At 60.7% G+C, this 115343-nt stretch carries 83 protein-coding genes and 1 pseudogene (2 of these 84 cut by a window edge); 35 read left to right on the top strand and 49 right to left on the bottom strand.

Features of this window, described 5'->3' with window-relative positions; genetic code table 11:
• Positions 1–1515: the 5' portion of a PvdJ/PvdD/PvdP-like protein gene (locus NIBR502773_RS27880; RefSeq protein WP_141157482.1), read on the bottom strand. Its footprint begins 111 nt before the window's first position; only the first 1515 of its 1626 coding nucleotides appear in the window; it begins with the start codon at positions 1513–1515; the stop codon falls past the left edge of the window.
• A 142-nt stretch (positions 1516–1657) separates the two neighbouring features.
• On the opposite strand from NIBR502773_RS27880, the gene pvdM reads away from it, so the two are divergent.
• Genes pvdM through NIBR502773_RS27865 form a run of 3 tightly spaced genes read left to right on the top strand, consistent with a single transcriptional unit; the run spans position 1658 to position 5202 of the window.
• Positions 1658–3007 carry a pyoverdine-tailoring dipeptidase-like protein PvdM gene (gene pvdM, locus NIBR502773_RS27875; RefSeq protein ID WP_141157481.1) on the top strand — a complete coding sequence of 450 codons (1350 nt, stop codon included), beginning with the start codon at positions 1658–1660 and terminating at the stop codon, positions 3005–3007.
• Between the two features lie 18 nt (positions 3008–3025).
• Entirely contained in the window at positions 3026–4297 is a 1272-nt protein-coding gene (locus tag NIBR502773_RS27870) for an aminotransferase class V-fold PLP-dependent enzyme (protein WP_141157480.1), read from the top strand.
• A 32-nt stretch (positions 4298–4329) separates the two neighbouring features.
• On the top strand, positions 4330–5202 hold the full coding sequence (locus tag NIBR502773_RS27865; protein ID WP_141157479.1) for a formylglycine-generating enzyme family protein: 873 nt from the start codon (positions 4330–4332) through the stop codon (positions 5200–5202).
• A gap of 122 nt (positions 5203–5324) precedes the next feature.
• On the opposite strand, the gene NIBR502773_RS27860 is transcribed toward NIBR502773_RS27865, so the two are convergent.
• Complete coding sequence (locus NIBR502773_RS27860; protein WP_141157478.1) at positions 5325–6155, bottom strand: N(5)-hydroxyornithine transformylase PvdF; 831 nt, start codon at positions 6153–6155, stop codon at positions 5325–5327.
• Between the two features lie 200 nt (positions 6156–6355).
• Between NIBR502773_RS27860 and NIBR502773_RS27855 the strand changes: the two genes are divergently transcribed.
• Positions 6356–8008, top strand: coding sequence for a cyclic peptide export ABC transporter (locus NIBR502773_RS27855; RefSeq protein WP_141157477.1), 1653 nt, complete (start codon positions 6356–6358; stop codon positions 8006–8008).
• Between the two features lie 155 nt (positions 8009–8163).
• Positions 8164–10539 (top strand): TonB-dependent siderophore receptor, encoded by a 2376-nt coding sequence (locus NIBR502773_RS27850; protein ID WP_141157476.1) that lies wholly within the window; start codon positions 8164–8166, stop codon positions 10537–10539.
• A gap of 140 nt (positions 10540–10679) precedes the next feature.
• Here the strand turns inward: NIBR502773_RS27850 and NIBR502773_RS31470 are convergent.
• Both NIBR502773_RS31470 and NIBR502773_RS27835 read right to left on the bottom strand, forming a co-directional pair.
• Positions 10680–28887 (bottom strand): annotated as a pseudogene (locus NIBR502773_RS31470) (non-ribosomal peptide synthase/polyketide synthase).
• A gap of 3 nt (positions 28888–28890) precedes the next feature.
• Positions 28891–39888: a non-ribosomal peptide synthetase gene (locus tag NIBR502773_RS27835; RefSeq protein ID WP_141157474.1), complete on the bottom strand. Its 10998-nt coding sequence runs from the start codon at positions 39886–39888 to the stop codon at positions 28891–28893.
• Positions 39889–40098: 210 nt separating this feature from the next.
• On the opposite strand from NIBR502773_RS27835, the gene NIBR502773_RS27830 reads away from it, so the two are divergent.
• Positions 40099–40350: a type II toxin-antitoxin system HicA family toxin gene (locus NIBR502773_RS27830; RefSeq protein ID WP_027607491.1), complete on the top strand. Its 252-nt coding sequence runs from the start codon at positions 40099–40101 to the stop codon at positions 40348–40350.
• Positions 40347–40712 carry a type II toxin-antitoxin system HicB family antitoxin gene (locus NIBR502773_RS27825; protein ID WP_141157473.1) on the top strand — a complete coding sequence of 122 codons (366 nt, stop codon included), beginning with the start codon at positions 40347–40349 and terminating at the stop codon, positions 40710–40712. The genes NIBR502773_RS27830 and NIBR502773_RS27825 overlap by 4 nt, the downstream gene beginning before the upstream one ends.
• Before the next feature lie 23 nt (positions 40713–40735).
• On the opposite strand, the gene NIBR502773_RS27820 is transcribed toward NIBR502773_RS27825, so the two are convergent.
• The 4 genes from NIBR502773_RS27820 to NIBR502773_RS27805 all read right to left on the bottom strand — a co-directional run bounded on the left by NIBR502773_RS27820 (position 40736) and on the right by NIBR502773_RS27805 (position 45739).
• Positions 40736–41908: an MFS transporter gene (locus NIBR502773_RS27820; protein ID WP_115489114.1), complete on the bottom strand. Its 1173-nt coding sequence runs from the start codon at positions 41906–41908 to the stop codon at positions 40736–40738.
• 40 nt (positions 41909–41948) lie between these two features.
• A complete protein-coding gene (locus NIBR502773_RS27815; RefSeq protein WP_141157472.1) occupies positions 41949–43304 on the bottom strand; it encodes an MATE family efflux transporter in 1356 nt (451 codons plus the stop codon).
• 254 nt (positions 43305–43558) lie between these two features.
• Positions 43559–44647, bottom strand: a complete 1089-nt coding sequence (locus tag NIBR502773_RS30720) for a hypothetical protein (protein ID WP_177414158.1) — start codon at positions 44645–44647, stop codon at positions 43559–43561.
• Positions 44648–44908: 261 nt separating this feature from the next.
• The gene (locus NIBR502773_RS27805; protein ID WP_141157471.1) at positions 44909–45739 is read right to left on the bottom strand and encodes an IclR family transcriptional regulator; all 831 of its coding nucleotides are present in this window, start codon (positions 45737–45739) and stop codon (positions 44909–44911) included.
• 240 nt (positions 45740–45979) lie between these two features.
• Between NIBR502773_RS27805 and NIBR502773_RS27800 the strand changes: the two genes are divergently transcribed.
• From NIBR502773_RS27800 to NIBR502773_RS27770, 7 genes are read left to right on the top strand one after another with little or no spacing between them, the layout of a single operon-like run.
• Positions 45980–47008, top strand: coding sequence for an ABC transporter ATP-binding protein (locus NIBR502773_RS27800; RefSeq protein WP_065939768.1), 1029 nt, complete (start codon positions 45980–45982; stop codon positions 47006–47008).
• Positions 47005–47850, top strand: coding sequence for an ABC transporter permease (locus NIBR502773_RS27795; RefSeq protein WP_065939769.1), 846 nt, complete (start codon positions 47005–47007; stop codon positions 47848–47850). Before NIBR502773_RS27800 ends, NIBR502773_RS27795 begins: the two co-directional genes overlap by 4 nt.
• A gap of 4 nt (positions 47851–47854) precedes the next feature.
• Entirely contained in the window at positions 47855–48649 is a 795-nt protein-coding gene (locus NIBR502773_RS27790; RefSeq protein ID WP_065939770.1) for an ABC transporter permease, read from the top strand.
• Positions 48649–48939 (top strand): (2Fe-2S)-binding protein, encoded by a 291-nt coding sequence (locus tag NIBR502773_RS27785; protein WP_065939771.1) that lies wholly within the window; start codon positions 48649–48651, stop codon positions 48937–48939. Before NIBR502773_RS27790 ends, NIBR502773_RS27785 begins: the two co-directional genes overlap by 1 nt.
• The gene (locus NIBR502773_RS27780; protein WP_141157470.1) at positions 48936–50279 is read left to right on the top strand and encodes an NAD(P)/FAD-dependent oxidoreductase; all 1344 of its coding nucleotides are present in this window, start codon (positions 48936–48938) and stop codon (positions 50277–50279) included. Before NIBR502773_RS27785 ends, NIBR502773_RS27780 begins: the two co-directional genes overlap by 4 nt.
• Positions 50276–51373, top strand: a complete 1098-nt coding sequence (locus NIBR502773_RS27775) for an FAD-binding oxidoreductase (RefSeq protein WP_141157469.1) — start codon at positions 50276–50278, stop codon at positions 51371–51373. The genes NIBR502773_RS27780 and NIBR502773_RS27775 overlap by 4 nt, the downstream gene beginning before the upstream one ends.
• A gap of 14 nt (positions 51374–51387) precedes the next feature.
• Positions 51388–52419 (top strand): ABC transporter substrate-binding protein, encoded by a 1032-nt coding sequence (locus NIBR502773_RS27770; RefSeq protein ID WP_115489123.1) that lies wholly within the window; start codon positions 51388–51390, stop codon positions 52417–52419.
• A gap of 16 nt (positions 52420–52435) precedes the next feature.
• On the opposite strand, the gene NIBR502773_RS27765 is transcribed toward NIBR502773_RS27770, so the two are convergent.
• Both NIBR502773_RS27765 and NIBR502773_RS27760 read right to left on the bottom strand, forming a co-directional pair.
• Positions 52436–52900 (bottom strand): hypothetical protein, encoded by a 465-nt coding sequence (locus tag NIBR502773_RS27765; RefSeq protein ID WP_257228078.1) that lies wholly within the window; start codon positions 52898–52900, stop codon positions 52436–52438.
• Between the two features lie 8 nt (positions 52901–52908).
• Positions 52909–53823, bottom strand: coding sequence for an NAD synthetase (locus NIBR502773_RS27760; RefSeq protein ID WP_141157467.1), 915 nt, complete (start codon positions 53821–53823; stop codon positions 52909–52911).
• 185 nt (positions 53824–54008) lie between these two features.
• On the opposite strand from NIBR502773_RS27760, the gene NIBR502773_RS27755 reads away from it, so the two are divergent.
• Positions 54009–54497, top strand: a complete 489-nt coding sequence (locus NIBR502773_RS27755; protein WP_141157466.1) for a type VI secretion system tube protein Hcp — start codon at positions 54009–54011, stop codon at positions 54495–54497.
• On the opposite strand, the gene nadE is transcribed toward NIBR502773_RS27755, so the two are convergent.
• The 3 genes from nadE to NIBR502773_RS27740 are packed head-to-tail and all read right to left on the bottom strand — an operon-like array spanning position 54487 to position 57177.
• Complete coding sequence (gene nadE, locus NIBR502773_RS27750) at positions 54487–55299, bottom strand: ammonia-dependent NAD(+) synthetase (RefSeq protein WP_141157465.1); 813 nt, start codon at positions 55297–55299, stop codon at positions 54487–54489. The genes NIBR502773_RS27755 and nadE overlap by 11 nt on opposite strands.
• A 1-nt stretch (position 55300) precedes the next feature.
• The gene (pncB, locus tag NIBR502773_RS27745) at positions 55301–56518 is read right to left on the bottom strand and encodes a nicotinate phosphoribosyltransferase (protein WP_141157464.1); all 1218 of its coding nucleotides are present in this window, start codon (positions 56516–56518) and stop codon (positions 55301–55303) included.
• Between the two features lie 11 nt (positions 56519–56529).
• Positions 56530–57177, bottom strand: coding sequence for a nicotinamidase (locus NIBR502773_RS27740; protein WP_115489128.1), 648 nt, complete (start codon positions 57175–57177; stop codon positions 56530–56532).
• A gap of 146 nt (positions 57178–57323) precedes the next feature.
• On the opposite strand from NIBR502773_RS27740, the gene NIBR502773_RS27735 reads away from it, so the two are divergent.
• Positions 57324–58016 carry an NUDIX hydrolase gene (locus NIBR502773_RS27735; protein WP_141157463.1) on the top strand — a complete coding sequence of 231 codons (693 nt, stop codon included), beginning with the start codon at positions 57324–57326 and terminating at the stop codon, positions 58014–58016.
• 138 nt (positions 58017–58154) lie between these two features.
• On the opposite strand, the gene NIBR502773_RS27730 is transcribed toward NIBR502773_RS27735, so the two are convergent.
• Together NIBR502773_RS27730 and NIBR502773_RS27725 are read right to left on the bottom strand one after the other, a co-directional pair.
• A complete protein-coding gene (locus tag NIBR502773_RS27730; RefSeq protein ID WP_141157462.1) occupies positions 58155–58928 on the bottom strand; it encodes an L-iditol 2-dehydrogenase in 774 nt (257 codons plus the stop codon).
• A 21-nt stretch (positions 58929–58949) separates the two neighbouring features.
• Positions 58950–60260: a sugar ABC transporter substrate-binding protein gene (locus NIBR502773_RS27725; RefSeq protein ID WP_141157461.1), complete on the bottom strand. Its 1311-nt coding sequence runs from the start codon at positions 60258–60260 to the stop codon at positions 58950–58952.
• A gap of 210 nt (positions 60261–60470) precedes the next feature.
• On the opposite strand from NIBR502773_RS27725, the gene NIBR502773_RS27720 reads away from it, so the two are divergent.
• The 3 genes from NIBR502773_RS27720 (at position 60471) to NIBR502773_RS27710 (ending at position 63555) form a co-directional block, all read left to right on the top strand.
• Positions 60471–61409, top strand: coding sequence for an AraC family transcriptional regulator (locus NIBR502773_RS27720; protein ID WP_141157460.1), 939 nt, complete (start codon positions 60471–60473; stop codon positions 61407–61409).
• 155 nt (positions 61410–61564) lie between these two features.
• Positions 61565–62512 carry a nucleoside-specific channel-forming protein Tsx gene (locus NIBR502773_RS27715; RefSeq protein WP_027607506.1) on the top strand — a complete coding sequence of 316 codons (948 nt, stop codon included), beginning with the start codon at positions 61565–61567 and terminating at the stop codon, positions 62510–62512.
• Between the two features lie 14 nt (positions 62513–62526).
• A complete protein-coding gene (locus tag NIBR502773_RS27710; protein WP_141157459.1) occupies positions 62527–63555 on the top strand; it encodes a purine nucleoside permease in 1029 nt (342 codons plus the stop codon).
• Between the two features lie 16 nt (positions 63556–63571).
• On the opposite strand, the gene NIBR502773_RS27705 is transcribed toward NIBR502773_RS27710, so the two are convergent.
• From NIBR502773_RS27705 to NIBR502773_RS27695, 3 genes are all read right to left on the bottom strand, one after another.
• Positions 63572–64531, bottom strand: a complete 960-nt coding sequence (locus NIBR502773_RS27705) for a zinc-binding alcohol dehydrogenase family protein (protein ID WP_141157458.1) — start codon at positions 64529–64531, stop codon at positions 63572–63574.
• 30 nt (positions 64532–64561) lie between these two features.
• A complete protein-coding gene (locus NIBR502773_RS27700) occupies positions 64562–64735 on the bottom strand; it encodes a DUF1427 family protein (protein WP_081744482.1) in 174 nt (57 codons plus the stop codon).
• Positions 64736–64804: 69 nt separating this feature from the next.
• Positions 64805–65581 (bottom strand): helix-turn-helix transcriptional regulator, encoded by a 777-nt coding sequence (locus NIBR502773_RS27695; RefSeq protein ID WP_141157457.1) that lies wholly within the window; start codon positions 65579–65581, stop codon positions 64805–64807.
• A gap of 116 nt (positions 65582–65697) precedes the next feature.
• On the opposite strand from NIBR502773_RS27695, the gene NIBR502773_RS27690 reads away from it, so the two are divergent.
• Entirely contained in the window at positions 65698–65940 is a 243-nt protein-coding gene (locus NIBR502773_RS27690) for a DUF6555 family protein (RefSeq protein WP_141157456.1), read from the top strand.
• 16 nt (positions 65941–65956) lie between these two features.
• A complete protein-coding gene (locus tag NIBR502773_RS27685; RefSeq protein WP_065939786.1) occupies positions 65957–66220 on the top strand; it encodes a hypothetical protein in 264 nt (87 codons plus the stop codon).
• A gap of 44 nt (positions 66221–66264) precedes the next feature.
• Here the strand turns inward: NIBR502773_RS27685 and NIBR502773_RS27680 are convergent, their stop codons facing one another.
• From NIBR502773_RS27680 to NIBR502773_RS27670, 3 genes are all read right to left on the bottom strand, one after another.
• Positions 66265–66435: a metallothionein gene (locus NIBR502773_RS27680; protein WP_074846300.1), complete on the bottom strand. Its 171-nt coding sequence runs from the start codon at positions 66433–66435 to the stop codon at positions 66265–66267.
• Between the two features lie 89 nt (positions 66436–66524).
• Entirely contained in the window at positions 66525–66977 is a 453-nt protein-coding gene (locus NIBR502773_RS27675) for a DMT family transporter (RefSeq protein ID WP_027607512.1), read from the bottom strand.
• A 4-nt stretch (positions 66978–66981) separates the two neighbouring features.
• Positions 66982–67470, bottom strand: a complete 489-nt coding sequence (locus tag NIBR502773_RS27670) for a DMT family transporter (RefSeq protein ID WP_065939787.1) — start codon at positions 67468–67470, stop codon at positions 66982–66984.
• Between the two features lie 118 nt (positions 67471–67588).
• Here NIBR502773_RS27670 and NIBR502773_RS27665 point away from each other — a divergent pair, with 118 nt between their 5' ends.
• The 3 genes from NIBR502773_RS27665 to NIBR502773_RS27655 all read left to right on the top strand — a co-directional run bounded on the left by NIBR502773_RS27665 (position 67589) and on the right by NIBR502773_RS27655 (position 69371).
• Complete coding sequence (locus tag NIBR502773_RS27665) at positions 67589–68521, top strand: LysR family transcriptional regulator (protein ID WP_065939868.1); 933 nt, start codon at positions 67589–67591, stop codon at positions 68519–68521.
• 116 nt (positions 68522–68637) lie between these two features.
• The gene (locus NIBR502773_RS27660) at positions 68638–68997 is read left to right on the top strand and encodes a type II toxin-antitoxin system Phd/YefM family antitoxin (RefSeq protein ID WP_177414157.1); all 360 of its coding nucleotides are present in this window, start codon (positions 68638–68640) and stop codon (positions 68995–68997) included.
• Complete coding sequence (locus NIBR502773_RS27655; RefSeq protein WP_065939788.1) at positions 68994–69371, top strand: type II toxin-antitoxin system VapC family toxin; 378 nt, start codon at positions 68994–68996, stop codon at positions 69369–69371. The genes NIBR502773_RS27660 and NIBR502773_RS27655 overlap by 4 nt, the downstream gene beginning before the upstream one ends.
• 21 nt (positions 69372–69392) lie before the next feature.
• Here the strand turns inward: NIBR502773_RS27655 and NIBR502773_RS27650 are convergent, their stop codons facing one another.
• The 3 genes from NIBR502773_RS27650 to NIBR502773_RS27640 form a co-directional block, all read right to left on the bottom strand.
• Positions 69393–70712, bottom strand: a complete 1320-nt coding sequence (locus tag NIBR502773_RS27650) for an Nramp family divalent metal transporter (RefSeq protein ID WP_141157455.1) — start codon at positions 70710–70712, stop codon at positions 69393–69395.
• Positions 70713–70753: 41 nt separating this feature from the next.
• Complete coding sequence (locus tag NIBR502773_RS27645; RefSeq protein ID WP_141157454.1) at positions 70754–72307, bottom strand: DUF726 domain-containing protein; 1554 nt, start codon at positions 72305–72307, stop codon at positions 70754–70756.
• 93 nt (positions 72308–72400) lie between these two features.
• The gene (locus tag NIBR502773_RS27640; protein ID WP_141157453.1) at positions 72401–73183 is read right to left on the bottom strand and encodes a helix-turn-helix domain-containing protein; all 783 of its coding nucleotides are present in this window, start codon (positions 73181–73183) and stop codon (positions 72401–72403) included.
• Positions 73184–73286: 103 nt separating this feature from the next.
• On the opposite strand from NIBR502773_RS27640, the gene NIBR502773_RS27635 reads away from it, so the two are divergent.
• Positions 73287–74168 (top strand): EamA family transporter, encoded by an 882-nt coding sequence (locus NIBR502773_RS27635; protein WP_141157452.1) that lies wholly within the window; start codon positions 73287–73289, stop codon positions 74166–74168.
• Between the two features lie 22 nt (positions 74169–74190).
• On the opposite strand, the gene cysC is transcribed toward NIBR502773_RS27635, so the two are convergent.
• The 12 genes from cysC to NIBR502773_RS27575 form a co-directional block, all read right to left on the bottom strand.
• Complete coding sequence (cysC, locus tag NIBR502773_RS27630; RefSeq protein ID WP_141157451.1) at positions 74191–74811, bottom strand: adenylyl-sulfate kinase; 621 nt, start codon at positions 74809–74811, stop codon at positions 74191–74193.
• Positions 74812–74929: 118 nt separating this feature from the next.
• Positions 74930–75886: a hypothetical protein gene (locus NIBR502773_RS27625; RefSeq protein WP_141157450.1), complete on the bottom strand. Its 957-nt coding sequence runs from the start codon at positions 75884–75886 to the stop codon at positions 74930–74932.
• 92 nt (positions 75887–75978) lie between these two features.
• Positions 75979–77061: an acyltransferase gene (locus NIBR502773_RS27620; RefSeq protein ID WP_141157449.1), complete on the bottom strand. Its 1083-nt coding sequence runs from the start codon at positions 77059–77061 to the stop codon at positions 75979–75981.
• A 215-nt stretch (positions 77062–77276) separates the two neighbouring features.
• Positions 77277–77969: a cytidylyltransferase domain-containing protein gene (locus tag NIBR502773_RS27615; protein ID WP_065939796.1), complete on the bottom strand. Its 693-nt coding sequence runs from the start codon at positions 77967–77969 to the stop codon at positions 77277–77279.
• On the bottom strand, positions 77966–78616 hold the full coding sequence (gene hisH, locus NIBR502773_RS27610; protein ID WP_065939797.1) for an imidazole glycerol phosphate synthase subunit HisH: 651 nt from the start codon (positions 78614–78616) through the stop codon (positions 77966–77968). Before hisH ends, NIBR502773_RS27615 begins: the two co-directional genes overlap by 4 nt.
• Positions 78609–79370, bottom strand: a complete 762-nt coding sequence (gene hisF / locus NIBR502773_RS27605; RefSeq protein WP_065939798.1) for an imidazole glycerol phosphate synthase subunit HisF — start codon at positions 79368–79370, stop codon at positions 78609–78611. The genes hisH and hisF overlap by 8 nt, the downstream gene beginning before the upstream one ends.
• Entirely contained in the window at positions 79367–80566 is a 1200-nt protein-coding gene (locus NIBR502773_RS27600; protein ID WP_253489372.1) for an N-acetyl sugar amidotransferase, read from the bottom strand. Before NIBR502773_RS27600 ends, hisF begins: the two co-directional genes overlap by 4 nt.
• A 511-nt stretch (positions 80567–81077) precedes the next feature.
• On the bottom strand, positions 81078–81770 hold the full coding sequence (locus NIBR502773_RS27595; protein WP_141157448.1) for an acetyltransferase: 693 nt from the start codon (positions 81768–81770) through the stop codon (positions 81078–81080).
• Positions 81767–82852: an N-acetylneuraminate synthase gene (gene neuB / locus NIBR502773_RS27590; RefSeq protein ID WP_141157447.1), complete on the bottom strand. Its 1086-nt coding sequence runs from the start codon at positions 82850–82852 to the stop codon at positions 81767–81769. The genes NIBR502773_RS27595 and neuB overlap by 4 nt, the downstream gene beginning before the upstream one ends.
• A gap of 3 nt (positions 82853–82855) precedes the next feature.
• On the bottom strand, positions 82856–84010 hold the full coding sequence (neuC, locus tag NIBR502773_RS27585) for a UDP-N-acetylglucosamine 2-epimerase (RefSeq protein WP_141157446.1): 1155 nt from the start codon (positions 84008–84010) through the stop codon (positions 82856–82858).
• Positions 84007–85158 (bottom strand): LegC family aminotransferase, encoded by a 1152-nt coding sequence (locus NIBR502773_RS27580; RefSeq protein WP_065939803.1) that lies wholly within the window; start codon positions 85156–85158, stop codon positions 84007–84009. The genes neuC and NIBR502773_RS27580 overlap by 4 nt, the downstream gene beginning before the upstream one ends.
• Before the next feature lie 8 nt (positions 85159–85166).
• A complete protein-coding gene (locus tag NIBR502773_RS27575) occupies positions 85167–86147 on the bottom strand; it encodes an NAD-dependent 4,6-dehydratase LegB (RefSeq protein ID WP_065939804.1) in 981 nt (326 codons plus the stop codon).
• A 743-nt stretch (positions 86148–86890) separates the two neighbouring features.
• Between NIBR502773_RS27575 and NIBR502773_RS27570 the strand changes: the two genes are divergently transcribed.
• The 7 genes from NIBR502773_RS27570 to NIBR502773_RS27540 all read left to right on the top strand — a co-directional run bounded on the left by NIBR502773_RS27570 (position 86891) and on the right by NIBR502773_RS27540 (position 95298).
• Positions 86891–87916, top strand: a complete 1026-nt coding sequence (locus tag NIBR502773_RS27570) for a nucleotidyltransferase family protein (protein WP_253489328.1) — start codon at positions 86891–86893, stop codon at positions 87914–87916.
• The gene (locus NIBR502773_RS27565; RefSeq protein ID WP_141157445.1) at positions 87873–88358 is read left to right on the top strand and encodes a hypothetical protein; all 486 of its coding nucleotides are present in this window, start codon (positions 87873–87875) and stop codon (positions 88356–88358) included. The genes NIBR502773_RS27570 and NIBR502773_RS27565 overlap by 44 nt, the downstream gene beginning before the upstream one ends.
• Before the next feature lie 217 nt (positions 88359–88575).
• Positions 88576–90129, top strand: a complete 1554-nt coding sequence (locus NIBR502773_RS27560) for a hypothetical protein (RefSeq protein ID WP_141157444.1) — start codon at positions 88576–88578, stop codon at positions 90127–90129.
• A gap of 5 nt (positions 90130–90134) precedes the next feature.
• Positions 90135–90986 (top strand): ABC transporter permease, encoded by an 852-nt coding sequence (locus NIBR502773_RS27555; protein ID WP_032885379.1) that lies wholly within the window; start codon positions 90135–90137, stop codon positions 90984–90986.
• Positions 90983–92383, top strand: a complete 1401-nt coding sequence (locus NIBR502773_RS27550; protein WP_065939808.1) for an ABC transporter ATP-binding protein — start codon at positions 90983–90985, stop codon at positions 92381–92383. Before NIBR502773_RS27555 ends, NIBR502773_RS27550 begins: the two co-directional genes overlap by 4 nt.
• A gap of 177 nt (positions 92384–92560) precedes the next feature.
• Entirely contained in the window at positions 92561–93595 is a 1035-nt protein-coding gene (locus NIBR502773_RS27545; protein ID WP_141157443.1) for a polysialyltransferase family glycosyltransferase, read from the top strand.
• The gene (locus NIBR502773_RS27540; RefSeq protein WP_141157442.1) at positions 93595–95298 is read left to right on the top strand and encodes a right-handed parallel beta-helix repeat-containing protein; all 1704 of its coding nucleotides are present in this window, start codon (positions 93595–93597) and stop codon (positions 95296–95298) included. Before NIBR502773_RS27545 ends, NIBR502773_RS27540 begins: the two co-directional genes overlap by 1 nt.
• A 51-nt stretch (positions 95299–95349) precedes the next feature.
• On the opposite strand, the gene NIBR502773_RS27535 is transcribed toward NIBR502773_RS27540, so the two are convergent.
• Positions 95350–96342, bottom strand: coding sequence for a glycosyltransferase family 2 protein (locus tag NIBR502773_RS27535; protein ID WP_257228077.1), 993 nt, complete (start codon positions 96340–96342; stop codon positions 95350–95352).
• A 489-nt stretch (positions 96343–96831) separates the two neighbouring features.
• Here NIBR502773_RS27535 and NIBR502773_RS27530 point away from each other — a divergent pair, with 489 nt between their 5' ends.
• Both NIBR502773_RS27530 and NIBR502773_RS27525 read left to right on the top strand, forming a co-directional pair.
• Positions 96832–98640, top strand: coding sequence for a monovalent cation:proton antiporter-2 (CPA2) family protein (locus tag NIBR502773_RS27530; RefSeq protein WP_065939811.1), 1809 nt, complete (start codon positions 96832–96834; stop codon positions 98638–98640).
• Positions 98641–98712: 72 nt separating this feature from the next.
• Positions 98713–99267 carry a hypothetical protein gene (locus NIBR502773_RS27525; RefSeq protein WP_141157441.1) on the top strand — a complete coding sequence of 185 codons (555 nt, stop codon included), beginning with the start codon at positions 98713–98715 and terminating at the stop codon, positions 99265–99267.
• 69 nt (positions 99268–99336) lie between these two features.
• Here NIBR502773_RS27525 and NIBR502773_RS27520 read toward each other — a convergent pair whose 3' ends face one another.
• The 3 genes from NIBR502773_RS27520 to NIBR502773_RS27510 are packed head-to-tail and all read right to left on the bottom strand — an operon-like array spanning position 99337 to position 101423.
• On the bottom strand, positions 99337–100056 hold the full coding sequence (locus NIBR502773_RS27520) for an alpha/beta hydrolase (RefSeq protein WP_141157440.1): 720 nt from the start codon (positions 100054–100056) through the stop codon (positions 99337–99339).
• 11 nt (positions 100057–100067) lie between these two features.
• Positions 100068–100823 carry a precorrin-6A synthase (deacetylating) gene (cobF, locus tag NIBR502773_RS27515; RefSeq protein WP_141157439.1) on the bottom strand — a complete coding sequence of 252 codons (756 nt, stop codon included), beginning with the start codon at positions 100821–100823 and terminating at the stop codon, positions 100068–100070.
• A 45-nt stretch (positions 100824–100868) separates the two neighbouring features.
• Positions 100869–101423 carry a histidine phosphatase family protein gene (locus NIBR502773_RS27510; RefSeq protein ID WP_141157883.1) on the bottom strand — a complete coding sequence of 185 codons (555 nt, stop codon included), beginning with the start codon at positions 101421–101423 and terminating at the stop codon, positions 100869–100871.
• 158 nt (positions 101424–101581) lie between these two features.
• Between NIBR502773_RS27510 and NIBR502773_RS27505 the strand changes: the two genes are divergently transcribed.
• Complete coding sequence (locus NIBR502773_RS27505) at positions 101582–106210, top strand: dermonecrotic toxin domain-containing protein (RefSeq protein WP_141157438.1); 4629 nt, start codon at positions 101582–101584, stop codon at positions 106208–106210.
• 27 nt (positions 106211–106237) lie between these two features.
• Here the strand turns inward: NIBR502773_RS27505 and NIBR502773_RS27500 are convergent, their stop codons facing one another.
• The 9 genes in view from NIBR502773_RS27500 to NIBR502773_RS27460 are tightly spaced (at most 51 nt apart) and all read right to left on the bottom strand, a layout consistent with a single transcriptional unit that may run on beyond the window.
• On the bottom strand, positions 106238–107218 hold the full coding sequence (locus tag NIBR502773_RS27500; protein WP_141157437.1) for a LysR family transcriptional regulator: 981 nt from the start codon (positions 107216–107218) through the stop codon (positions 106238–106240).
• Positions 107219–107269: 51 nt separating this feature from the next.
• Complete coding sequence (locus tag NIBR502773_RS27495; protein ID WP_141157436.1) at positions 107270–108211, bottom strand: peptidylprolyl isomerase; 942 nt, start codon at positions 108209–108211, stop codon at positions 107270–107272.
• Positions 108208–108669 (bottom strand): YbjN domain-containing protein, encoded by a 462-nt coding sequence (locus tag NIBR502773_RS27490; RefSeq protein WP_065924373.1) that lies wholly within the window; start codon positions 108667–108669, stop codon positions 108208–108210. The genes NIBR502773_RS27495 and NIBR502773_RS27490 overlap by 4 nt, the downstream gene beginning before the upstream one ends.
• 20 nt (positions 108670–108689) lie before the next feature.
• A complete protein-coding gene (locus tag NIBR502773_RS27485; RefSeq protein WP_115488587.1) occupies positions 108690–109316 on the bottom strand; it encodes a DNA repair protein in 627 nt (208 codons plus the stop codon).
• Positions 109317–109334: 18 nt separating this feature from the next.
• Positions 109335–111035 carry a putative porin gene (locus NIBR502773_RS27480; protein WP_141157435.1) on the bottom strand — a complete coding sequence of 567 codons (1701 nt, stop codon included), beginning with the start codon at positions 111033–111035 and terminating at the stop codon, positions 109335–109337.
• A gap of 47 nt (positions 111036–111082) precedes the next feature.
• Positions 111083–111787: an energy transducer TonB gene (locus NIBR502773_RS27475; RefSeq protein ID WP_115488585.1), complete on the bottom strand. Its 705-nt coding sequence runs from the start codon at positions 111785–111787 to the stop codon at positions 111083–111085.
• Positions 111788–111790: 3 nt separating this feature from the next.
• Positions 111791–112216 carry a biopolymer transporter ExbD gene (locus NIBR502773_RS27470; RefSeq protein ID WP_010211136.1) on the bottom strand — a complete coding sequence of 142 codons (426 nt, stop codon included), beginning with the start codon at positions 112214–112216 and terminating at the stop codon, positions 111791–111793.
• A gap of 11 nt (positions 112217–112227) precedes the next feature.
• Positions 112228–114027 (bottom strand): DUF2341 domain-containing protein, encoded by a 1800-nt coding sequence (locus NIBR502773_RS27465; RefSeq protein WP_141157434.1) that lies wholly within the window; start codon positions 114025–114027, stop codon positions 112228–112230.
• A gap of 24 nt (positions 114028–114051) precedes the next feature.
• On the bottom strand, positions 114052–115343 hold the 3' portion of the coding sequence (locus NIBR502773_RS27460; RefSeq protein ID WP_115488583.1) for a ShlB/FhaC/HecB family hemolysin secretion/activation protein. The gene runs 298 nt beyond the window's last position; the window shows 1292 of its 1590 coding nt (coding positions 299–1590); its start codon lies off the right edge, out of view; it ends in the stop codon at positions 114052–114054.

Here is a 115343-nt window from a genome sequence, read left to right as displayed (position 1 = left end):
CTTCATGGTCTCCGGGTCCATCTCCATCGACTTGCCCATCTGCAACCCCGGGGTGGTGCTGCAGCCATGGGTGTCCGGGCCCAGCCACGGGTCGTCGACTTCGACCCAACGCCCCGGGGCGAACCAGGCCACGCCGTTGACGTCCAGGCGCCGGACTTCGCCGGGGTTGAAGCGTTCGTGGGCGCGGTACCAGTCCTCGATACGGTCGTCGATCCAGCCGTGGAAGTGCCAGAACACCGGGTTCACATGGGATGAAAACGGATCGCCGAGGAAGTCGTTTTCCGCCGCGTACCAGCGCGGGGCAAAGTCTGCCGGGTCGCGGGCCAGGGGTACAGGGGCGCCGTTGGACGGGTCGCGGGGCACCGAGGCCCAGCGCATGTGCAGCCAGTCGTGCAGGCCCAGCTCCATTTCGGAGCCGAGTTGGCCCAAGGTCAGTCTGGCCAGGTAGCGCGGGTCGCGGTACTGCGATTCCCAGACCTGGAAGTTGCTGTGGTAGGTCTCGGCGGCCTTGATGTCGCTGACCCACTGGGTGTATTCGCTGTCGTCCGGGGCTGACCAGGTGGGCGGCAGCGCGAAGCCGTCGTGGTTGTCGAAGTAGCGCAGGAAGCCTAGGCGATCGCGCTCCAGCGCCGGTTGCGGTTCGGGGAATGCGGGCCACGAGGGCAGATCCTGCATGGAACGCGCGGTGCCGAGCATATGCCGGTGCATGAAGAAGAAATCGATGCCCGAGCCGTTGCGGTCTTTGTGTTTGCCACGGGCGTCACGCTCCTTGCCGCGCGGGCCGGGTTGCCAGCCGATGCCGCGCAGGGCGTCGCGCTTTTCTTCGGAGAGTTTGTGCCACTGGTCACGGGTGGCGTGCCACAGCTGGTGAAACAGGCGGTGCTCCGGAGCAATCAGCCAGGCCAGCAGGGTCGGGTTGAGGCCGATGCGTTGGCGAGCTTCGGGAAACAGCTGTTTGTGGGCGATAAAGCGGTTGTCTCGTTCGGTCAAGGCCAGGGGACGATCCAGGTCGAGGATGTGCCCACTGAGGGTGCCGCTGCCGGCGTTGGCGAAGTCGGCCCATACCTCATCAAGGGTCATCTTGAACTCATAGGCGGGTCTGCCGTCGACGGCATCACGATCGATCAGGCGCCAGTAGAGCAAGGCGCCCTCGCCCGTCAGCAGGTCACCCAGCACGCGGTAGCGCGGTTCGCCTTCGCTGCGCAGGTTGGCGGCGGTGTCCAGGTAGCCGCGCAGGCCACGGCCACGGGGGGCGATGTCGAGCAACAGTTCCAGGCCTTGCAGCGGCAGGCCTTTGAGGCCGGCGTCGCGGCCTTCCAGGCGCAGGCGCCACACCCCGCGCAAGGTGTTAGCCAGGTGCTGCCCGGCGGTGTCGGCCAGGTCCACGGTGGCTTCGCCGGGGGTGATGGGGAATTCTTCTTCGCGCGTCAACTCGCGATGGGCATAGAAAGCGGCCGGCACAGCCGCGCCGGTCAGCGCCAGGCCTGCGATGAACCCACGTCGAGAGATGGTCATTGTCTACCTTAGGAAACGGCTTTATCAGAGCTAGAACGTTTGCAGGCCGGGGAAATTTACCGCCCTGCCCGCGCCGCCTAAATTTCCCCGCGCACCACTCGTTCTTCCCTGATAGCAAAGGCCTCAACTGACTGAGATGGCAATGACAAAACCACGTTCGAAAAAGGCGCTGTACATCGGCTTGCCGCTGGCACTGGCCATCGGTGCCGGCGCAGGCTTCCTGGCCTGGGATCACTGGTTCAAGGGCAATGCCGGCTACCCGCTCGCCGTGATCAAGCAGGCCAATGAACTGCAGGACCGCCTGCTGTCGTTCGACAGCCACATCACCGTGCCCATGGACTTCGGCACCGCCGGCAACGAAGCGGACAAGGACGGCAGCGGCCAGTTCGACCTGGCCAAGGCGGCACGCGGTCGCTTGTCCGGCGCAGCCCTGACGATCTTCGGCTGGCCGGAAATCTGGAATGGCCCCAATGCCCCGCACAAGCCCACTGACGGCTTTGTCGAGGAAGCCCGCCACGAGCAGGAGGTGCGCTACAAGATCATCTCCGGCATGGTGCGTGACTTTCCCAATCAAGTCGGCATCGCCTATACCCCGGATGACTTTCGACGTCTGCATGGCGAAGGCAAGTTCGCGATCTTTATCAGCATGCTCAACGCCTACCCGCTGGGCAATGACCTGAACCAGCTGGACCTGTGGGTCGCCCGGGGCATGCGTATGTTCGGTTTCAGTTATATCGGCAATAACGCCTGGTCCGACTCATCGCGCCCACTGCCGTTTTTCAATGATTCCGTCGATGCCCTCGAAGGCCTGTCGGACATCGGCAAGCAAGCGGTGCAGCGCCTCAATGACCTGGGGGTGATCATTGACGTGTCGCAGATGTCGACCAAGGCCCTGGAGCAAGTCGCGCACCTGAGTCGCACGCCGATGGTGGCGTCCCACTCGGCACCGCGCGCGTCGGTGGACATCCCGCGCAACCTCAGCGACAAGGAACTGCAACTGATCAAGAACAGCGGCGGCGTGGTGCAGGTGGTGGGCTTCCCGGCCTACATACGCCCCCTGAGCCAGCCGACCCAGGACAAGCTCAACACCCTGCGCGCGCGTTTCGACCTGCCGCCACTGCCCAACCTGGCCATGGCCCTGATGCCGGGGGACGCGATCATCGCGGCATGGCCGGAGCAGAAGTTCGGCCAGTACGCCCAAGGGCTGTACGGGATTCTTGAGGAGGAACCCAAGGCCACGCTCAAGGACTGGGGCGACGCCGTCGACTACACCGTGCGCAAGATCGGGATCGATCACGTCGGCATCGCTTCAGACTTCAACGACGGCGGCGGTATCGACGGCTGGAACAACGTCGGCGAAATCCGCAACGTCACCGCCGAACTGCTCCAGCGCGGCTACTCCGAAGCCGACATCGCCAAGCTGTGGGGAGGCAACTTCCTGCGGGTCTGGGACCAGGTACAAAAAGCCGCCAGACCCTTGGCCAACCGCTAATCACCTAGAAGCAAGTCCATGACTGACCGTCGTACGTTTCTCAAGCAGGCCGGGGTATTCGCCGCCAGCCTGCCATTGGGTGCTGCACTCATCCCGCAGGCACCGGCTGCCACCACCACGGATGACCCATGGACGGGGTTCAAGCAGCTGTTCAACCAGGACCCGGATTACCTGCACTTCTCCAACTTCCTGGTGGCCTCGCACCCCAGGCCGGTACGCGAGGCCATCGAGCGTTACCGCGCACAGATCGACCGCAACCCAGGGCTCGCCATGGACTGGGACCTGGAGGAAACCTGGAGGCGCGAAGGCCAGGTACGCGAATGGGCCGGCCGCTACCTCAAGGCCACCCCGGCGCAGATCGCCCTGACCGGCAGCACGTCCGAAGGCCTGGCGATGATCTATGGCGGCATCAAGGTGCGCCCGGACCAGGAAGTCCTCACCACCGTGCATGAGCATTACGCGACCCAGAACGTGCTGGATTTTCGCGTGCTCAAGGAAGGCACCCAGGTGCGCCGGATCAAGCTGTTCGAGCGGGCCAGCCAGGTCTCTGCCGACGAGGTGCTGGGCAATATCCAGCGCAATATCCGCCCCAATACCCGGGTGCTGGGCATGACCTGGGTACAGTCCGGCAGCGGCGTGAAACTGCCCATCGGCGAGATCGGCAAGCTGGTGGCGGCGCACAACCGCAACCGCGACGACAAGGACCGCCTCCTCTATGTGGTGGATGGCGTGCATGGTTTCGGCGTGGAAAACCTCGACTTCCCCGACATGCATTGCGACTTCTTTATCGCCGGCACCCATAAATGGATGTTCGGTCCGCGGGGCACCGGGCTGGTGTGCGCGCGCAACCCTGAAAACACCTACGTCACGCCCATGGTGCCGACCTTCTCCGAAGACAAGGACTTCGCCACCATCATGACCCCCGGCGGCTATCACGCCTTCGAGCATCGCTGGGCGGCGGATGAGGCCTTCAAGCTGCACCTGCAACTGGGCAAGGCGCCGGTCCAGGCGCGCATCCATGGACTGAACGCCGAACTCAAGGAGCAATTGCTGGCGCACCCGCAGATCGAACTGGTCACGCCGCGCAGCCCCGAACTGTCTGCCGGCTTTACCTTCTTCCGGGTCAAGGGCCAGGACAGTGATCGGGTGGCGACCTACATGCAGAAGAACCGCGTAGTGATCGACGCGGTGGACCGCGACGTCGGCCCGGTGATCCGCACGGCGCCCGGCCTGCTCAACAACTCCGACGAAATCCAGCGTTTCATGACCCTGCTCAGCCAACGGTTGTGACGCGCCTTTTTCCCTTTGCACGAGAGGCCCCTATGACGCCACTGCGACTCAAACCCCTGACGACCCTGGCACTGACCGCCCTGTGCGGCGCGCTGCTGCCGGGCCTGGCCCAGGCTGCCACGCCGCAACCGGGCAAAGTGTTCAAGGACTGCAAGGACTGCCCGGAAATGGTGGTACTGCCCGCCGGCACCTTCACCATGGGGACGCCGGAAGACGAAGTCGGCCGCGAACCGGACGAAGGCCCGATGCATGACGTGACCTTCGCCAAGCCGTTCGCCATGAGCCGCTTCCACATCACCGCCGGTGAATGGGACAGCTATATCCGCCAGACCGGAGTGAAGATCGCCGACGGCGACACCCGCCCCGGCCGCGAATGCATCGCCAGCAAGCCGCGCTACCCCCAGGGCCCGCGCCAGCCGGCGGTGTGCATGGACATGGACGACATCAAGCACTACGTGGCCTGGCTGTCGAAAAAGACCGGCCAGCAGTACCACATGGTCAGCGAGGCCCAGCGCGAATACGCCGCGCGCGCCGGCTCCACCGGGCCATTCCCGTTCCCGTTCGACGAGGGCAAGGGCTACAGCATCGCCAAGCATGCCAACACCTACGGCCCGGCGGACGGCTACAGCTATTCCTCGCCCGTGGGCAGCTACCCGCCGAATGCGTTTGGCATGTATGACATGCATGGCAACGTCTATGAGCGCGTGGCCGACTGCGAGCACTCCAGCTACATCGGCGCGCCCACCGACGGCAGCGCATGGATGGAGCCAAACTGTGAGGGCTACATGATTCGCGGCAATGACTGGGGCGAGGCGCCGGTGTTTTCGCGCTCAGGGAACCGCAACACGATCTATCCGCAGACGCGGGGTGATTGGATCGGCTTCAGGGTCGTGCGCGATCTCTGAAGCTGACGGGATTTAATCTGGGAGGGGGCTTGCTCCCGATGGGGTGCGGCAGTCGACATCGCCATTGACTGATACTCCGCCATCGGGAGCAAGCCCCTTCCCACAGTCAAATCGTGCGCGGCTTAGACCCCCTTCTGCGCCAACAACTCCAGGCCTTCATGCAACGCCGGGAACAGGCTGTTATTGAAGTTGTTCCAACGCAACTCAAGGATGGTGTCGTCCGGCGAGATCTCGGTCTTGAGCACGTCGTGGAACACTTCGCCGGAGTCGATGCCGTTATCCACGTAGTGGAACGAGGCGCCGGTGAGGTACAGCGGCTCACACGGCTGCGTCTCCCTGGTCGCCCAATCCACCACGGTTTGTCCACGGGCACCGTACAAGGCATTCCAGGTGGCGTAGGCACCCCGGCGCTCATAGGGCGATTCGATACGGGTGATACCGGGGTGGATGTTCATGATGCGACGGGCAAACGGCGCACCGGGGCGCACCAGCTCGTCCAGGATCACCAGCAGGCCATCGAGCACCACGATATCGGCCTTCAGCTCCACCAAGGTGTCATGCAGGCGGCGTTCGAAATCCTGCTTGCCGGCAATATGTTCGGCGCTGCCCCGCGGCAGGCGCCGATAGGTGGACGGCACGCTCAGCAGCAGATCGTTGACCAGGCACCCCTGCACCCGCAGGTCGGCCGGGTACAGCCACTGGCGACCGGGCTTATAGGCAAAGCCGTAGTCGGCCACCAACTGCTGGTCCCGCGGGTTCTGCTCATCGTCGTCATACACCACGCCCACCAGGTTGTAGGCCTCGCCCAGTGGCGTGTCGTTGAGCGACCCCACCAGAAACTCCAGCACCGACTTCATGTAGCGCTCGTGGTCCTTGTAGGCCACCGGCTGGCCGGCCTTGTCGGCAGCGGCATTGCGCAGGGACCACACGTACACCAGGTTCTTTTTCGTCATTGTTTCGCTCTCGCTGGAAAGATCAGGCACGCGCCAATACGCGTGCGCCTACACCACAAGAACGAATCAGCCCACGCGCAATTTATCCGCCACCGCCACCGCCGGGCACGCCGAGCTAAATAGTCGCGCCAATCCTTCGTTTGTCATGGGTAAGGGTCTGTGTGCCCAGCCCCCTCTTTTTCACTTTCCGGGAAGTACTTATGACCGACCCCAAGCGCGGCGCCTTCAAAGGTTTGCTTGCATTGCTCAGGCCGTTTCGCACCATCGTGACCGTATCCGTCGCCCTGGGCATGGCCGGCGGCCTGGCCATCACGTTGTTGTTGGCGACCATCAATAACGCGCTGCATTCTTCCACGGGTATGACCCAGGGCGTGATCCTGAGCTTTGCGGCGCTGTGTGTGCTGGCGCTGACCAGTTCGATCGTCTCCGATATCGGCACCAACTATGTGGGCCAGCGGATCATTGCCGCCCTGCGCAAGGATCTCGGCGAAAAGGTGCTGTCGGCGCCCATCGAGCAGATCGAACAGTATCGCTCCCACCGCCTGATCCCGGTGCTGACCCATGACGTCGACACCATCAGCGACTTCTCCTTTGCCTTCACCCCGCTGGCCATCGCCACCACCGTGACCCTGGGCTGCCTGGGGTACCTGGCGTACCTGTCGGTGCCGATGTTCCTGATGATGGTGGTGGCGATCGTCATCGGCAGCAGCGTGCAATTCATTGCCGGCGCCAAGGGCATTCGCGGCTTCGACGAGGCCCGCGACCAGGAAGACGAGCTGCAACGCTACTACTCGGCAATCGCTTCCGGCGCCAAGGAGTTGCGCATCCACCGACCCCGCCGCTACCGCATGAACACCCACCGCATCCAGGAAACCGCCGACCGTATCAGCGATATCCAGGTGCGTTCGGTGAACATCTATATCGTCGCCAAGACCTTCGGCTCGATGCTGTTCTTTGTGGTCATCGGCCTGGCGCTGGCGATGCAGGCCTACAACCCGAACCCGGACCCGGCGGTGATCACCGGTTTTGTGCTGGTGCTGCTGTACATGAAGGGCCCGCTGGAACACGTGGTGGGTTACCTGCCGATCATCGGCAAGGCACGCATTGCGTTTGCGCGCATCACCGAACTGTCCGAACGCTTCTCTTCCCCCGAACCGCACCTGCTGATGGACGGCAGCGAAGCGCCGACACCGGTGGTGCACAGCCTGGAGCTGCGCGGCGTGAGCTACAGCCCGCCGCCGGTGGAAGGCAGCCAGCCGTTCCACCTGGGGCCGATCAACCTGAGCATCAAGCAGGGTGATATCGTGTTTATCGTCGGCGAGAACGGCTGCGGCAAGACCACCCTGATCAAGCTGCTGCTGGGCCTGTATCAACCCGAGGCCGGGGAAATCCGCCTCAATGGCGAAACGGTGACCGACCCGGCGCGCGATGACTATCGCCAGCTGTTCACCACAGTGTTCGCCGACTACTACCTGTTCGACGACCTGGTCCAGGGCAGCGCCACCCAATCGCTGGACAGCGCCGCCAAGTACCTGGAGCGCCTGGAAATCGCGCACAAGGTCAGCGTCAAGGACGGCGTATTCAGCACCACCGACCTGTCCACCGGCCAGCGCAAGCGCCTGGCACTGGTCAACGCCTGGCTGGAAGAGCGCCCGGTGCTGGTGTTCGACGAATGGGCCGCCGACCAGGACCCGGCCTTCCGCCGCGTGTTCTATACCGAACTGCTGCCGGACCTCAAGCGCCTGGGCAAGACCATCATTGTGATCAGTCACGACGACCGCTATTTCGACATCGCCGATCAGTTGGTACGGCTACGTGCGGGCCAGGTGGTGCACGAAATGGAGCCGGCCTGAAAATTCTTTTCCGGTTTCCACAGGTAGGAACGTCTCACTAGTGGTAATGAGAACCAACCACAACAAATATTTATAATCTGCCCACTAAATACCTAGAAGAGAATTCACCCATGCCAGCAACATTTGGTCTGAGTCCCTTGAGCAAGGCACTCTCCATGCGCCGCCTCTTGAACACCCACGTGCTCCCTGGTGCCATTGCCGTTGCGCTGACCCTGCCGGTCGCAGGTTATGTTCAGGCGCAGGAGATCGAGCTGAATGTCCCCGCCCAGTCACTGGGGAGCGCTCTTCAAGAATTTGGTCGGCAGGCCAATCTGCAAGTGCTGTACAGCCCGTCCGACGTGGAAGGCAAACGCAGTCACAAGGTCAAGGGCAAGATGCAACCTGGCCAGGCCATGACCACCTTGCTGACCGGGACGGGGGTCGATTACGACCTGCAGGGCAACACCATGACGCTCACGGCCGGGCGTTCGTCCGCCCTGGAGCTGGGCGCCACCCAGGTGACCGCCAACCAGCTCGGCACCATTACCGAGGGCTCCGGCTCGTATACTCCCGGCACCATCGCGACCGCGACCCGAATGGTGCTGACGCCCCGGGAGACGCCTCAATCGATCTCGGTGGTGACGCGCCAGGCCATGGATGACTTCAACCTCAAGTCGATCGACGACGTGATGCGCCATACCCCCGGCATCACCGTTGCCGCGTACGACAGTGAGCGGACCAGCTACTACTCCCGTGGCTTCGCCATCCAGAACTTCCAGTACGACGGCATTCCGATCCTGCAGGATGCCCAGTATTCGTCCGGCCACACCCTGACCGACACGGTGATCTACGACCGCGTCGAGATCCTCAAGGGCGCTACCGGCCTGCTGACCGGTGCCGGCGGCCCTGGCGGCACCATCAACATGGTGCGCAAGAAGCCAACCTCGGAATTCAAGGGCTACGTCGATCTGGGCGCCGGTTCCTGGGACAACTACCGCTCGGAAGTCGACGTCGGCGGTCCGCTCACCGAGACCGGTAACGTGCGCGGTCGGGCGGTGGCCGCCTACCAGGACAAGCACACGTTCCTCGATCATTACCAGCGCAAGACCAACGTGTACTACGGCATCCTGGAGTTCGACCTGTCACCGGACACACTGCTGACCGTCGGCGGCGACTACCAGGACAGCGACCCGCAAGGCTCCAGCTGGTCGGGCTCGGCCTCGCTGTATGACAGCGCCGGCAACCGCATCAGCACCTCGCGTTCGTTCAACAATGGCGCCAAGTTCAGCAAGTGGGCGCAGTACACCCGTACCGGTTTCGCGACCCTGGAACACACCTTCGATAACGGCTGGGTCGGCAAGGCCCAGTACAACCACCAGATCAATGGCTACAAGGCACCGCTGTCCGCCCTGCTGGCGCCCAACGTCACCACCGGTCAGTCCATGTTGCTCACGCGGACCTACAATGGCGAGACCACCAGCGACACCGGCGACCTCTATGCCACCGGGCCTTTCAGCCTGTTCGGACGTGACCATGAACTGGTGATCGGCGCCTCGGTCTCGCGCTCCCGCTGGCTGGGCCGCGACTACACCCGCGCCATCAACAACAACTACGACTATTTCAATTGGAACGGCGAGGTTCCCAAACCTGACCGTGGCCCGCAGACCAAACGCAACGACGAGCTCACCCGCCAGAGCGCCCAGTACATCACCGGCCGCTTCAGCCTCGCTGATGACTGGCACCTGATCCTGGGTACCCGGGTCAACAACTACGAGGTCAGCGGCACCAGCCAGGTCAAGGACACCGGCAAGGTCGTGCCTTACGCCGGCCTTACCTACGACTTCACCGAAAACCTCTCGGCCTATGCCAGCTTCACCGAGATCTACCTGCCACAGGACGACTACCGCGACCGCAACAACAAGCCGATCGAGCCGGATGAAGGCAAGAACTACGAGGTCGGCTTCAAAGGCGAATTCTTCGATGGACGCCTCAACGCCAGCCTCGCCTACTTCGAAGTGCACGAGAAAAACCGCGCCATCGACGATAGCGACTACATTCCCGACAGCTACCCGGGCCTCGACTATGCGTCCAAGGGCACCAAGGCCAAGACCAAGGGCTACGAAGCGGAAATCTCCGGCGAGCTGGCCCCCGGCTGGCAGCTGCAGGCGGGTTATACGCACAAGATCATGCGTGACAAAGAGGGTGAAAAACTCTCCACCTGGGAACCGGAAGACCAGGTCAATATCTACACCAGCTACAAGCTGACCGGCGCCCTGGACAAACTCACCCTGGGCAGCGGCGTGCGCTGGCAGGGTACGGGCTGGAAGCTGCTGACCAACAACTACACCACCGGCAGCCAGGATAACTTCTCCCAGGATCCCCTGTGGCTGGTGGACCTGATGGCTCGCTACCAGGTCACCGAGAACGTATCGGCCAGCCTCAATGTCAACAACGTCTTCGACAAGAAGTACTACACCAACATCGGCTTCTACAACTCGGTTTACTACGGTGACCCGCGTAACATCATGCTCAGCACTCGCTGGAACTTCTGATGCATAGACGCTAGACGCACCGCCCCAAGCCCCTGGCCATGCGCAATGACCAGGGGCTTTTTGCTGCCCGCACAACACGCAGGCAAGGCAAAAAAAACGCCCCTGGCCGTTGGGCCAGGGGCGTTGGATAACGCGGACAGTTACTTCATGGCATCGGCGAAGCTCTGTACGAACGCGGCGTTATCGATGATGCGGTCGTGGGTGGAGTCGATCATCACTGACTGCTGTACGCACGCGCGGCCCACCACCTGCTCCATGGTCGCTTCGATCAACCGGCGATGCTGTCCCGCACGGCTCGCGGCGGCCCACCAGCACCTGATCGGCGCCTTGAGCGGCTTGAAGTCGGCATCCTTGAGGCGCTGGCCCAGGGTGCGGTCCAGTTCCCAGGAAATCTGCGCCTCGTCACCCTCAAGCAAGCTTGCCTTGATCTCCCGGAACGTCTCACCCAACGCGTCTTCAGCCCAGGCACCCAGCGCCTGCCATTGCTGCACTTCATCGCTGAAGAGCGCCTGGCTGTCCTGCCACGCCGCGTGGATCTGCTGGCTCGAGGCAGGAAACATGACCTGCAACAGTTCTACACGCCGCTGGTTGACCGACAGTTCATCGTCATCCGCCGTCACCGCCGCGTCCCAATAGGCCTTGAGCCAATGCGGTGGCGAGGCGTCGATCCAACCGACCACTTCCACCTCGCGCCCGGCTTGCTCCAGCGCATAAGCGACTTCCATGGCCAGGTTGCCGCCCATTGACCAGCCAGCCAGGCGATAACGGCCTTCGGGCCAGGCAGCGAGCAATTGCCCGGTGTAATCCTCGACCATCGCTTGCCAGCTCGGTACCGCACTGCCCTCCTCGGCCAGTGCACGGCAGATCACGCCCATCACCGGCCGTTGCTCGCGCAGCGCCAAGCCAATGGCCTTATAGCAATGCACCGAGCCATAGCTGGGGTGGAACAGGAACAACGGCGTCCCTTGCGTCTGGCTGTTGAGCTTGACGATCAACGAAGGCCCCGCGCCGTTACCCAGGCAATTCACCTGCCCGGCAACCGTCGGGTTAAGCATCAATTGGCTGACCGACAGCACCCTGCCGGTGGCCTTGCGGATGCGCTCCCTGAGCATCAACACCAACAGCGAATGACCGCCCAGTTCAAAGAAATTGTCATCCAGGCCAACGCGCTCGACGTCCAGCACCTCGCCCCAGATCGTCGCGAGCCGTTGCTCCAACTCGCTCTGCGGGGCGCGGAACACCTGCTCGTGCTGGCGCGCATCGGGCTTGGGCAGTGCCTTGCGGTCCAACTTGCCGTTGGGGCTCAGAGGCATCTGCTCCAACAGCACCCACTGGGCCGGCACCATGTAGTCGGGCAAATGCGCAGCCAGGTGCGCACTGAGCGCTTCGCGCCAGTGTTCACCGGGCGCCTGCAACACCAGATAGCCGACCAAGTGCTTGCCATCGACAACCTGCACCGACGCCTCCTGCACTTCAGCGGTTTCGAGGAGGCGCGCTTCAATTTCACCCAGTTCAATCCGCAGGCCCCGCAACTTGACCTGGTGGTCCAGGCGCCCGAGGTATTCGATCACACCGTCGCTGCGCTGGCGCACACGGTCACCGGTACGATACAAGCGGGCACCCGACTCGAACGGCGAGGCAATGAAACGCTCGGCGGTCATCCCGGGACGGCGATGGTAGCCACGCGCCAACCCCTTGCCGCCCAGGTACAACTCGCCCGCCACGCCTGCGGGCACCACTTGCAACTGGGCATCCAGCACATAGGTCTGCAGATTGGCTATGGGCTGGCCGATGGGCACCGTGTCACGCCGTTCATCGATGCAGGTCCAATGGGTCACGTCGATGGCGGCTTCCGTCGGCCCGTACAGGTTGTACAAGCCGGCTGCGGGTAATTTGGCAAATACCTGTTGCTGGGCATCCACCGGCAGTGCTTCACCGCTGCATACAATGCGTTGCACGCTGTGGCAACTGGACACTGCCGCATCCTGCATGAACGCCTGCAACATCGAAGGCACAAAATGCAACGTCGTCACGTGTTCGGCGTTGATCAGCGCCACCAGCCTGGCGGGGTCACGGTGATCACCCGGCGCCGCGACGACCAGCCGCGCGCCGGTCATCAGCGGCCAGAAAAACTCCCACACCGAGACGTCGAAACTGAACGGTGTCTTTTGCAAGACCGTGTCGCTGGCGCTCAAGGCGTAGGCTTCCTGCATCCAGCACAAGCGGTTGGCCAGTGCCGAATGGCGGTTGCCCGCGCCCTTGGGCTGGCCGGTGGAGCCGGAGGTGTAGATCACATACGCAAGGTTTTCAGCGTCCAGCACAATGTCAGGATTGGTGTCGGGGTAACCCTCGAACGCCGACTCCCCCAGCACCAGGCATTCGACGCCTTCGGCAATCGGCAGCTGTTGCAGCAGATGGGATTGGGTCAGCAGCAGTTTCACGCCACTGTCTTCGAGCATGTACGCCAGGCGCTCACGCGGATAGTCCGGGTCCATCGGCACATAGGCGCCGCCCGCCTTGAGCACGGCCAGCAGGCCAACGACCATTTCGACGGAACGCTCCACAACCAGGCCGACCAACACATCCGGGCCGACGCCCGCACGGATCAGGCGGTGGGCCAGGCGATTGGCGCGCCGGTTCAGCTCGGCATAGTCCAGGCGCTGGGCAGCGAAGACCAGTGCCGGAGCGTCCGGGGTCTGCGCCGCCTGAGCCTCGATCAAATGATGCACCGGCTGGCGCGAATAATCGCGAGCGGTGGCATTCCATTGCGCTACCAACACCTGCTGTTCGCAAGGGTCCAGCAACGGCAACTGGCTGACACGCTGCTGCGGGTCATTGAGCATGCCCTGCAGCAGGTTCTGCCAATGGGCAAGCATGCGCTCGAGCACGACAGGGTCAAACAGGTCGGTCGCGTAAGTCAGGGTGGCGTGGATGCCATCCGCCGAGGCCTGGGTGTCCAGGCTCAGGTCGAACTGTGCGGTGTGGCTGCCCCAATCCAGCCCTTCTACACGCAGGTCCGGCAGTGAGTGCCCCGAGGTCATCAGGCCAGCATCGCTTTGGTGGTTGAACATCACCTGGAATAAGGGGTTGTGGCTCAGGCTGCGCTCCGGTTGCAGGGCTTCCACCAACTGTTCGAACGGCAGGTCCTGATGGCCCTGGGCATCCAGGCTGCGGCGCTTGACCTGCTGCAACAACTGGCCGACGGTGATCTGCCCGTCGATATCGGCCTTGAGCACTTGAGTGTTGACGAAGAAACCGACGACGCGCTCCACCTCAACCCGGTTGCGGTTGGCAATCGGAACCCCGATGCGGATGTCCGGCTGACCACTGTAGCGGTACAACAGGCTCTGGAAAGACGCCAGCAACACCATGAACAACGTCACGTCCTCACGCTGGGCCAAGGCCTTGAGCCCGGTTGCCAGCGCTTGGGGCAATTCGAGTTGCAGGCTTGCACCGCGATAGCTTTGCACCGCTGGCCGCGCGTTCGCGGTAGGCAATTCCAGCATCGGCTGTTCGCCGCCGAGCAATTGCCGCCAATACGCCAGTTGACGCTCGCGCTCGCCCGCCACCATCCATTGGCGCTGCCAGTGCGCGTAATCGGCGTATTGCAGCACCAGTTCCGGCAATTGCGGCGCCTGGCCCTGGCAGTGGGCGGCGTACAGCTGCACCAGTTCGTCGACCATCACTTGCATCGACCAGCCGTCGGTCACGATGTGGTGCTGCACCAGCACCAGCACATGCTCATCGTCGGCCAGGCGCAGCAAGGTAACGCGCAGCAGTGGGCCCGCCTGCAAATCGAATGGCCGGGCAATCTCGGTTTCGACCTGCTGTTGAAGGTTCTCGGCGTCGGCCTCCACCCGCGCGATCACCAGGGCGGTCGCTGGGCGAATCAACTGAAACGCGCGCTCGCCGTCCTGGTACACCTGGGTACGCAAGCTCTCATGCCGTGCCACCAGATCGTCGAAGCTGCGCTGCAAGGCCTGCTGGTCGAGGCGCCCGGTCAGGCGTAGCACGCTGGGAATATGGTAAGCCGCGCTGCGCGGATCCAGTTGCCAAAGGAACCACTGGCGCTCCTGGGCGAAGGACAACGCCAACGGTTGCTCACGCCCGATCGCCAGCATCGGCGGCGCCAGCGCCTGGTCTGTCGCCTGCAAGGCCAGTACGAAACTTTCCAGCTGCGGTTGCTCGAACAAGGTGCGCAGGGCCACTTCCCGCTCAAGCAACTGACGCACACGGGAGATCACCTGCATGGCCAGCAACGAATGCCCGCCCAGCTCGAAGAAGTGATCGTTCAGGCCAATACGCTCGGCCCCCAGCACCTGTGCCCAGATCGCCGCGACCTGCTGCTGCAACGGCGTCACCGGCTCCACCCAGGCGCCTTGCGACTGCGCCGTATCCGGTTGCGGCAGGCCTTTGCGGTCAAGCTTGCCGTTGGGGGTCAGCGGCATCCGGGCCAGGAACATGAAGTGCGCCGGGACCATGTAGTCCGGCAGATGGGTTTTCAATCCACGGCGCAGGGTTTCGCGAAACTCGGTGTCGTTGGCCAGCGAACCATCGGCCGGCACGACATACGCCACCAACTGCTTGCCGGTCGGGCCATCCTGGGCGACGACCACGGTTTCACCGACGCCGTCCTGTTCACGCAGACGCGCTTCGATTTCCCCCAGTTCGATGCGGAAACCACGGATTTTCACCTGGTGGTCGACGCGACCGAGGTAATCCACCACGCCATCCGGACGGCCACGGGTCAGGTCGCCGCTGCGATACACGCGGCTGCCCGGCGTGCCGAACGGGTCCGGCACAAAGCGTTCGGCGGTCAGCGCCGGACGTTCCAGGTAACCACGGGCCACGCCCTCGCCGCCCAGGTACAGCTCACCGGCGACGCCGATGGGTTGCAGGTTGAGTTGCGCGTCGAGCACGTAGCCGCTGCGGTTGCCCAGCAACGTGCCGATTGGCGCGTAGACGGCGCCGCAGGGATCGCCCTTGCGCGCCTTCCAGAGCAACGGCGTGACCACGGTTTCGGTCGGGCCGTAGCCGTTGAACAGGTAGGTCGGCTTGAGCGCGCGCCAGGCCAGGTCGTAGCTGGCTTGCGCCACCGCATCGCCGCCAAAGCAGTAGACCCGCACCTTTGGTGGATTACCGTCGCGCTCGGCATGCTCGGCCAGCTGCTGCAGGTACACCGGTGGGAACACCGCCATGGTCACATTGTGACGGTGCATCTGCGCGTAGGTATATTCCGGCAGCCACAGGCTGTCGTCACGGACCAGCACGCTGGCGCCGTTGATCAGCGGGTGCATCCAGCCTTCGTGGGAGCCGTCGAAGGCGAACGACATGAAGTGCAGTTCGCAATCGGCCGGCGATGTTTCATAACGCTCGCCGGTGGCAATGATGTGCGCCACCAACGGCCCGTGGGACACCGCCACGCCCTTGGGCATGCCGGTGGAGCCGGAGGTGTAGATCACGTAGGCGAGGTTGTCGCCGTCCAGCGTCACGTTTGGCGCGGTGTCGCTGTAATCGGCCCATTGCTCGGTGCGATCGATGGCCAGCGTCTGCATGCCGTCGGGAATCGGCAGTTGCGGCAAGGCACTGGTGTGGGTCAGCAGCAGTTGCGCACGGCTGTCCTGCATCATGTACAGCAGGCGATCACGCGGGTATTCGATATCCAGCGGCACATACACACCGCCGGCTTTCATCACCGCGAGGAACGCTACCAGGCTCTCGGCACTGCGCGGCATGGCAATCGCCACCCGTACTTCGGGGCCGACGCCACGGGCGATCAAGGCATGGGCCAGGCGGTTGGCCTGGCGGTCCAGCTCGTCATAGCTCAGGGTTTGCGTATCGAACTTGACCGCCACCGCAGTGGGGTTTTCCCGCGCACGGTCGGCCACCAACTCGTGAACAAAGCGCTCGGCCGAAAAGCCGGCGTCGGTCTGGTTCCACAGTTGAAGGATGTGCCGTTGCTCATCCTGGTCCAGCAGGTTCAGTTGGCTGACGAGCTGCTGCTGATCGGCAACCATCGCCTGCAACAGGTTCTGCCAATGGCAGGCCATGCGCTCGATGGTAGAGGCCTCGAACAGATCGGTCGCATACCCCAGTGACGCCCAGAGCCCGTCCGAACCTTCCTGAACATCCAGGTCAAGGTCGAAGTGTGCGGTACGCCGGTCCCACGCCAAGCCTTCGATACGCAGGTGGGCCAGGGACTGTGGCTCATCCCCTGGACGCCCTTCGACCTGGTGATTGAACATCACCTGGAACAGCGGGTTGAGGCTCAGGCTGCGCTCGGGCTGCAACGCCTCGACCAGCTGCTCGAAAGGCAGGTCCTGATGGGCCTGGGCGTCCAGCGCGCGCTGTTTGACCTGGGCCAGCAACTGGGCAACGGTGGTCTGCCCATCGATATCGGCCTTGAGCACCTGGGTGTTGACGAAGAAGCCGATCAGCCGCTCGGTTTCGACGCGATTGCGGTTGGCGACCGGTACACCGACCCGAATATCCTGCTGGCCGCTGTATCGGTACAACAACGTCTGGAATGAGGCCAGCAGCAACATGAACAGGGTCACGCCCTGTGCCTGGGCCAGGGCCTTGAGTTCGGCGGCCAGGGTGGCCGGCAGCGGCACGTCCAGGCGCGCGCCGCGATGACTCTGTTGCGCCGGGCGCTGATGATCGAACGGCAGCTCGAGCACCGGCTGTTCACCGCCGAGCAGGTCACGCCAGTAATCCAGCTGACGGGCCTTTTCACCGGCCTCCATCCAGGCACGCTGCCACACGGCATAGTCCGCATACTGGATCGGCATCCCGGGCAGTTGCGGGGCCCGGCCTTGGCTGAACGCGGCATACAACTGCACCAGTTCGTCGACCATCACCTGCATCGACCAACCATCGGACACAATGTGGTGCTGCACCAGCACCAGCACATGATCGTCCTCGGCCAGGCGCAGCAAGGTCACACGCAGCAACGGACCTTGCTGCAAATCAAATGGACGGGCGATCTCGGCTTCGACCTGCGCCTGCAGATCCGCCTCGTCGACCTTGCCCAGCCGGATCGGCACAGTGGCGTCGGGCCGAATCACTTGCCGCGCACCGTCCGCGTGCTCTTGCACACACGTGCGCAGGCTTTCATGACGGGCCACCAGGGCGTCAAAACTGCGTTGCAGGGCCGAGATATCCAAGGCCCCCTTGAGGCGCAAGGCGCTGGGGATATGGTAAGCGGCACTGGAGGGGTCCAGTTGCCAGAGAAACCACTGGCGTTCCTGGGCATAGGACAGCGGCAGCGGCTGTTCGCGACCGACCGCGAGCAACGCGGGTGCCTGCTCACCTTCGCGCGCCTCCAGCGCTTGCAGGGCGGTGGCGAAACCTTCGAGACGCGGTTGCTCGAAGACCAGTTTCAGTGGCACTTCACGGCCCAATACCTGGCGCAGGCGCGAGACCACCTGCATGGCCAGCAGCGAGTGGCCGCCCATCTCGAAGAAGTGATCGGCCAGCCCTACCCGTTCAGCCCCGAGAATATCTGCCCAGACGGCGGCGACCTGTTGCTCCAGCTCCGTGACGGGCGCCACCCATACCTGTTGCGCTTGGCTGGCGTCGGGTTTGGGCAGCGCCTGGCGATCCAGCTTGCCGTTCGGGTTCAGGGGCATACGCTCAAGGAAGATCAGGTGCGCAGGCACCATGTAGTCCGGCAACTGTTCACGCAGAATCGACTTCAGCGCCTCGACGTCGTGGTGCTCGCACACCAGATACGCCACGAGCTGGTTTTCGGCCGCCAACACCAGGGCTTCGCGCACACCCTCCTGGGCCAGCAGCAGCGTTTCGATCTCGCCCAGTTCGATGCGGAAACCCCGGATCTTCACCTGATGGTCGACCCGGCCGACGTACTCGATCACACCATCAGCGCGGTAGCGCGCCAGGTCTCCGGTGCGGTACAGGCGCTCGCCGGTTTCACCGAAAGGGTCCGGTACAAAGCGCTCGGCCGTCAGCACTGCACGGTTCAGATAGGCACGCGCCAAACCGCAGCGGCTGCCGATGTACAGCTCGCCCACAGCACCCAGCGGCGCCAGGTTCAAATCGCGATCCAGCACATACAGCGCTCGACCTGGCAGCGAACGGCCAATCGGGCTGGCGCTGGCGCCCATCAGCTCGGTGCCTGCCGTGCAGTCCAGAACGCTGGATACAACAGTGGCCTCCGTGGGGCCATAAGTATTGAGCAAACGCACATGACCGAGCCCGGCCTTGAGCCACTGCTGCGGACCGTCCAGCGGCATGGCTTCACCGCCGATATGGACCTGGCGAAGTGCGCCGTAGGCGCGTGGGCCGGCGGCCAGGCAGTCCAGCAGGAACAGGTGCCAATAGGCGGTCGGCAAGTCGGCCAGGGTGATGCCCTGGGCAATGATCTCGTCGTACAGCCGCGCGCTGTCCCACAGCTCCGGGCCGCGCAGGACAACGGTGGCGCCATGGGTCAACGCCGGGTACAACTGCTCGACAAACCCATCGAAATTCAGGGTAGCGAATTGAAGCACGCGATCGTCGGCGGTCAACCGCGAGTAACCGGCGGCAATACTGGAGAATTCGGTCAGCGCCCCATGGTTGATCGCCACGCCCTTGGGCTTGCCGGTGGAACCGGAGGTGTAGATCACGTAGGCCAGGTTTTGCGCGGCAACGGACACCCGCGGATCGCTCTCGGGGCACAGCGCCAGGCGTGCATCCGCCAGGTCGACCGTCGCCATGCCCTCGGGCAATGGCATCGCCACATGGGCGTGGCTGAGCACCAGGCGCACGCCGCTGTCTTCGAGCATATGCAACAGGCGTTCGCGCGGGTATTGCGGGTCCAGCGGCACGTAGGCACCACCGGCCTTGAGCACCGCCAACAGGCTGACCACCATGTCGAACGAACGCTCGACCGCCACCCCCACCAGCACTTCCGGGCCAACCCCCTGGCCGATGAGGTGATGGGCCAGGCGGTTGGCCTGACGGTTCAGCTCGGCATAGCTGATGGACCGGTCATCCAGGCACAGGGCAACCGCATCAGGCCGCTGCCGGGCCTGGGCCTGGAACAAGCCGTGCACACCTGCGACGTCTTCAAACGCCGCCGTGCTGCGGTTCCAGTCTTGCAGCAGGCTGCGTTGTTCACCATCAACCAGCATCCCGAGCTGGGCAATACGAGTGCCGGCGCGCCCCACCACCGCCCGCAATACCCGTTGCCAATGCTCGGCCATGCGTTGCACGGTCGCCGCTTCGAACAGGTCGGTGGCATAGGTCAGCGAGGCCCAGATGCCGTCAGGCGATTCCTGGGTATCCAGGCTCAGGTCGAACTGCGCACTCTGGCTGCCCCACTCCAGGGCCTCTACGTCCAGGCCCGGCAACTGCTGCTCGCCGCGCGGCCCGCGGCCCTCGGTCTGGTGGTTGAACATCACCTGGAACAACGGGTTATGGCTCAGGCTACGCTCGGGCTGCAACGCCTCGACCAGCTGTTCGAAGGGCAGGTCCTGATGACTCTGGGCCTCCAATGCACGCTGCTTGACCTGGGCCAGCAACGCACTGAATGTCATGTGCCCATCGACGTCGGCCTTGAGCACCTGGGTATTGACGAAAAACCCAATCAACCCCTCGGTTTCTGCCCGATTGCGGTTGGCAATCGGCACGCCGACGCGGATATCCGGCTGCCCGCTGTAGCGATACAACAAGGTCTGGAAGGAGGCCAGCAACAGCATGAACAGTGTCACGCCTTCGCGCTGGGCCAACGCCTTGAGACCGGTGACCAGCGCCGCATCCAGGCTCATGTCGAGCCGTGCACCGCGATAGCTCTGTACCGCCGGTCGCGGGTAATCCAGCGGCAACTCCAGCACCGGCTGCTCACCGCCCAACTGCTCGCGCCAATAGCCCAGCTGACGTTCTTTCTCGCCGGCTTCCATCCAACTGCGCTGCCACAAGGCGTAGTCCGGGTATTGAATCGACAGGTCCGGCAGGTGCACAGCATGGCCCTGGCTGTACGCGACGTAAAACTGCACCCACTCGTCGACCATGACCTGCATCGACCAGCCATCGGCGACGATGTGATGCAGCACCAACACCAATACGTGCTCATCGGCTGCCAATTGCAGCAACTTGACCCGCAGCAGCGGGCCTTGTTGCAGATCGAAGGGCTTGGCGACTTCGGCCTGCACCAGCGCCTCAAGCTGCGCCGCGTCAGCCTTTTCAAAGGCGATTTCCAGCGCCAACTCGGGGCTGACCACCTGTAGCAACTGGTCGGCATCCTGCTGCAAGTGAGTACGCAGGCTTTCATGGCGGGCGATCAGGCTATCGAAGCTGCGCTGCAAGGCCGCCCGGTCCAGGCGGCCTTTCAAGCGCAAGGCGCGCGGCAGATGGTAGGCGGGGCTCTGCGGCTCCAACTGCCACAAAAACCACTGCCGCTCCTGGGCATAAGAGAGCCGAAGAGGCTCACCTTCCTGGCGCTTGAAAACCGGGGCAATCTCAAACAGGTTGATGCCTTGCTGCTTGAGCATTACCGCCAACGCTTTCTTTTGCTGCGCCGAAAGTGACCCTACCGACTCGATTAATGCTTGCACGCCACGCCCCTCAGGAAGTCAATTTATCCAAATCTTCTGCTGATAGACGTTTGAGAGCCTCCAAGGATTTAGCCAATGCGTCCTGCACCGGCGAATTATTTGTCTGCTGGCCTGCCACATAGGCGCTGAAATCGGCCAGGGTCGGGGTGGTGAAGATCGATTTGACGTCGAATTCGGCATGCAGCTGCTCGCGCAGGCGCACCACCACCTGGGTAGCCAGCAGCGAGTGGCCGCCCAGTTCGAAGAAGTTGTCGTTCAACCCCACGCGCGGTACCGCCAGGACTTCGGCCCAGATCACGGCGATCTGCTGTTCCAGCTCGCTCTGCGGCGCGACGTACGCCCGCGCGTGCAAGCTCGCGTCCGCCTTGGGCAAAGCCTTGCGATCCAGTTTGCCGTTGGGGCTCAGAGGCATCTGCTCCAGCAGCACCCATTGGGCGGGCACCATGTAGTCCGGCAACTGCTGGGCGAGATGGGCGCTGAGCACATCGCGCCAGTCGTCCCCGGCGTTTTGCAGCACCAGGTAGCCCACCAGGTATTTACCGTCGACCGCCAGCACGGCGGTCTCGCGCACCCACGCGTGTTCCAGCAGGCGCGCTTCGATTTCTCCCAGCTCGATGCGCAGGCCACGCAACTTGACCTGATGGTCGATACGCCCGGCGTATTCGATCACGCCGTCTGCGCGGTAACGTGCCAGGTCACCGGTGCGGTACAGGCGCTCGCCCTGGATGAACGGGTGGGCGACAAAACGTTCGGCAGTGAGTGCCGGGCGGCGGTGGTAACCCCGGGCCAGGCCGATGCCGCCGAGGTACAACTCGCCGAGCACGCCGACCGGTACGGGTTCGAAGTGGCTGTCGAGGATATAGCAGCCGAGGTTGGCGATCGGGCGGCCAATTGGCACGGCGTCGCGGCCTTCGTCCACGCAGGTCCAGTGGGTCACGTCGATGGCGGCTTCGGTCGGGCCATACAGGTTGTAGAGCCCGGCCTGGGGCAGCTTGGCGAAAACCTGCTGCTGGGCGTCCACCGGCAACGCTTCACCACTGCACACGATGCGGTGCAGGGTATGGCAAGTCGCAACCGTCGGCTCCTGCAGGAAGGCCTGCAACATCGACGGGACAAAGTGCAGCGTGGTGACCTGCTCGGCATTGATCAGGCGCACCAGTTTGCTCGGATCACGATGATCCCCCGGCGCCGCAACCACCAGGCGCGAACCGGTCATCAGCGGCCAGAAGAACTCCCACACCGACACGTCGAAGCTGAACGGGGTCTTTTGCAGCACCGCGTCGCTGGCGTCCAGGGCATAGGCTTCCTGCATCCAGTGCAGGCGGTTCAGCAATGCCGAATGACGGTTGCCGGCGCCTTTGGGCTGGCCGGTGGAGCCCGAGGTGTAGATCACGTAGGCGAGGTTTTCGCCGTCCAGGGCGATGCCTGGGTTGGCGTCGCTGTAGCCCTCGAAGGCAGACTCGCCCAGCACCAGGGTTTCCAGGCCTTGGGGAATCGGCAGCTGTTCACGCAAATGCGCCTGGGTCAGCAGCAGTTTCACCCCGCTGTCGTCCAGCATGTAGGCCAGGCGTTCGCGCGGGTATTCCGGGTCCAGCGGCACGTAGGCGCCACCGGCCTTGAGCACCGCGAGCAGGCCGACGACCATGTCGATGGAACGCTCCACCGCCAGGCCGACCAGCACGTCCGGTCCTACGCCGGCTTCGATCAGGCGATGGGCCAGGCGGTTGGCGCGGCAGTTCAGCTCGACGTAGCTCAAGCGCTGCTCGGCGAACACCAGTGCCGTGGCGTCCGGCGTGCGCGTCACCTGCTGTTCAATCAGCTGATGCACGCCGTGCTGCAACGGGTAGTCCCGCGCCGTGGCGTTCCAGTCCTGTACCACTTGCCGGCGTTCGGCCACATCGAGCATCGCCAGTTCGCCCAGGCGCTGCTGGTCGCCCTCGAGCATGGCTTGCAGCAGATTGAGCAGATGGCGGCCGTAGGTTTGCACCGTGTCCGGGTCGAAATGCGCACGCGCAAAGCTGAACTGCACCGACAGCGTGTCACCGACGTCCACCAGCACCGTCAGCGGGAAGTTGGTCTGCTCGCGGGACTCCGGCAGGCCAAAACGGATACCGCTGCCGCCACTCTGTTTCAGGGCCTTGGACACCGGGTAGTTCTCGAACACCAGGATATTGTCGAACAGGGCTTCACCGCCCTGCCCGGCCCAGCGCTGGATATCGTACAGCCCGGTGTGTTCATGCTCGCGCAAGGCCAGGTTCTGCGCCTGCACCCTTTGCAACCAGTCGGCCACGGTTTGCCCGCCCTCCACTGCGCAGATCACCGGCAGGGTATTGATGAACAGGCCAATCTGCTGCTCCACCCCCACGAGGTCTGCCGGGCGCCCGGCCACGGTGGCACCGAACGACACCACCGCCTGCCCGCTATGGCGCTGCAACAGGACCAGCCATGCCGCCTGCACCAGGGTGTTGAGCGTGACCTTATGGCTGCGGGCGAAGGCCTCGAGGCGCCCTGTCAGCGGGCGACCCAGGCTCAGGGAGTGCTCGCCATGCCCGTCCGCCGCCATGGGCTGGCTGCGGCCCAGGCGAGTCGGCGCTTGCAGTGCACTCAACTGCTCGCGCCAGAAAGTTTCCGTCGCACCGGCATCACGCTGCTGCAACCAACCGATGTAATCGCGATAGCGTCCGGCCGCGTCGGGCACCGCCACGCCGGCGTAACGTTGCAGCACTTCACCGAACAGTCGCGAATTGCTCCAACCGTCCATCAGGATGTGATGGCTCGTGTAGATCAGCTCATGGCGTTGCTCGTCGGTACGCACCAGCACCAGACGGACCAGGGGCGCCTTGGCCAGCTCAAAGCCCTGGCGACGCTGGGCTTGCTGCAGGTCTTGCAACGCCAGCTCCGGCTCCGGCATGGCGCGCCAGTCGAGCAGTTCGATGGGCAGCCGGGCCTCGCGGTACACCACCTGGCAGGGCCACTCCAGCTGGCCCTCCCAGAAAAACCCGCTGCGCAGTACTTCATGGGCCTGCACCGTGGCATCCCAGGCCTGCTGGAAGCGCGCCACATCCAAGCCCTCGGCCGTCACGCGGATCTGGTTGATGTAGTCACCGGCGGCCTGTTCGTACAGGGTGTGGAACAGCATGCCTTGCTGCATGGGCGACAAGGTGTAGATGTCGTCAATCCCATCGGCGGCCAGCGGCAAGGACTCAAGCTGCTGCTGGTTCAGGCGTGACAATGGGAAGTCCGAGGCCGTCACGCCGTGATTGCCGGGGGTGCAACAATGTTCCACCAATGCCGTCAGCTCACGGCTGAAGGCCTGGCTCAAGGCGTCGATCTGCGCGGCCTCGAACATCAGCGGGCTGAAGGTCCAGCCCATGTGCAGTTCACCGCCGAATACCTGGCCGTTGAGGGTCAGCCAGTTGCCCAGCGGCGCCTCCGGGCTCTGCTCGGCTCCGGCGCTTTCCGCTGCGAGTACAAACAAACCGTCCGGCTGGTCAAAGCTGGCGTCGATCTGGCCCAGGTAATTGAAGGTGATGCGCGGCACCGGCAATGCGCTGAATGCCTGGCGCGTGGCCTCGTCGCCGAGGTAGCGCAGCGCGCCGAAGCCCAGGCCCTTGTCCGGCACAGCGCGCAGTTGCTCCTTGATCTGCTTGATCGAGGCGCCAAGGGATTCGGCCGGGGTCAGGCGCACCGGGAACAGGCTGGTGAACCAGCCCAGGGTACGGGTCAGGTCGATATCCTCGAACAGGTCTTCACGGCCATGGCCTTCCAGTTGGATCAGGCTGGAAGCCTGCCCGGTCCACTGGCAGATGACACGCGCCAGGGCGGTCAGCAGCAGATCGTTGATCTGGGTGCGATAGGCCGCAGGCGCCTGTTGCAGTAATTGCCGGGTGTGCTCGGCGTCCAGTCGGCTGACCACTGTCTGCGCCAGGCGGCCAGGACGCGCGCCTTGGGGATCACGGCAGGGCAGATCGGTCGGCACGTCCTGGAGCTGTTGCAGCCAGAAGTCTTTTTGCGGCTGTACCGCTTCGCTGCGGGCATGGGCCTGCAAACGCTCGGCCCAGGCCTTGAACGACGAGGTCTTGGCCGGCAACGGCTGTTGGCGGTAGAGGCTTTGCAGGTCCTCGAGGAACACCCGCCAGGACACGCCATCCACCACCAGGTGGTGCATGACCAGCAACAGGCGCTGGGAACCATCGGCCAGTTCGGCAAGCACCGCACGCAACAAAGGCCCCTGTTGCAGGTCGAGGCTGCGCTGGGCTTTTTCGCACAGCGCGGCCAGCTCGTCGGCATCCGCCACCGTGGCCTGCCACAGCACCTCAGGGGTGGCGGTTGCATGCTCGGCCCGCCACCCTTCGGCGGGCTGGCTGAAGCTCAGGCGCAGCCCATCGTGATGTTGAACGATGGCGTGCAAGGCCGCTTGCAGTCGATCTGCCCGCACCGGCTCGCGTGGCGTCAGCAGCAAGGACTGGTTCCAGTGGTGGCGGTCCGGCAGGTCCATCTCGAAGAACAGCTGCTGGAACGGCAGCAACGGCGTCTCGCCCTGCACCGGGCCCTGGTCAAACACCTGGGCAACCTGCAACTGCGCCACCCGCGCCAGGCTGCGCACGGTCTGGTGCTGGAACAACGCCTTGGCGGTGAAATGGATACCGGCGGCGCGGGCGCGGCTGACCACCTGGATTGAAATGATCGAGTCACCGCCGCGCTCGAAGAAGTTGTCGTTCAAGCCCACCTGTTCGACGCCCAGCACCTCAGCCCAGATCGCCGCGATCTGCTGCTCCAGGGCACTTTGCGGAGCTTCGTAGTGGTGGGTGGCTTCGGGTTTGGGCAGGGCCTTGCGGTCGAGTTTGCCGTTGGGGCTCAGAGGCATCTGCTCCAGCAGCACCCATTGGGCGGGCACCATGTAGTCCGGCAACTGCTGGGCGAGATGGGCGCCGAGAACTTCGCGCCAATCATCGCCAGCGTCCTGCAGCACCAGGTAGCCCGCCAGGTATTTACCGTCGACCGCCAGCACGGCGGTCTCGCGCACCCACGCGTGCTCCAGCAGGCGCGCTTCGATTTCGCCCAGCTCGATACGCAGGCCGCGCAGCTTGACCTGATGGTCGATACGCCCGGCGTATTCGATCACGCCGTCTGCGCGGTAACGTGCCAGGTCGCCGGTACGGTACAGGCGCTCGCCCTGGATGAACGGGTGGGCGACAAAACGTTCGGCGGTGAGTGCCGGACGGCGGTGGTAACCCCGGGCCAGGCCGATGCCGCCGAGGTACAACTCGCCCAGCACGCCGACCGGTACGGGTTCGAAGTGGCTGTCGAGGATGTAGCAACCCAGGTTGGCAATCGGGCGGCCAATCGGTACCGCGTCGCGGCCCTCATCCACGCAGGTCCAGTGGGTCACGTCGATGGCGGCTTCGGTCGGGCCGTACAGGTTGTAGAGCCCGGCCTGTGGCAGCTTGGCGAAGACCTGCTGCTGGGCGTCCACCGGCAGGGCCTCGCCGCTGCACACGATGCGCTGCAGGCTTTGGCAGGTCGACACCGCCGGATCCTGCAGAAAGGCCTGCAGCATCGACGGCACGAAGTGCAGCGTGGTGACCTGCTGTTGATTGATCAGGTTGATCAGCCTGGCCGGATCACGGTGATCACCGGGTGCTGCAACCACCAGACGCGAACCGCTCATCAGCGGCCAGAAGAACTCCCACACCGACACGTCGAAGCTGAACGGGGTCTTTTGCAGCACCGTGTCGCTGGCGTCCAGGGCATAGGCTTCCTGCATCCAGTGCAGGCGGTTCAGCAATGCCGAATGACGGTTGCCGGCGCCTTTGGGTTGGCCGGTGGAGCCCGAGGTGTAGATCACGTAGGCGAGGTTTTCGCCGTCCAGGGCGATGCCTGGGTTGGCGTCGCTGTAGCCCTCGAAGGCAGACTCGCCCAGCACCAGGGTTTCCAGGCCTTGAGGAATCGGCAGCTGTTCACGCAAGTGCGCCTGGGTCAACAACAGTTTCACGCCACTGTCTTCCAGCATGTAGGCCAGGCGTTCGCGCGGGTATTCCGGGTCCAGCGGCACGTAGGCACCACCGGCCTTGAGCACCGCGAGCAGGCCCACGACCATTTCGATGGACCGCTCCACCGCCAGGCCCACCAGCACGTCCGGCCCTACGCCGGCCTCGATCAGGCGATGGGCCAGGCGGTTGGCGCGGCGGTTGAGCTCGGCATAACTGAGCGACACCTCATTGAAGCGCAACGCCGGTGCATCCGGCTGCGCCTGCACCTGGGCCTCGATCAACTGATGCGTCCACTGCCCTTGGGGGTAGTCGCGCGCGGTGGCGTTCCATTGAGCGAGTATTTGTTCGCGCTCAGCGGCGTTGAGTGTCGCCAGGTCGTGCAAGGGCGATGCAGGATTCGCCACGGCTGCCCGCAACAGGCTCAGCCAATGTTCGGCCATGCGCGCGACGGTGGCGGCGCCGAACAGGTCGGTGGCGTAGGTCAGGGACGCCCAGATCGCGTCGCCGCTTTCCTGGGTGTCCAGGCTCAGGTCGAACTGGGCGCTGTGGCTGTCCCATTCCAGGTTGGCCACGCGCAGGCCCGGCAATTGCTGCGCGGCGGCGGGTGAATTGGCCTGGTGGTTGAACATCACCTGGAACAGCGGGTTATGGCTCAGGCTGCGCTCCGGTTGCAGGGCTTCCACCAACTGCTCGAACGGCAAGTCCTGATGGGCCTGGGCCTCCAGCGCACGGCGCTTGGTCTGCTGCAGCAGCTGGGCGAAGCTCATGTGACCATCGAGGTCGGCCTTGAGCACTTGGGTATTGACGAAGAAGCCGATCAGCGATTCGGTCTCGACCCGGTTGCGGTTGGCAATCGGCACGCCGATGCGGATGTCCTGCTGGCCGCTGTAGCGGTACAGAAACGCCTGGAACGAGGCCAGCAACAACATGAACATCGTCACGCCTTCGCCCTGGGCCAGGGCTTTCAACCCTGCCACCAGTGCCGGTTCGAGCGCGATGTCCAGACGCGCGCCACGGAAGCTCTGTTGCGCCGGGCGGGGCTGGTCGAACGGCAATTCCAGCACCGGCTGCGTGCCGCTGAGCAATTCGCGCCAATACGCCAGTTGACGGGCCTTCTCCCCCGCTTCCATCCAGCTGCGTTGCCACAGCGCATAGTCGGCGTACTGGATCGGCAGCGGCGCCAACGCACAGTCCTGGCCCTGGCTGTAGGCGGCATAGAGTTGCATCAACTCCTGCACCATCACACCCATCGACCAGCCATCGGAGACGATATGGTGCTGCACCAGCACCAGCACGTGCTCCTCTTCACTCACTGCGAGCAAACTGACCCGCAGCAACGGACCTTGCTGCAAGTCGAAGGGACGGGCGATTTCGGCTTCGACACAGGCCTTGAGCTGCGCTTCGTCGACTGCGCTTTCGGCGATCTCGACCACCCCGTGGGCCAGCACCTCCTGAGTACGTGCCTCGGCCTCCAGGTGCAGGCGTGTACGCAGGCTTTCATGGCGCGCCACCAAGGTGTCGAAACTGCGCTGCAGGGCGGCCTTGTCCAGCTGGCCGCTCAGACGCAGGGCGCCGGGGACGTGATACGCGTCACTGTCCGGGTCCAACTGCCAGAGAAACCACTGCCGTTCCTGGGCGTAGGACAACGGCAGTTTCCGGCCGTCCTCGCGGATCGAGGCAATCGGCAGTTGGGCGAAGCTCATGCCCCGGCTTTGCAGGCGCTGGTAAAACTGCTGGCGCTGTTCCAGAGGCAGGCGAAGAAAGCGCGAAACCAGATCGATATTAGGGTTGGAAAGCATGGGTCAAATCGCCTCTAGTTCGCTCAAAAAGTCACGAAGGTCATCAAAATCTTCCGCAGTGCCTGCACGGAAGGTGGCAGCGGCCTGCACATAGGCGCGCAGCGTTTCGGTCTGGAACACTTCCACCAGCGGCACTTCCAGGCCCAGCTCGGCCTGGACCCTGGAGGTGATCTGGATCGCCAACAGGGAGTGGCCGCCCACTTCAAAGAAGTTATCGTTCAAGCCAACCTGCGGCAGGCGCAGCACGTCGGCCCAGATCGTGGCGATCTGCTGTTCCAGCTCCGTCTCGGGGGCCACATAGGCCTGTTGCATAAGGCTCGCATCCGGTTGCGGCAGGCCCTTGCGGTCGAGCTTGCCGTTGGGGGTCAGCGGCATTTGCGCCAGGAAGATGAAATGCGCCGGGACCATGTAGTCCGGCAGGCGGGCCTTGAGTGCGCGACGCAATGCGTCACGGAACTCGGCTTCGTTGGACGGGGCGGACACCGGAACCACATAGGCCACCAGCTGTTTTCCGGTCGGGCCGTCCTGGGCCACGACCACCGTTTCACCGACGCTGTCCTGCTCACGCAGACGCGCTTCGATTTCCCCCAGTTCGATGCGGAAACCACGGATCTTCACCTGGTGGTCGACACGCCCGAGGTAATCCACCACGCCATCCGGGCGACCACGGGTCAGGTCGCCGCTGCGATACACGCGGCTGCCCGGCGTGCCGAACGGGTCCGGCACAAAGCGTTCGGCGGTCAGCGCCGGACGTTCCAGGTAACCACGGGCCACGCCCTCGCCGCCCAGGTACAGCTCACCGGCGACGCCGATGGGTTGCAGGTTGAGTTGCGCGTCGAGCACGTAGCCGCTGCGGTTGCCCAGCAGCGTGCCGATTGGCGCGTAGACGGCGCCGCAGGGGTCGCCTTTGCGCGCCTTCCACAGCAACGGCGTGACCACGGTTTCGGTCGGGCCGTAGCCGTTGAACAGGTAGGTCGGCTTGAGCGCGCGCCAGGCCAGGTCGTAGCTGGCTTGCGCCACCGCATCGCCGCCAAAGCAGTAGACCCGCACCTTTGGTGGATTACCGTCGCGCTCGGCATGCTCGGCCAGCTGCTGCAGGTACACCGGTGGGAACACCGCCATGGTCACATTGTGACGGTGCATCTGCGCGTAGGTATATTCCGGCAGCCACAGGCTGTCGTCACGGACCAGCACGCTGGCGCCGTTGATCAGCGGGTGCATCCAGCCTTCGTGGGAGCCGTCGAAGGCGAACGACATGAAGTGCAGTTCGCAATCGGCCGGCGATGTTTCATAACGCTCGCCGGTGGCAATGATGTGCGCCACCAACGGCCCGTGGGACACCGCCACGCCCTTGGGCATGCCGGTGGAGCCGGAGGTGTAGATCACGTAGGCGAGGTTGTCGCCGTCCAGCGTCACGTTTGGCGCGGTGTCGCTGTAATCGGCCCATTGCTCGGTGCGATCGATGGCCAGCGTCTGCATGCCGTCGGGAATCGGCAGTTGCGGCAAGGCACTGGTGTGGGTCAGCAGCAGTTGCGCACGGCTGTCCTGCATCATGTACAGCAGGCGATCACGCGGGTATTCGATATCCAGCGGCACATACACACCGCCGGCTTTCATCACCGCGAGGAACGCTACCAGGCTCTCGGCACTGCGCGGCATGGCAATCGCCACCCGTACTTCGGGGCCGACGCCACGGGCGATCAAGGCATGGGCCAGGCGGTTGGCCTGGCGGTCCAGCTCGTCATAGCTCAGGGTTTGCGTATCGAACTTGACCGCCACCGCAGTGGGGTTTTCCCGCGCACGGTCGGCCACCAACTCGTGAACAAAGCGCTCGGCCGAAAAGCCGGCGTCGGTCTGGTTCCACAGTTGAAGGATGTGCCGTTGCTCATCCTGGTCCAGCAGGTTCAGTTGGCTGACGAGCTGCTGCTGATCGGCAACCATCGCCTGCAACAGGTTCTGCCAATGGCAGGCCATGCGCTCGATGGTGGCGGTGTCGAACAGGTCGGTGGCATAGCTCAGCGACGCGCGCAATTGCGCCTGGGACTCCTCGATATCGAGGGTCAAATCGAACTGCGCAACCGCCTCATCCCAACTGACCGGGCTGAGCTGCAAGTGCTCGAGGCGCTGGAGATGCCCGCCTGCCAGGCTGACATGGTGGTTGAATGCGACCTGGAACAACGGGCTCAGGCTCAGGCTGCGCTCGGGCTGCAATGCCTCGACCAGTTGCTCGAAAGGCAGGTCCTGATGGGCCTGGGCCTCCAGGGCACGCTGTTTGACCTGGGCCAGTAACGCGCGCACGGTGGTGTGCCCGTCAATCTCCGCCTTGAGTACCTGGGTGTTGACGAAAAAGCCGATCAGGCGCTCGGTCTCGATCCGGTTGCGGTTGGCGATGGGCACGCCGACGCGAATGTCCTGCTGCCCGCTGTAGCGGTGCAACAACACCTGGTAAGACGCCAGCAACAGCATGAACAACGTCACGCCCTCACGCTGGGCGAGCGTCTTGAGCTCATCCAGCAACGGCGCCGCCAGCGGGATGTTCAAGCGCGCCCCCCGATGGGTCGGTACCGCCGGGCGCTGGTGATCGAACGGCAGTTCCAGCACCGGTTGCTCGCCGCCAAGCTGACCGCGCCAGTAATCCAGCTGCCGTGCCTTCTCCCCCGCTTCCATCCAGCTGCGCTGCCAGAGGGCGTAGTCCACGTACTGGATGGGCAGGTCAGGCAATTGCAGCGATTGGCCCTGGCTGTAGGCGGCATAGAGCTGGACCAGCTCGTCCACCATCACCTGCATCGACCAGCCGTCAGAGATGATGTGATGCTGCACCAGCACGAGCACGTGCTCATCCTCGGCCAACCGCAACAAGCTGACACGCATCAGCGGCCCCTGGCGTAAATCGAACGGCTGGGTGATCAGGGTTTCCACCAGGGCTTTCAGGCCGCTCTCGTGGGTTTGGAGCAAAGCAAGCTCGAGGCGCCCTTGTGGCTTGATCACCTGCACGGTGCGCTCGCCCTCCTGTTGCAGGTGCGTACGCAGGCTTTCGTGGCGCGCCACCAGCGTGTCGAAGGCACGCTGCAATGCCGATGTGTCCAGGCGGCCTTTCAGACGCAATGCGCTCGGCACATGGTAGGCCGCACTGTGCGGGTCCAGTTGCCAAAGGAACCACTGACGCTCCTGGGCGTAGGACAGCAACAGTGGCTGGTCACGTTGGACGCTTACCAACGCCGGCGTCGAATCACCCTCGGTGCCCAGCGCCCGGACAAAATCCGCCAGCCGCGGGTGCTCGAACAGCGCCTTGAGGCTGACCTCGACCCCCAGGCCATGACGTACACGGGACACCATCTGTGTGGCGAGCAACGAATGCCCGCCCATGTCGAAGAAGTGATCGTTGAGCCCTACCCGCTCGGCCCCCAGCACCTGGGCCCAGATGGCCGCCACCTGTTGCTCCAGCTCTGTGATCGGCGCGATCCAGTCAACCTGGGATTGGCTGGCGTCGGGCGCGGGCAGTGCGGCACGGTCCAGCTTGCCGTTGGGGCTTAGTGGCAGGCGGTCCAACACCAGCAGGTGCGCCGGGACCATGTAGTCCGGCAGCTCGTCGCGCAGCGTGGCCTTGAGCTGGGTGCGCCATTGCGTTTGTTGCGCTTCGGACAGTGGCCGGTTGGCGACGATGTAGCCGACCAGCTGGTTATCGGCCGCGATCACCAGCGCCTCGCGCACACTGGCCTGGGCCAGCAGGCGCGCTTCGATTTCGCCCAGCTCGATGCGGAAACCACGGACTTTGACCTGATGGTCGATACGCCCCACATACTCGATCATGCCGTCGCCGCGATAGCGCGCCAGGTCACCCGTGCGGTACAGCCGGCCCGCACCGTCGGCGCAGAACGGATCAGGCACGAAGCGTTCCGCCGTCAGATCGGGACGGTTGAAGTACCCCCGCGCCAACAGCGGCCCGCCGATCACCAGCTCGCCCGCGACCCCCACCGGTACCGGATTGAGGTTGGCGTCCAGCAGGTAAATGGCGCGGCCGTCCAGCACACGACCGATCGGCATCATCGACGGCAAGGCTTCGCGCCCGTCGACGTACGCGGCGCAGTCCAGGGCGGTGGCGGTGACCGTGGCCTCGGTGGGGCCATAGGTATTGAGCAGGCGCACGTGGTGCAGACCGGCTTCACGCCAGGCGCTCAGGCCTTCGGGCGGCATGGCTTCGCCACCGATGTGCAACTGGCGCAAACGCCCGTAGTCGCGCGGGCCACGCTCGGCAAAGTCACGTACCAACGCCAGCCAGTAGGCGGTTGTCAGGTCGACCACGGAAATATCGTGGTCGAGCAATTGCCGGTAGAACGTGTCGCTGTCCCACAGCTCGCCACCACGCACCACCACCGCGGCACCGCAGCACAGCGCCGGGTATAACTGCTCGACGAAACCATCGAAGTTGAAGGTGCCGAATTGCAGCACGCGATCATGGGGCTGCAACGCGAACAGCTCGGTAAAGACTTCCACATGCCGCGCCAGGGAAGCCTGGTCGATGCCCACGCCTTTCGGGCGGCCGGTGGAGCCGGACGTAAACATCACGTAGGCCAGGTTGGTCGGCAGCGTCCGTGGCGCGGGGTTTTCCCCGCTGTAGTCGGCCAGCCAGCCAGCGCCATCTTCCAGGCAGACCAACGCCAGGTCGGCGGTCAGCGGCAGTTGCTCCAGCAGCGCCTGCTGGGTCAGCAGCAGGTGCAGGCCGCTGTCCTCGATCATGCATTGCAGGCGCTCGGCGGGGTATTTCGGGTCCAGCGGCACGTAGGCGCCACCGGCCTTGAGCACCGCCAGCAGGCCAACGATCATCGCCAGGGAACGGTCCACCGCGACACCCACCAGGGTGTCGGCGGCGACGCCCAGTTCAACCAGGCGATGGGCCAGGCGGTTGGCGCGCAGGTTGAGTTCGGCATAGCTCATGCGCTGCTCATCGAGGATCAGCGCGACGTTGTGCGGACACAGCGCCGCCTGTTGTTCGAAGCGCTGCAACACGCTCGCCTGGGCCGGGCGTGCGACATCGCGCGGGTTCCATTCCTGGAGCACACGCAGGTGTTCATGGGGCCGCAGCAAGGGCACCGCGCCCAATGCCTGCCCGGGGGCATCGGCGAACTGCTGCAGCAGTTCCTGCAGGTACGCACCAATGTGCTGTACTGCGTCGTCGTCGAAGTCTGCCCGCTGGTATTCCACGTGCAGGCTCAAGTGTTGGCCGCCGTGAATCGTGAGGGTCAGCGGGTAGTTGGTGCGTTCCTGATGGCTGACGCCACTGAAGCGCAGGCCATCCTCGCCCGACTGCTCCAGGCTCTTGGCCACCGGGAAGTTTTCGAACACCACCAAGGTGTCGAACAGCGCCTCGCCGGCCGAACCGCCCCAGCGTTGAATATCGAACAGCGGCGTGTGCTCGTGCTCGCGCATTTCCACATTGAGCGCCTGGACGCTACGCACCCAGTCGCCGACGCTTTGTGACGGATTCGCCACGGCGATCAGCGGCAAGGTGTTGATAAACAAGCCGACCTGTTGCTCGACATTCGCCAGCTGCGCCGGGCGCCCTGACACGGTGACGCCGCAGGCGACGCTGGCCTGGCCGGTGTAGCGCTGCAGCAGCAGCAACCACGCCGATTGCACCAGGGTGTTGAGGGTCACTTGATGTGCACGGGCGAACGCGGCCAGATGGCGGGTTCGGGTTTCATCCCATTCCCACAGGATCTGCCCATAGCCGTCGCCGCTGTGTGGCGCGGTCCTGGCGATGCTGCGAGCCAGATGCGTGGGCGCGTCCAACTGCGCCAGGCGCTCGCGCCAGAACGCCTCGCCCAGCGCCGGATCCTGCTGTTGCAGCCAGGCAATATGCGCGGAAAACGCCGCGCCTGTCGGCGGCAATGCCAGGCCCTTGCAGGCTTGCAGCACCTCATTGAGGACCAGGGCATTGCTCCAGCCATCCATCAAGATGTGGTGGCTGGTGTAGATCAAGTGCCAGCGCTCTTCGCTGACCCGCACCAGCGCCACCCGCAGCAACGGCGGACGGGCCAATTCGAAGCCCTGGCGCTGGTGTTCGGCCGCCAGGTCGTCGAGCGCCGCGCCGGGGTCTTGATGCCCGCGCCAGTCCAATGCGTCGAACGGCAGGCTGACCTGGCGATGCACCACCTGCAGGGCCTGGCCCTGGTCGTCCTGCCAGACAAACCCGGTGCGCAGCATGTCGTGCCGCGCCAGCACCTGTGCCCAGGCCCGCTGGAACAGCTGCACGTCGACGCCTTGCACATCCGCACGCAACTGGCTGACGTAGACGTCGCCCTCACCCTGTTGATAGAGGCTATGGAACAACATGCCCTGCTGCATCGGCGACAACGGGTACACGTCCTGTACGTCACGGGCGGGCAGCGCGAGGTCGTCCAGCTGCGCCTGGGTCAGTTGCGCCAGGGTCACGTCGGCCGGGGTCAGGCCGCCCTGTTGCGGATCGATGCAATGGGCGATCAGCGCCAACAGCTCCTGCCGATAGTCATCCGCCAGGCGCTGCACCGTCGCCACCTCGAACATCTCGCGGCTGAAGCCCCATTGCAGGGTCAGCTCACCGCCGTACACCTGCCCTTCCACGGTCAACCAGTTGGCCAGCGGTGCCTCGGCATCCTGGGCCTGGCCGCTGCCCTGGGTAGACGGTACAAACAACGCGGATTCGTTGAACTGGCGGTCGAACTGGCCCAGGTAGTTGAAGGTAATGCGTGGCGCGGCCAGGTCCGCCAGGGCTTCGCGGGCCGCAGGCAGGCCGAGGTAGCGCAGCAGACCGTAGCCGATGCCTTTGGCGGGCACGGCACGCAGTTGCTCCTTGACCGCCTTGATCGCAGCCGACAGCTCGCCTCCGGCTTGCAGGCGTACCGGGAACAGGCTGGTGAACCAGCCCACGGTGCGGGTCAGGTCGACACTGTCGAACAGGTCTTCGCGGCCATGGCCTTCCAGCTGGATCAGTGCGGCGTTCTGGCCGCTCCAGCGGCTGACCACCCGCGCCAGGGCCGTCAGCAGCAGGTCATTGACCTGGGTGCGGTAGGCCGCTGGCGCGTCCTGGAGCAGTTGACGGGTGTGCTCGGCGTCAAGGCGGATTTCGAGCTTGCTGCCCACGCGGTTTTGCAGGCCGCCCTGGGGGTTGTCGCACGGCAAGTCCGCGTCGGCCGACTGCGCCTGCCAGTACGCCAACTGGTGGTCCAGCGTAAGGGCATGGGCTTGCAACTGTTCGGCCCACAGCTGGTAGGCGCTGGTCTTGGCCGGCAACGCTGCCTGGCGGTAAGCCTGTTGCAGGTCTTCCAGGACGATGCGCCAGGACACGCCATCGACCGCCAGGTGATGGATCACCAACAGCAGGCGCTGGCTGCCATCGGCCATGCTCACCAACGCGGCACGCAGCAGCGGACCTTGCGCCAGGTCGAGGCTGCGCTGGGCTTCATCGCACAGCGCCGCCAGCTCATCGTCGCTGCCGGCGTGGGTCTGCCACAGGCCTGGCGCGGTGACCGGCGCGGCGTAGGCTTGCTGCCAGGTGTCAGCCTGTTGCACAAAACGCAGGCGCAAGGCGTCGTGATGGTTGAGCACCTGGATCAGGGCGGCTTCCAGGCGTGCCGGTTCCAAGCGCTCGCGCGGGGTCAACAACAACGATTGGTTCCAGTGATGACGCGCGGGGATCGCCTGGGCGAAAAAGCTTTGCTGCACCGGGGTGAGGATCACCTCGCCGCTGGCAGGGCCTTGGTCGATAACGGTGGAGTGCTCGAAGCTGGCCACCAACGCCAGGCTGCGCACGCTCTGGTACTGGAACAGGTCGCGCGGGCTGAGGCGAATCCCCGCCTGGCGCGCGCGGCTGACCACCTGGATGGAGATGATCGAATCGCCGCCCAGTTCGAAAAAGTTGTCGTCCAGGCCCACCTGCTCGACGCCGAGCACATCGCTCCAGATCGCCGCCAGGGCTTTCTGCAGGTCGTCTTGCGGCGCGATATAGGCCTGTTGTGGCGTTGCATCCGGTAACGGCAGGGCCTTGCGGTCAAGCTTGCCGTTGGCGGTCACCGGCAGCTTGGCCAGGGGCACCATATGGGTCGGCACCATGTATTCCGGCAGGCTGCCGAGCAGCCAGGCCTTGAGGTCGGCGGGCGCCTCGCCCTCCAACACCAGGTAGGCCACCAGTTGTTTGCCGCCGTGTACCAGCACCACCGCCTCACGCACCGCTGGGTGCTGCATCAGGCGTGTCTCGATTTCACCCAACTCGATGCGCAAGCCGCGCAGCTTGACCTGGTGGTCGAGACGGCCAAGGTATTCGATCACACCGTCGTCACGCTGGCGCACCCGGTCGCCAGTACGGTACAGGCGCGCGCCGTCACCGAAGGGGCTGGGCACAAAACGTTCGGCGGTCAGCGCTGGACGGCGGTGGTAGCTGCGCGCCAGGCCGGTACCGCCCAGGTACAGCTCGCCGGCCACGCCGGCAGGCACCGGGTTGAGCTGCGCGTCGAGCACGTAGGTGCCGAGGTTGGCGATCGGGCGGCCGATGGGCACGGCGTCACGGCCTTCGTCGATGCAGGTCCAGTGGGTCACGTCGATGGCCGCTTCCGTCGGGCCATAGAGGTTGAACAAACCGGCCTGGGGCAGCTTGGCGAACACCTGCAGTTGCGCATCCAGGGGCAAGGCTTCGCCGCTGCACACGATACGCTTGAGGCTGGCGCAGCGCTGCACGTCCGGCTCATGGATAAACGCCTGGAGCATGGACGGCACGAAGTGCAAGGTGGTGATCCCGTGCTCGCCGATGGTCTCGATCAGGCGCGCCGGCTCGCGGTGTTCGCCAGGGGCGGCGACCACCAGGCGGGCGCCGGTCATCAGCGGCCAGAAGAACTCCCACACCGACACATCAAAGCTGAACGGGGTTTTCTGCAGCACCGCGTCACTGGCATCCAGGCCGTAGGCCTGCTGCATCCAGCACAGGCGGTTGACCAGTGCGCGATGGCTGTTGCCGGCGCCCTTGGGCTTGCCGGTGGAACCGGAGGTGTAGATCACATAGGCCAGGTTCAGCGCGTGGATGTCGACGGCGGGCGCTGCGACGCTGTAAGCGTCGAGCCAGCCGGGCGCCTGGTCGAGGCGCATCACCCGAATGCCTTCGACAGGCAGCAGTGGCAGCAGGCTGTGCTGGCTGAGCAGCAGCTGGATGCCGCTGTCTTCGATCATGTAGGCCAGGCGTTCCTGGGGATACTCGGGATCGAGGGGGACGTAGGCGCCGCCGGCCTTGAGCACGGCCAGCAGGCCGATGACCATCTCGATGGAACGCTCAACGCAGATACCCACCAGCGCATCAGGACCGACCCCGTGGTCGCGCAAGGCATGGGCCAGTTGGTTGGCACGGGTGTCGAGTTGCGCGTAGGTCAGCGTGGTCGCGCCGAACACCAGCGCCGGCGCATCCGGCGTGCGCTGTACCTGGTCTTCGATCAGGTGATGAATGCCACGCTCGGTGGGATACGCTTGCGCGGTCTGGTTCCAGGTGTGCACCAGCCTCTGTTGCTCATCGACGGCCAGCATCGGCAACTCGCCGATACGCTGTTCGCCATCGGCCACCATGGCCTGCAACAGGCTGATCCAGTGGCGTGCCATCCGCGCGATGGACGGCGCGTCGAACAGGTCATTGGCGTAGGTCAGCGCGGCGTGCAAGGTGCCGGATTTTTCATAGGTGTCGAGGGTCAGGTCGAACTGGGTGGTGCGGCCTTGCCACTCCACCAGGGCCAATTCCAGGCCGGAGGCGGTGCTGACCGAAGCGATGTCGGCCACCACCGGCTGATGGTTGTACATCACCTGGAACAGCGGCGTATGGCTGAGGCTGCGCTCGACCTTCAGGGCTTCCACCAGGCGCTCGAAGGGCAATTCCTGGTGCGCCTGGGCGCCAAGGGCGTGCTCCTTGATACCTTGCAGCAACTCGGCGACGCGGGTTTGCCCGCTCAGCTCAGTGCGCAGGACTTGTGTGTTGACGAAGAAGCCGATCAGCCCCTCGACTTCCGTACGGTTGCGGTTGGCGATCGGCACGCCGACGCGGATATCGCCCTGGCCGGTGTAGCGATGCAGCAACACATTGAAGGCGCCGAGCAGCAGCATGAACAGGGTGACGTTGTGCTGTTGCGCGCAGGTGCGCAACTGCGCGGCCAGCGCCGGCTCAATCGCGAAGGTGTGGCGGGTGCCCTGATAGCTGGGCATGGCTGGGCGCGTGCGGTCCGTCGGCAGTTCCAGCACCGGGTGCTCGTCGCCCAGGCGCGCCTGCCAGTATTCCAATTGACGGGCCTGCTCCCCGGCTTCCAGCCAGCGGCGCTGCCACAGGGCGTAGTCGCTGTACTGGATCGGCAGCGCCGGCAATGGCGGCGCTTCGTTGCGCTCATGGGCGTCGTAGAAACGAATGAACTCGTCGATCAACACGTTCATCGACCAGCCATCGGAGACGATATGGTGCAGGGTCAGCAGCAGTACGTGCTCCTGGGCATCGAGCTTGAGCAGTTGCACACGCAGCAGCGGGCCGTGTTCCAGGTCGAACGGCAGCAGCGATTGGCGGGTGGCCGCATCGTTGACGGCGTGTTCGCGTTCGGCCGCGGCCAACGCCGTCAGGTCCAGTTGCTCAATGGCCAGCGACGGGCGTACGGCCACCTGCATCAGGCGCTCATCGGCCTGGCGCTGGAACACCGTGCGCAGGGTTTCATGACGCTCCACCAGGCTGGCAAACGCCTGCTCCATGGCACCCAGGTTCAGCGCACCCTTGAGGCGCACCGCGCCCGGCAGGTTGTAGGCGCCACTGCTTGGGTCCAGTTGCCAGAGAAACCACATGCGCTGTTGCGCATAGGACAGCGCCTGGCGGTCCTCTGCCTCCACGCCGGCCGGAATCGGAAACCGCGAAAAATCCACCCCTTCTTTCTGCAGTGCCTGCAGGAACAGCTGGCGTTTTTCCAGGGGCAACCCGATAAACCGGCGAGCAAGTTTCAAGGAGTCTTCAGCATTCATTTGTTGGAGTCCGGAGCAATAGGCAGGAAGCACAAAGGCACGTCGTCCCTATAAAACGAACCGGACAGGGAAAAATTAGCGGGGGATGGGAGGCGTAGAGCGAGCTGTCATCAAGGGTTACATCAATCCTCGGGAAACACGCACGAACCCCAGCTAGCATTGACGAACACCACTTTTTGCAACTACATTTAGTTACACGCAGGGAACGCCGTGTCCAAAAATGAAAAGCTGCTCGCCAAATTGCTCAACGAGCAGATGGCATTTACCTGGCCAGAGCTCGTCACGCTGCTGCGTCGTCTCGGCTACACACAGATTGAGGGGGCTGGAAGCCGCGTCAAGTTCGACATCGGCGATCCGAGCGCAATGATCACCTTGCACAAGCCTCATCCCGGCAACGAACTGAAACACTACATTCGACGCCAGATCATCGAACAATTGAAATCAGGAGAACTGATTCAGTGAACAACCAACTGAAACACAATGGCTACATCGGCTCTATCGAAGCCAGCCTCGAAGACAATTGCCTGTTCGGCAAGATCCTGTTCATCAAGGCCCTAGTGAGTTACGAAGGCAAAACCGTCGCGGAACTGGACGCCGCGTTTCGCGAGGCGGTGGACGACTACCTCGCTACCTGCCAGGCCCTTGGGCAAACACCGGAGAAACCGTGCAAAGGCTCTTTCAACGTGCGCGTCGGCCACGACCTTCATCTTGCCGCCGCCCTTGAAGCGACACGTAAAAAGGTGACCCTGAATGACCTGACGCGCCAGGCGCTGAACGAATTCCTGCAACACCACCGAGGGGATTCCTGCCCCGTGACTGACTGACGTTTCATTGTGGGTTGTGATGCTCAACCCAACCGCCGATACCCGAGCACCGCTGCCCCCATCACCACCGCCCCCGCCGCCAACGCCACCCAGAACCCGCTGGCGGCGCCAAAATGGTCGATCATCCAGCCGGAGCTGGCGGCGCCGATGGCCACGCCGATGCTCAGGCCGGTGATCAACCAGGTCATGCCTTCGGTCAGGCGGCTCGCGGGCACGCTCTTTTCCACCAGGGCCATGGACACGATCAGGGTGGGGGCGAAGAACAGTCCGGAAATGAAGATGGCCACTGCCAGGCCCGGAATGTGGGTGACCAGCAGCAACGGCAAGGTGGTCAACGCCGTGGCCACGCCGCAGAACAGGAACTGCCGGGGCAGCGGCGCCTTGAGCTTGAGGGTGCCAAAGGCCAGCCCCGCCAGGCACGAGCCGATGGCGTACACCGAGAGCACGATGCTTGCCGCCGCCGGCTGGCCCTGCTGCTGGGCAAAGGCCACGCTGACCACATCCACCACACCCACGATCACCCCCATGGCCAGCAGCAGGATCATCAGGATCAGCACCGACGGTGAGGCGATCAGCCAACCCCGATGATGAGCGTGGTGTTCATGCACCGGGGGTTCGGTCGCGCGTTGCAGCACAAACGTGGTAACCCCAACCGCCAGCAGCAGCGCGGCCACCAGCGGCCCGGCCTCGGGGAACAGCACCACGCTCAAGCCCACCGAAATGGGTGGGCCGATGATAAAGCACACCTCATCCAGCACCGATTCCAGGGCGAATGCGGTTTGCAGCCTGGGCTGGCCGCGGTACAGCTCGGTCCAGCGCGCCCGCACCATGGCGGACATATTCGGCATACAGCCCGCCAGGGCAGCAAACAGGAACAGCGTCCAGGTCGGCGCCTGCAACCGCGTGCACAGCAACAGCAGCAACAGCGCCCCGCCGCCGATCAAGGCGGCAATCGGCAGCACCCGGCCCTGGCTGTACCGGTCCACCAAGCGTGACACCTGCGGCGCGCAAAACGCCGTGGCCAGGGCGAACACCGCCGCCACCGAACCGGCCAGGCCATAACCGCCGTGCACCTGGGAAAGCATGGTGATCAAGCCAATACCGGCCATGGACACCGGCATGCGTGCCAGCATGCCGGCCAATACGAAGGCCCGAGCGCCAGGAACCTGGAACAATTCGGCATAGGGGTTCGCCATGACTTAAACGCCTTGAGTCCTTAAATTGCGCATCCTTTTATCACACCAACCGCTTGATCTGCTTATGCCGCCACACCAGCCGGTAGTACGCGGTCTGCAACCCCAGCATCGCCAGGTACGTCACCGGGAACGCCATCCAGACACCTTCCAGGCCGAAGTGCGCATTCAGCAGGTACGCCATCGGTAGCTCGACACACAGTACGCAGAAGATCGAGATCGCCACCGGCATCAGCACCACGCCGCTGGCGCGCATGATCCCGCCGATCACGGCCTGGAAGCCGAACACGAGGATGCTCCATAACATGATGTGCAGCAGGTGCTCGGCATTCACGCGCGCAACGTCATCGGTGATGAACAACCCGAGCAACCAGTGCGACAACAGATAGCCCAGCACAATCAGGCCCCCGGTCAGGCACGTATTGATCAACAGCCCGGTACGCAGGATCAGCCCGATACGCTCCAGCCGCCCTGCCCCAATCGCCTGGGCGCCGAGGATCGACGCGGTGATGGCAATCGACAAGGCCGGAAACTGCACGTAGTTGACGATCTGCGTCACCGCGCCATAGGCCGCCGTGGCCTGGGACCCATGGCCATTGACCAACGCCAGGATGACCAGCTCCGAGAGCGACAACACCACCATCTGTAGGCCAGTAGGTAAGCCGATGCGTAGGACCTTTCCCAAAATCACGCGATCCAGGCGCAAGGCCGCGAGCAGCTCGCGGTCCGGCGCCATCACGTGGTTTTTATGGCGCAAGCGCAGGATCAGAAACAGCATCGCCGAAGCATTCCCCACCAGGCCTGCATACACCGCACTCTGGATACCCAAGGGCGGCAGGCCGATCCAGCCGCGAATCAGCGCCGGCGTCAGCAGCAGGCCGACCAGGGTCGAGACCATCAGCGCCAGCAGCGGCGAGATCGTGTCGCTGACCCCGCGCAACAGCTGGGTGTAGAGGATAAATACCAGCAGCAGCGGCATGATCAACATCATCATCTGGGCATAGCCCACGGCATCATCGAGTACATCGATCGGCGTACCCAATGCCTGCAACGCCGGGCGCGCAAACAGGCTGCCCAGCACCGCTGCGATCAGGCCCACCAGTGCGCCAAGGGTCAGGGTGGCACCGGTAATCGCCTTGACCATCCCGGTTTCCTGGGCGCCCCAGGCCTGGCCGATCAGCACCGAGGCGCCCGCCCCCAGGCCGATCACCAGGGCAATGAAGAAGAAGACGATAGGGAACATCCCCGACACCGCCGCCAACGCCTGGGTGCCGAGCATTTGCCCGACATAAATGCCGTTGAGGGTGCCGGAAAAACTTTGCAGGAAATTGGACAGCACCATCGGTGCCAGAAAGATCAGGTAGATCTGCCACAGCGGGCGTTGCAAAGGGCTTTGCATTAAAAAAGGGGCCTCGGAGAACTAAAGCGTCCGAGGGTTATACCGTAATTGGATCCTATCTTCCCGTGCTTTATCCGGTTGCAGGCCCGTGACCTGGCAAGCCATCAGGCGATACGCTTGCCGGTCGCACCTGATCTGTTCCGATAGATCGTACCGGCGGCCATCCGGATGGACGTGACGCGTGGGAAACGCACCATAAAAAGGTTTTCGCCCATCCGTTTTTGCATGGCCCTGTAAGTCAAACCTTATCCGGTCTACTTAGTATTCCTGAGCATATAGTCAAGGTTGTGTATATCAAACCGACCGTCCTCAACCCCGCGCCCAGAGTCGCTAATGCCAATATCCAACTCCCGTAGAAGTCCTGGACGCAGCAGCATCTCAGCCGCCGCTTCACGCGCGTCGGGGTTGAATGTTCGATCCGACGGAATCACGCCTGCGGCTTCTTTCAACTCATTGACATTAACGTAGCCGTCGTTAGCGCCAGCGGTGTACTGCCTGAAATTATCTTTTATGACTTGAACAAGATCGTGATCGCTGACAGCCCTGAATTTGTTCGATGCGTCACCCAGATCATCCCTGGAAAACGCACCGTCCAACTTTCCGCTACGGCCTTGGTCGAGTTGTTTGAATTGATCGCCCCGTGACAGCATTTCCTGAGCAATCTCCATCTCATCTTGAGTGGCTGGCCGGCCATCCAGGTGATATCCGCCCGCGACTGAACTCAGAGACTTGTCAGTGATGAATCCTGGCTTATTCGGATCTTCCAGGGCGCCGAAACGGGCCAGTACTTTATTGGAAAAGTCTTCCTTGCTGTCGTTGGCATACGGACTGAATTCAGACCTCGGAGCCTGACCGCCGTAGGCGCCCCCAGTGTAAGAAGGCTGCGGCGCAAAGTACTCTTGATTCATGCGTAGTTGGCGCATACCGCCGAACATGCCACCCAGTCCGGTTTGCATGCCCCGCGAGTTGGAGAACATATTTTGCGTGGCATACAGAGCCATAGTCTCTTGCACATCCCCTGGGCTGATAAGGCCATCTTGCTCGCCGCCGTTGGTGATACCGTCCAGCACGTTAGCCATTTCAGGATTACGGGTGATCTCCCGGGCGAGCATTGTCATCCGATCATGGTAGGTATCTCCGGTCATTGAACGATTGCCCGCGTGCTCAAGCGAGTCACGGGAAACGAAGGGAGATCCTGGCGTTCTGAAGTAATCGAAGTTGTTTGCAAACTCTCCCAAAATACGCGCGGGAGGCAAGCCTGCACCACTATGTGCAGGCTGACCTACGCCACGCCATTGGCCATTGCTGACTGGCATAGGGGAAAAGGCAGGTTCATTTTTCATGCAATTTGGCGCAGGCGGACAAAACATGCTCATAGTAGTACCTCGGTAATGGAATCCTTCACTGCCAGCCCAGGACACCCCCGCCCTGGATCAACGTTCCATGTGTGGCGGCCTGCAACTTAACGGTTCCCATGATCCGGGATAAAAGGACAATCGACTGCACGAACATGATATTTCCATGTTCAGACCAAGCCCCGTACCACATAGAGAAAAACCCTCACGACCAAGTAGGCATCGCCTTCTGGTTCAACGCCGCCCAGGTCAATCGCCAAAAGCCATCGAGGGCCGGCGCAAAGTCGGGTCAAATGGGTTGATGCGCGGCCCGATCGCCGTCGCTTCGCGCTTGAGCAACTCCACCACCATCGGCAACCGGCTTGGCCCCAATCGATCACTGATGGTCGCCACACTCAACGCCGCCACCGCATGCCCATCGCGATTGAGGATCGGCACCGCCAACCCGGCCATGCCTTCCAGCACCCCTGTATTGCGCGCCGCGTAGCCCAGGGTGCGCACGTTCTCGACCTCCGAGCGCAGCAGCACTTCGTCGTACAGGTGGAAGTCCTTGAGCCGTGGCAGGTTGTAGCGGATCACCGTCTCGCGCTCTTCCTCCGGCAAAAACGCCAGGATCGCCAGGCTGCCCTGCCCCACGCCCAGCGCAACGCGGCCGCCGATATCGCCGGTGAAGGTGCGGATCGGGTACGGGCCTTCGCTGCGATCCAGGCAGATCGCATCGAAGCCGCTGCGCGCCAGCAGGAATAACGAATCCCCCAGTGAAGCGCTCAAGCGCAACAGGCTTGGCCGCACCAGGTCGCGCAGGTTGCCGGTCTTGCCTGCGTTGGCCGCCAGGGCGAAGAACTCCAGGCTCAGGCGGTAGCGTTTGCTGCGCGCGTCCTGCTCGACCATGCCTTCATCCATGAGGCTGCGCAGCAGGCGATGGGTGGTCGGCTGGGACAAACCGACCTGTTGCGCGAGCTGGGTCACGCGCTCGCCGCTCTCGGGCACTTCACCCAAGGCCCGCAGCAGCGCAAACAGCCGAGACACCCCGCCAGCGCCGACTTCCTTATGGGCTTCATTCCGCTCAGTGGAATCCATAACACTCAATCTCACTTCTAATTCTGATGAATGAATAAAACTGAAAATAGTAGTCCGCTCAGTGAAATTCCATCTTCCGTCCATCCTAGTCTTCGTCCTAATCTGCGTCCACAGGGGCGAAATGAACAACTAACGGTAGCCGACCCAGATCGAGCGCCAACGCACCCGCAATACCCTTTTCGCATCTGCCCAAAACAAAAAAGCGCGTTTCGACGCGACTCAAAAAGGTGGAACGCAGACATGGCATTTCTCCAACTCAACGCCTTGAGCAAACGCTACGGTGCCGTCGACGCGGTGGTCGCCACCGACCTTGCGGTGGAAAAAGGCGAGTTCGTTTCCCTGCTCGGCCCTTCGGGCTGCGGCAAGACCACCACCCTGCAAATGATCGCCGGCTTCGTCGACGTGAGCGGCGGGCAAATCCTGCTCGACGGCCGCGACATCACCCACGCCAAGCCCGCCAGCCGTGGCCTGGGTGTGGTGTTCCAAAGCTATGCGCTGTTCCCGCACATGAGTGTGCGCGACAACGTCGCCTTCGGCCTGAAGATGCGCAAAGTGCCGGCCGTGGAGATCGCCGCCAAGGTCAAGACCGTGCTCGACCTGGTGCGACTTGCCCCCCACGCAGAGCGCTACCCACGGGAGTTGTCCGGTGGCCAACGCCAGCGCGTGGCCCTGGCTCGCGCCCTGGTGATCGAACCGCCGGTACTGCTGCTGGATGAACCGCTGTCTAATCTGGACGCCAACCTGCGCGAAGAGATGCAGTTCGAGATCCGCCGCATCCAGTGCGCCGTGGGCATCACCACCTTGATGGTCACCCACGACCAGGCCGAAGCACTGTCCATCAGCGACCGCGTGGTGGTGATGCAGGCCGGGCGCGTGACCCAGATTGATGCGCCGTACACACTCTACGAGCACCCGCGCACCCGTTTCATCTCGGACTTCGTCGGCAAGGCCAACCTGTTGCCGGGCGACTACGACCAGCTGGGCACGCCGCAAGTCCGCCACGAAAGCGGCCACGGCGAGCTGACGCTGAGCCTGCGCCCGGAAAAAATCAGCCTGGTAGATGCAGGTTCGGGTCGCCTGCAAGGCACAGTGCTCGACCGCTACTTCTTCGGCAGCCAATGGCTGTACCGCGTCCACACCCCTCTCGGCGAAATCACCGTGGTGCGCAGCAACGATGGCAGCGCACCAATGGGCAACGGCACAGCGGTCGGCCTGGACTGGCAAGCCGGGCTGCTGCGGGTGCTGGCAGCGGATGAGGTGCACCCATGAGCCGGGGTTACTGGCTCTCGCTGCCGGCACTGCTGCTGTTTGCCGGCCTGTTGCTCCTGCCGCTGGGCCTGACCCTGGTGCTGTCGTTCAACGTGTTCGACTACCAGGTGGGCATAAAGGGAGATGAGTGGACCCTGGCCCATTACCTGGCGTTGTTCAGCGACTCATACTTTTACGAGATTTTCTGGCGCACCTTCTGGATCAGCGCGCTGGTAACCCTGCTGTGCGTAGTGATAGGCGTGCCCGAGGCCTACATCCTCAGCCGCATGGGCACGCCGTGGCGCTCGATCTTCCTGATCCTGATCCTCACGCCGCTGCTGATTTCGGTGGTGGTGCGCGCCTTCGGCTGGAGCCTGCTGCTCGGCGCCGACGGCCTGGTGAACCAGGTGATCCAGGCACTCGGCGGGCGCCCGGTGAAGCTGCTGTACACCCCGTTCGCAGTGATTATCGCGCTGGTGCACGTGATGCTGCCGTTCATGATCATTCCGGTGTGGACCTCCCTGCAAAAGCTTGACCCATCGGCCGAACAGGCAGCCTTGTCGCTGGGGGCGAGCCAGGCCACGGTGATGCGCAAAATCGTGTTGCCCCAGGTCATGCCGGGGGTGTTGTCCGGCACCTTGATCGTGTTCGGCCTGGCCGCCAGCTCGTTTGCGATCCCCGGCCTGCTGGGCGGGCGGCGCCTGAAAATGGTCGCCACCGTGGTGTACGACCAATACCTCTCGGAACTCAACTGGCCCATGGGGGCGACCATCGCGGTGGTGCTGCTGTTGGTCAACCTGCTGATCATGCTGAGCTGGAACCGCATGCTCGAAAGCCGCTACAAAAAGTCCCTGGGGGTTTGAGCGCATGTCCAGAAACGGTCCTTTGGCCCTTGGTTTCCACAGTTTGGTGGTGCTGTTCATGATGGCGCCGCTGGTGGTGGTGTGCCTGGTGGCGTTTACGCCAGAGAACACCTTGAGCCTGCCCACCTCGGGCTTCTCATTGCGCTGGTTTCGCGCGGTGTTCGAGCGCGCCGATTTTATCCAGGCGTTCTACAACAGCCTGGTCCTGGCGTTTACCGCCGCCACGCTGGCGACGCTGATTGCGGTGCCGGCGGCGTTGGCGATCAGTCGCTATCAGTTCCTCGGCCGCAACTTTTTCAGCGCGCTGTTCCTGTCGCCGATCATCATCCCGCACCTGGTGCTGGGGGTGGCAATGCTGCGCCTGTTTGCACTGATGGGGGTCAACGGCAGTTTTACCTGGTTGATGCTCGCGCATGTGGTGATCATCACACCGTATGTGCTGCGCCTGGTATTGGCGGCGGCCATCGGCATTGATCGCAGCGCCGAGCAGGCTGCCGAATCCCTCGGCGCCGGGCGCTTTACGCTGTTTCGCCAGATCACCCTGCCGATGATTCTGCCCGGCGTGGCCGGGGGCTGGTTGCTGGCGTTCATCAACAGTTTCGACGAAGTGACGCTGTCGATCTTTGTCAGCTCGCCGGCCACGCAAACCCTACCGGTGCGCATGTATGTGTACGCCACCGAGTCCATCGACCCGATGATGGCGGCGGTGTCGGCGCTGGTGATCGCGCTGACGGCGGCGACCATGATTCTGCTCGACCGCGTCTACGGCCTGGACCGCGTGCTGGTGGGGAAACATTGATGGCCTTGTTCAAACGATTAGCCGAAACCGAGCGCCCTGCCCTGGCCTTCACCCTCGACGGGCAAGCGGCCACCGGCTTGCTCGGCGACACCCTGCTGACCGCCGTACTGACCTGCGCCGAGCACCTGCGCGGCAGCGATTTCAGCGCCGAGCGCCGCGCCGGTTTCTGCCTGATGGGCGCCTGCCAGGATTGCTGGGTGCGGCTGGCGGATGGGCGCCGTGTGCGCGCCTGTTCGACGCTGCTCGAAGAAGGCCTGGCGATCAGCCGCGAACCGGGGCGCCAAGCATGAAGCCGGTCGTGATCGTGGGCGCCGGTCCAGCGGGAATCAGCGCGGCACGCACCCTGCTCGACCACGGCATCCAGGCGTGCCTGGTGGATGAGAGCCTGCGCGGTGGTGGGCAGATCTATCGGCGTCAACCCCTGGGATTCCAGCGTACGGCCAAGCAGGTATACGGTTTTGAGGCGAGCAAGGCTGAAGCCGTGCACCGCACCCTGGACGAGTTGGCGCCGTTGATCGACTACCGGCCGGAAACCCTGGTGTGGAATGCCGAGGATGATCGTCTGGATATGCTCAATAACGGCCGTGCCGAAAGCGTCGAGTATTCGCGGATTATCGTCGCCACCGGCGCCACCGACCGCATCCTGCCGGTGCCGGGTTGGACCCTGCCCGGCGTCTACAGCCTGGGCGCGGCGCAGATCGCCTTGAAGTATCAGGGCTGCGCCATCGGCGAGCGCGTGGCGTTTTGTGGCAGCGGGCCGTTGCTGTACCTGGTGGCCTATCAATACGCGAAGGCCGGGGCCAAGGTGGTGGCGGTGCTCGACAGCGCACCGTTCAGTGCACAGTGCCGCGCGTTGCCGGCGCTGCTCGGGCAACCGGCGACCTTGGCCAAGGGCATGTATTACCGCGCCTGGCTGAGCGCCCATGGGGTGCCGGTGCATCAGGGCGCGACGCTGCAACAGATCGAGGGTGAACAACGGGTCAGCGGTATTCGTTGGGATACGCAGGGGCTGGCCTGTGACGCCGTGGCCTTCGCCCATGCCCTGCGCAGCGAAACGCAACTGGCGGATCTGCTCGGCTGTGAATTTGAATGGAATGCCTTGAACCGTGCCTGGTTGCCGCGACGGGACAGTGCTGGGCGCAGCAGCCGCGAAGGCGTGTACCTGGCAGGCGACGGCGCCGGGATCATGGGTGCGGATGCCGCACAGATGGCCGGCGAGCGGGCGGCGCTGGCGGTGCTGGAAGATGCGGGCGTGGCCATCGATCATCGCCGCCCCGCTGTGCTGGAGCATCAATTGGCAGGCATCCAGCGTTTTCGCCAGGGTTTGGAAACGGCGTTCCCCTTCCCCGAAGACTGGGCGACGCAGGCACCGGATGAATTGATTGTGTGCCGCTGTGAAGAAGTCAGTGTCGGCGATATACGCGCCGTGGTGGATGAGGGCCACTGGGAGATCAACCGGGTCAAGGCCCATTGCCGGGTCGGCATGGGGCGCTGCCAGGGCCGCATGTGCGGGCTGGCGGCGGCGGAAATAGTCGCCGAGCGCAGTGGTCGCGGGATTGAAAACGTCGGCCGCTTGCGTGGCCAGGCACCGATCAAGCCGCTGCCGTTTGGCGTGGAGGGGCAGCCATGATCGACGCCATTGTCCTGGGCGGCGGGATCGTCGGTGCTTCAGCGGCCTTGATGCTGGCGCAGAAAGGCCAGCGCGTGGCCCTGGTGGAGCGCGACTTTTGTGGCTCGCATTCCAGCGGGGTGAACTACGGCGGCGTCAGGCGCCAGGGTCGGCCGTTGCATCAGTTGCCGTTGTCGCAGCGCGCCCATCAGCTGTGGGCCGACTTGCCGGGGTTGATCGGTATCGATGGCGAATACGTGCGCTCCGGCCATTTGAAACTGGCGCGCAGTCATGGGGATTTCGCCGCGTTGCAGGCGTATGCCGAGCACACCCGAGGCTTTGGCCTGGGCTTGCAGTTGCTCGATCACGCCGAACTGCGCGCACGTTTCCCCTGGGTCGGGGATATCGCGGTGGGCGCCTCACTGTGCCCCGAAGACGGCCACGCCAACCCGCGCCTGGTATCGCCTGCCTTCGCCCGCGCCGCGCAACGCCTTGGCGCATCGGTATACGAGCAGGCCGACGTGGTGCGGATCGAACATGACAGCCGCCATTTCCACGTGCACTGCGCCAACGGCCTGCACCTGCAGGCCCCTTGGTTATTGAATTGCGCCGGCGCCTGGGCCGGCACCCTCGCCGCGCAATTTGACGAGCCGGTGCCGATCATGTCGGCGCACCCGGCCATGCTGGTCACCGAACCGCTGCCGGTGGTGATGAACGTCAGCACCGGTGTCGAAGGCGGTGGGATTTATGCGCGGCAAGTGGCCCGGGGCAATTGCATACTCGGCGGCGGTCGCGGCTTTGCCCTCGGGCCTAAACAGGCGCGTCCGGGGCAAGCGGCGGTGCTGGAGATCCTGCGCAATGCCGGCGAACTGTACCCGTTCCTCAAGGGTGCCCAGGCGATTCGCACCTGGAGCGGCACCGAAGGTTATTTACCCGATCATGAACCGGTGATCGGCCCCAGCAGCACCCAACCGGGTTTGCTCCACGGTTTCGGCTTTGCCGGCGCCGGGTTCCAGCTCGGTCCTGCGGTCGGTGAAGCCTTGGCAGAGATCGTCTGCAACGGGGCCAGCCGCCAACCCATCGAAGCGTTTTCCATCCGTCGTTTCCAAGCCTGAGAGGAAAAACATCCATGAACCCACGTATCGCGCTGTCCTGCTTGTCCCTCACGTTGCTCGCCTCCACCGCCCACGCCGCACCGACGCTGTACCTGGGCATGAACGGCGGCACCATGGAACGGGTGTACGCCGACAAGGTGTTGCCCGCGTTCGAGAAGGCCAATAACGTCAAGGTGGTGATCGTCCCCGGCACCTCGTCGGACATCCTCGCCAAGGTCCAGGCCAACAAAGACAACCCACAGATGCATGTGATGTTCCTCGACGACGGCATCATGTACCGCGCCATCTCCATGGGCCTGTGCGACAAACTGGCGCCAAGCCCGACCCTGGCGCAGATCCCGGACAAGGCGAAGATCAAGGACCAAGCCGTGGCCGTGACCCTGGGCGTCACCGGCCTGGGCTACAACGCCCGCATGTTCAAGGAAAAAGGCTGGGCCGCGCCGACCTCATGGATGGACCTGGCCGACCCACGGTTCAAGGAAAAAGTGGTGTTCCAATCCCTGGCCTCCTCCACCTTCGGCCTGCACGGTTTCCTGATGTTCAACCGCCTGCAGGGCGGCGACGAAACCAACGTGGAGCCCGGCTTCAAGGCCTGGCCAAAAACCGTCGGCCCCAACGTGCTGGAATACATCGCCAGCTCGGCGAAGATCTCCGAGATGGTGCAGACCGACGAAGCCGCGATCTTCCCCCTCACCCCGACCCAGGTCGCCACCCAGAAACTGCTCGGCGTGCCGATGGAATATGCACAGCCCAAGGAAGGCGCGGTGGTGCTCAACGTCGCCGAATGCGTGATTGCGCGCAATGACCAGCCGGAACTGGCGCAGAAACTCGCCGCCTTCCTGCTGACCGCCGAGGCCCAGGCCCCGGCACTGGAAGAAGGCGACCAGATCCCGTCGAACCCAACCACACCGACCACCGACAAGACCCGTGCACGGGTGGAAGCGATGCAGGGGTATTTGCAGACGGCGATTTCGATTGATTGGGACCAGGTGAACCAGGCGCGGCCGGAGTGGAATGCGCGGTGGAGTCGGTCGATTGAGCGGTAGCGCCTTATAACCGCGCCTAGCGCCGGACTCGTTGGCGCTGGGTGCGGATTATTCTGCCGATGCGCTGGCGCTTTTCGCGCAGTTTTACCCACTCATTGCGAGCTTCGCGGTAGCGCTTGCTGTTGAGCAGTAATAGGGCAAGCAATGGAAACAGAATGCCTGACACATAGAAAACCTTATGAGGGCGATAGGCGATGGTGGGTAGAACACCAACCAAGCACAAGAACATCAAGATAACTGGGACCCATATCCATCCTGGATAGCCACGGACAACCATGAAATTGCAGTGGGCAATAAGAAAAGACGCACCGAGTACCGAAAAATAGGAATACCTGAGGTTCTCACCGGCGGGTAGCACTTCAAAGTAACTCCCAATCATCATCGGAACACCGATGGCGATCGTAAAACCTTGAGCAAAAAGTGCCCCCGTAGAAACAGGAAAATAGCGTTTCAAATAACGCAGAAGTTCCTTGTAAGTCATCAGAAATATCATTCTTCAAACGCCTCATATAACCCCACGGCAATCGTTCGAAAATTGCCATTTACAACGCTACCTCCCACAGTCATTGAAGCGCCTACGACATCCTTGATCTGAGTAACCGTGGCATGACGAAGCTTCGCAGGGGTCAGTCGCTTAGGTAAATCACCTGCCAGCTGTTTCAACTTGATCATTTTCGAAGTCAAACGCGGATGTTGAATACTCAACAACTCCTTCGTCAATTTTGCTCTTTCCTGTCGAGTAAGCCCCTTGAGTACTGGGTACCAACCTTTGCCGGTGGTTGCCTTCGTCAAACTGACTAGCTTTACAGTCGTTAGGAAGGAGGTGCCGGCCCCCACAAGCGCAACAGCGTCCAGAGCAGCGGTTGCATGTTGATACCAAGGATCACTGTCCAGCAGTTGATTTTTCGAGGGATCGGTCAATTCGTTGTACACACGATACCCGCCAACAATGCACTGAGCGAAACTGGCCGTAGCAGATGTATAGCCAACAACTGCAACCACTGAGCTGATACCGCCAGTAAATGGGATTGCAGCAGTACCACTGACTGCCACAAGCCAACCTAAAATCGCACTGCCGCATGCAAGCCCCATCCCGAGCGCCTCAAACACGAGTTGCGATTCCACCGGCTCATGCTCCAACCGCCGCACAAAATCCAACCGCGCCATCGACCTCGGCATCTCCCGCAAGATCACGCGCTTGGGCAACACACTGCAAATCGGCTGAAACTCACGCAACGTCACCGGCCACAACTGGGCGTCGAGGTAAACCACCCCTGCCCCGGCAATTGCAGGATCAGCGTCGATCACAGCAAACAGTCGACGCAGGTCAATGCTGCTTTCTACCCGCTCACGGGTGGTGAGGTGAGCCTTCGGGAAACCGTCCTTCAATAAGCTGGTGGCCATTCCTTTACTCCTGAATTCACAAGAGCGCAGAGCGTAAAGAATCAATATCTGCCAGGAATGTAGGAAGGTTTTCTTTTTTAAGACAGGCACTTCCCGATCTGGCCTCAGCGTCTTGTAGTCAATCCTGGGAATAGGAAAAGTAGGCCCCGCGCCACCACCGGCGAACGATCAGACAAGGAGCGAACATGGCGACCGATATGTTTTTGAAGCTGGGAGACATCAAGGGCGAGTCCAGGGACCAGGTGCATCGTGATGAAATCGATATCACCCGTTGGGGTTGGAGCCTGTCCCAATCCGGCTCAATGCATAGCGGTACGGGCGGCGGCGCGGGCAAGGTCAATATGGCGAATATCGCGATTGAGAAGACACTGGATAAATCCACCCCAAACCTGATGATGGCCTGTGCCACCGGCAAGCATTACCCCGAAGCACGCATTGTGGTGCGCAAGGCTGGAGGCGACAGCAGCGTGGAGTATCTGGTGATCACGTTGAAGGAGGTCATGGTTGCCACTTACGACACGCGTGCAGCGGCAACCAATGACGTACTGACGGAAGAAATCAGCCTTAACTTCGCCAAGGTGGAAGTCAGTTACCAGCCACAGAAAGCCGATGGCGGCAAGGATGGCGGGCCCATCCGGTTCGGCTGGAACATTCGCGAAAATATCAAGGTGTAGGCACGACAGGCAGCGCGCGCTTGTGCGCTGTCTTGCTATACGCCCCCTCGACAATCGCCCGCACCCGCTCACTCACCGGCTCACCCATCAGGTACGCATCGATCTCTTCGTACGTGCAGCCATAGGCCTGTTCATCCAGCTTGCCCGGCGCCAGTTCTTCCAGGTCGGCCGTCGGCTGCTTGTACACCAGGTTCGCCGGGGCACCAAGGGCACTGGCGAGCAGGCGCACCTGGGTCTTGGTCAAGCCCGACAGTGGCGCCAGGTCGCAGGCGCCGTCGCCGAATTTGGTGAAAAACCCCATCAATGCTTCGGCGCCATGGTCGGTGCCGACCACCAGGCCGTTGTGCAGGTTGGCCACGGCGTACTGGGCGATCATGCGGGTGCGGGCCTTGACGTTGCCCTTGATGAAATCCACCTGCGAGGCACTGGCTTCGGTGGCGGTCAGGCTGGCCATCAGGCCGTCGACACTGGCGGCGATGTTCAGGGTGTCGATGTGGTCCGGGGTGATGAAATCCAGCGAGGCCTGGGCATCGCTCTCATCGGCCTGGGTCTTGTAGGGCAGGCGCATGGCGATAAAGCGCGCGGCGTAGCCCTCGCTGCGCAATTGTTCCACCGCGAGCTGGCACAGGCGGCCGGCGGTGAGGGAATCGACGCCGCCGCTGATGCCCAGCACCAGGGCCTTGCAGCCTGACTGGCGCAAGGTGGTCTTGATGAAGTCGAGGCGCCGTTGGATTTCCTGGGCTTCACCGCCCTTCACCAATGTGCGATCGATATTGAGTTCCTGCGCGATACGTTCCTGCATGTCACACCTCCACGTTGCCGACATTGAATACCTTCGCCGCGTACTGCAAAAACGAGGGGTCTTCGCAGACGTTCTTCACCGGGTCATCGGAGAACTTCACCACCGGTTCGCCGTGCACGCGCACCAGTTTCATGACGATGCTCAGCGGCTCGACGCCGTCCACATCGCAAGCCAGGCTGGTGCCCATGCCGAAACCGAACTTGGCCTTGCCACGGATGTGCCGCAGGATCGGCAGGCATTTTTCGAAGTTCAGGCCGTCGGAGAACATCAGGTCCTTGGTCATCGGGTCGATACCCAGCTGTTTGTAGCGGGCCAGCACCTTGTCGGCCCAGGCGATCGGGTCACCAGAGTCCTGGCGCAGGCCGTCGTAGAGCTTGGCGAAGTACAGGTCGAAATCCTTGAGGAAAAAGTCGGTGCTGATGGTGTCAGTCAAGGCAACGCCCAGGCGGCCGCGGTATTCACGCACCCAGTTTTCCAGGCCGGCATTCTGGCTTTCGCGCAACCGCCCCAGTTGCTGGTGCACCATCATCCACTGGTGAGCCATGGTGCCGATCAGCGGCAGGTCGAATTCGTAAGCCAGGTGCGCATTACTGGTGCCGACGAACTGGCCGGGGAAGTCGCGGCGCATGATGTCCACCACTTCGCGCTGGGCCTTGAACGACAGGCGCCGGCGCGTGGAGAAATCGGAGACGCGCAGGTCGGCCAACTCGTCGCGGCTGAGGTTTTTCTCCAGCCAGTCGAACTTCTGGTAGAGCTTGCGGGTGACGTCTTCCAGGGTCACGTCGGGGTATTTGGCGCGGTTGCGCAGTTCGCTGACCAGCGCCAGTAGCGGTTGTTCGAACATGATGCAGTGCAACATCGGCCCGACCACACGGATGTTCAGTTGGCCGTCGACTTCGCTGACGTGGATATAGCGCAGGTTGAAGCGGAACAGGCCGAGGAAGCGTTCGTAGTCGGGGGTCAGGTATTCGCGAAAGCGTGGGTTGAACAGAAAGCGCAGCTCGCCCTCACGCATCTGCAGGCCGGCCATGTTCTCAAGCTCGGCGCGCAACTCGGGGATCAGGTGGCCGAGCTTTTCCTTGGCGCGCACGATGAAGTTGTATTCCACATCGACATTCGGGTGCTGGTGCAACACCGCCTGCATCATGGTGAAGGTGTAGTAGTCGGTGTCGAGCAAGCCCTGGATCACCGGGGCTTCGTAGTCGTAGGCACTTTCCATGGTGTATCTCCTTAACGCGTGGCCATCGCGGCCAGTTCTTCGCGGGTGCTGCTGATGACGGCACCGGCCTTGAGCAACTCATTGACGGCCTGTACACCGCCCTCCTCACTGATCCCCCGGCACGCCGGCAGGTGCAGGACCACCTCCAGGCCGGCCTTGAGCAGTTGCAGGGCGGTGGTCTTGACGCAGTAGTCCAGGGCCAGGCCGCCGACGATCACGCGAGTGACGCCCTGGGCCCTGAGGTACTCGATCACACCGGTGGAGAGTTTGTCGTGCAGGTCGTGGTAGCAGGCGCCATAGGGGTGCAGGTCGGGTTCGACGCCCTTCCAGATGAAGTAGTCGTAGTCATAGGGCGTGGGCAACTCGTCGAGCAAGGTAAAGCCTTCGGTGCCCGGCACGCAGTGGCTGACCCAGGTCACATCGGCGTGTACCAGGCCAGTGGGCTGGAGCATCTCGCTGTGCTGCGTGACCACCCAGGGTGCATGGGGGGTGTGGGCGTCCTTGCTGCCGACGCGGTGGCCGGCGAGGCTGGCCATGTAGTTGAGTTCGGCACCGATCCGGTCACCGCCGGCCACCGGCAACTCGTTGGGGCACAGCGGCGTGAAGCTCTTCTGCGCGTCGACGTCGAATGAAGCAATGGCAGTTTTCGCAAGGGTCATGGCGGTTCTCCTGTGGCCTGGAAACAAAAGTACACGTCATGTACTTTCATTGCAAGAAACATTTATTTATCTATCCTGACGCAGGTACATGACATATCTGTTCGATCCGTTAGACTGTGCCCCACCGCTGCTCAGAAGGACGTCACATGCCCCTTAGCCCCTACCTCCATACCGTCGACCTGTGCGTGCTGTGCTACTGCCGCGCCGCCGGGGAACTCCAGTTGTTGCTGAACAAGCGCGAAGCCGAACCCTTCGCCGGGCATTGGGCGCTGCCGGGGGTGGTGGTGAATGGCGACGTGCAAGATCTGAGCCTCCAGGATGCGGTGGAACGCTTGCGCGCCAGCAGTAAGGTCGGCCTGGAGCTGGCCTGGAGCGAGCAAGTGGGCACGGTGGGCGATGCGTTTCGCGATCCGCGTTGCTGGTCGTCGTCCACGTACTACCTGGCGATCGTCGCGGATGAGGTGGCGCCGAGTGCGCATCAAGGCTGGTTCGCGCTGCAGGCGGTGGCCGATGGCAGCATCAAGTTGCCGTTCGATCACAACAGCATCGTCGCGGCCGTGCAGGAACGGCTGTTTTCCAAGTCGCTGTACAGCAACTTGCCGCTGATGTTCCTGGGCAATGAATTCAGCGCGCCGGAGGCGACCACGATCTTTTCCCTGGTGCTGGAGCGGCCGGTGCTCAAGACCAGTATTCGCCAGCGCCTGTTGAAGCTGACGGAGGCGGGATATTTGCGCGAGACGGGGCGCAAGAAGCAGGGTGAAGGCGGCAGGCCCCAGGCGACGGTGGAGAACCTCAAGCCTGGGGCGGTTTACTTCTTTGATCGCAGTTTTGCCGATTAGGCACCCTTTTCAAGAACGATGACCTTCAAATGTGGGAGGGGGCTTGCTCCCGATAGCGGTGTGACAGTCAGCAAATAGAGTGACTGATCCACCGCCATCGGGGGCAAGCCCCCTCCCACATTTTGAGCGGTGTATGGCTTAGTTCATCCAATTACCGCCATCCACGTTATAGGTTTGCGCCACTACGTAGTCAGCCTCTTTGGACGCCAGGAAGATCGCCATCCCGGTCAAATCCTCGGCCGTCCCCATCCGCCCGAACGGCACCTCTGCCCCCACCCGCCGCTTCTTCTCGCCAGGTGCCAGCCCTTCATGCCTGGCGAACAGGGCATCCACCCCGTCCCAATGCTCGCCATCCACCACACCCGGCGCGATGGCGTTGACGTTGATGCCCTGCTTGATCAGGTTGAGCCCCGCCGATTGCGTGAGGCTGATCACTGCCGCCTTGGTCGCGCAGTAGATCGCCACCAACGGCTCGCCACGCCGCCCGGCCTGGCTGGCCATGTTGATGATCTTGCCGCCATGGCCCTGGCGGATCATCTGCCGGGCGGCGGCTTGCAGGGTGAACAGCGTGCCGGCGACGTTGATCGAGAACAGCCGATCAAAGCTGTCGCGGGTGATGTCGACGATGGGCGCCAAATCGAACAGCGCCGCGTTGTTGACCAGAATGTCGAGCTTGCCGACCTGGGCGACCACGGCGGCAATCGCGCTGTCGATGGAGGCCTGGTCGGTGACGTCCATCGCCACCGCGTAGGCCTGCGGACCAAGTTCGGCGGCGGTTTCCCGGGCCCGTTGCAGGTTGATGTCGGCGATGGCGACAGTCGCGCCTTCATGGATATAGGCCTGGGCAAACACGCGGCCAATCCCGCGCGCCGAGCCGGTGATCAGCGCGCTCTTACCTTCGAGTCGTTTCATAAGGCATCTGTCCTTTGAACATTATTTGGGATAGCCGGCGCGTTTCATTTCGCGCTCGGTGGTGGACTGCGCCTGGAGCAACGCCTGCTCGACCGACATGCCCCCCGTCAGCGCCGCCGAGAACAGTTTGCCGACGGACGTGCCGATGGCCTGGAACTCGGGAATGGTCACGTACTGGATGCCCACGTACGGCACGGGTTTGGCCGACGGGTGCGCGGGGTCGGCATGCCGCATCATCTCCAGGGTCACCTGGGCAAACGGTGCAGCCTGGAGGTACGCCGCGTTGTAGGTGGACTGGCGGGTGCCAGGCGGTACGTTGGTGATGCCTTCTTTATCGGCGACCAGCTGGATGTAGCCCTTGGACGTGGCCCAGGCGATGAAGGCCTTGGCGGCGTCCTTGTGTTGGGAGGTGGCCGGGATTGCCAGTGACCAGGCGTACAGCCAGGAGGATCCCTTGTCGGTGACTTCGGTGGGGGCCGCGGCGAAGCCTACGCTGTCGGCGACTTTGCTCTGGCTCTTGTCGGTGGTGAAGGAGCCGGCAACGCTGGCGTCGACCCAGATCGCGCACTTGCCGCTGTTGAACAGCGCCAGGGTTTCGTTGAAGCCGTTGCTGGACACGCCGGGCGGGCCGTATTGCTTGAGGGTGTTGACATAGAAGTTGGCGGCAGCGGTCCACTCGGGACTGGTCAATTGCGGCTTCCACTGCTCATCGAACCAGCGCGCACCGAAGGCGTTGGCCATGGTGCTCAGCAGCGCAATGTTCTCACCCCAACCGGCCTTGCCGCGCAGGCACATGCCGTATTGGCCGTTGTTCTTGTCCGTGAGCTTGGCGGCGAAGTCACCGAGCTGGGTCCAGGTCGGGTGCGCAGGCATGCTCAGACCGGCCTGCTTGAACAGGTCGGTGCGGTAGTAGGTGACGGTGCTTTCCCCGTAGAACGGCAAGGCATACAAGGTGCCGTTGACCGACAGGCCCTGGCGCACGGAGGGGAAGATATCGTCGGCGTCGTAATCGGCCGGCAATTGGGTCAGCGGTTCCAGCCAGTGCTTGGCGCCCCACAGCGGGGTTTCGTAGGTGCCGATGGTGAGCACGTCAAACTGGCCGCCCTGGGTGGCGATATCGGTGGTGAGGCGCTGGCGCAGCACGTTTTCTTCCAGCACCACCCAGTTGAGCCGGATGTCCGGGTGCTGCTGCTCGAACACCTTGGAGAGGCGTTGCATGCGGATCATGTCGCTGTTATTGACCGTGGCGATGGTCACGGTATCGGCAGCCTGGCTCGGCATGGCCAAGGCCAGGCCGGAAAGCAGGAACAACGCTTGCGGAATCTTGGACATAGCGGTTTCCACCTGTTGTTTTTGTTGTTGAGGGCCGATTACAGCAGCTTGGGCCAGGCCCTCACAAACGCCTGACGCATGCCTGGCTGATACTTTTTTAACCGCTGCATAGGGCGCAAAAAAGTATCAGTGCCGGGCGAAACCGGGGGTAGCGCAGGTAGTGCCACCCGCGTATTTTGAGGCGACTGCACCCATAGAAGAGGCAGCACCATGCCCGTCAGCCGCGCCAAGCTGTTCGAACATCGCCCCGCCGAGCTTGAGGTGATCCTGCCCGAGCCGCAGCACTGCTTTCGCTGGTTCGAACATGACTACCCCTACGATCTGGCACGCTGGAATCACCATCCCGAATTTGAAATCCACCTGATCCGCCAAGGCAGCGGCAAGTTGGTGGCGGGCGACTATATCGGTGCGTTCGACGCCGGGCATGTGGCGCTGATCGGCCCGGACCTGCCCCACGACTGGATCGGCGAACTGGCGCCCGGCGAACACCTGGCCGGCCGTGACGTGGTGCTGCAATTCGACGGCGCCGCCCTCCTCGCCCTGCGCAAGACCCTGCCGGAACTCGGCGACCTGCAACCGTTGTTCGAACAAGCCCGACGTGGCCTGGAGTTCAGCGGCGACACCGCCGTGCAGGCCGCACGCTTGATGGAGGCCATCGGCAACGCCCACGGCCTGCAACGGCTGATCCTGTTCCTGCAATTGCTAGACAGCCTGAAAAACGCCCCGGCGCAGCAGGTAAAGGCCCTGGCCAGCCCCTGTTACGCCCCGACCCTGGACGCACGCAGCGCCGAGCGCATCAACAAGGCCTTCGACTACCTGATGCGCGAACTCACCGGCGACGTGCGCCTCTCGGTCATCGCCCAACAGTTGGACATGAGCGAACCGGGCTTCTCACGTTTCTTCAAGCGCAACACGGGCCATGGGTTTATCGACCTGATGCGCAAATTCCGCGTGCAACGCGCCTGTCGGTTACTGCTGCAAAGCGAGATGTCGGTGGCGGATATTTGTTTTGAAGTGGGCTACGCCAACCTGTCCAACTTCAACCGGCACTTTCGGATCGAGATGCGCCAGACGCCCAGCGAATATCGCCGCGAAACGGCGATGCACCTGTTAAACCCCTTCGAAAAAATGGCACCCAGTCATTTCTGATCAAAAGGTCGAGTAATTCTGCTTTTTTCCATGGCATTCAAGCCATTAAGCAAAGTTGGTACAGCCTGTGCAACCGTTTGCGGTACGAACTTGACCGCCAAGTTCACCACGACCCGATGAATCGGGTTCAAACCGCGTACGAATAGGGACTTTCAATGCACCCCACCTCAAGGCCCCGTGCCTGCTTTGGTGTTTCCTTGCTACTGGCCGCCGTAACGGGAGTACTCAGCGCGCCCATTTTGGCGCAGGAAAAACCCGTGGATGACTCAGCACAGGGCGAAACCCTGAGCCCTGAGGCCAGCCCGGCGAAAAAAGGCGTCTATCTGTCGGAATGGTTCAACCAGGACCTGACGCTGATCGGCAGTAAAGACATCAGCTTCGGCCCCAAGCCCCAGGATGATGTGTACCTGGAATACGAGTACTTCGGCCGCAAGGGGCCCTTCGAGTTGTACGGCTACATCGACGTGCCGAAGATCCTCGGCATCGGCAACAGTAACGACAAAGGCGCGTGGGACCATGGCTCGCCGGTGTTCATGGAGCACGAGCCGCGTATCTCCATCGACTACCTGGCCGGACGCAGCCTGGCCATCGGCCCGTTCAAGGAATGGTATGTGGCGTTCGACTGGATCTACGACCACGGCAGCAACAAAGCCAACCGCGCCAACACCCTGTACAGCGGCCTCGGTACGGACATCGACACCCATTCGCGAGTCAACTTGTCGGCGAACTTCTACGGGCGTTACCAGTGGGAAAACTACGGCGCCAGCAATGAGTATTCCTGGGATGGCTACCGCGCACAGATGAAATACATCGTGCCCATCGGCAAGTTCGACAACGGTGCGTCGCTGACCTATATCGGTTTCACCAACTACGATTTCGGCTCGGACCTGCACAAGGACAACCCGGCGCGCACCGCCAACGCCCTGGTGGCGACCAACGTGCTGCTGTATTCCTTCACCCACCTGCGCTTCACCCTGGTCGGTCGTTATTTTCATAACGGCGGCAACTGGGAAGATGGCAGTGAGTTGAACTTCGGCGAGGGTAACTTCCGCGCCCGCTCCGACGGCTGGGGTTATTACGCCGGCGTGGGCTACCAATTCTGATCAAGGAGTATTAGATGAATACGTTTACCCGTCTCTCCATGGCCGTCGGCCTGGCGCTGCTGCCCCATGTGGCGCTGGCTGATTCTGCTGCCCCCATCAAGCCCAAGGTGATGCTGATCACCATGTTCGCCCCCGAGGCGCAAACCTGGATCGACCGCCTGGAACTCAAGCAGGAAGTGCGCGTGCCGGGACTGTCTGCCGAATACCCAGTGATCCGTTGCAACACCCGGGACGTGTGCCTGCTGGTGACCGGCATGGGCCAGACCAACGCCGCCGCGTCCACCCTGGCCCTGGCGTTGTCGCCCAAGTTCGACCTGCGCCAGAGCTATTTCCTGATCGCCGGGATTGCCGGGATCAGCCCGAAACACGGCACCATCGGCACTGCCGCCTGGGCCCACTACCTGGTGGAGTTCGGCACCCAGTGGGAGCTGGATTCGCGGGATGCGCCCAAGGATTGGCCGACCGGCTACCTTGGCATCAACACCAAGGGGCCCAACGAAAAGCCGCCGCTGGACTACAAGACCGAAGTGTTTGAGCTGAACCCCAAGCTGCAGGCCAAGGCGTTCGCCCTGTCGCACACAGTCGAACTTACGGAAAGCAAAGAGTCCGCCGCCTGGCGCAAACACTACCCCGCCGCGCCCGCCAACCAGCCGCCGCGAGTCACCCGCTGCGACACCCTCGCGGGCAATACCTGGTTCTCCGGTACGCGCCTGAGCGAACGCGCCGAGGTGTGGACCAAGTTGCTCACGGATAACAAAGGCGAGTACTGCACCACCCAACAGGAAGACAACTCCACCTACGAAGCCTTGCTGCGCGCCAGCCGCGAGGGGTTGGTGGACATCCAGCGCCTGGCCGTCGTACGTGCCGGTTCGGACTTCGACCGCCCATACCCCGGCTACAGCGAAGTCGACAACCTGCTCAAATACGCCGACCAGGGCGGTTTCGTACCGGCGCTGGAAAACCTGTACCGCACGGGGAACCCGCTGGTACAGGCGATCCTCAACAACTGGTCGGCCTGGGAAAAAGGCGTTCCGGAAGCCTAGTGCAGCCCAAAAGGTGTCAAGGCAGGAAGATGATTTTGTCCGCGCTGCCTTGGTTCACCTCCCCATAGCACTGCACCCCATCGGCCAGCGCCACCACGCGCAGGCCGCTGGGCAGCGGCAACAAGCCCTCGTCGAAAAAACGTCCGAACTGCTCCAGCATCACCGCGCACTGCTCACAGTTGTAGAGCAATGAATTGATCCCCACCACCGAGCCGCCCTTGCGATACAGGGCCAGGGCCGGCATTTGTACGTGACCGTCCACCGGCGCGGCAATGATCGCGATGCGACCGAACGGCGCCAGGCCTGCCACGGCCGCCGGCAGCCAGAAACCGGTGGTGTCGAAGATCACATCGGCGCCGCCCTTGAACACCGCATTCACCTGCGCGCCCAGCGCTTCGGGCTTGCCCAACGCAATCGCGTCGAACCCTTGCGCCTGCAATACCTCGACCTGGTCAGCCTTGCGCACCGCCGCCAACACCTGGGCACCCAGGACCCTCCCCAAGGCTAATGCCGCGCTGCCCACCGCCCCATTGGCGCCGATCACCAGCAAGCGCGTGCCTTTGCCCACGCCACTGCGCTGCAGCGCATCCCAGGCCGTGGTGTAGGGCACTCCCAGGCTGGCGGCCTGGGCAAAACTCAGGTGGGCAGGTTTATGCGCCACGCCTTTGGCCGACACGGTGAGGTATTGGGCGTGGGAACCGTCGGCGAAAAAGCCCAGGTCGCGACCGGTGCCCCAGACCTCCTGCCCCACCAGCGCCTGCGGACCTTGCACCACCACGCCGGCGAAGTCGCGGCCAGGTATGCGCGGCACGGTGGTGTAGGGGAAACGCCCGAGTACGTTCTTCACGTCGCTGGGGTTGAGGCCCGCCGCCTTGATCTGTACCAGCACTTCATCGGCGGCCGGTACCGGCGTGGCGACGTCGACGAAGCTCAGGGCGCCGAGGTCGCCAGTAGCGGAAAATTGCAGTGCTTTCATTGCCAGTATCCATCGAAGGGAGAAGAGGAATCAGGACCACCAACCGCTGAGCAACTGCCGCCCCATGGGCCAGAGTTTTTCGCCGAGCAGCATGCCCATCAGGCCCACCAGCGCAATAGCAGGCGGTGCGGGCGAACGGAAGTCCAGCGCGCCGTAGATCACGCCGACAAAGAGGCCAATGCCAAGAGAGATCAGGTAACTCATGGGGGCGACGCCTGGTGGTTTGATGGGCTTAGTGTAGGAAGCCCATCCCGGCAGCATCGGCCAAACGCTTCAGGATTTCGGCCAACTCACATACTGGGAAGGCGCCATCCCCAGTTCACGCCGGAACATGTCGCTGAAACTGCTCGGCGAATAGCCCAGGGAACGCGCGACAGCACTGACCGACTGGCCCTGGATCAACTCGGCCACCGCCGTGGCCAACTGCACCTGGCGGCGCCATTCGGCAAAGCCCATGCCCAGGTGGTGCTGGAACAGTCGCGCCAAGGTACGCACGCTGGCACCGGCCGCTTCGGCATGCTGCTCGAAAGGAATCTCCAGGGACGGCGCCGCCATGACCGCCTGGCACGCGCTGATCAGCCGGCGGTCAGCCTCCACCGGCATGGCGATACGAATCTGCGAGCGCCGGGCCCGTTGCAACTCCAGCAGCGCCAGGCCGACCAAGGCGGCGTAATACCCCGCGTCACCGCTGTCGCCCTGTTCCACCAGCGTGACGATCAACTCACGCAGCAGCCCACCGACTTCAATCACCTGCACCTGGCTGTCCAATGTCGCCGCCAGGGCCGGACGCAAGTAGATGTTGCGCATCTGCAAATCCGACACCACCCGAATGCCGTGCTCCACGCCCGGCGGCAGCCAGACCGCGCGCTGGGGCGGCACCACCAGGGCTTCACGAGGGGTCTCGACCCACATCACGCCGCTCATGGCATAGAGCAATTGGCCCCAGTCGTGGCGATGGGGCTCCACGTACAGGCCACGCGGGTAGGTGCGCGCCAAGGGTTGCACGGGGACGGCGTGATCACTGAGGTCGGGGGGTGCAGCCAGGGCCATGGGGAGCACATCTATCGGGAGTCAGCCGCCATGGTAAAGACCACCGTCCGACAATCCGAGTGAATTTTTACCGCCGAGGGCGATCACTTGCTTACACCACCAGGGTTGAGGGGCCAATGAATAACGCAAAACTGTTTGTGATCGACTACACCCTTCATGGCGAAGCCAAGTCATTCATCATTCGTCTGGAAAGGCTCGATACCTTGGAGGCCTGGCATTGGGCAAGCTGTGACGCCGGCGTGGGCCGTATCGGCCGGTTTGCCCGCGAGCGGGTGAAGAAAACCAGCCAGGAACAGGCCGAGAAATTCGGCATAAAAAACGTGCAATGGCGCCGCTCGGATGTGCGCGCCCAGGCTTGATCAGGGAGAGATAACCATGGATTCAATCAACGGCAAGGCGCGCATTGATTACACGCGCGACACCTTGTTCGGGCCGCTGGCCAGGCATGTCGAGTGCCAGGTCAGCTTGCAGCGCAAACCCGGCTGGCTGGTGCTGAAAGTGTTCCAGCCGCTGCCGGACGATTTGCATGATGCGCAGACCCTGGTGCTGGCCTTCGAAGGTCGACGAACCAGCGGCGTGGTAAAAGACAGCCGGCGCTTGTCCGACCACAGCCTGCGCCTGGAGCTGGAACCCCAGTAAGCGATACGCAGGGAGCGCGCTATTGACGCTCCCTGCGAACGTATTCAGCCTTTAGCCGACTTGGCGCACTCGCACCCCGTCGCCGCCGCACAAGGCTCGCCATGGGCATGGTGCTCGGCACAGCCCTGGCAGCAATAGCCCTTACCGTCCTTCATTACCGCATCGACGCCCAGCACACACTTGCAATGCGGGCAGGCACAGGTTTGATCAGGCATGGCCAGACTCCTTCTTCTATGGTCGTCCGGTGCGGCGGTTGCCGGCACCTTAAGCAGTGACTGCCAGGCGTCGGCGATGGTTCAAACCATCAGTCCGTGCGTGTATTGCTGCGGTACATGAACACCAGGGCCAGAGCCAGGCACACCATCGCCAGGATGCGGCTGCTCGACAGTTCGACGGCCGGGTTGCCCAGCCACCCAAAGTTATCGATCAGCATGCCCATGCCCAATTGCCCGGTGATCACGGCCACGGTTGCCACCGCAGTACCGACCACCGGCACGGCCCCGACCATCACCATCATGTACACCACGCCGAACAGGGCGCCGGTCAATTGCCATTTGGGTACGTCGAGCAGGCTCACGGACTGGGCCGGCTCGAAGAAGAAAATCAGCAGCGCGGTGGTCAGCGCGCCCACCGCAAACGTCAGCAGACTGCTGCGCAACACGCCCACCGCCTGGCCGAGACGACCATTGATTGCAGCCTGCACACTCAACACCGCACCGGCAGCAATCACCAGCACCAATAACAGAATCAGATTCATCGCCTTACCCTCGTGCAATCAGAACAAGTGCCGCCACAATCAACGCCAGGGCTATCCAGCGCTCGCCATTGACCCGTTTGCGTGCAGTGCCGAACCAGCCGAAATGGTCGATCAGCACGCTCTTGCCCACCTGGCCGGACAAAATCGCGATCATGGTCATGGCAATACCGATGTGCGGCGTGGCCAGGGTCAGCACCACCACATACATAGGCCCCAGGAACCCACCGATCAGTTGCCAGCGCGGCAACTCGGACAACGCCGGGCCCTTTTGCGGGCCGCTGAACAGCAGCAGCAAAAACAGAATCGCCGAGCCGACGCCGAAGATGCTCAAGGTTGCCCAGAGGTGCCCCACTTGCACGCCCAGCGGCCCGAGCAATCCCGCCTCGACCGACAAGCCCATGCCGGCCAGGATCACCAGCGGCAACAACAGCAGCCGTAGAAGGTTTTTCTTCGGCGTGGCTTGCGCCACAGCCTCGATGGAACTTGCTTGCATACATCACCTGCACGTCAACAAAGGATTGGATGACGCGCATTATCCGGTGGCCGTCCTGTGCGATAAATGGGAGCATGCCGACAACACCTTTGCGTAATACGCACAACCTGGAGGCCTGATGCAGGGCTTGAATGAATTGAGTTTCAAGGCACTGCGCCTGTTCGTCGCGGTGCTGGACCACGGCAGCTTTTCCGAAGTAGCTCGCCGTGAAGGCCTGGCGCCCTCCTCCATCTCCCGGCAGATCCAACTGATGGAGCAGGCCCTCGGCCAGCAGTTGCTCTACCGCCACACCCGCGCGGTGAGCCCCACCGAGGCCGGGCGCCTGCTGGGGCGACACGCACGCTTGATGCTCGAACAGCTGGAAGCCGCCGGCCAGGCCCTGCAGGAACAGGAAAGCGAACCCAGCGGCCTGGTGCGCATCAACGCGCCGATGGTGTTCGGCCAGCGTCACCTGTCACCGTGGCTGGGAGAGTTATGCCGGCGCTACCCGAAGCTGCAACTGGACATCCAGCAAACCGATACATACGTCGACCCGCTGCAAGACGGCACCGACCTGCTGTTCCGTATCGGCGTGCTCAACGACTCCAGCATGCAGGCGCGCATCTTCGCCCCCCAGCGTTTTCGCCTTGCCGCCAGCCCCGCCTACCTGGCCCGCCAGGGCACGCCCCAGCACCCCGAGGAACTGCTCCATCACCAGTGCCTGGCCTACAAGGGCATCACCGGCCAGCAACGCTGGTTCTTCCGCAAAGGCCAGGGCGACTGGACGCCCTACAGCGTCAAGGGCCCGATCACCGGTAACCACGCCGACACCCTCACCCACGCCGCCGAACAAGGCCTGGGCCTGGTGGTGTTTCCGTCCTGGCTGATCGGCGAAGGCCTGCGCGCTGGCACCCTGCAAGCCGTACTGACGGAATACGAAGTGGCGACCACGCTGGAGCCGCAGCAGATCGCGGCGCTATGGCCGGGGAGCCGCAGGCTGTCGCTGAAGGTGCGCACGGTGATCGATTATTTTGTGGAGTGTTTTGGGACGGTACCGTATTGGGATCGATGAGCGGTTGAGGAATTTTCCGAGTAGTAAAAGTAGGCTCGGTCTGATTTAACGGGCCACTCTATTTTGGACAGGGTGCATTGGGGCAGACTTTGGCGATGTCTTTTTGGAGAGATGCCATGGTTTTCATGTACCCAAAGCCGTCGCGCGCTGAACGTGCGGCGGCAACCAGCGGTCGGCTCGTCTTGGATAGCTCACCCAGTTTTGGCTATATTTGGCCAAAATACGTGGAGCACCTCATGATTACCGTACCCTTGGGCGAAGCAAAGAATAACCTGTCAAAACTGGTGGATGACGCCGCCGCCGGCAAAATTATCACCATTGCCAAGCATGGACGTGCGATGGCACAACTCGTTCCCGTGGGGAAATCCAAAGGTCAGCGAATTGGCGCGATGAAAGGAAAGCTCGTTGTCCCCGAGGACTTTGATGCGCCCCTGCCAGGCGACCTGCTGGATGCGTTTGAGGGCAGCCATCCATGAGAGTGCTGCTGGATACCCATGTTCTGCTCTGGGCACTGACTGACGACCCGAAGCTATCCAGCAAAGCCCGACGACTGATCGAGAATGCCGTAGAGATTTACGTCAGCGCGGCAACCTTCTGGGAAATGGCGATCAAGGTCGGCCTTGGAAAACTCGATGCAGACCTGGACGAAATCCGGGGATATTGCCTTGAAAGCGGTTTCGTCGAACTGCCCATCACCTCGGAACACGCGATTGCCGTAAAGGATCTTGAGCCTCATCACAAAGACCCTTTTGATCGGCTTATCGTAGCGACAGCCATCAGTGAACCGATGAGGCTATTGACCGCCGACACGCAGATTGCCCAGTACACATCCTTGGCAATCCTGGTATAGCCCGCACCCACGGCCTGGAACTCAGAACACCCACTGCCCGATCAACCACGCATTGGCCCCACTGATCAGCGCAAACAGAAACCACGCCAGCACCCGGGTATGCAGGCGATTGACGAACGGCCCCATCAGTTGCTTGTCGCCGGTCATGCGGATCAACGGGTACAAGGCAAACGGCAGTTGCAGGCTGAGCACCACCTGGCTGAGGATCAGCAGCTTGCCAATGGCCTGGTCGCCCATCAGCCACACCCCGAGAAACGCCGGGATCAGCGCCAGCCCACGGGTGATCAGGCGGCGTTGCCAGCAGGGAATGCGCAGGTTGAGATACCCCTCCATGATCACTTGCCCGGCGATAGTGCCGGTAAAGGTCGAGCTTTGCCCGGACGCCAGCAAGGCGATGCCGAACAGGATGCTGGCAAAGGCGCCGCCCACCAACGGGTCAAGCAGGCGGTAGGCGTCCTGGATCTCCACCACCTCAGTGTGCCCGGTCTTGTAGAAGGCGGAGGCGGCGAGTATCAGGATCGCAGCGTTGACCAGCAGGGCCAGGGCCAGGGAGCCGATGGTGTCGATCCGGGCCAGCTTGATCGCATCCTGTTTGCTGGCGAGGTCTTTGCCGATCAGACGGGTTTGCACGACCGAGCTGTGCAGGTAGAGGTTATGGGGCATCACCGTGGCGCCGAGAATACCGATGGCCAGGTACAACGGCGCGGCATCGCTGATGGCCGACAGTGATGGGGTAAAGCCGCTGAGCACATCCGGCCAATACGGTTTGATCAGCACCAGCTCAATGAAGAAACACACACCGATGGTCGCCACCAGCGCCAGCATGATCGCTTCCAGGCGGCGAAAACCACGGTTCTGCAGAGCCAGCACCAACAGCGTATCGAAGGCGGTGATGACAATGCCGGTGGTCAGGGAAACGCCCAGCAGCAGGTGAAACGCCAGGGCGCAGCCGAGCACTTCGGCGAGGTCGGTGGCGATGATGGAGATTTCCGCCAGCACCCACTGGGTGCGTGCGGAGCGTTTGCTGTAGCGCTCACGGCATAGTTGAGCCAAGTCCTTGCCGGTAGCGATACCCAAGCGCGAGCACAGGCACTGCACCGCCATCCCCGCCAGGCTGGCCAGCAGCACCACGAACAACAGGCTGTAGCCGTAGCGCGATCCGGCTTCGATAGCCGTGGCCCAGTTGCCCGGGTCCATGTAGCCGATGGAGATCAGCAGGCCGGGCCCGGCGAACATCAGGATGCGTTTGAAGAATGACGCCTTGGGGTCAACGACAACGGAGCCGGCCACTTCCGGCGGGCAGAATGGAGCGGTAGCGATTTTTGGCAGGCTGAATTTCACACGGTATCCCAGGCAAACACACTCGACAGAGGCTCAGCTTATCAGTCGGACGCAACCGTGCGCATCACCGTGTCCCGAGGCAGGTCAAACGCCTCCACGACCTGCACCACCAGATCCACCTCCTGGTTCAAGGCTTCACGCTCCATGCGCTGGCGAATCACCCCGATCACCAGCACGGCCAGGGTGGTGATCGAGTACGCCGGGCCGGAAAACGCACGTACCCCGCTCACCAGCAGCATCGCCGCCGCCAACGCCTGGCCGACCACCGGGATCGCGGAGACCGCACCACGACGCAGGATAAACCCGGTCAACCCGGCCAGCGCCGTGCCGCTCAACGCCGTAGTGGCTGTTCGGCCGAGATCGAAACGGCTGAACAGACCCTGCTCCTTTTGCGCGGCCGCCTTGAGTTCAGCATCGAATACCTGGCGGTCGGCGTGGCTGAGTTTGTCCTTGTACTGCTCGAGCAGTTTTTCCGCGACCTGGGCTTCGAGGTCAGCCAGTGCCACCGTTTCAACGGGCTCGGCAAACTTGATTCCCAGTCGCTGCGCCACCTCTTCGGCAATCTGGCGATAACTCACGCCGTGGCCGCGGGCCAGGTTCATAAAGCTGTCGCCGCCCATGCGCTGCAACTCGATGGCCAGCTTGAGCGGCTCGCGCACCGTGGCGTCGATCGATGCACTGCGCTTTTGCGCCATCAATTCGGCCAGGAACGCCAGCTCCTCCGGCCGCGCCTGCACCAGGGCCGCCAACAAGTCGGTGTCCTCTTCGGCAAAGCGTACCTCGCTGCTGCGCTGGTCGGCGCGGATCAGGCCGCGCCGCTCCTGCAACAGGTCGGTGTACTGCACCACGGTCTGCAACTGCGGCCAATAAGCGGCGTGATCGAAGGTGGCCAGGTGCACATTGGTAACCTTGGCCTTGAGCGCCGGCATCACCGGGATCGCATACCGGCCGATGCACCGCTCGGTGTCCGGCTTCATGGCCAGGGCCCAGTCCTTGCTGGAGTGGCAATTGATCACCCGCCCCTTGAGCGGCGCACACACTTCATCCCAAGGGCTGGACGTACAGATCGCCCCGCCCATCAACAGCAGGTTGTCCAACGGCAGTTCCCGTGCAGTTTCAGGGCTGGCCAGCAGGCTCTTGACCAGAATCCGCGCCCCCAGGGAATGCCCGATCAGGTTGATACGCCGCACCTCCAGCGCCTCGCCATGCAGGTAGCTGGCCAGCTCCGGCAGCAAGCTCCTGGCCACTTCGTCCACCCGCGCCTCGACGCTTTTGTAGTGGTCGAGAAAATAGGCAATCGCCTTGCCCACGCCAACGGTCGCGGCACCGATGCTGCCACCACCCAGCATCGCGGCGATCACCTCCTTGAAGGGCGCAAACAAGTTTTCCAGGAAATGCCCCGCCGGCCAGAACAGCATCAGGTTGGTCGAACCCTCGATACCCGCCAGCTGTTGCTTGAAATTGCCCAGCTGTTGCCGGTTAAAGAACGCCGAGTAACCGTGAACATAGAGATTGAGCACATCGCCCTGAGGCTCGCCGCACAATACGAACGTGGGCTTGCGGGTGCGGTGCATTTCATCCCACTGGTGCTGCATGGGCCGGTGACTCCTGGTGACGAGGGACGGCGATAATAACAAAGGGAGGCCCGTAGAACGGTGAATCCTGACCGGCGTGGCACTGGCAAGGGATCAGAACTGCGCCGCAGCCTTTGATCTGGCCAGGTAGCGCGCCGGCGAATCTCCCAGGTTGCGCCGGAACACGGAGGTGAATGCACTGGAACTGCTGAACCCCAATTCGAACGCAACATCGGTGATGGCCGCGCCTTGGCTTAGCCGTGCGGTGGCCTCCAACAGGCACACCTGCTGGCGCCAGGACACGAACGTCATCCCCGTGCCCTCGTAGAAATGGCGAGTGAAGGTGCGTCGGCTCATGTTCGACCAATCAGCCATCTCGTCGAGGGTGATTTTTTGCGTGGGTGCATCCAGGAAACGCTGACAGGCTCGTGCCAGCCGTGGCTCGCCAGGCAATGGCGCGCTGAGGGGCAGCTCAGGCATGGCTGCGATTTCATCAATCAACAGCGTCAGCACGCAGTGATGCCTCACGTTGGGTAATGCTGAGGAGTCGATAGCCAGCGCCGCCTCCAGTAAATGCCTGAGCAGGGGCGACACTTCAAACACCTGGCAGCGCTCCTGCAACCGCGCCCGCTTAGCGGCATCGGCGTCCAGATAGGTATTGAGCATCACCACATCCCCGCGCATCTGCATTTCATGGGGCACACCACCCGGCACCCAGATCGCCCGCTGCGGCGGTACCACCCAATTGCCGAGATCGGTGAACATTTTCAGCGCGCCGGTGGAGGCATAGGCGAACTGGCCACGTGAATGGGTGTGCCGCTCAAAGACGGTACCGCTGGGGTATTCGCGCAGCGTTACCACGGCTTCTGGACTGGCGGAATCAAAGGTCGGAATCATGGCCCGATTTTGTCAAGATTTGGCCTTGCATAGCAAGCGGGCCAATCAGCCACTCCCTAATATTCACTGTATTAGAAAAGTGTAATGACCAAGGGAATATTCGATGCTGAAAAAACACCTGGCGTTAGCTGTGCTCGTCACCCTGGTGTGGGGGTTGAATTTCCCTATCACCAAATTGGGCCTGCGCACGGTTGACCCGTTTATTCTCACGGGCGTCCGCTTTGCCCTCGCCGCCCTGCCGCTGGTGTTCTTCATCAAGCGGCCCGCCATCAAGTTCAGCTACGTGGCCGCCTACGGCTTTATCTTCGGGCTGGGTATGTGGGGCGTGATCAACTATGGAATCGAGAGGGGTGTGAGCCCCGGCATCGCGTCATTGATCATTCAACTCAGCGTGTTTTTCACCATGGGCTGGGGTTGTGTGTTGTTCAATGAGCGAATCCGAGGTCCGCAGATAGCCGGCGCGGTCCTCGCATTGGCCGGCCTGCTCGGGATTATCTCGACTCAAACCGGCGACCACGCGCTGTTGGGTGTCCTGCTGATCGTGCTCAGTGCCCTGGCCTGGAGCATCGGCAACGTCATCATCAAGCAATCGGGCGTCAAAGAGATCTTTTCGTTCATGGTGTGGGCCAGCCTGTTTCCACCGATTCCACTGTTCCTCATGGCTTGGTGGATGCACGGTGGCGCGCCATTCGAACACTTAACCGCTAGTCTCGACCTGAGGGCCACCGGATCCATCCTTTTTCAGGTCTACCTGGCCACACATTTTGCCTATTGGGGCTGGAACTCGTTGCTCAGGCTGTATCCCGTGTCTACGGTGGCGCCGCTGTCATTGCTGATTCCGGTATTCGGAATCGCCGGTTCAATGCTGATCACCGGCGAGCACCTCTCCACTACGAACCTGATCTGTATTGCGGTGATCATCGCAGGCTTGGCAGTGGGATTAGTGCCTGGCTACAGACCGAGCCTGGGAAAAAACCCAAAATAATCTTCGAGCAAAAAGTCGCCGTTCAGCGATCAGTTCTGGTTGGGATGTGCTCAACAACATATTCAACCAGTTGACTCAGGCTTTGCTCGAACGTCTGGTTAGCCGTATCAATGACCAGGTCCGGGTTCAAGGGCGGCTGGTACGGTGCATCTATACCAGTGAAATCGAGAATTTCCCCGGCCCGAGCCTTGCGATACAAGCCCTTGGGGTCACGCAGCTCACACGTTGCCAGGTCTGCTGCGATATAGATTTCGTGGAAAGACGTGTTGCTGGCAGCGGCGCGGGCACGAGCGCGCCCTTCACGATAGGGGGAGATGAATGCCGTGATGCAAATCATGCCTGCATCGGCGAACAGTGCGGCTACCTCACTGACCCGGCGGATGTTCTCTGTTCTATCGTCTTCTGAAAATCCGAGGTTGGCGTTAAGCCCTTTGCGAACATTGTCTCCGTCCAGCGTGTAGCACGCATAACCGGACCTCAACAGATGCGCTTCCAAGGCCATCGCCAAACTCGACTTTCCGGACGCAGAAAGGCCCGTAAACCAAAGTACAGCACCTTGTGCACCCATATAATAGGCGCGCTCAGCCTGGGTCACATGATGGCTGACAGACGTCAAGTTAGGGGTATTGAAAGGCGACTTCATAAGTTAGATCCAGCATCTCTCAACGCATGAGTTAGACGGTGCGGAGCATTCTACTCAGCACCGTTCGATTATGGCCAATCGTCTTGGGCACTTCAGACATGAGTATATCAAGAGACGATCACCTCCCAACTTCTGCCTGGTAGGTGGATAAATATTCACGGGGAAAGGCGTACTGTTCCAATCCGCTCAAACCGCAAACAATTGCCTCACGCCATTTTTCAAGAAATACCGTCGAGACCTTGCGCTTATCAACACTGACTCCGGCCGTGTGCAGCAACCGTCGGCTTCGCCGCTTGGAGTTCGGGTCGTTTTCAATGTAATACGATAGGAAACTGCGCTTTATCGAGTTCAAGTGAGGTAGCAGGAACTGCTCGGGTTTCCCCCGTTGATCGGCTGACAGTACTTTCAGCATTCGATTCAGCACTCTCATAGCCTGCAGCTCATGGCCGGTCAGAGAGCGGTTGTGCTGAATGCTCTGCGGAGAGCGAGGCCTCAAGGTAAAGCCTGCGTGCCCCTCAATCATATTGTAGAAACGATCGGGGTCGTCACGTAGTAACTCTACGGGAATAACCAGCACATTTGAGGCACCAAACAGTGAAGCGTACAGACTGCACAACCTTGTGTAATTCAGAAGTTCGAGCAACATCGCATGCCAGCGCTCGGCAAACACGCGAGGATTTTCAGAGGCGCCTTCCTTTACCGCCTGATTGTAATAGCTGTCCAAAAACGACAACGGACTTCTTGTCACAATCAATACTTTCGCGTCGGATAACTCGTGTTTCAGCGCAGACGCTACCAGGCCTTGGTAGGTTTGAATTTCATCTGTCGTTACCGGCCTCGGCGCCCAACCGCAGAGTTCTTCACTGCTCACGAAAACAGGGGTGTCGGCGAGTGGAACATGTGGCGCTATCGTCGATTCCCCCGGCCCGCTCAGATAAGCGCCCAGCGAAGCACCCTGAACTATATTTTGCGCGTAGTTGTGCCACTGCAACACCTGCACGTCGCCCCGTTGCTGTGCCGCGGCCTGTATGTAGGTCGACGCTGACTTGGGCAGGCCAATATGAATGAGCTTCATTAAATATCCTGTTGGAGGTCCCCGAAAACAATCGGCGCCACCCCATGAGTAAATTCAACGCCCTGCAGTTGCGGCAGGCTTTCGCGATCAGCCTAGGTCAGTTTCGTCGCCTGAACCTTGGCCACCCCATCCTTGGGGGCGATCAACTTTCCTTTCAGCCAGACACGTAGATTGACGTGCTTATCTTCCAGCAACCACGCGAGCAAGGTTGCGAACAGTATGCATATAAATACCGACAGCCAAGCATTAGGTACGCGCGATGAATCTATATATTGCCCCACCAGGACGCGAATAGGTTCATGTGTCAGGTACAGCGCATAGGACACAAAAGCGCCCTTCGCAGCCACCCATTTGAGCGGCGATGGGATATGAAGATCTTTGCATGCCAGTACCACGAGCATCAGTCCTGCACCTGAAAAGATCAACAGTTGCAAGTCATACATATTTACTTGACTGGCAAGCGAAAGTTTCTGGAATCGCCAGAGGATCCCGGCCACAACAGCCATCAGGGGAATAACAACCTGCCGCCAACCGATCTGGGGCGCATAAACAAATATAGTCGCGCAGGCAGCCCCCACAAACCACTCCCATGCCACCGACTCCCACACGGTGAAATACCCAACCACGAACGTCGCTGGAACTGCCAGCAGCATTGCAAACGCTTTCTCAATTTTTCCCATCGATCGCCAAAAAAAGGCAATGCCGAAAAAGACGTAAAGCCACCACTCAATGGCGATTGTCCAAAGAACACTGTTGCCCCCATAAATCCTTATAGGCGGCACGCCCTCTATCATCCTGGCAAAAGGCGTGTGCTGAAGCTGAAAAAGATGCCCGACAGAATCCCAGGCCGTTGGCGGCGCCCGGCCCAATAAAACAATACAAACCAGAAAGGTGATTATCAGCCCCGGAACATATAAAACATATATCCGGCTAAAGCGATCAATCATGTATTCGCCAAAGCTGTACTTGGCTTTACTCAGGCATTGATAGGCAATAAGAAAACCTGAAAGCCAGAAAAACACAACAACCGCCAGGCTTTGAAATGGCATTACATTGCCGAACCAACTGTCAGGTACCACCACTGAAAAGGTATGCCCCACCAGCACCACAAACGCTGCCAGCGCGCGTATTGCGTCGAGCATGGTCGACTGGCCGGTGGATAATCTATTAGTCACGAATATATCCCTTATTCATTATTCTTCGAAAAAAAACTTCTATTTCAACGGAGTTGACATGCAGAGATAAACGCGTCTCCGCCATATAATCGTGCAACCATCAGCGGATGGCACTGACGCACAAAGAACACCACACCGCGCAAAAAACAAAAAACCGTCATTCAAACGAGAATGACGGTTTGTTCAAGATTGGCCGTTTCAGGCGGGCGTCCGCATCATGTCGATGCCCGCTCCAGCAGACGTACCGCGATATCCCAATCCTCTGGCGTATCAATATCCAGCGACTCGCGACTGTCCGTCATGACTAACGGCACCGTACCGGGGCCTACAAAACGCTTCTGCTCACGAAGCACGTCTGGCGCCAGCAGGTAAATCGAACCGTCCAGCGTGTAGGCCGGTTCCAGATCCTGAGACCGCCTCGACAGGCTCTCCCAGCCGAGGAATGGCGTCATCGTGTCCCCATCCAGCCTGAAACACCAAGCAGGATGGGAACTGGCAGCAGTCACACTGACCACGGAGCGGGAAACGTCTTGCTGGAACTGCACTACCGCGCGCCGAATGGATTCTGCCGAACGAAAGGGCGACGTCGGCTGAAGCAACATGACAGCCTCTACCGCGCCATGAACCGCTTCATACTCATCCAGCACCTGCACCACCACATCAAAACTGCCAGCAGTATCAGTGGCCAGATGCGCGGGCCTCATACTGAGAACATTGCCACCAAAGGCGCGGGCAACGTCTGCAATAGCCAGGTCGTCCGTGGAAATCACCACATCGGTAACAACGCCACTTTGCAGCGCAGCTTCAATTGTCCATGCAATCAACGGCCGCCCACCCAGAACCTTGATGTTCTTTCCGGGCAGCCGCTTGGATCCGCCCCTTGCGGGTACGATTGCAAGGATTTTCATTTCAGCGCCACAAAGTCGCTCAACATCGACAATCCGACCTTGCCACTTTTTTCAGGATGGAATTGAGCGCCCCACACATTGTCGCGCCCGATGACAGCCGCCACCGCAGTATCGCCGTACAAGCAATCCGCAACGCGATGAGCACCATCGTCAGGCACAGCCATGTAAGAGTGCACAAAATAGACCGCGCTGTTATGCGGTTCTATCGAGGCCAGCAATGTCCCGTCCCAGGATTCGCGCCCTGCGGCACACACCAGGTTGGACCAACCGATATGCGGGATTTTCAGACGAGCACCGCTGCTATCAACGGCAGGTATGGGTTCTACCGTACCCGGGATCAATCCCAACCCGTTGATAAGGCCAAACTCGTGACTGCAATCGAGCAACAACTGCATGCCCAGGCAAATACCGAAAAGTGGCGCACCTGATGACGCGTACTCTTTGATTGCCTGATCCATTCCGTTTGCCGACAACATCGTCATTGCATTGGAAAATGCGCCCACACCCGGCAATAGAACTTTGGTGGCGTCTTTCAACGCATCGGGATCGGAAACCAGATTTACCGTCGCACCACAGTGTTCGAGCGCCCGGCGGACGCTGAACAGGTTACCTACACCATAATCGATAACAGTAACTACATTACTCATAGGTTCGAACCCGGATCCCGCCAGCAGATGCTTCTGTTCGGATGTCAGCCAACGATGCTCGCTTAAAGTGAAGAATGTCAGCCATGGCGACCGCATCCGCGCCCTTCCTGACCACCTCGACCGCATCCTGGGCTTTACCCATGCCGCCGCTGGCTATAACAGGAATATTGACTGACTCGCTCACCGCTTGAACAAGCGCCAGATCGAAACCTTTGCGAGTTCCTTCGCGGTCGACTGAAGTCAGCAAAATTTCTCCGGCCCCCAGCGCTGCGGCCTGTTTTGCCCAGTCAACGACGTCAATGCCCGTGCTTTCCCGGCCATTGTCGGTGAAAACCTCCCAACGTTCCGGCGAGACGCTTTTTGCCTCAATAGACAAAACCATGCATTGGCTGCCAAAACGTCGAGCGATCTCGGTGATCAACTGCGGGTTGCTTACGGCAGCGGTATTGACCGCCACCTTATCAGCGCCACATCTCAACAGATGAGCAACATCGTCGGCCGATCGCACACCTCCGCCGACGGTCAGGGGAATGAAGACATTCTCTGCCGCCTGCTTGATCAGCTCGCTCAGGCTGTTGCGCCCGTACAGACTCGCGACGCAATCCATATAGATCAATTCATCAATGCCCTGCTCGTAGTAACGCAGGGCATGTTCGTTAGGGGACCCGACAACGCGGAGCCCCTCAAGATGAATGCCTTTAATGAGATTGGCACCTTTCACATCAAGGCGGGCAATCAGTCGCGTGTTGCTCATTCAGCGTTAACCTGAGGATTCCAGGGCGTGTAACGCAGTTTCCACTCGCCATCCACCACATGCCAAAGGTGCGGGGAGCGGAAACGATCGCACGTTTCCAGGAACTCTTCACGGGTCATGCTGATGTAGTCGAGGAATTCCTTTTCGTAGCGCGATGGATATTCACCCTCATAACGCTGCATCAACGCAATTGCTTCGTCCTTGTCGATGTGGTGGTTACGAATTTCCTGAGCGGAGTCCATCATCGAGCGGCCTACGCCGAACTTGATCCAACGGGTGAAGTAGAAGAAACCGTCGACCTTGTCATCGAGGCTGTTGTACTTGGAGTACGTCCCCTCAGTGCGAACAGGGTTGGCTTCGAAGCCGGTATTCTCTACGGCGTAGTAGTAGGCTTCCTGCGGTACCCATTTCTTGTAGTAACCCAGGTATTTGAAATCGATACCCTTGCGCTCAAGCACTTCGGCGGGCATTGGCAGGTAGCTTTTCAAGTCAACCAGAGGAACGCCTTCATCCAGGTATTCGCCGATTTTCTTGCCGCCCAGATAAACGTCGCGTACGTCTTTGCCACCGAAATAATCCAGCGAAAAACCCTCGCTTTCCGCTACTTCGTTGGCTGCCGCGTAGCTGGAGGTTTTATGGGAAATCTTTTCGCCATATTCGCCGGGCATTTCTCCGTAGAAGATCAACGGAATATTCAGTTGTGCTGCCATTTTGGCAACGAACGTCTTCTGCCCCAGGATGAATGGCTGGAACGGGTGCAGCAGGTTGATTGTTGCATTGCGGGTCAGCAGGCGGTGAATCTTGCCATTGGGGGTATACAGATAGTTATCGAAGCCACCCACATGCAGCCACTGCTGGAAGTTTTTCCAACCGATATCGGTATACAGATGCGGCGACCAGGTCACGGTCAGAGGGTTCATGCCGTATTTGTATTTCAGCAGGTGAGACTGCATCGCGCTGTCCTTACCACCGCTACCACCGACGATGCAGTCATAGGTGCCGTCGGTCTTGCGATGTTGATTGCACAACTCGACGAGTTCACGCTCGCGCTCATCCCAATCGATTTCGCCGTCTTCCTTGAGAATGTTGAAACGGCAAGCGTGACATACACCCTCCTCGTCGAAACTCAAGGTTGTCTTGGTCGAGCCATTGCTGTGCGCGTATTCATTACTCGACATCGGCTGCTGGTTCGACATGTTGCATTTTTTGCAGAACTTAACGTCGCGCGGCAACCCGTAATAAACTTCCAGTTCACTTTTTGGCTTGCTGAACCTTGAAAGATCTATAGATGAACCCGGGGCAATTTTCAAAACCAATCTCCAATCACGAAATTATTTATTGAACAGTGTACTTGTACGTGCCAACAGCGGATCGTTGGGCCTGCATCGCTACCGCCCCGCGTGCTGCACGCGCTCGAACAACATTGGTATATCGCTCTGCCCCCCAATAGACGAATTCATCGAGTACCTCGGGGCCCACACGTAGATACCAGCGCTTACGTGTATTCGGTTTATCAGCCGCTCATTGAGGCCGACATTCCTTGTCGCTTCAGTCGGATAACGTTTTTTCCTTCAGTACTGCCTGACATCATCTGAAAACTGAGCTCTATTGACGCGCTCAGACGCACAAGCCTTGCGCAGTCCCATTTCATGGATTGCGACCAAGGGCCTGACAGGCGCATTTTTAAGGGGCATCGTTCAACTGAGCTCATGATCTTTTGGACTGAACTTTAAATTTCGACTCACGGATCCGCATTGGAGAGCTCACTACCAAATGCCCCGCCTGCAGGTCCCTGACCAACGTACTTCCCGCTGCCACTATGGCACTCTCGCCAATGCTGAGGCCTTGTAGCGTAGTTGAACCTGCACCCACAAATGCGCGAGTCGCCACTTTTACTCCACCGCATAGAACTGCCGCGGGAGCAATGTGTACATGGCTTGCGATTATACAGTCGTGATCGATTCTGGCCCCGGTATTTATTATCGTGTTGGCGCCTATGACGGAGTCGGGCTGAATCACTGCCCCCGCCATGACTTGGGCACCCGCCTCCAGCACCACAGTGGAGTCGATCCAAGCTGCCGAATGCACAAGCGGCGCAAAGGTAAAGCCCTTGGCCGTCAATTCCAGAAATACCTGCATCCTGCGATCGCTGCCGATGACCTGTCCCAGACCATTGACCAATGACACTTGGGTTGGATCCAGCCTATCAAGTGCCTCATCCCCCCCCAGCACCCTTACGCCACGCCAGCATTCGATACCGCTCTGCGCCAGGCCAGGATCGCAGACCCCCTTCACTACCGCCCCCATCGACTGAAGCAGCGCCAATAACACTTTCGCATGCCCCCCAGCGCCGAGAATGACAAATGGCAGCAGGGAAACGTCGCGACCTGACCCAGTCATTCGATGATCTCGCCGGCACGATAGTTACGAGAAGCTATCGCTCCAACGCGCTGCCACAAGTGCGTCGCAGGCAAGCCGCTGCCCGAGCGCGCGGTGGTGAGGTCGGCGCGGGCGAACGGCTGCCCCGACGTGATTTCGCGGGCTGCCACTACCTGCTGACGAGCAGCCTTGCGAGTGTCCCACTCACTGGGTTGTGGGGATTTTCCCGGCTTCCCAAGAGCCAATTCCAGCGCTCTTATCTGCCTCACCATGTCAGCCAATTCCGACGGTTCCAATGAGGCCTTGTGATCGGGGCCAGGCATGGAGCGATCCAACGTAAAATGTTTTTCGATCACGGTCGCGCCACGGGCAACCGCGGCAACAGGCACCAATAATCCTTCCGTATGGTCCGAGTACCCTACTTCAAGTCCGAATGCTTCTTTCAACGTATCCATGGCCCGAAGGTTTACTTCCGCCATCGGCGTAGGGTATTGCGACGTACAGTGCAACAAGGTGACATGACCAGCCAAACGGCCTCTTGCCTCATCATCACTCCAGCACCGCCAAACCTCGTCCATATGTGCCGGTTCGGCGTCATTGCACAGTGCGTGCGCAACAATAGCCAGACCTTGCTCGACCTCACTCAGCGTGGCCATGCCCGTCGACAGGATGAGCGCCTTCCCGGTCTTGGCAAACTGCCAAAGCAGCGGCCCATTGGTCAATTCCCCAGAAGGAACCTTGAAGAACGGAATACCCAGCGAACAGAGAAAGTCCAGGCTATCGCTATCAAAAGCCGTGCTAATAAATTCAATGCCACGGGCTTTGGCATGGCGTTGCAAATCGGCGTGCCAGGCACGAGGCAGCTCAAGCTTCTGCAGCATCGCTAACTGACTTTCAGCCGCGTCGGTAGTTTCCTGCTGATACAAGGCCTTGGGCGCGCTTGCGGAAGCCAATTTACGGGCATCAAAAGTCTGGAACTTTACCGCATCCGCTCCGGCGCTCGCGGCCATGTCGACCAGTTCGAACGCCAACTCGCGCTCACCATTATGGTTTACACCGGCCTCAGCAATAACGTACACCGCATCTTTTTTGGGTAGTTTCATACGTCAACTCAAATCATGAAATGTTTTGTGACTCGATAGGCCACAAGTTTCAAGAACGGCCACAATAGCCTCGGCGACTTCGCCCTGCCCGTACGGGTTGGTTGTGTCCCTGCAAGATTGGGCAAATGGCGCACTCAGTGCCAACGCAAGCGCCGCGACGATGGCGTCTTTATCCGGCGGGCAGGCTAATACAGAGTCCGCACAAAGCCGGCCAGCCTGACGCATACCAATATTGACGGTTGGCACGCCAAGAGACGGCACCTCGATGATCCCACTGGAAGAGTTGCCGACAACCGCTGAGGAGCGTGCAACGACACTGAGATAACGCCGAAAACCCAATGAAGGGATCGCCAATACCCGATCAGCGTGACGGGCAGCAAAATCCTCAAGCAGCGGAATGATCGCGCGACCACCATTGTCGGCGTTCGGGTAGGTCAGAATGACACGATAATCCGCGAACTCCTCCAAGGCCAGCAACAGGGCGCTGAAGCTCTGCACCGGGTCCTCGGCCAGTGCCGTGACCGGGTGGTAAGTGACCAGGATGAGCGGTGCATCCACGGCAAACTGCAGGCTCTCGCTCAACTCCTGTGCCGACATAAGCGGCGTGCGCCTGATGTGATCAAGCCCCACCGCTCCGACATTGAAGACCCGCTCGGGGCTTTCACCCATCTGAATGACACGCTGCCGATAGGGCTCGGCCGCCACGAAATGCAGATAAGCCATTTTCGTGATTGCATGGCGAATGGCGTCATCGTAGGCACCTTCCGTCAGCTCCCCACCATGCAAATGAACCACGGGAATGCGCATGACCAACGCAGCCTGAACAATGCTCAGCGCCTCGAATCGATCCCCCAGCACCACCAGCATCTGCGGACGCAACCGATCCAGAGCATCAGCGAATCCCAGCGTCCCCAACCCCATGGATTTGGCTACGCCGACGTCGGTATTGGAAGACAGCAGCATCTCGACCTTGGCGCCGATGGCAAAACCATCGAGCTCGATTTGTCGCCAAGTCTCTCCAAACTCAGGAGAAAGGTGCATGCAACTGACGATGGTTTGCAGCTCAAGCAGCTCGCTGGCCTGAATGCCTTTCATCAGCCAATACAGCAAGCCGTACTCAGCCCGAGTACCGGTAAAGACGGCGACGCGACGTTTCATGAGCGTCCCGCAGGCGGCACGCTGCTTGGCAGGTTGACGATACGCGCCTCCAACCAATGCGAGTTACTGAGATCACCCTTCAAGCAATGCTCGTAAGCCGGCAAATGGTTCATCAATTTCCAGATGGGGCGAGTCATGACTCCACTGTCGTTGGTCGCTTTCAGGAGTTCGTCACGCTGCGTCTTGTCATTGCAAATGACTGCGTTCAACCAGTAGTTGGATTTGCCATGCGCCGGCTCGGTAAAAAACTGCAAGTCGGTTTGTGCCAACTCATGCTTGTAATTCATCGCAAGCTGTCGCTTGGATACCAGGAACGAATCCAACTGTTCCAGCTGCGCACAACCCAGGGCCGCATTGAGGTTCGGCAACCGGTAGTTATACCCCACTTCGTCATGTACATATTCGTAGGCATGAGGCTGTTTGGCAGTAGTCGTCAGATGCTTGGCTTTAACGCCCAGTACCTCGTTGGTCAGCAGCATGCCGCCACCGCCAGTGGTGATGATCTTGTTGCCATTGAAACTGAGGGTGCCAATCAGCCCGAAGGTGCCGGTATGACGCTCTTTGTAAGTACTGCCTAGAGACTCGGCAGCATCTTCCACCAACGCCAGCCCCCAGCGAGTACAGACCTCCATGAGCGCATCAAGCGCTACGGGATGGCCAAATGTATGCATTGGCAGGCAGACCCTGACCACACGGTCGTCACTTCGCAAGCGGCAAAGGCCATCGGCGTCGATAAACGCTTCGGACTCAAGCCATGCATCCAGGGCTGACGGCGAAAGGCCCAAGGTCTCGCGATCGACATCGACGAAAACAGGCTGGGCGCCACAGTAGGCAATGGCATTGCATGTAGCGACAAAAGTCAGGGACTGAGTAATGACCAGGTCACCCGGCTTCACTCCCGCCAACAAAAGCGCTACGTGCAACGCAGCAGTACCGTTTACGGTAGCGACTGCGCGTTCACTGCCCGTGTAAACCTGCATGTCCCGCTCGAAACGATCTACAAAGGCACCCACGCTGGAGACGAAGGTCGATTCGATCGTATCTGCTACATACTTTTTCTCGTTACCGGAGAACACGGGGGCATGCAACGGAATGAACTCATTTGTTCCATATTGATCGCGTACAAACCGAACCAGGGCATCAAACATTTCGAGCCTCAAACGTTATAAATATTGGCTTTATATTTGCTGAGATTTTGAGGCTGGGAGAACCACTCAACCGTTTTTTCCAAGCCTTGGCGAATCGAATACTCAGGTTCGAAACCGGTAAGACCGTGGATCTTTGAGTTATCACACCACAAGCGGAAAACTTCTGACTTCTCGGGACGCAGACGCTGATCGTCTGTCAGGAACTCAACATCGCTATTCATCAACTCGCGAATAAGATTGAGCGTATCACCTACCGAAATTTCAAAATTCGAACCGATGTTTACTGTTTCACCGATGGCTTGCTCGCAGCGGGCCAACTCTAGGAAGCCACGGCAGGTATCGGCGACATAGTTGAAGTCGCGAGTCGGGGTTACATCACCCAACTTGATCTGTTTCTGCCCGGCGGCGATCTGGCTGATAATCGTCGGGATAACTGCGCGAGCAGACTGGCGAGGGCCATAGGTGTTAAACGGCCGGGCAATCGTCAATGGCAGATCAAATGCGTTGAAAAAACTCATAGCCATTGCATCAGCGCCAATTTTTGAAGCGCTGTACGGTGATTGTGCCTGAAGCGGGTGCTTCTCATCGATAGGCACATACTGGGCAGTGCCGTACACCTCACTGGTGGATGTATGGATAATGCGCTTTACGCCGTTTTCCAAGGCGGCCTGACAAATATTCAAAGTGCCTTTGACATTGGTGTCCACATAACTGTCTGGCGCGACATACGAATAAGGAATGGCAATCAGCGCTGCCAAGTGAAAAACGATATCAACGCCTTTAGTGATGTGCTTGCAATAGTGCGGGTCACGCACATCGCCATTGAGCACCTCGATTCGCGACAGGCAATCGACGTCCTCAAGCCATCCCCAATAGTTGAAGGAGTTATACTGAGACAGCGCCTTGACATTATAACCTTCACGCACGAGCAGCTCGGTCAAATGCGAGCCAATGAACCCATCCGCACCGGTCACTAAAACTGTAGTCATCGTTCAACCCTTAACGTACTTGCCCCGAAGCTCCAGAGCCCAAGACACAAAAATCCAGTTACGCAAGAGTCCTACAAACGGATCCTGCTTTAAAAATTGCGATACGCGCCAAAAGACGCACATCCCTCATTGCACCAGGCTGCATATAGATAACCTGATTGGCAAAGCACAAGGCAAGGCCATCCGCAGGCACATATCTTGCACCGAACAGCCCGGCTGGCGCCATCAGCTTGCCCACCAGTAACCCTGGGGCAGCGACGACGACATGGCACGGCCCGCCATCCAGCGAAACCAAAGGTGTTGAAAATCAAACAGGGAGGAATGCTCCCGTCACTTTACGTCAAGGGAGCTTTGCCAGGATCAATTGCGAGCCGCCTGAGAGGCGCCTGGCAAAAAATCGGTGAGAATGCATCCCTGCACAAAATAGGCGCCGATCATAGCAGCTCAAAGAGCGTCGAAAAACATCCCCAGGCCACTCTTGGTGCAAAAACCGGTCTAAGTCGTTGATCCTCCACATGCCCAAGCCGCCCATCAATCACTTTTGTTGACTTACCAGACCTCTCGTGTACGCTTGGTGCGCCCCTGTTTATCAGCTGCGGCTGCACAACAGTTCGGCTGTTCAAAAGATTCGGAGCGTTATAAAGAAGTAAATAGGGAAGCTCTGCTTCGAAGTACTCCAGTCAGATTAGGAAGTCGATAAAGTGAAGGATTGGAGAGATACCGTAGTCTCGCCGAACACTCCGTTGCGCGAAGCGATTGTCCGCATCGACGCCTGTGGGATGCAAATGGCGCTGGTGTTGGATGATGAAGAAAAACTGGTCGGACTACTCAGCGACGGTGACGTGCGCCGGGCAATCCTCAAGGAAGTCCACTTGGAAACGCCTGTTGCCGAGGTGATGAATCATGCGCCGCAAACTGCGCACGCGACATCTTCCAGTAACGAACAATTGAACCTTATGCGCCGTGGGGTTCTGCACCATCTGCCACTGCTGGATGACGAACAGCGCGTCGTCGGCTTAGCCACTCTCGATGCCCTGACGGGCATACTTGAACGCCCAAACTGGGTGGTATTGATGGCTGGCGGCCTGGGACAACGGCTGCGCCCCCTGACAGAACACTGTCCAAAACCGATGCTGATGATTGCCGGAAAGCCCATATTGGAGTGCATTCTGGAGAGTTTCATCGAGCAAGGGTTTCGCAACTTCTTCCTCTCCGTCAACTACCTCGCCGAAGTAGTACGCAATCACTTCGGGGATGGCAGCAAATGGGGTGTGCGAATTCGCTATCTGGAAGAGAACAAACGGCTAGGCACAGCAGGCGCGTTGTCGCTACTGCCCAAACGCCCGGATCACCCTATTCTGGTAATGAATGGCGATCTCTTGACCCATGCACGCTTCGACGATTTGCTGCAGTTTCATGAAGATCACAACGCCGAAGCCACGATGACAGTACGCGAGTACGACTTTCAGGTGCCCTACGGGGTAGTGAAGGTCGATGGCTCGACCATTACCGGCATTGATGAAAAACCGATACACAGCTTTTATGTCAACGCGGGCATCTACGCCATTTCGCCTTCAGTGCTCGACCAGATTCCTTCTGGCACTTTTTACGACATGCCGACAATGTTCGAGGACTTGATCGCGGCCAAAAGAGCCACTACGGCATTTCCTCTGCGCGAGTACTGGCTTGACATTGGTCGCATCGAAGAATTCGAACGAGCACAACATGAATGGTCTGCGCAAAAAACCGAAAGGCAGCCTGCAAACTAACGCCAAACAGCACAGTGAATTTTCCATGAAAAAAATGCTTTTGCTTCTGACTATTTTGACCGCTACCGCTGGCAGCATTGCTGGCTGCGATCAATCGTCCGACAAACAAGGTCAGGCTCTTGGCCGCCCCGCCAAAGCGACCCCTGCGGTAACCCTTGAAAATCAGGCGCTTGAACTTGCACTGTCTTCGCCTGAAGGCGCTGCACAATTGGCTGCAAAATCCCCGGAAACCGTTGCCGTCGCGGCAATGCAAGCGTCTGAAAAGGCGCTCTCTGAAATCAAGTCCTCGCCGGAGTCGGCAATGCTGAGGCTTGATGCCTACGTACAGCTTGCATCGGCCGCTTCTGCAGCAGCCCCGCAGTCACAAGTTGCGAAAGACGCAGCCCAAAAGGCCAAGAGCGCCAAATTGCGTGCCACAGCGGCAATCAAGGATGCTAAATAGATAGCAACCTTACCAAAAAGTGTGGCGGGCGAGTCGTTACCACGAGTAACTCAGTTTCGACCGCTCCATGAACTGTGCAACGGTCGACGGCAACACTCAGAGACCTGCGAGCCGCGCTTTTTGCGAAAGAATTTCTATCCTAGTTTTCCAACACATAACGACTTCATTAGCTTAGCGACGGAGATGTCAGGACGATGCACGCAACAAAAGGTGAGGAATGAAATTGGGCTCTCCACTCCCTGGCAAAAATGTGCTTTTTGTCGTAAACGAAGCCGGGGAGTTCGTCGAGCTTCGCCGTGTCGCAGTAGCTGCCAAGATGGCAGGCTACGACGTCAGCTTCCTTTTCGTACAAGCGGGCTATATCAACCTCAAGCCTGACCGTGCGTTTTGCCGCATGAACGGCTTCGGTGCTTACTACCCGGGGCGTCCATTGAAACGCTCTCTATTGTCGATGAAGTACGAAAAGATCGCGAAGGAGCTTGAAAACGGTTATATCCCTCACTCCTTGGTGCAAAAGGCCAATCCCAAAGGTCGAGCATTCACATGGGCCGGCCTGATTCTGACGACAGTGCTCAGTCCATTTTTCAAGCTGCACGACTTCGCCACGCGCACCAAGCAAAAGCGCACGGAAAAAGCCAACAGCAAAAACTTCCAACCGTTTAACTACGCGCGTCAGTTATATAAAGTCCTCAAGCCTTCAATGGTGGTTTTCGGCCAGGAATTCCCGGGTTCGGTGAATACCCTGCTGACGAAAATCTGCAACAAAGATAACGTCCCAACACTGATCGTCCCGTTCGCCGTAGGCACGGCCAAGGAAATGGTCGAAAGCCTTTCCGACAAACCGATGTACGAAGCGGACAGGAATATCCTTAACAAACTGGCGGCGTTTCTGTTTCCGCACTGGGTCAACTACTACGCCTCGAAGAAACTCCTTCGTCTGCCCGGCCAGCGCATATTCTTGCTGGAAGCCTTCGGTTTTGCACCGGAACACCCCTGGATCCCCAATAACAGCAGCGTGACCTGCATCGCCGTCGAAAGCCCGGAAATGGAGCGTTACTATCGCCGCATGCGCTTCCCGGAGAAACAGTTGCGCTTGACGGGGGCCGCATACGACGACGTCATGCATGCCGCAAGAGAGTCGCAAACCGCCCGAGAGCGTATTTTCCGACGACTGCGCCTGGATCCTGCAAAGCCTTTGCTCGTCTGTGCCTGGCCCACCGACCAATATGGCTCACGCAGCATCCCAATGGAGTTCCAGGACTACAAGGCACTGTGCAAGGCCTGGGCTAAAGCCCTCGCAAGCGTCAGTCGCTTTACTGATTTCAATGTGGTAATTCGTCCACACCCCGTCACCGACCCCGAACTGTTGAGTGAAGTCCTCAGGCCCTATCGCCTGCATCACCGGGTGACCGATATCGACACACTCGAACTCGTTCCCGCGTGCGACCTGTTTGTCGCGTGCGTGTCGTCCACTCTGCGCTGGGCCACGGCGTGTGGAATTCCAGCTATCAACTATGACTGCTACGACTACGGCTATACCGACTTCGATAACGCCAAAGGCCTTGTTACGACCAACCGCTACAGCGTCTTCCAATCGACCCTGGAGCAATTGACCGACAACAAGGAAGCGTACGCCGAGGCCCGAGCCAATCAAATTGAATGCGCTCATGAATGGGGCCTGCATGACGGTAAATCGATGGCGAGAATTATCGACCTGTTCGACGAACTGACCAGCGCTCAGCCTCTCTCCACCCCCTTAACCAGAACCTGACCCTCATGAGTACCGAAGAAAAAATCCGCCCGCCTCTCAAGGAAACGGTCGTCAACAATTCCCGCCGTTTCGACCTGCGCGGACTGATCAGAACCCTATGGGATTTTCGATTACTGTTGTGGGTATTCTGCAAGCGGGATCTGAAGGGGCGTTATACGCAAACGATATTCGGCTTGGGCTGGGTCGTTCTGACCCCACTCATTACCGTTGGCGTATTCGTTATCGTGTTCGGCATCATGGTCAAGGTGCCGACCGATGGGCTCCCCACCATTATGTTTTACCTGGTGGCGGTCATACCCTGGTACGCCTTCATGAACGTCCTTAACCCCTCGGTCCAGATGATCGAAGGCAACGCAGGCCTGATCACCAAGGTCTACTTCCCTCGCCTGCTCATTGGCGGCGCCTACGCCGTAGGCGCGGCCGTTGACTTCCTGATCGCCTACACGTTACTGATTACGCCGTTCGCCATTATCTATGACGTCTGGACGATTCAATTGCTGCTCATCATGCCGCTGCTGCTGGCCTGCACACTCATGACAGGCCTGGGCATAGGTCTGATGCTCGCACCGTTAAATGCCAAGTATCGAGACGTGAAACATTTGGTCCCGCTGGCATTACAACTTTTTTATTACTCAACACCTGCCATTTACCCGGTCTCGGCTGTCCCGCCTTGGGCTAAACCCTGGTATGCAGTCAACCCACTCTCTCTGGTAATTACCGGTTACCGTGATGCCATGCACGGACATTGGCCAGCACAATCCACCCTGCTTACGCTCATTGCCATTGCAGTGACTTGCTTCTCGGTTGGCGTCTTTATATTCCAGCACTTCGATAAAAATGTGGTAGACACCCTATGACGTGGGCTATTCGTTGCGAGAACGTTTCCAAACTTTATCGGATCGGCAAGTCCAACGTTACAGCTGCCGAAATGATCAATATGCGTATTCGGTGGATGCTCGGTCGAGTCATTAACCCGATGCAAAAGTCGAAAACTGCGAAACCGGTGGAAACCACTCACGAATCGCACACCATTCTCGACGCCACGCAGACCCAAGACGCGCCCCCCAATCACTTCTGGTCTCTGAAGGATGTGGACCTGGAGATAAAACAAGGTGATCGAGTCGGTATTATCGGTCCCAACGGTTGCGGCAAAAGTACACTGCTGAAAATCCTGTCCAGAATCACATCCCCCTCCCATGGTGGCTTTCGTTTCCGTGGACGCTTGATCAGCCTGTTGGAGATCGGCACAGGATTTCACGGCGATCTCAGCGGTCGCGAAAACATCTACCTGAACGGCTCGATCATGGGCATGAAACCTCAGGAAATCAGCCGCCGTATCGAGGAAATCATCGAGTTCTCAGAACTCGGCGAACTGATTGACACGCCGGTGAAGCGTTATTCCTCAGGCATGTATGTGCGCCTCGCCTTTTCCGTGGCAGCGCACCTTGAGTCCGAGATTCTCATCGTCGATGAAGTTCTGGCGGTCGGTGATGCCGCGTTCCAGAGACGCTGTACCGAAAAAATGCTTCAAGTAGCCGACCAGGGACGCACACTGCTGTTCGTCAGCCACGATATGGATGCCGTCAACCGTATCTGTAATAGAGCCGTACATATGGCTCACGGCCGTATCATCAACGACAGCAAAATCGAACTGCCAAAAAGCGACGAAGACCCGCAACTTTCTACACAAAGCGTTTCAGACATCACCCGTTCTTATATACGTTCAGGCATTCAACTGACGCCGGCAGTCACTTGGGCTGAGGCCAGCGCGCCGATGTTTGACGACTGTGTAAGGCTCGATTCGATCATGGTGCTTGATCACAACGGCAATCCGAGCCCCGAATTTGACGTAAAGGAAGAGTTTGTCATCGAAGTCAAGTTCACGGTACTTGAGGCGAAGTGGCCGATTAATGTGCACCTTCACCTGAAAGACCTGGCGGGCCATTATGTCCTGGTGAGCATGGACAACCTGTACACAGGAAGCGAAATCCGGGCCGTGGGACAATATGTCGAGCGCTGCACCGTGAAGTCGCCGTTGCTCAATGTTGGGGACTATCGCATCGATGTCGAACTGTGGCCTGGCGCTGAAATCGACCACCGGATCATCAAACAAGCCGTTATCAGCTTTACCGTTGCCGATGACAGTGAGGCGACCGGGGTTCGTGGGAACTGGCCCAACGCATGGCCCAACTGCATGGTGAGGCCTCACCTGTCCTGGGACGTAGATATGCCCGTAAACCGTCAGGCGCGATAGTCAGTGGTCGCGGACAATGAGCACGCCCTTTCCCCCGCCTCTCGGGGGAAAGAGGTAATTTTGATCTCGTCTCCACATCAACTTTTACATGCTCTCTGCGCGCTACGCTTCGATAGAGAATCCAGGAATATTGCAAGAGAAAGCCCCGCCACTCTCGTGCTCTGGTCCTATCAACTAATGGACCACTCACCACACTCACAAAGCCGGCAATTCTTTGATGCTGCTCTTAAAAGTTTCCCGTTCGTCACCGCAGTGCTGCCGTCCCTGAAAGAACGAAAAGGGCCTCTGTCACCGTACCGAAAATTGTCAAAACGCTCTGAGTGGCTCCGTGAGTACTTGAATATCACTCCCGGAGAATGCCCCGCGTTCTACTACGCACACGATGCCAGTTCAGAACATACTGCGCAGGCGTTCATGCAGGCTTTAGCAGCAAAACGGAACATCTGTTATGGAGACTCGCCTGGCTTTCTCTATCCACCCACAAAACCCCCTGCCCCGGCCTTTGATGTAAGCCTTCGTGGGCTTAAACATTTGTTTTGGTTCAGCCGTGTCAACATCGACAGCGAATGGCTTGCAGCAGAGAGAGCGTTGACCGTCATCGATTTTGACGACCTGGACCGCACCCTTCCCGGCCCCGAACACAGCATCATACCTACCGAAATCCTCGTCCAGACGCTCAGCACCCTGAAAAGATTTTTTGCACCCGTACTCCAGCTTGAACAGGAAATTGCCACAAGATCAAAAACAGAGCCATCTTGGTTACTCATCCTCAGCAACTTCACGAGCAGTAAACTGACTGATGAGTCTGACGAGCTTGAACTGTATGTACAGATCTGCAGAAAATACGTGACGCCGGGCAGCACCCTATTTATTAAAAAACACGCCGGAACGCCTACCACATTCATTGCGCAGCTAATACAGCAACTTGATAACTATAATGCAAAAAAACTGCCTGACAGCCTGGATTGCCTGCCGATCGAGTTCCTAGGTCACGTACTCGAATCTTGCGGCATTATTTCCGTTTCATCCGCATCAGCGCTACTGAGCTTATTGCAAGCCCCCCATCTTATTCACGCACTGACTGCGCAAAACATTGATAAGTTCTTCAGGCCAGCCCACAAAGAATATATGACTCTGGCCAACGAAAAAATACTAAAAAACACCAGACAGACCTCACCACCACTTCGCCCAACACCTCTAAGAATTAAATAATGCTCCGTCTCAACATAAAAGCCGCTACTCCCATATTTATTGCTGCACTGATAGTCCTCAGCGTTGCAGCGCTGATCATTTCCCTGCACAAGGAGACTTACGACGACGCTACTATTATTGAAAGCATTCCCTACACCATCAGTCGGCCAGGAAACTATAGGCTTGAGCGGTCATTGAACAGCGATCGTAACGGCATTGAAATCCTTGCCAGCAATGTCACCATCGACCTTAATCAAAATACAATCACCGGACCGACTGACGGCGACAATACCGGATTCGGTATTTTTTCGTTCGGCCAAAGCAATATCACCATAAAAAATGGACGTATTCGCGGTTTCCAGTACGGAGTATATCTTTCCGGCCTCTCCGATCTCGCCACTCACTCTTCAATGCTGGAAGGACGCGATCATTTAGTCGAAGGCATGAATATTCGCTTCAGTACATTCAGAGGCATTCGGGTTGAGGGTGAGAATTCAGTCATTTCTGACAATATGGTCTCGGACATCGGTGGCGACACGACTACTGACAACGCTTATGCCATGGGCATCGAAACTTATGGCAAAGAGGTCCTCATTCAAAACAACAGCATCATGGAAGTAAGAGGCCAAGGCATTCAGGATATCAGTGAGGGAGTAGGCATTTCACTCTCGCGCTATGGCGAAGGCAGTGTCGTAGACAATAATCGCGTCGCCAATCGGGAGCTCGAAATAAGCAGCACATCCCCCGCCTGGAAAAGCAGATCAAGGTCTACTTACGGTATATGGGTAGGTGGCGATGGCATCAGGGATGTCGTCATCAGCAACAATCGGGTCAACAACTTCAAGCAAGGAATAACGTTTAAGCGATCCGAGTCGGGCTCTTTTCTTGGCAACCGGGTCACCAATGCGTTTATCCCTTATTACCTCCCCGACAATCACGACAGAACAAGAGTGGCAGATCTAGGGCAGAATACTTCGGATGAAGAGACTCTTGATTTGAAACCGGGACGGGCAACACCCGGCCAAATCGAAACCGTGGAGCCCCCTTACCTGACCTACCTTTCACCGCTGCACCGTCGCTCCAACCCGGCCTTTCTTCCTCGACCGAATCCATCCAACGGTGACGACATCATCATTGGAATCGGCGAGCGAAATATGGTCGATTACTGGTCCCCGATCGACCCAAGCAAGCCCGACAACCCCGTATTCATTGATCTGGCCGCAGGACGAGCGTCTGGCGGCGGTGGTAACGACCGTCTGATCAACATTCGAGGCGCCCAGGGTTCGCCCTACAACGACGTGATCCTCGGCGATGCCCACGACAACTTGCTGGCTGGCGGAGGTGGCAACGATCGTATTGAAGGCGGGGAAGGAAATGACTATCTCTATGGTGATGATGGAGACGACGAGCTTTTTGGCGGCCCAGGTGATGATGTTCTGGATGGGGGTGAAGGCAACGATATCCTGTGGGGTGGCCCTGGCGCTGACACTTTTATTTTCTGGAAAGGCAGCGGTGGCGGAGAAACTATCATTGGAGACTTTTCAGGTAGTGCCGGTGAGCAAGACAGAATTGACCTTGCAGGTATTTTAGCTACCTTCGAAGACGTACTGGATGCCTCGGTAGAGGTGGGCGACAACTTGCTTATCACGCTGAACGCAGATGATTCAATCTTGCTGCTCAATATAAAGAAAGAAGAACTCACCCCAGCTGACTTCATCTTCTGACATAGACATACAACTATCAGGCGCTTGCCAACCGGCTCGCGCCGCCGTTTTCTATACGCGGCGCATAATTACCGCGACCACCAGACCGAGATTCCCGATCAGCGTCTGACGATAGACTCCTGAGCGCATAAAACCCCAAAGCCGCCCAAAAAACCTATTCTTTCTCGCTTCGGAAAATCGCTCAAGGATCTTTCTGTTTTCCGCGGTGAACCGATGGCTGATTACCTGCAACGAAACAATATTGTTATCAATCCAGCGCTGATAACGTCCACGCCAAAGTTCCTTTGCACGTTTACTGTTGTTACGAAACCCACGATTGGTACCAATGCAATTCAAACTGTGCTGGCGATAACGCACAGTGGGCGTTGCGTCATAATAAATTCGACCATTACAACCGCTGACAATCATGTAAGCCCACCAATCGTGAGACGCCGCAGGCACACGATCACCCGCCTCACGGATCAGATCCATCAGTGCCTGGTTGAAAACCATGGTATTTCCACCTGCAATATTTTGAACGAGTGCGTTCTGAAATGTTGCAGGCTTTGAAAAAAATGAGGAAAAACCGATACTCTGGCCATGCTCATCAATTAGCTCAGTGCGCGAACAATAGAGTGCCGGCACAGAACTATCGCCACCGGCGAGCTTATCTACAGCTATCTGGAGTTTATCCTCATTCCAAATATCATCCTGATCGCACCATGCATAATAGTCGGCATTTACATCAGCTCGACAACTAACGGATAAAAAATTCCGGGCAAATCCCTCAACTGGGCCGTGAGTCAGTTCAATGCACTCATGCCCTAAGCGCTCAACGTGAGCTGTAACGATGGCTCGTGTAGAATCACTGGAGCCATCGTCAGAAACATAGATTTTAAAGTTCTGATGGGTTTGACGAGAAATTGAAGCTATTTGCTCTTCGAGGAAGCGTTCACCATCTCGTGTGCACAACAATACGGCGACAGAAGCAGTAGCAGCCAAGCCCACACCATCCATTGGTACGTGATCGGGATCTAAACCTTTTGAAATCCTGTTTACAGTCACGTTTCGTAAATCCCCAAAATCCAAGTATCAGTGCCGATAGCAATAAAAATTTGCGTTTCACAAGCCGAGAATACTTTCGAGCTGTTTCTCTAGCGTAAAGTTCAAATTCGATACGCACAAAAAGCGCGACCAGCGCAAATCAGAAAAATCTGTTCTCGAATTGGCATTTTCCACTCCAGCTGTACGATTGTCTATCCTACTCTGAGTGAAAATCGATTCTCTAACACATTGCAAATTGCCACTAGTCAAATGTTCACCACTTTCCATGTAGGAAATACCTTACACATACGACGGCAGACCTTGTTAGACGAAACAGCAGTAGCCCTCAAAAATTCATGAATTGAAGGCCCTCAATATTTTTCTGACGCCCTATAAATGGGAGTTTCGTCCAGTATTTATTGACATTCACCTCAAAAACACAATTTTCGAAATGTAAAAAGCGCTCTAATACCCTCCTGTCGATTGGTTTTAAAGATCCTGGAGTTCGCAATGCCCCATGAAGGCAATCTGTTACAAGCAGCCGTGGTGTTCCTGCTCGCCGCCGTGCTGACCGTACCCCTGGCCAAGCGCCTGCAATTGGGCGCAGTGCTGGGTTATCTGTTTGCCGGCGTGATCATCGGCCCGTCGGTATTGGGCCTGATCGGCAACCCGCAAAGCGTCGCGCAGTTCTCCGAACTGGGCGTGGTGTTGCTGCTGTTTATCATCGGCCTGGAGCTGTCGCCCAAGCGTTTATGGGTGATGCGCAAGGCGGTATTTGGCGTCGGCCTGGCCCAGGTACTGCTCACCGGCCTGGTCATGGGGGTGGTGGCGTTGTGGCTGTTTGGCCAGTCGTGGAACAGCGCCATCGTGCTCGGCCTTGGCCTGGCGCTGTCGTCCACCGCGTTCGGCCTGCAAAGCCTGGCCGAGCGCAAGGAGCTGAACCAGCCCCACGGGCGCCTGGCGTTTGCGATCCTGCTGTTCCAGGACATCGCCGCGATCCCGTTGATTGCCATGGTGCCGCTGCTGGCCGGCAGCGATCATCCGGCCACCGAAGCCCAGGGCCTGCAACACGTCCTGCAGATCCTCGGCAGTATTGCCGTGGTGATCATCGGCGGGCGCTACCTGCTGCGGCCGGTGTTTCGCATCGTCGCCAAGACCGGCCTGCGCGAAGTGTCCACCGCCACCGCCCTGTTGGTGGTGATCGGCACCGCCTGGCTGATGGAACTGGTGGGTGTGTCCATGGCCCTCGGTGCCTTCCTCGCCGGCCTGCTGCTGGCGGACTCGGAGTATCGCCACGAACTGGAATCCCAGATCGAGCCGTTCAAGGGCCTGCTGCTGGGGCTGTTCTTTATCAGCGTGGGCATGGGCGCCAACCTCAGCCTGCTGCTCAGCTCGCCGCTGGTGGTGATCGGCTTGACCCTGCTGTTGATCGGCCTGAAGCTGCCGCTGCTGTACGCCGTGGGCCGTATGGTGGGTGATCTCAACCGCGAAAGCGCCCTGCGCCTGGGTGTGGTGCTGGCAGCGGGCGGTGAGTTCGCCTTTGTGGTGTTCAAGATCGGCCGCGACCAGGGCCTGTTCGAACCGCACCTCTACGACGTGCTGGTGCTGACCATCACCCTGTCCATGGCCGTCACCCCCCTGTTGCTGCTGGTCTGCCCCAAGCTGTTCAAGCCCAAGGTCAAGCCGGTGGAAGTACCGGAGGAATATCGCACCATCGAAAGCGATGCGCCGCGCGTGGTGATCGCCGGCATGGGCCGTATGGGCCAGATCGTCGCGCGTATCCTGCGCGCGCAGAACATCTCCTTCATCGCCCTCGACACGTCGGTGGAAACCATCGAGCTGACCCGCAGTTTCGGCGGCATGCCGGTGTTCTACGGTGATCCGCAACGTCCGGAGATCCTGCACGCCGCCAAGGTCGACCAGGCGGAGTTCTTCGTGATCGCCATGGACGACCCGGAGATCAATATCAAGACCGCCGAACTGGTGCGCAACCTCTACCCGCATATGCAGATCATCGCCCGTGCGCGTAACCGCCAGCACGTGCACCGCCTGGTGGACCTCGACGCCTCGCCGGTTCGCGAGACCTTCTACTCCAGCCTGGAAATGAGCCGTCGCACCCTGGTGGGCCTTGGGTTGACCCAGGCCCAGGCCGACGCCCGCATCACCCGCTTCAAGCACCACGACCTGCAAGTGCTCGCCGCCCAGCACGCGGTGTACGACGATGCGGCCAAGGTGATGCAAACCGCCCAGGAAGCCCGGGCGGAACTGGCGCGACTGTTTGAGATGGATCGGCTTGAGGAAGAGTCCGACAAGGTGTGAGGCTAAGGATGAACGATATTGCGATTTTTCTGACAGAATACGCCGCAATTTCGTTCATCCTTGGAGCGCTTCATGGTCAATTTCACCAAGACCGCAGTCCTGTTGGCCCTCGCGCTTACCGCCGGCAGCGTATTCGCCGCCGCCAAGCCGGCCACGCAAACCATCTCCACCTTGGGCGGTAAATTCAGCTTCAACCTGCCCAAGGCCTACGCCGCCGACACCCTCCCGGCCGGCAAGGCCGAGGATGGCACCGCTGATACCCAAGGCACGATGTACGCCAACCAGAGCACGAAAAGTGTGGTGATCGTCGCCGAAACCGTGCGCAATGACGGCGTAACCATCAAGGACAACGACCCGCAGTTCCTCGATGGTGCCGTGGCTGGTTTCGTCAAGGACCAGAGCTCCGCCCTGCCCGACTTCAAGAAGCTGAGCGAAAAGAAACTGACCTTCAAGGGCCTCGGCCTGCGTCAGGTGGACAGCACCGCCACCCAGGGCGGTGGCAAGACCTTGAACTCCACGTTCCTCGGCGGCTCCGGCAACCACTTGCTGGTAATCCAGGCGATCTCGCGGGCCGATGATGCGAAGGGGCATGCAGCGCTGGTGAAGCAGATTACCGGCGGCAAATAACAAAGAGTCCTGACAACACCCATCAAAGGTGGGAGGGAGCTTACCCCCTCCCACCTTTGTTCAGCGCGCTCACTTCAAACTCGTTTCCAGCCAGGCCTTCAGATCCTGCACCTCCGCCTCACTGACCGTGTGGTTCATCCCCGGATAGCCATGAAACTCCGGCTTCAATCCAAGCCCCACCAACACCTCATTCGCCCGCGTCGCCGAGGCATAGGGCAGTGCCTGGTCCAGGGTGCCATGGCCAATAAAGATCGCCAGGCTGTTCAAGCGCTGATCCGGCCTGAGCTCAGCCTTGAGCACCGGCAGCACGCTGCCACTCAGCGCGGCAATGCCACGCACCAGCTGCGGGTCACGTAAAGCCACCTCATACGCCATGATCGCGCCCTGGCTGAACCCCACCAGGAATACCCGGTCAGGCTGGGTGTGATACTTGGCGGTGGCCTGGCCGACAAATTCCTTGATCAGCTTGGCGCTGCTGTGCAAATCGGCGGTCACACCATCGTAATCGCCGTCACCCGGGGTCTTGGTAAACCAGCGAAAGCCACTTGGCTGTACCGGTGTCGGCGCGCGGGCCGACAGGTAGGTCCAGGTGGACGGCAGTGCGTCCTTGATGCCGAACAGGTCCTCCTCATTGCTGCCGAACCCGTGCAGGAAAATCACCAGCGGCTCATTGCGCGCATCGCCCTGGGTCTGTTCCAGATACGCCAGCGGCAAATCGGTGTGCAATTCGGAATCGGCGTGGGCAACGCCGGCCACCAGGGTCAGCGCGAGGGCAAGCAGTTTGAACATGGGGCGTGACCTCAGGGTTTGCGCAACAAGTAAGTGTCCATGATCCAGCCATTCTCCAGGCGCGCCGCCTTGCGCACCCGTTCGATCTGTTCCGCCACGTCACTGACCTTGCCGCTGATCAATATCTCATCCGGCGTACCCAGGTAGGCGCCCCAGTAAATCTCCAGGTCCTGATCGGCCACCGTGCGGTAGGAATCTTCTGCGTCGAGCATGACCACCAGGGTATCGGCCTCGTTGGCCTGCCCCGCCGCCAGGCGACGCCCGGTTGTGATCTCGATGGACTTGCCGATACGGTTCAAGGGCACCTTATGCTGGGCCGCCAGGGCCTGCACACTGGTGATGCCGGGAATCACCTCGAATTCAAAGGTGCAGCGGCCACTGGCCAGGATCGCCTGCAGGATGCGGATGGTGCTGTCGTACAGCGCCGGGTCGCCCCAGGCCAGGAAGGCGCCCACTTCATCGTCGGCCATTTCTTCGTTGATCATGCGCTCGAAGGTGGCCTGCTTGTCGCGGTTGAGGTCCTGCACGGCGGTGGTGTAGTCGATATCACCGCGCACACGCTCGGGGCAGTCGGCCTCGACAAAGCGGTAGCCGGGTTCGGTGATATAGGTCTCGCAGATCTCGCGGCGCAGGTCGATCAGCTTGTCCTTGCTCTGGCCCTTGTCCATCAGGAAAAACACGTCGGTGCGGTTCAGCGCCTTCACGGCCTGCATCGTGATGTAGTCAGGGTTGCCGGCGCCAATGCCGATGATCAGGATGCGTTTCATGGATTGCTCTCATTGCGGGGCGTGGATTTTGCCATGTTCACGCACTCAGGCGTAAGTTTCCAGGCGCAGGCGCCACACCGTGTTGAAGCGCAGCTCGGTGGCGGACAGCGGCTCGACGTCGATCCGGTAGAACATCGACACCGGGCACTGCATGACATGCAGCAACGCGGCGCGGATGACAAAGGGATGGGTGATGGCCACGATGTGCCCGGGTTGGGCCTCCAGGGTTTGCATCCACTGCGCCACCCGCATGCACACCTGATCGACCGACTCGCCGCCATGGGGCGCGCTGGCACTGTCAGCGAGCCAGGCCTGCAACTCGTCGCCGTGCAGGCGACCGATGTCCACACCTTTCCATCGTCCGAAATCGCCATCGCGCAGGGCATCTTCAATCACCGCGTCACTGCCGAACAGTTCTGCGGTCTGCCTGGCGCGTGCCTCGGGCGCACACACCAGTCGCAGGGTTTTCTTATAGCGCCCGGCCAGGGACAGCGCCGCGGCTTGCCAATCCATCGCCACGGACTCGTTATCGGGAAAACGCCCGTACTGTTGAGCAGGCGTGGCGGCGTGGCAAATGAGGGTCAAGCGGGTGGCCTGCATCACTGCTCGCTCTGCATCGGGATAGGGCTCCGTATAGACCAGAAACACATGGGCGGAACTACTGAGTTTAGACACACCACTCCCTACAAGCCACACGTCGCAGGCAACAAAGCGCGATTACGCTGTCGTCTTTTCCCTGACCATTACGAGAAAATCCTATGACCATCATGTCCCGGCCGGTAGCCGTACAACCACAACCAGCCACAACCAGATCACCGGCGACCGCTCAGGACAGCGAACCGTCAATACAGGGCAGAACCAAACGATCACTGACTCAAACTCAAACCGTCACACAGTGGCCTGTGAATCCACCGCCCAACCCCAGGGATCCACGTTTTCAAAGCATCCAGGAACAAAGCAAACAATTGGTGCAGAAGAGCGATGAGGAAATGGCGAGCCAGTATGGCGCCGCATTGATGCTGCTGGAAAGTCGCAAAAACTCTGTGATAAAAGCCGGTGACCAGCCTCCCACGATCACTGACATTCCACCATTTTCCACCTTCGGCCAGGCTTGGGCACTCTTCACACTGGCGCTCAAACAAGAGCCGTTCGCAAGCTATGCCAAGAACAACAACATCGATATTTCCAGCCTCAGGTGGTTCCCCCATGCGGATTCGATGGAGTGCACTATCAATGGCAAGACTCAACTTTTCTCCCACGCTACGCCTGGCTGGCGAGAAGCCCGCGCCGCTGTCGCAGCCGCGGCAAAGGAGGTGGCTGCCGGTCGAGTTGAATCGTTCCAGTACACCGGCGAACACAGTGCCCCCATTGACGTAGTGGGTAACTTCTATGGTGAAGAGCCCGTGAACCGTCAGATCGATCTGCTCAGTTCAATCCGCGGCCTCCAGGGCGGCAACTTCAAATCCCTGACGCCCCACAACGGTCCGCTGGCGCCGCAATTCATGCGCGTCAGGACGGCACAAGGCGAAGTAGAGAACGCCATCGCCACGGCAACCTATAACCACACCCGGGGAGTAGCAGACGCCAACCGCACGCCAACAATCTCGCAACGTGTCGAGGAGGCCGACCGGGAAATGGCGCGCAGAGTCAGCAGTTGGGTAACAGACAGGGCCACATACAGCGGCCCCAACACTCGTCTGTGGAACGGCTCTAGCACCTACAACCTTCCTCAAGATTCATCCTATGCACAGGCAGTGGAAGCCTATAAAGCGTCCCTCTCCAGCGACGCTTTTATGAAGTTCATGCAAAAACACAACATAGATCCCACAAGCGTAAAGATCCATTCATCGACGGGGGAGTTGAGGTGCTGGAGAACGGATTCAGACGGCAACAGACGAATGTCCACATTGAGCGTAGAAGGATCTGAAGAGTGGGCGGCCCTTCAACCCGCCATTTTGAAAGCTGCTCGCAACATAGCAGGTAGCACTTCGATGTTCGTGCCGAACTACAACCACCCCAACTACACTCACTCTATCGTGGCAATCATGGAGTTTTACGGAGTCCGCGAGCATTACGGCTCAGCCCAGTGGCTCGAACAAAACGCAGCACTCATTCGCGATGGTTTCCCTGCCCTGGACAAACACAATCCTCCGAACGACGCACTCTCCCTTGCTGTGCGCGAACGCCAACAGGCAGCCGAGCAGCGCTTGGCGCGCATGGAAGGACTTCCAGCCCCAATCCTACCAACGCCAACGCCACCATTCAGACGCAACATCATCGACGCGTCTATACACGCGCCAGCCACGCCGTCCGCCTTCGGGCCAGTGAGCACCATCGGGCAACATCTGTTTGAAGCAGAACCGAATAGGCAAACAGTCGTAGCCGAATTGCTCAAAGACGCCATCAGTACGGCATCACCCTCGCTGGACTTTGATGTCAGGCATTTGACCGTGGCCGCCCCAGGTGGACACAAGACAAGGTTGATGGACTTGGCCATGAACCACCTCCATGGCGGTGAAGTTCCGGTTTTCGATAGTCAATTCAAGTTTTTCGACACCCGGCCTGAAGTGCTGGCACATACCGGCAACCGGACGGGAACCGAGCTTGCCATCGATAAAGCGGCCCTCCAACTCGCGTTGACCCAGCTACCAGGCCAGGTGGACGAAAAACTTAGAACTGCCTTGCTCAACTATTGGAGCGATCCACCGTTCAACGAGCCTGTCCCGGGCTCCAGCCCTGACGCGTCGGTAAGTATCACGCCCATTTTCGCCGGCGACCGTCGGTTGATGCTCAGTGACTTGGTGCGCAGCAACCTGCGTCTGGCCAGTCTCAAGCACCCAGGGTTGGATGACGTGCAACGGGAAACCCTGGACATGGTTGTGAGGTATCCCCACGGCTCGACACGCCCCAAACTGGCGGATAATTCCGAAGTAACCGTGCACATGCTGGCCAGCATCGCGAATAACCATTCAGACACCCCGGAGTTTCAAACCCCCAACCTGGTTATCGAACGCAAAGTCGCAGGACGCACGATCGTGTTGGTCTGCGAACCGAGCGGCAAGGTAACCCCTTATGCCTCCCTCGCTGCCGTCAAAGATAAATGGGACCAACACCTCACACAGGCAAACGCGCAAGAAACATCCCGCAGCAGCTTTACCAAGGTAGACGTCGATGCGTTCTATATTCAGGCGAATATCATGATCAACGAGCATAAAGCAGAAGCATTGGCCACCGAGCCAACACTGCTCAACACGCAACAACCGGATCAATCTCGGCAAAAGGTGCCTGACTGGATAAAAAACACCTCCGATGCCAATCGCTTCATCTTGCACGACCTCGCCCTGGAACTGGCGAGTTATATGCACCGCCACCAAGAGCAAACCTATAACAGCGGAATCCCAGACATCCGTACGTTCATCCAGAACCAATTAAACGCACTTTCTCCACCGCCGGTACCCTATGACATCAATGACGTGGAGGTGGTATTTCACACGCCATATGGCGTGCCAACCAGCGGCTTCGGCGCCTTCCAAATCACCAGAATGTCCCTCAGCGACGCTTTTATTCAAAACCTTGCAGGACTACCGGGCGGTCGCATAGAGGTTCGTCACAAACCGACGGGGACATTGATACCCGCCCTGGGGCAAGAGGGGACTCTCAAAGAGCTGATTCAAAAATTAGATGTCGGCAAAAACTATCCCGAGCTGCTTAAACGCGAGTTGCTTGACGATCCAGCCAAAAAGACAGAACGTCAATTACGCTTTGCGCAACAAGTGCCAATCGAGTTGAAGATGAAAGCCTTGGAGCTGACCAGTAAAGGCGCTGAGGGTTTTGATAACGCCATGGGTTACCGGTACCTCCAGGCAATACTTGACCCCACGCCAGGGAAAAAGTATGTCAATGGCAACGAGATCACGATGCGTCCCTTGGCGTTCGAACGCGAGCCGGGCGCCACACCCGATGTCGTCGAAAACATGTTCCTGATCGAACCCAAGGACAGCTCGGTAGGCCCGCATATTCTCTATCGCCCCTTGATAGCAGAAGAGCCCTTGCTACAGTTTCCTTCGCGCCAGGCGTTAATGGAGGCACTGCGTAAAACAAAGTCGCTCCAAGATGACACAGTTGCCTGGCTGCCTAATGATGCGACCCGCACCATTTATGAACACGGTGGTTTCAGCGAGCCCCATCTACCGAGAAACAGCGCGTTTATCGATGAATTCACGTTACCGCGCAAGCCTGCCGCCCCAACGCTGGCGACCAACGGCGATGCCATCGACAGACTTGCAGAGAAGGTGCAATCCGGGCAGCTGATGGACTACCTCTACGATGCCAACGCCAAGGCCTTGGCAAACTTGGCCGAGCGCCAATCGGTATCCAATTCGCAAAGTCGTTGGGCGACCTTCAAAGAAGGAGGTTTCCTGCTACTTAACACAATACTGCCCGCCCTTCGCGGGCCTGCGGCCGTTATCGGCCTGGCACTGCAGACCCAGGGCATCCTCGGCGATCTTAAAACCCTGGCTAATGAAAAGGATGGCAACAAGGAAGCAGCCATGGCGGATCTGTTGGCCAACCTGGCATCGTTGGCACTTCATTTCAGTGTACGGCAACAATCCAAACCAGCCAGCGTTGCCCCACCGAGGCAGGTGCCGGCCAAACCACCCATAACTGTCGTTGAAAACAATCATTTGTCCACCACCGAAGTAACAACCTCGACTGCAACAGATGGAACGCAATATCGCCCCATCATTGACGCCTTCGAAAAAGACGGATTACTGATCAGAACCCTTCAGCTCAGAAACGCGCACCTGGAGTTTCATAACACAGGTGAGACCCTTGACAACATTCGCGCTCAGGGCGATGCCAACAGAGCACATGGAGGGCTGCGCAAATGGAGCCTGGCTCAAGCAGACTTGCTGCCCAACTACTACAAAATGGGTGACAACGCTGGAGCACTGCCGCGAAACATGGCCATCTTGGCGTTTCCGGAAAAACTCCAGGACAACATCACCGCCATACATGAAAAAGATGCCTTCTCTGGGAACATCCAGGCCGATACGCGTTACATAGGGCGGGAGAACGCCCGCAAAGGCATGCAAGACTTATTGACGGACCTGAAAACCCAACAAAGCGAGCATCCCGAAAACCCACTTGAAAACAGCGAAATCCAGACCGTGGGCGTGCCACCCGACGCACTGGCCGGCCTGGTTTTCTATGGTTCAAACGGTCAGACTTGGGAGGCCGCCAAGCCACAGTTTCAGAGAGCCATTAACCGAGCCGGCCCCGAGTTCGATGGGAAGTCATATCCTGTCTTTACCTACAAGGTCGAGGAAGGTAAAACCAGACTGGTATACCTCGAAACACTCAAGGTTGATACCAAGGCAAGCTAACGACACCGTTAGCTTCGCACTGCTGCACTAGTCAAACCACTCCCGCCGCCCCTCAAAGGTGCTGACGATCAACTCGACGATCATCTGCACCGCCTCGGGGTGGCGCACCTGCGCATTCACCGCCAGCCACACCTGGCGCTGCATGCTGTCCTCGGCCAACAACCCCGGCAACGCCACCAGCCCCCGGTCGAAGCTGCTCATGTAGTGCGGCAGCAAACCGATGCAGGCGCCGCAGCGAATCATCTCCAGCATCAGCGAATAGGCATGCACCTGCACCACCGCCGCCAGGCGCTGTTGCACCACCTGGTTCCATGGCTGCAGGGCCTCGACCTGGGCGTCCGGCTGCCATTGCACCAGCATGTAGTCAGCCAGGTCTTCCACGCTGTCCGGGCGCGTGGTCAGGCGTGAATAGCGCTTGGCGATATGCGGCAGGTACCGCAATCGCGCCAGCGCCCGCGGCGGTTCGGTGACAAAGCTCGGGCCGGGCACCGGGCCGTCGGTGTCCGCCAGCCACAGCACCACATCCACGTCCACCGCTTGCAGGGACAGGTGGCTGTCGAGGGAGATGATCTCCAGGCGCACGCTGGCATTGCGGCGCAGCAAGGCGATCAGGTCGCGACCGAGGATGTCGTGCAGGATCGGCTCGGCCACCGCCAGGCGAATCAGCGGCTGTTCCAGTACCGGCAGGCGCCGTTCATGGGCCAGGGCGATCAGCTGGGCCTGCAATTGCTGGCCGTCGCGGCTGAGCACCAGGCCGTTGCCCTGGTAGCTGAACAGCGCATGGCGCAGGTGTTCCTCCAGCTGGGCCAGGCGCTTGCGCAACAGGGTTGCCTTGATATTCAGGCTGCGCGCGGCCTGCATGAAACAGCCGCAGCGCGCACTCACCAGAAAGTAGCGGGCCACCTCCGGGTCGATCTCGCTGGCCAGGGCCAGCCAGGCACTGCGTGGCTCGGTAGGTGCACGGTAAGCAGTGGGCCCCTGTGGGGCAGACGGTTCGAGAAATGCCATGGGAGACTCCCTGTCTGGTTGGTCTGTGCATCCAATGCGGGTTGAGGCGTGTTACTCCAGCACTTTGTTCAACTCGGCGCCGTCGATACTCAAGGTCGCGGTGTTGAGCATGCCTTCCAGGTAGGCCTTGGCGATCTGTTCCTGGCGCTGGGCGCGCAGGGCCTGGGTCAGGCGTTCACGCAGCTCGTCCAGGGTGGCGGTACGCGCCGGCTGCTGGCCGATGAGCTTGAGCACATGGAACCCGGCCGGGCTCTGCACCACGTCCGAGACCGCGCCGACCTTGAGCCGCGCCACCGCGCCGCGCACCTCCGGCACCAGTTGCTGCAACGGCTGCATCCCCGAATCGCCACCGCGCGCGGCACTGTCGGGGTCCTGGGAAAACTGCGTGGCCAGGGCGGCAAAATCAGCTGGCGCGGCCTGGGCCTTGCGGCTCAGTTCCTGGGCCTGGCGCCGTACGGCATCGAGGTGTTGCGGGTCATTCACCGCGAGGAAAATCTGGCTCACCTGGTACAACGGCGGCGTCACCCATTGCGCCTTGCCGCTGTCGTACGCCTGTTGCAGTTCGGCGGCGCTGGGGTAGTCCGCCGGTACCTGGCTGACCGACAGCATGTAGTCGCGAAACACGATCTGCTCAGCGGCGGCGCGGGTCTGCTGCTCCACCTCCGGGCGCTGGCGCCAGCCCTGGGCATCGGCCTGTTCAAGCACGGCTTTTTGCGCCAGCCTCGAGCGAATCCAGGTTTCCAGGGCGCCACGGTTGCCGCGCAGTTGCTCGCGGGATTCGGCCGGCAGGCTGGCCAGCACGCTTTTCAGCTCCGCCAGGTCGATCTGCTGGTTGCCCAGGCGCGCCACCGCTGGCCCGCTCGGCGCGGGATTGATCACCGGCGCCGGTTGCTGCGCCGCCACCGGGTCGCTGCCCGGCCGCAGGCTCAACGCCACGGCCACCACCAGCACAGCCAGCGCCCCCGCGCCGAGCATCAGGGTTGGCTTTTTCACAGCACCGCCGCCTCTTCACCCACCGCGGCGGCCTGCAACTGCGCGGCCTGCTGGCTGTACTCACGCAGGTAGACGATAAATTCCTGCAACAGGCGATCCCACAATTCCAGCTGGCTGCGCAGGTGCGTGACGCCAACCCCGGCCACCACCACGTCCATTTCCATCAGCAGGAACTCGCCCTGCACAGACAACCGCGCAAAGCGCCGCGAGGCGTTCCATACCGGGGCCAGGCCTTCGGGCAACTCGCCCTGCACCCGCAACGCGCAGCTGTAGGTGAAGTCCACATAGCTGCCCTGCTCCGCCGCCGGGTTGCCGAAGCGCACGGCAAAGCCGATGCCCTGGCTGGCGCTGAGCAACTGCACGATGCCGTTCTGCTCGCTCTGGTTAACCCGGTAGCCGGCGTCCTGCAGCAGGTCGGTGAGGCTCTGGACGGTGACGCTGGTGATCAATTCGCTCATGGTGATCTCTTCCTTGTCTATCAGTGATTGGCGGCTGCCTGGGGCGCATCAAAACGGCTCTTGTACAGATCGTCGCCAAAACCCTGGGCCAGCTCCTCGAACTTGACCCGTGCGCTGCTGGCGAACGGCTGGCGAATGCTCATCACCTCGGCCACATCGATTTTTTCGTAGGCCGCGAGCAGTTGCTGGGCCACGCCGTACATCTGTTGATTCTTGACTGAACATTGCTGCACTTGTGTGTCACGTTCGCTTAAGGCCGCCTGCAGGCGCGCGCGCTCGGCTTCCTTGCCCTTGGCCAGCACCAGCAGTTCGTCATAGGCCTTCTTGAACTTGCCGATCTGCTCGTTGCTCGCCGCCACCTGGGCCTGCGCCTGGCTGTGCAGGCTCTGTTGCTGGCCGGCCAGTTGCTCAGCCATGCCACGGGCTTTTTCCAGCTCGGCGGTCAATTGCTTGATTTGCGCCTGGGCTTGTTTGGCCTGGTTTTCGGCGGCCAGCCGTGCGGCACTGGCCTGGGCCTGTTCGCTTTGCAGCGCCTGCAATTGCTGGGTGGTGCTGCGCAATTGCGTGCGCAGGCGTTCCTCCATGCCTTCGGCCGAAGCGCCGGTGCTCACCAGCAGCAGTAACAGCGCGCAGATTCGTGTGTTCATGTGGCGTCTCCCTGCGCATCAAAAGCGCGTGTTGAGTTCCAGTTGCATCACATCGACTTCGAACGGCTGGCCATACACTTCGGACGCGCTCAACCAACGCGCACTGGCGTAGATGTTCTTGTCGATACCGTAGTTGCCGCCAATGAAATAGCCCTTGGCGTTGGTGCCGCCCAGGTGGAACGACGAGTCGTTGAAGCCATCGGGCAAGGCGTCGGGCTGGATGTACTTGTAGCCGGCCAACAGGTTCCAGTCGCCGCGCTTGCGCATCTCCAGGGCGCTGCCGAGGGTGAACGAGACCATCAGCGCATTGCCGCCACTTTCAAACTGACCATTGCTGTTGATGTTGTTGACGATCTCGCCTTCGCTGCGCTTGAGCATCTCGCCCTTGTCGTAGGCCAGGTTGTGAATGAAGTTGGCCTGGCTGCGCAGCTTGAAGTCGCTGGGCAGTTCGCTGTCCCAGACCAGGTTGAGGTCCAGCACATCGAACTTGGACGCCAGGCCTACGTATTGCGGGTCGGGCGTGCGGACAGGATCCGCCGGGTTGGTGGTGTTGTTGCGCAGGTTGAACACCGTGTTGCCTTTCTGCATGAAGGCCACGCGCGTGCCGTCGGTGTCGCAACCTGCCGCGCCCTGCCAGGTGGAGCAAGGGCTGGAGCGCTCGCCTTCGATGTCCTGGAACTGGTAATAAGCGGCCGCGAGCTTGAGGCGGTTGCTGCGGTTGATCTTCCAGTCCGCGCCGATCTGCCCGCCAAACAGCCATTTGGTGTCGCTGTCTTCCTTGTCGATACCATTGGTGCTGGCGGTGTCGGAGGTGTACTCCACCGGGAAGGCGCCGAGGGTACCGAACAGGCCCCACTCGCTGTTGAGGCTGTGGTTGAAGATCGCCGCCACGCCGTCGAAGTTGAGGTCGTTGGAATACATCATGTCGGTGGAATAGAACGGGTTGCCGATGCGCCCGGCGGTCAACGTCATGTAATCGGTGGTTTTCCAGCTCAGGTAACCCTGGTCGAGCCAGATGTCCTTTTTGCCAAAGCCGCCGCCCAGGGTCTGGGTGGTGGACACCGGGTTATTGTCGGAGCCGGTGGCGATGCGAATGCCGGCGGTCCATTCCGGCGAAATCACCGCTTTCATGCCCAGGCGTGCACGCAGGCGGAACAGGTTCTCGCGGTCCTCGCGGGTGTTGAGCAGCGGCGGGAACTTGGTGTTGGAGTTTTTGTTGACGTCGTACGGGCCGGTGTCATTGAGCTTGGCAAAATCGGTGATGTTGTTGCTGTTATTGCCCGAGAAGTAGCGCGACTCGTCGCGCAGACGAATATCGCCATCAAAGCTGATGCGCGAGATCCAGTCGGGGAACGTATTGGGTTGCGCCCAGTTTTCCTGCTTGGCGGTGGACATGACTTCGGCTTTGACCTGGTCGCGGATCTGGTCGCGCACCGACTGCGGCACGTACTGCACGCGCACATCCCCAGGCGCGGTCGCCGGGCCGCTGGCAACCACCGGCGTGGCGTTGGCCTGACGGGCCTGCTGGGCTTCCTTTTCGGCCTGGGCGATCAGCCCATTGGCGGTGTCCTGGGTCAGCACACCTTGCTGCACCAGCAGGCGGATCAGGTTGATGGTGACGTTTTCCGAAGGCGCAACCGGGGCGGCCGCCGCCTGCCCGACCAGGGTCGCGATGACCATGCCAACCGCCAGGGTCAGTCGATTCACGGGGGAAATCATGTGTACGCAACTCCTGTAAAAAACCGTAGGTAAGAGGTTTCGTGCAATCAATCCGGGCGCCGGCCCTTGAGGGACAGGCGCATGGGCAGCGTCAGCGACGCCGGAGGTTTCTGGGTGGCGCGAGGCGCACGGATCAGCGCCAGCATCTGCGCGTCGGTGTCGGCATCTCCGCTGGACTTGGCCACCAGCGCCTTCGTCACCTGGCCGTCGGCGCCCAGCCACAGGTCGATCTGTATCGCAAAGGCCTTCTTGCGCAGCTCCGGGTCTTCGCGCATCAGCCGTTGATAGGTACCGGCCAGGTATTGCTTGTACGTGCCGGTCCCCAGCCCGCCGCCGCCACTGCCGGCCATGCCGCCGCCCTTGCCGGCGCCGATGTTGAAGCCGTCGTTACCGGACTGCGCGTCGCCGTCGATCTGCATCGGGTTGGCCAGGTCTTCATTCGGTGAAGGCGGTGCTTCCTCGGCCGGCTTGATCTCTTCGGGTTCGGGGCTGGGCACCGGTTCCGGGACTTTCTCTTCAACCTGGGGCTCGGGCTCCTTGGGTTTTTCCGGGGGTGGTGGCGGCGGTGGCGGCAACGGAATAATCGTCGGCACCTTCGGCGCTTCACGGCGTACGCCACTCATGTCATTGGCCCACTGCCAGAGAAACCAGGCCGCCACGGCGCCCAGCAACAGGCCGGCGCCCCACTTCAACGGGCGCAACGGCGGTTTGTTCTTCACCGGCAATGGCGCGATCGGGATCTGTGCGGTCATCACTCAGCCCTGGCTCGGTTTGCCGGTGACCAGCCCGACCTGGGACAGCTCCAGCCGGCGCAGCAGGTCGAGCACCTCGATGACTTTCTGGTACTGCACCATCGCATCGCCGCGCACGATCACCGGGAAGTCCGGGTTCAGCGCTTTCTCGATGCGCAGGCGTTCTTCCAGTTCGCCGAGGGTCACCGGGTACGCGTCGAGGAACACCTGGCCGCCGTCATTCACGGAGATGGCCTTGGTCTTGGCCTCCGACAGCGACACCGAGGCGCTGGCCTTGGGCAGGTGGATCTGGATCCCCGAGACTTGGGCGGTGGCGGTGAGGATAAACATCACCAGCACCACCATCAGCACGTCCACCAGGGGCGTGATGTTGATGCTGTCGACGGCGGCATCATCGTCATCGTCGTGGGAGGCATTTACGGAAGCCATGGCGATTCTCCTCAGGCCGGAACCGATGCGTGATGGTCGCGGCGGTGCGCGGTTTCACTGTGCTGGCTCTCGCCGTGCATCTCCGCCAGGCGGGTGATGAACTCGTCGACGAACACGCGCATGTCGGCGCTGACTTCCTTGTTGCGCGTGATCAGGCGGTTGTAGCCAAACAACGCGGGGATCGCGACGAACAGGCCCATGGCCGTGGCCAGCAACGCCGCCGCCATGCCCGGAGCGATGGCGTTGATGTTCACGTCGCCGGCCATGGCCGTGCCGAGGAACACCACCATGATCCCCAGCACCGTACCGAGCAGGCCGATATACGGGCCGCCGGCGATGGCGTTGGACAGGGTCGACAATTTGGAACTCAGGGCCTGGTTCTCACGGGTGCGCACGCCGTCCATGGAGCAGCGGATCGCTTCGATGGTCGCCGCCGACACCGACGAAGTGTCGGCGCCCTGGGCACGGCGGGTACGGATCTCCTTGACCGCCACCAGGTACAGGCGCCACAGCGAAGAGTGGCTCAGGCGCTCAGCCAACTGCGCATCGTCGGCATACATCTCCAGGCGCGTGCCGATCTGGGCGAAGTGCTCGCGGAACACTTCGTTGGCACTGCTGAGGCGGCTGACCTGACGGTTCTTGCGCAGCATGATGACCCACGACTGGAACATCATCGCCACCAGCACCAGGATGATCACCCAGGCGTCCACCGGCACGGCGTTGAGCAAAAAGCCCAGGCTGCCGAAACCGAAACCGGACTGTTCTTCATCCACGCCGTAGGCCACCAGTTTTGACTCGGCGCCCTGGGCACTCGCATCGGCCAGCAACAGTGCGGCCGGGCGCGCCACCTTGGACAGGCGCAACTCATCCATGGCCCCGGCGAACGGCAGGTGCGCGCTGCCGGCTTCCGGCAGGTCGGCGCCGACCGCCAGCTGCGTGTTGAACCCAGGCATGGCCACGGCGAGCGTGGCGCTTTCACGGCCATTCACATACAGCGTGACCTTGTCGCCCTCGGCGGTGAACGCCAGGTGCTGCCATTGGCCTGGGTTCAGCGGTTGGGTCGACACCGCGCGCTGGCCGTCGATCTCCACAAACGGCGAGCCCTGGTTCAGGCCCAGCAACAGGCTGTGGGCACCGTCACGCCGGGCCAGCACGATTTGCTCGCCACTGGCCTGGTCCAGGCGCAGCCAGGCGCTGAACGTGAAGGCAGCGCCGGCGGCGTGTTGCAGCGACGGGCTGGCCGGCAACAGCAGCGGCTGGCCGCCGAACTGCAAGGCACGGCCGATCACGCCGTCGATGCTCGCGCCGGTGGCGTTCAACGCGGTGTTGGCGTAGGCCGTGGTGTCCCGTGGCGGCGTCGCGTTGGCGCCATCGAAGTGATAGAGCGCGATGTAATTCGGATCGAACGTCAGTTGACCATTGGCGGTGGCCGGGGCCTTCTGGTTGCCGTAGTACATCCAGAAGTCCTGGCGCTGGCCGCCTTCGACCTTGGGCACATCGACCCAGATCAACGCCATGCCCATCAACGGGTCGAAGCTTTCGATCTGGTGATTGAACACGGTCTTGTCATCGGCACTCACAAAGCGCAGGTCGGCGCCGTCGTCCTTGACCCCGTCAAAGGTGAAGTTGCCGGTGTGCAGGCGCACCAGCAACGCGGTGCGGCCCAGGGCCTGGCTGATCGCGGCGCCTTGGGCGGTGGTGTCCACCGAAATCTGTTTGCGGTAGTGCCAATCGTCCTGCCACCAGGCATGGGCAGTGGCCGGGAGCGCGAAGCCCAGGCAGATCAACAGGCTCAGGAATAGGCGTTGCATGGGTGAAGTCTCCGGAAGAAAAAGTCAGAAAGTCGCCTGCACACTGAAGTGCAGTCGCGAGTCCTGTTTCTGGGTGTTCGGTCCATCGAGCAGCGGGTAACCCCAATCCAGGCTGCCGGACAACCACTTGCTCAAACTGGCGCGGGTGCCCAGGCCGACACTGGCCAGGCTGTATTCGTCTTCCTGCTCGGGCAGCGGGTCGTGCAGGCGCATGCGCGCGCCTTCGGCGAACGCATAGAAGCGCCACTCCTGCACATAACTGCCGAGGAACTTGGCCACGGACGGCGTGCGCAGTTCCTGGGAGAGCAAATAGCCCTCGTCCCCGGTGCGCTCGGCCGCCAGATAGCCGCGCACCGAGGTGGCGCCGCCGGCGGAATACTGCTCGTTGGACACCAGCGGCCCGGAGGCCAGCTGGAAAGCGCCCTTGGAGGCCGACTGCCAATCGTTGGCGAAGGTGTAGGTGTAATTCAGGTCGCCCTTGAGCACGGCAAAACTGGCACTGGCCTTGTAGCGCTTGTAATCGAATTCTTCGGCGTCGCTGCCGTAACCAAAGAATGCACGGGTGCCGACCACCAGGTTCAAGCCCAGCCCCAGCTGGGATTGCTCGGTGTAGCGATAGCCGTTGTAGCCCAGGGTGAACGGCGCGTACTTGAGCGGCACCTGGTCGCTGCTGGCGCCGAACTTCATCTGCTCGTCAAAATCCTTGAAGTCCACACCGAACGAAAACGAATTGGCCCAGTTGCCCGCCGCCGGCAAGCTGTAGATGGCGGACACGCCGTAGGAATGGCCCTTGCCCAACACGTTGCTGCCGCCGATGGTGGCGATGTTGCTGTCGGACTGGTAACCGGAGAACTGCAAGGTCCAGCGTTCGTTCAGCGGCGCACTGTAGGAGCCCGACCAGACCTTGGCATTCTCGGTGTCCTGGGGCGCGGTGAAGTAGGTCAGGGAAATGCTGTGGCCCAGTTGCCAGAGGTTGTCGTAGCCCAGGGTGGCAACCGAGCGCAGCTTTTCGGTGTCGGCGCTGTAGTCGTTGTTCAGGCCGAGGCTGGCGTGCCAGGGGTTCTGGTCTTCGACCTGCAGATCCACATCCATGGTGCCGGGGCGCTGGCCTTCGCGGACCAGTGGCGTGACCTGCCGGCCGGCACTGCGGTTGAGCCCGGCCAGTTGGGTTTGCACCGTGGTGAAATCCGGCACCGCGCCTTCCTTGAGCCCCGGCACTTCCTCGCGAATCTCCACCGGCGAATAGTGCTTGGCGCCGACCACACGCACGCGGCCGACCTTGGTTTCGCTGACCTGCAGATAGACGATACCGTCAT

Origin of the sequence: Pseudomonas sp. NIBRBAC000502773, assembly GCF_006517195.1 — a bacterium.
Taxonomy (GTDB): domain Bacteria; phylum Pseudomonadota; class Gammaproteobacteria; order Pseudomonadales; family Pseudomonadaceae; genus Aquipseudomonas; species Aquipseudomonas marginalis.
This window is presented reverse-complemented; position numbering and strand designations above follow the sequence as displayed.

Coding starts and splice junctions, on each gene's coding strand:
- NIBR502773_RS27675 (WP_027607512.1), bottom strand. CDS start 66,977: ATGAATCTGATTCTGTTATTGGTGCTGGTGATTGCTGCCGGTGCGGTG.
- NIBR502773_RS27800 (WP_065939768.1), top strand. CDS start 45,980: ATGGCATTTCTCCAACTCAACGCCTTGAGCAAACGCTACGGTGCCGTC.
- NIBR502773_RS27600 (WP_253489372.1), bottom strand. CDS start 80,566: ATGTCGAACCAGCAGCCGATGTCGAGTAATGAATACGCGCACAGCAAT.
- NIBR502773_RS27805 (WP_141157471.1), bottom strand. CDS start 45,739: ATGGATTCCACTGAGCGGAATGAAGCCCATAAGGAAGTCGGCGCTGGC.
- NIBR502773_RS27730 (WP_141157462.1), bottom strand. CDS start 58,928: ATGAAACGACTCGAAGGTAAGAGCGCGCTGATCACCGGCTCGGCGCGC.
- NIBR502773_RS27505 (WP_141157438.1), top strand. CDS start 101,582: ATGACCATCATGTCCCGGCCGGTAGCCGTACAACCACAACCAGCCACA.
- NIBR502773_RS27500 (WP_141157437.1), bottom strand. CDS start 107,218: ATGGCATTTCTCGAACCGTCTGCCCCACAGGGGCCCACTGCTTACCGT.
- hisF (WP_065939798.1), bottom strand. CDS start 79,370: ATGAGCAACACGCGACTGATTGCCCGCCTTGATGTGAAAGGTGCCAAT.
- NIBR502773_RS27615 (WP_065939796.1), bottom strand. CDS start 77,969: ATGAAAATCCTTGCAATCGTACCCGCAAGGGGCGGATCCAAGCGGCTG.
- NIBR502773_RS27865 (WP_141157479.1), top strand. CDS start 4,330: ATGACGCCACTGCGACTCAAACCCCTGACGACCCTGGCACTGACCGCC.
- NIBR502773_RS27540 (WP_141157442.1), top strand. CDS start 93,595: ATGCTCCGTCTCAACATAAAAGCCGCTACTCCCATATTTATTGCTGCA.
- NIBR502773_RS27725 (WP_141157461.1), bottom strand. CDS start 60,260: ATGTCCAAGATTCCGCAAGCGTTGTTCCTGCTTTCCGGCCTGGCCTTG.
- cobF (WP_141157439.1), bottom strand. CDS start 100,823: ATGAAACGCATCCTGATCATCGGCATTGGCGCCGGCAACCCTGACTAC.
- NIBR502773_RS27870 (WP_141157480.1), top strand. CDS start 3,026: ATGACTGACCGTCGTACGTTTCTCAAGCAGGCCGGGGTATTCGCCGCC.
- NIBR502773_RS27655 (WP_065939788.1), top strand. CDS start 68,994: ATGAGAGTGCTGCTGGATACCCATGTTCTGCTCTGGGCACTGACTGAC.
- NIBR502773_RS27765 (WP_257228078.1), bottom strand. CDS start 52,900: ATGACTTACAAGGAACTTCTGCGTTATTTGAAACGCTATTTTCCTGTT.
- NIBR502773_RS27760 (WP_141157467.1), bottom strand. CDS start 53,823: ATGGCCACCAGCTTATTGAAGGACGGTTTCCCGAAGGCTCACCTCACC.
- NIBR502773_RS27670 (WP_065939787.1), bottom strand. CDS start 67,470: ATGCAAGCAAGTTCCATCGAGGCTGTGGCGCAAGCCACGCCGAAGAAA.
- NIBR502773_RS27525 (WP_141157441.1), top strand. CDS start 98,713: ATGGTCAATTTCACCAAGACCGCAGTCCTGTTGGCCCTCGCGCTTACC.
- NIBR502773_RS27855 (WP_141157477.1), top strand. CDS start 6,356: ATGACCGACCCCAAGCGCGGCGCCTTCAAAGGTTTGCTTGCATTGCTC.
- NIBR502773_RS27720 (WP_141157460.1), top strand. CDS start 60,471: ATGCCCGTCAGCCGCGCCAAGCTGTTCGAACATCGCCCCGCCGAGCTT.
- NIBR502773_RS27690 (WP_141157456.1), top strand. CDS start 65,698: ATGAATAACGCAAAACTGTTTGTGATCGACTACACCCTTCATGGCGAA.
- NIBR502773_RS27555 (WP_032885379.1), top strand. CDS start 90,135: ATGAGTACCGAAGAAAAAATCCGCCCGCCTCTCAAGGAAACGGTCGTC.
- NIBR502773_RS27470 (WP_010211136.1), bottom strand. CDS start 112,216: ATGGCTTCCGTAAATGCCTCCCACGACGATGACGATGATGCCGCCGTC.
- NIBR502773_RS27740 (WP_115489128.1), bottom strand. CDS start 57,177: ATGACCCTTGCGAAAACTGCCATTGCTTCATTCGACGTCGACGCGCAG.
- NIBR502773_RS27485 (WP_115488587.1), bottom strand. CDS start 109,316: ATGAACACACGAATCTGCGCGCTGTTACTGCTGCTGGTGAGCACCGGC.
- NIBR502773_RS27580 (WP_065939803.1), bottom strand. CDS start 85,158: ATGTTTGATGCCCTGGTTCGGTTTGTACGCGATCAATATGGAACAAAT.
- NIBR502773_RS27510 (WP_141157883.1), bottom strand. CDS start 101,423: ATGCAGGCCACCCGCTTGACCCTCATTTGCCACGCCGCCACGCCTGCT.
- NIBR502773_RS27645 (WP_141157454.1), bottom strand. CDS start 72,307: ATGCAGCACCAGTGGGATGAAATGCACCGCACCCGCAAGCCCACGTTC.
- hisH (WP_065939797.1), bottom strand. CDS start 78,616: ATGAGTAATGTAGTTACTGTTATCGATTATGGTGTAGGTAACCTGTTC.
- neuC (WP_141157446.1), bottom strand. CDS start 84,010: ATGAAACGTCGCGTCGCCGTCTTTACCGGTACTCGGGCTGAGTACGGC.
- NIBR502773_RS27685 (WP_065939786.1), top strand. CDS start 65,957: ATGGATTCAATCAACGGCAAGGCGCGCATTGATTACACGCGCGACACC.
- NIBR502773_RS27710 (WP_141157459.1), top strand. CDS start 62,527: ATGAATACGTTTACCCGTCTCTCCATGGCCGTCGGCCTGGCGCTGCTG.
- NIBR502773_RS27595 (WP_141157448.1), bottom strand. CDS start 81,770: ATGACTGGGTCAGGTCGCGACGTTTCCCTGCTGCCATTTGTCATTCTC.
- NIBR502773_RS27815 (WP_141157472.1), bottom strand. CDS start 43,304: ATGCAAAGCCCTTTGCAACGCCCGCTGTGGCAGATCTACCTGATCTTT.
- NIBR502773_RS27480 (WP_141157435.1), bottom strand. CDS start 111,035: ATGATTTCCCCCGTGAATCGACTGACCCTGGCGGTTGGCATGGTCATC.
- NIBR502773_RS27770 (WP_115489123.1), top strand. CDS start 51,388: ATGAACCCACGTATCGCGCTGTCCTGCTTGTCCCTCACGTTGCTCGCC.
- NIBR502773_RS27700 (WP_081744482.1), bottom strand. CDS start 64,735: ATGAGTTACCTGATCTCTCTTGGCATTGGCCTCTTTGTCGGCGTGATC.
- NIBR502773_RS27795 (WP_065939769.1), top strand. CDS start 47,005: ATGAGCCGGGGTTACTGGCTCTCGCTGCCGGCACTGCTGCTGTTTGCC.
- NIBR502773_RS27660 (WP_177414157.1), top strand. CDS start 68,638: ATGGTTTTCATGTACCCAAAGCCGTCGCGCGCTGAACGTGCGGCGGCA.
- NIBR502773_RS27575 (WP_065939804.1), bottom strand. CDS start 86,147: ATGACTACAGTTTTAGTGACCGGTGCGGATGGGTTCATTGGCTCGCAT.
- NIBR502773_RS27780 (WP_141157470.1), top strand. CDS start 48,936: ATGAAGCCGGTCGTGATCGTGGGCGCCGGTCCAGCGGGAATCAGCGCG.
- NIBR502773_RS27520 (WP_141157440.1), bottom strand. CDS start 100,056: ATGTTCAAACTGCTTGCCCTCGCGCTGACCCTGGTGGCCGGCGTTGCC.
- NIBR502773_RS27860 (WP_141157478.1), bottom strand. CDS start 6,155: ATGACGAAAAAGAACCTGGTGTACGTGTGGTCCCTGCGCAATGCCGCT.
- NIBR502773_RS27680 (WP_074846300.1), bottom strand. CDS start 66,435: ATGCCTGATCAAACCTGTGCCTGCCCGCATTGCAAGTGTGTGCTGGGC.
- NIBR502773_RS27835 (WP_141157474.1), bottom strand. CDS start 39,888: ATGAATGCTGAAGACTCCTTGAAACTTGCTCGCCGGTTTATCGGGTTG.
- NIBR502773_RS27820 (WP_115489114.1), bottom strand. CDS start 41,908: ATGGCGAACCCCTATGCCGAATTGTTCCAGGTTCCTGGCGCTCGGGCC.
- neuB (WP_141157447.1), bottom strand. CDS start 82,852: ATGAAACTACCCAAAAAAGATGCGGTGTACGTTATTGCTGAGGCCGGT.
- NIBR502773_RS27665 (WP_065939868.1), top strand. CDS start 67,589: ATGCAGGGCTTGAATGAATTGAGTTTCAAGGCACTGCGCCTGTTCGTC.
- NIBR502773_RS27850 (WP_141157476.1), top strand. CDS start 8,164: ATGCGCCGCCTCTTGAACACCCACGTGCTCCCTGGTGCCATTGCCGTT.
- nadE (WP_141157465.1), bottom strand. CDS start 55,299: ATGCAGGAACGTATCGCGCAGGAACTCAATATCGATCGCACATTGGTG.
- NIBR502773_RS27635 (WP_141157452.1), top strand. CDS start 73,287: ATGCTGAAAAAACACCTGGCGTTAGCTGTGCTCGTCACCCTGGTGTGG.
- NIBR502773_RS27790 (WP_065939770.1), top strand. CDS start 47,855: ATGTCCAGAAACGGTCCTTTGGCCCTTGGTTTCCACAGTTTGGTGGTG.
- NIBR502773_RS27625 (WP_141157450.1), bottom strand. CDS start 75,886: ATGAAGCTCATTCATATTGGCCTGCCCAAGTCAGCGTCGACCTACATA.
- NIBR502773_RS27530 (WP_065939811.1), top strand. CDS start 96,832: ATGCCCCATGAAGGCAATCTGTTACAAGCAGCCGTGGTGTTCCTGCTC.
- NIBR502773_RS27550 (WP_065939808.1), top strand. CDS start 90,983: ATGACGTGGGCTATTCGTTGCGAGAACGTTTCCAAACTTTATCGGATC.
- NIBR502773_RS27735 (WP_141157463.1), top strand. CDS start 57,324: ATGCCCCTTAGCCCCTACCTCCATACCGTCGACCTGTGCGTGCTGTGC.
- NIBR502773_RS27545 (WP_141157443.1), top strand. CDS start 92,561: ATGGACCACTCACCACACTCACAAAGCCGGCAATTCTTTGATGCTGCT.
- NIBR502773_RS27565 (WP_141157445.1), top strand. CDS start 87,873: ATGAATGGTCTGCGCAAAAAACCGAAAGGCAGCCTGCAAACTAACGCC.
- NIBR502773_RS27695 (WP_141157457.1), bottom strand. CDS start 65,581: ATGGCCCTGGCTGCACCCCCCGACCTCAGTGATCACGCCGTCCCCGTG.
- NIBR502773_RS27465 (WP_141157434.1), bottom strand. CDS start 114,027: ATGCAACGCCTATTCCTGAGCCTGTTGATCTGCCTGGGCTTCGCGCTC.
- NIBR502773_RS27475 (WP_115488585.1), bottom strand. CDS start 111,787: ATGACCGCACAGATCCCGATCGCGCCATTGCCGGTGAAGAACAAACCG.
- NIBR502773_RS27560 (WP_141157444.1), top strand. CDS start 88,576: ATGAAATTGGGCTCTCCACTCCCTGGCAAAAATGTGCTTTTTGTCGTA.
- NIBR502773_RS27715 (WP_027607506.1), top strand. CDS start 61,565: ATGCACCCCACCTCAAGGCCCCGTGCCTGCTTTGGTGTTTCCTTGCTA.
- pncB (WP_141157464.1), bottom strand. CDS start 56,518: ATGGAAAGTGCCTACGACTACGAAGCCCCGGTGATCCAGGGCTTGCTC.
- NIBR502773_RS27705 (WP_141157458.1), bottom strand. CDS start 64,531: ATGAAAGCACTGCAATTTTCCGCTACTGGCGACCTCGGCGCCCTGAGC.
- cysC (WP_141157451.1), bottom strand. CDS start 74,811: ATGAAGTCGCCTTTCAATACCCCTAACTTGACGTCTGTCAGCCATCAT.
- pvdM (WP_141157481.1), top strand. CDS start 1,658: ATGACAAAACCACGTTCGAAAAAGGCGCTGTACATCGGCTTGCCGCTG.
- NIBR502773_RS27755 (WP_141157466.1), top strand. CDS start 54,009: ATGGCGACCGATATGTTTTTGAAGCTGGGAGACATCAAGGGCGAGTCC.
- NIBR502773_RS27490 (WP_065924373.1), bottom strand. CDS start 108,669: ATGAGCGAATTGATCACCAGCGTCACCGTCCAGAGCCTCACCGACCTG.
- NIBR502773_RS27785 (WP_065939771.1), top strand. CDS start 48,649: ATGGCCTTGTTCAAACGATTAGCCGAAACCGAGCGCCCTGCCCTGGCC.
- NIBR502773_RS30720 (WP_177414158.1), bottom strand. CDS start 44,647: ATGAAAAATGAACCTGCCTTTTCCCCTATGCCAGTCAGCAATGGCCAA.
- NIBR502773_RS27775 (WP_141157469.1), top strand. CDS start 50,276: ATGATCGACGCCATTGTCCTGGGCGGCGGGATCGTCGGTGCTTCAGCG.
- NIBR502773_RS27640 (WP_141157453.1), bottom strand. CDS start 73,183: ATGATTCCGACCTTTGATTCCGCCAGTCCAGAAGCCGTGGTAACGCTG.